Consider the following 83,936-nt stretch of genomic DNA (forward strand, 5'->3'; position numbering starts at 1 on the left):
GTATCATTGTCGAGTGCCCACACAGATTGCATGGTCAAATTGTTAAAGAACTTTGCTATCCCGTTGAACCGTTTGGTTTATCGTGACAACGGAGGCGCATTATAGAGACCTCCTCAGAGAGCGCAATAGTTTTTTTGAATTTTATTTTCAAAAGGTCAACATTTAAACAAAAAGAGATAAACAAGTTCGATTTGATTATTTTGAGACCGATTTCAAGGCTATTTTCGGGGTTGATTGGATGATGTCCTGTCGCTGCCGGGGATGCGTAATCGGAATCGCAGATAATAATGTCTTGGTATATTCCGCCTGAGGTGATGAATAGATCTGTTCTGCCGAGCCAATCTCGACAATCTTTCCGTAATACATCACCGCGACCCGATCGGATACATGTTTCACCACGGATAAATCATGCGAGATGAAAATCACGGAAAGATCCATTTCCTGTTGCAAGGACAGCAGCAAATTCAGGATTTGTGCCTGCACTGAAACATCCAACGCAGAAACAGATTCATCACAGATAAGTAGTTTGGGTTTTAATGCGATGGCCCGGGCAATCCCAATCCGCTGACGCTGGCCGCCGGAGAACTCATGCGGATAGCGATTGACAGCCGAAGCCGGTAAGTCCACTTTCTGTAGTAAATCCAGGACCCACTTTTTACGCTCAGCCGCACGACCAATCTGATGGATGATGAAAGGCTCCTCAAGAATCATGCCGATGGTGTGTCGCTGATTCAGGGATTCCAGCGGGTCCTGAAAAACGATTTGCATGTCTTTTCGTAATGGCCGCATCTGACGCGGTGAGAAATCCGTAATATCTTGCCCTTCAAAGATGATACGGCCGTCTGTTGGCTCAAACAGTTTGAGAATGCTTCGGCCTAAAGTGCTCTTGCCGCAGCCAGACTCCCCCACCAGCCCGAGCGTTTCCCCTCTGGCTAATGAGAAAGACACACCATCAACCGCTTTGATGGTATAGCCCTTCTTAAAAATCCCCTTCCCAGAGATAAAATGCTGTTTGAGGTTATCGATACGAAGAATTTCATCCATTGAACTGCACCTGATGTTGGCAACAATGACGGTCTGTCATGACTTCCTGAACTCCGGAAACAATGTCGGGTCTATCGGTTCAAACGGGATCATCTGCTTGCCGGGTCTGTTTAAATCAGGCATCAATCCCAACAAACGCTTGGTATATGGATGCTGCGGATGATCAAACAACTCAAAAACGTCGGCGGTTTCCAGCACTTTGCCCCCATACATAACGGCAACATCGTCGCAAATCTCAGCGACGACACCTAAATCATGGGTAATGAAGATCATGGCCATGCCCGTTTCTTCCTGAAGTGCTTTCATCAGTCTCAGGATTTCAGCCTGAATGGTGACATCCAGCGCAGTGGTTGGCTCATCACAGATCAGAATATCCGGCTGACAGGCCAGCGCCATTGCAATCATCACCCTTTGCCGCATCCCTCCGGACAAATGATGCGGATACTCATAGAGCCGCTTTTCGGCCATCGGGATACGTACCTTTTTCAGCATTTCCAGCGAGTAAAGGCTGCGTTCCTTTTTCTTCAGCTCCGGCCGGTGCAGTTCCAGCACTTCGTTCAGCTGCTTTCCAATGGTATGGACCGGATTGAGCGCGGTCATGGGATCCTGAAAAATCATCGAAATGCGATCCCCCCGCATCGCGTACATTTCTCTGGCCGACAGCCGGAGTAAGTCTGTATTCCGGTAAAGTACCTTTCCCCGGGTCACCCGCCCATAGGGCTGCGGAAGCAGCCCCATAATTGACATCGCCGTCACACTCTTTCCTGAACCCGATTCCCCGACCAAACCCAGGGTACGGCCCTTTTTGACATCAAACGAGACACCGTGCAGCACTTTCACAATACCGTCATCGGTACTGAATTCCGTCTCCAGATCCCGGACTTGCAGAATCAGTTCTTCATTCGCCATACAACACGCCACTCCGCTCAGAGCTTGTATTTCTCTTCAACTATGGTCACCGGCTCAAAATGCCGGCCTGATTTCATGGCCGCTTTGGTTTCCTTTTTACGCGATTCATCAATCCAGAAGGTACCAAAATCCTGGAAAGTGCCGGACGGAAAAAGAAATTCGGTTAATTTGGTCATGGCAGGTTTGGGGATCTGCAACCAGCGCCAGTAAGCCTCCCGGGCATAAGGTCGCATGTAACCCGGAACAATCACGCTGGCATCAGCAATAATCGACTGAATCTGCCTGGCTTCAGCTTTCTTCTTCTCCAGATCAAACTCAGAGCGGTACGCCAAGATCAGCCGGTCAAGCTCCGGCGTGCTGTAGTTGGTGAAGTTGTTGTTTTGCGGTTTATTGGCATTGGCCGAATAAAAGTACTCCCAATACTGGGGAATTTCGCTGGTTCCCATATTATGGAATGACAATTCATGCTTCTTCTCAAGGACATACTTGAACGCAGATGAGCCATCGACCAAATTCAGGGTAAACTCCAGACCGGCCAGTTTTGCCTGTTCTTTCAGGTAAGCAATTTGAGGAGTGAGGTAGCCATAACTGTAAGTGATCGCAAAAGACAGCCGTTGTCCCTGCTGATTCACCCGAATCCCATCCGGGCCAATCTGGCTGAATCCCGCTTTTTCAAAATGCCGGATTGCAAGCTCGGGATTAAACGGCGGCGCCTTGATGTCGGTATTGGTGTAATCACCATGCCCGATCCCCATAGGATTCGGTTTTCGGATCACATCACCGCGCAGCACTTTGTCAATCAGGCCGTCAAAGTCACTGGCCAGCGCAATCCCCTGACGGACGTCTAGGTTATCCAGCAGCGGCTTGGCCGTGTTGATCCAAAGCCCTCCGGCTCCCATCGGGGTCTGGTTGTATCCCCAGAACTTGTGAATATAGCCATTTTCAAAGTTCGGTGTTTGCGCTTTCTCTCGCCAGAGCTCCGGCGTGTCCAGCCAGAAAGAATCCAGATCCCCTTTTTCAAAATGCTGACGGGCAATGTCTTTGTCGCGAATGACTTTGATACGGATTTTTTCCACATTATAGCGATGCTGGTAATAAGGATTGGTATACCCCCACCAGTCTTTCCCGACATGTTTGAAGGAAATAGATTTTCCTTTTTTGATCTCATCAACGTAATAAGGTCCGGCAGACGGCTCCGGCTTGAAGTTGTAATAGCGGACAAAATTGTCCTGAATGCCGTCGTTATTTTTATCAGTTTTGGGCTGATAGAAATGCGCAGGGATCGGTCTCAGATTGGCATAAAGCATCAGTTCTTCAGCATTACGCTTTTCAGCCGACACCACGGCAAATGTCAGGCCATCGTACTTAATCACGTCCTCTATCTGCTGGTTGTAAAAGGTATTGTACCAGGGGGCAACAATATCTTTGGAACGCATGAAGGTCAGCACAAAGGTAAAGTCGTCGGCAGTAATCGGTTTCCCATCGGACCATTTCGCATTGGGATTGATCCGGAAATACACGGTCTTATCATCATCGCCATACGCCCATTCGGAGGCAATATCCGGGATCCACGCATAGGTATTGGGGTGACGGGTGACCGCAGCCGGGCGACTGTCTAACAGCCATGACCTGAATCGTCCGTTAGAATCCGGACCGACCGTACGGAACGTTTGCGGGAAACTCTCGATGTAGGTATGAAATGTCCCGCCAAATTTTGCTTGCGGAGAAGCAAACAGCGGTTCATGCAGATTCGATTGCCATTTCAGCCCCGCAGGTAACTCAGCAGCAGTCAGCAACGGGCTGCCCAGAGCCATGGCGAGAAATGCGGATATGCTCAGCGTCTTTTTCATCATACGTCCTTGTTGTATGGCTACTCTGTTAACTATAACGGGTAAATTTCTTGGGATCGAAAGCAGCCCTGACACTTTCACCGATGAACGTCACCATCACCAGGACAGCCACTATAGCCGTGACGACCGTCGTCACTATCCAGGGTGCATCCAGGTTCGATTTTCCCTGCTGCAATAAATCTCCCCAGCTCGGTGTCGGCGGCATCAGGCCCAGACCAAGATAATCCAACGCCGTCAGAGCCGTAATATTGGCCGAAATGGTAAAAGGCGCCAGTGTCACAATCATCACCATCACATTCGGCAAAATATGCGCATAAAGGATGCGCCAGTTCGATGCGCCTATCGCCCTGGCTGCCATCACGTAATCTCTGGCAACTTCCTTGTAAGTCATTGTTCGCATATACCAGGTCATTCCCATCCAGCCAAACAGCACATTGATGGCAACGAATAAGGTAAAAGACGGCTGGGTAATCGACACCAGAATCATGATGACGTAAAGGAAAGGTACCATCGACCAAACTTCGATAAAGCGTTGCACCAGCAAATCAAACTTGCCGCCCCAAAACCCCATCGCACAGCCGACCATGGTTCCGATAGCGTAGGAAATCGCCATCGTCAGCAAGGCAAACCCCATGGTAATGCGAAAGCCGTATACAAGCCGGGCCAGAATATCCCGCCCGATGGTATCAGTTCCCAGATAATGCCGAGATTCTGCATCCGGTGCCGTCGGAGGAAAATCGCCACTGAAATCCTGCTCCAGCGGATTCCAGGGCACCAGCGGCATGATGACGTAGTCGCCTTGTCCTGCTTCTGTAAATCGTAGCTTTAAGTCCCGGTACTGGGCTTCGCTCTGATAGTCTTCACCAAAGGTTGTCCCGGGCAGCACATCACTCATGACAGGGAAAAAATAGGCCCCCTGATACTTCACGACCAAGGCCTTGCTGTTAATCAGAAACTCAGCAAATAATGAAAGCACCAACAAAGTCGAGAGGATCACCAAAGACCAGTAGCCACGCCGGATCTCTTTAAATCGTTTGATTTTTTTCTGGGTTAATGGGCTCAGCGACAACATATCAGGCTCCGAATCTCACACGAGGATCCACCAGCGCAACACAAATATCCGAAATAATATTGCCCAGCATTAATAAAACGGCGTTGATCGCAACGATCCCCATCACAACCGGATAGTCCCGCTCCATAATTGATTCATATCCTAATAAGCCAACGCCATCGATATTAAAAATAACTTCGATCAGAAACGATCCGGTCATGAAAAAGAGCAGCGAGTTCCCGAAATGACTGGCAATGGGGATCAGACTGTTTCGCAACGCATGCCGACGGACCGCCTGAGAAAATGGCAGTCCTTTTGCGATGGCTGTCCGGATATAGTCAGCCGATAACGTCTCCATCATATTATTTTTCATAGTCATCGTGAGGGTGGCAAAATCACCAATGAGGTAACAAATTAAAGGTAAACACGCATGCCAGAAAATATCTTTGATTTGCAGCCAGACGCTTTCGTAGTCCTCAAATTCGTCACTGACAAAACCGCCCATGGGGAACCATTCCAGCTGATAACTGAAAAACGTGATCAACAGGACACCAATCACATACCCCGGAAGCGCGTAACCGATAAAGATAAGAATCGAAGATGCCGAGTCAAAATGACTACCGTGTTTCAGCGCTTTGTAGTAACCCAGCGGGATGGAGATAAAGTAACTGAGGAAGAACGTTACTCCGCCGTAAAACAAAGAAATCGGCAGGCGTTCCATAATCATGTCCCAGACCGGTTCGTAGTAACGGGTTGATAAACCGAAGTCCAGTTGCACCAGTTTCGTCAGCCACTCACTGTAGGCTTCAAAAACCGGTTTATCCAGCCCGTAGAAAGCATTCAGTTCTGCCAGTTGCTCTTCAGAAAGCGCATTACTCTCCCCGGCCATGGACGGTGACGATGACATCCCCTGCTGGGCCTGAATATTCGCCAGCATCCGCTCGACGGGTCCGCCCGGCACAAACCGGGTCAGCGTAAAGATCAGTACGGTTATCCCGATAAAAGTAGGGACCACTAACGCCAAGCGGCGCAAAAAATACGACAACATCCGCTTCCATGACTCCCTGTCATTGCCACAATTCCTTTCAATCGCAGTATAGCACCAGTCCAAATTTGCTATCCGTCAGACGAGAGCAATCCAATCGCCTCTTTCACCAAACGGAATGTTCAACTTAATCTCATTAATGTTATGAATCAACAATCAAAATCAGCACCTCCCCGGATCATTCAGGCTGAGACAGATGAATAACGTCGGTTCAGTAAAATCGAACATACAAAACATGAAAGATCTGACTGAATGGTTCTGTTCAAATACTCTGAAGCTATTTCACTGGTTCGATTGCCGCCGATTCCGAGACATAAAAAAAGCAGGCCATTGGCCTGCTCAGAAAAATGCATCACGAACTTGTTTATTTCACAGACGCCAGCCATTTCGGCACATCAGCAACACTATCCAACACCACAGTGGCCAACGCTTCACCGGCTTCAGTCACCGGCTTACCGGTACGGACCAGAATCTTCGTGCCGACCTCTGCCGCTTCAGCCGCTTTCATGTCATCGGTTTTATCACCGATCATGACTGAACGCGCCATATCAATCTTCAGAAAATCGCGGGCAGAGATAAACATTCCCGGTTTCGGTTTGCGGCAATTACAGTCCTGCAGGTAATCACCCTGCCCCTCACTCGGATGATGCGGGCAATAATAAATTCCGTCAAACTCCACACCATTGTCGACAAAGTTCCAGTCCATCCACTCTGTCAGACTCAGAAATTCATCTTCCGTGTACATCCCTTTGGCAATACCAGCCTGATTAGTCACCAGTACCAGAAGATATCCCATCTCTTTGAGCTGCTTACAGGCGTCAAACACACCTTCAATATATTCAAAGTCATCCACGGTATGAACATAACCATGATCAACATTAATCACGCCATCACGATCGATAAACACAGCAGGCTTAGCCAAGCGACCACCTAAATCTCGAAACCAAAATTGACTAAATTATGGCATGGCTGCCAGCCGGATTCATCTCTTAATCCGCATCAGGACACAAACCGGTTTCGCGAACAGATTTCAGCTCAACTTCTGAAAAAACCCATTTAGACGTCTAGACGTAAAAATATCTATTGACTTAGCCATCTAGACACCCTAGCATCAGGCAACAGAAGGCACGGAAAAAATCCGCGAACACAAACAAATAACAAGGTCATGCGCCAATTCAGCATACAAAATCACTAAAACAGGCGAAGTAATGACCGCAACGCTATGCTGGATACACATTTTCTGGCACGTCAAAAGTAGTAGCAGGACACAGAATGATAGAAATCAACAGGGTCAATAAAGTCTTCAAGGTCGGGGATAAAGACATCCACGCCCTGCGCGATATCAATCTCAGTATCGGGGAAGGAACCATTTTCGGCGTGATCGGTGCGTCCGGCGCCGGTAAAAGTACTCTGATCCGTTGCGTCAATTTGCTGGAAAAACCAACTTCTGGCCATGTGGTTGTCGACGGAGTCGACCTGACACAACTCTCCAGCCAGGAACTGACGCTGGCCCGCCGTAAAATCGGCATGATTTTCCAGCATTTCAATCTGCTGTCTTCGCGAACCGTTTTTGACAACGTGGCTCTGCCACTGGAGCTGTCCGGCACAGATAAAACCGAAATCCAACGAAAAGTCTCCGAACTGCTGCAACTGGTTGGCCTGGCCGACAAACACCATGCTTATCCGTCGAATCTGAGCGGCGGTCAGAAACAGCGTGTGGCGATTGCGCGGGCACTGGCTTCAGACCCGAAAGTCCTGCTGTGTGATGAAGCCACCAGCGCACTGGATCCGGCCACCACCCAGTCAATTCTGGAACTGCTGAAAGAAATCAACAGTAAACTGAACCTGACCATTTTGCTGATCACCCATGAAATGGATGTGGTGAAAAGCATCTGCTCTGAAGTGGCCATTATTGGTCAGGGCGAATTGGTTGAAAAAGGCCCGGTCGGCGATATTTTCGCTCATCCGAAAACAGAACTGGCACGTGAGTTCATTCGCGCAACCCTGGATCTTTCCATTCCGGAAGACTATCAGGCACGACTGGAGAGCACCCGCACGGAAAGCAACTATCCGCTGATTCGCCTTGAATTTACCGGCGCCTCCGTGGATGCCCCCCTGCTCAGCCAGGTGTCACGCCAGTTTGGTATTGATGCCAACATTCTGAGTGCCGACATGGACTACGCCGGCGGCGTGAAGTTTGGCTTGATGCTGGCAGAATTTTTCGGAACAGAGGAAGCGACACAACAAGCCATCGCTTTCCTTCGCGAACATAAAGTTAATGTAGAGGTGCTGGGTTATGTTGCTTGATTCTATCGCCGCCTGGTGGCAAACCAACGAACGTCTGGTCGGTCTTTTAACGGAAGCTCTGGGTGAAACCCTGATGATGGTGTTTGCCTCCGGTGTGATTGGCTTCGCGATTGGTATTCCGCTGGGTGTTGCCCTGCATCTGACCAAACCCAAAGGTCTGATGGCAAATCCAGGCCTGAACAAAGCCTTGGGCACGGTCGTCAATATTGGCCGCTCGATCCCGTTTATTATCCTGCTGGTTGCTATTATCCCCTTTACCCGCTTTGTGGTGGGCAGCTCAATCGGCACCGCTGCGGCAATCGTCCCGTTGACCGTCGGCGCAATTCCTTTCATTGCCCGCCTGGTTGAAGGCGCGCTGCTGGAGGTACCGAGCGGGCTGGTTGAAGCTGCGCAAGCCATGGGCGCCACCCCGACCCAGATTATCCGCAAGGTGCTGCTGCCGGAAGCCCTGCCGGGCATTATCAACGCAGTCACCATTACGCTGGTCACGCTGGTGAGTTATTCGGCCATGGCCGGTACCGTCGGCGGCGGCGGTCTGGGCGATGTCGGTATCCGTTACGGTTATCAGCGCTTTGACGGCACCGTCATGATGATTACCGTGGTCATGCTGGTGATTCTGGTCCAGCTGATTCAGTCTGCAGGTGACCATCTGGTCCGCCGCGTCGACCACAGATAAGTTAACGAGAACAAGACAGAAAACTCACATTCGCCGGACATCATATTCAGGCGATACCGATAAGTTAGTGAAATACAACGACAACAAAGTACAGGGTTACCCTGAACATAGGAGATGTACAATGGCACTGAATATTAAACACTTCTTCGCAGTGGCGGGACTTGCTTCAGCTCTGGCTCTGACGGGCTGCGGAGAAAAAGAAGCCGCAGTAGACAACAGCAAAATCAAAGTCGGTGTGATGGCCGGTTCTGAAGCACAGGTTGCTGAAGTTGCCGCTAAAGAAGCCAAAGACAAATATGGTCTGGATGTTGAGCTGATCACTTTCACTGACTACGTATCGCCAAACGCAGCACTGGAAGAAGGTTCCATTGATGTGAATGCATTCCAGCATAAACCTTATCTGGATCAGCAAGTCAAAGACCGCGGTTACAAGTTCGCCGTTGCCGGTAACACCTTTGTTTACCCAATCGCAGCCTATTCAAGCAAAATCGCATCAATTGATGAGCTGCAGGACGGTGACCAAATTGCCGTGCCAAACGATCCGACAAACCTCGGCCGTTCCCTGCTGTTGCTGCAACAACAGGGTCTGATCAAACTGAAAGAAGGTGCTGGCCTGACAGCAACCGTACTGGATATTGTTGAGAATCCGAAGAATCTGGAAATTGTGGAACTGGAAGCGCCTCAGCTGCCGCGTTCTCTGGACGACGTCAAACTGGCGATTATCAATAACACCTATGCCAGCACAATTGATCTGACGCCGGAGCATGACGGCATCTTCGTTGAAGATAAAGAGTCACCATATGTAAACCTGATTGTGGCGCGTGAAAACAACGTGAATGCAGAAAACGTGAAAACGTTCGTGAAAGCATACCAGTCAGATGCGGTGAACGATGCAGCCATGAAAATCTTCAAAGGCGGTGTGGTGAAAGGCTGGTAATCCACCTGACACTATATTCCCTTTCAACATCAGAAAGCCCCTCCAAGGGGCTTTCTTTTTATCGCTTACTTTGTATCAATTACTTTTTCTTTTTCACCTTTCCCTGCACCGCTTTCAGGCGCGGATTCGATTTACAAATCACATAGATCCGGCCTCGGCGTTTCACCACCTGACAATCCCGATGACGTTGCTTGGCACTCTTTAATGAACTTAATACCTGCATGAGTTTTCCTTATTTGCTGAATGCCGCAAAGCGACGCTGAAAGTTCGCCATCCGGCCTTCCGATTGAATAATGCGCTGCTTCCCGGTGTAAAACGGATGTGATTCAGAAGAGATGTCCAGTAAAAAGTACGGGTACTCTTTCCCATCTTTCCACCGGATCGTCTTGTCTGTTTTCAGGGTGGATCCAATCACGAAATACTGATCCACGCTGGTGTCGTGAAATACCACTTTCCGGTATTCAGGATGAATGTCTGGTTTCATAAAGCCCCCTCAATTAAATGTTATATTATAACATAACATTTGATATTCGTTCTCAACAAGCATTTTTTCTTCGGGCTTTGCGGCAGGCTCTTATGTTATGGTCTGCGGGATCTTTTACTCAGCCTGAAAACACCATGACAGAGACATTCCAGCTACAGCCCGTTGGCATCATTCATTCTCCCTACAAAGAAAAATTTGCCGTTCCGCGCCAGCCCGGACTGGTTCCCAGTGCCAGAGCGACACTGGCCCTGTGTGGCGATGCAAACAGTCCTGAATCGGTCCGGGGTATAGAACAGTTCAGTCACCTGTGGTTATTGTTTTTGTTTGATCAGAACCTGTCGGCAGGATGGCGGCCGACGGTGAGACCTCCCCGGCTGGGCGGAAACGAACGCATTGGCGTATTTGCGAGCCGGGCGACTTTTCGTCCGAACGGGATTGGGATGTCCGCCATTCAGCTGTTGGGAGTCCGTCAGGAAAACGGGCAGGTTTTACTGGATCTGGCCGGCGTCGATTTAGTCGATGGTACGCCCGTGATTGATATCAAACCTTATATTCCATATTCAGACAGCCTGCCTGATGCTCTCGGCGGTTTTGCTGCGGAAACGCCCGCTTTGCTGCCCGTTGAGTTCTCAGCGGCAGCCTTGTCAAAGCTCAGCGGCAACGATGCGGCATATCACCGGGCCGTGATTGAAGAAGTGCTGGCACAGGATCCCCGTCCGGCATACAAAAAAGGCAAACAAGACGACAGACTGTATGGCGTCCTGCTGTTCAGCTACAACGTTCAGTTCCGGTTTGAAGGAAATCAAGTCCGGGTCGAAGATTTGGCATCGCCCGAATAATCACACCATACTTACCCTATTTTCCGGTGACTGACGTCACCGGAAAGCCAATAAGCGTCGGGTTCCCTTTGGCGAAAGGCCGATACGCTGCTAATATACTGCTTCCAAATCAATCCTCATAATTACCAACGGATACCATCAATGCGTACCAGTAAATATCTTCTTTCTACTTTGAAGGAGACTCCAAACGACGCAGAAGTGATCAGCCACCAGCTGATGCTGCGTGCAGGTATGATCCGTAAGCTGGCCTCAGGTTTGTACACCTGGCTGCCTACTGGTCTGCGCGTTCTGCGTAAGGTCGAAAATATTGTTCGTGAAGAAATGAACAAAGCCGGTGCAGTCGAAACGCTGATGCCTGTCGTTCAGCCATCTGAACTGTGGCAGGAAACAGGCCGCTGGGACAAATTTGGTCCTGAGCTGCTGCGAATCGCTGACCGTCACGACCGACCGTTTGTACTGGGCCCGACCCATGAAGAAGTCATCACTGATATGGTGCGCAATGAGGTCAAATCTTACAAACAGCTGCCGCTGAACCTGTATCAGATTCAGACCAAATTCCGTGATGAAGTTCGTCCGCGCTTTGGTGTCATGCGCTCCCGTGAGTTCATCATGAAAGATGCTTACTCTTTCCATCTGGATAAAGAGAGTCTGCAGGAAACCTACCAGGACATGTACCAGGCGTACAGCAATGTCTTCAGCCGTATGGGTCTGGACTTCCGCGCAGTACTGGCAGACACCGGTTCAATCGGTGGCAGCGGCTCGCACGAATTCCACGTTCTGGCGGAAAGCGGTGAAGACCTGATTGCCTTCTCGACCGAGTCAGAATACGCAGCGAACATCGAGAAAGCCGAAGCGCTGGCACCAACCACTGAGCGTGCTGAGCCAACGGAAGAGATGAAGCTGGTTGATACGCCAAACGCGAAAACCATCGCTGAGCTGGTCGAACAATTTGGCCTGCCAATCGAAAAAACAGTGAAGACATTGTTCGTGAAAGCTTCTGAGGAAGCTGATGCTGAGCTGATCGCCCTGATCGTCCGCGGCGACCACGAGCTGAACGAAGTCAAAGCTGAGAACCTGGACTGTGTGGCCAAGCCGCTGGAATTCGCGAGCGAAGAAGAAATTCGTGCGGTTGTGAACGCGGGTCCCGGCTCTCTGGGCCCTGTCGGCCTGAGCATTCCGTTCATCGTTGATCGCAGCGTTGCAGTGATGAGCGATTTCGGTGCCGGTGCGAACGTAGATGACAAGCACTACTTTGGGATCAACTGGGGCCGTGACGTCGAACTGGGACGTGTCGAAGATCTGCGTAACGTGATTGAAGGCGACCCAAGCCCATGTGGTCAAGGTACCATCCTGCTCAAGCGTGGTATTGAAGTCGGCCACATCTTCCAGCTGGGCACCAACTATTCTGCCTCAATGGGTGCAACAGTTTTGGATGCCAACGGCAAACAAGCCGTGATGGAAATGGGATGCTACGGTATCGGCTGTACGCGTGTTGTCGCAGCAGCTATCGAGCAGAACAACGATGAAAACGGCATCATCTGGCCAGACGCTATTGCACCGTTCCAGGTTGCGATTGTACCAATGAACATGCATAAGTCTGAAGAAGTTCAGCAGGCAGCAGAGAAGCTGTACGCCGATCTGACGGCTGCCGGTATTGAAGTCCTGTTCGACGATCGTAAAGAACGTCCGGGTGTCATGTTCGCGGATATGGAACTGATCGGTGTCCCGCACACCGTGGTGATTGGTGACCGCAGCCTGAAAAACGGTGAGGTGGAATACAAAGACCGCCTTACCGGTAACAAAGAACCTGTTGCAGCAGACAGCATTGCGGATTTCATTAAGCAAAAGCTGGCATAATTGCCGAAACAATTCTTTCAAGCCTCCTTCGGGAGGCTTTTTCGTATCTGTGCCACAGAAATTCAGTCTAAGATAGGCATAAACTGAGTCTTATCATCAGACTAGACGCCACCAAAGTCTGCGATTTCTGTTTTTACCATTGGAGTGGAAGTGCCAGTATGGGCAAGGAAAAGCCAAAAATCAGTCTCCTGCTTTCCGGCGGCGGTGCCCGGGCTGCCTATCAGGTAGGTGTGCTGAAAGCGATTTCCGAGTGGTATCCGAGGAACCACCACAGCCCATTTGACATTTATTGCGGCACATCAGCAGGAGCGATCAATGCGACAGCAATCGCCTGCTATGCGTCCTGTTTTCGCTTGGGTGTCAAAAAGCTCGAATGGATATGGGCAAGACTCCACAGCCGCCGTGTATTCCGTTCCAGCACTGTCGGGATAACACAACACTTATTCCACCAGCTGCTTGCCCGACTGCAGGCGCCTTATCATCCCAGACCGCCGTTTGGGCTGCTGGATAACCGGCCTTTGCGTCAGCTGCTGAATCAGGCAAACAATTATGCCCGCCTGGAGCAACAGATCCTGGCGGGTAACCTTCACGGTATTTCCGTGACGACGTCCAGTTACAAAAGCGGAAAAACAATCAGCTTTTTTCAGGGCCAGCAAAGTATCGAGCCCTGGACGCATTCGACATCGAAAGGACGCCGGTCACTGATCACGACTGAGCACCTGCTGGCATCATCGGCGATCCCTTTTGTCTTTCCGGCCAGCCGGATTGGTCAGGCTTATTATGGTGACGGCTCGATCCATCAGCTGACACCGCTGCGCCCGTCGATGAAAATGGGGGCAGATAAAATCCTGATCATTGATTTGATCAACCAGCGGCTCAAACCCAGAGATCCCACTCAGGCTCCCGGTTTAGGCATGCTGACCGGCCACCTGATGGACACCATCTTCAGCGATACCATGGCCGCCGAACTGGAGCATTTGGAAAATACCAATCTTCTGCTCCACAAACTGCCTGAGGAGGAACGCAAAAACATGGCCACCAAGGCAGTCGAAACCCTGCACCTGTTCCCCAGCCAGTCTTTTGAACCGCTGGCTCAGGCGTTCTATCATCATATGCCACTGGCGGCGAGAAGCCTGATGAGGCTGTTAGGGATCAGTCCAAAAGACGATTCCGCACTGACCAGTTACATCCTTTTTGAGCCGAATTATATTCACGCGCTGATTCATTTGGGCTATGTGGATGCGCAGGAACGGGAAGGTGAGCTACGTTCGTTTTTAGAATAAAAACAATGAGAGATTTTCATTTTGTTCCATTTTCTATTGATCTGGTTCTAAAATCTCCTATATTAAAACCCTTACTAATCAACAACATTAACCATGGATCCGATTATCTGGCAAAAATCGCTGGCTGATTCTTCACCAACCCGAGCCAAACCACTGGGGGCTGATCAGCGCTTGCTGATCCTGCAAAAATTGCAGGGGAAACCAGAATTGTCAGTCTTGCTGGAAGTCTTTGCCATGGAAGTGGAAAAGCAAATTGACGTCAGCCGGATGCTCTGGCGTCAGGACACCACGACCACCCTCGTTCGCCATGGTCCCTCAACCGACAACCGCCAGTGCTTTATCCTTCGCTATGCGGATCAGCCGCTGGGAGAGCTCCAGTATGATACACCTTATGCACTGGATCAGGATGAAGTCAATTTGATTCACACCTATCACAGACTGCTGGCCGGTCCGTTATTCAGCGCAATGGAATATCGCCGGGTCAAAGAAATGGCGATGCGGGATCATTTGTCCGGCCTGCGAAACCGCAGTTGTTTGGATCAGGACATCCTCCATGCCATTGCCATGAGTGAACGCCGTCAAGTGGGTCTGGTTTTGCTGTTGTTTGATCTGGATAACTTCAAGCAAGTGAATGACAAATACGGTCATCTCGATGGTGATAATGTGATTCGCCGTTTTGCTTCTATTCTGAAACATTCCGTTCGTACTTCCGATCGCTGTTACCGGATGGGGGGAGATGAATTTGTTCTGCTGCTGCAACCCGCTTCGGAGCAGTCTGCCCATAAAGTCATTCAGCGGGTGATGACCCGGATGACACGCGACCATACACTTCGCAGTCTGGAGATCGGTACCTCCATTGGTGCCAGCCAGTATCACCAGGGTGACTCTCCGACCAGCCTGCTGGAACGTGCAGACAAAGCCCTGTATCAGCACAAACGCTCGAAATAGCCTCTCGATCTCACCTATCGTTCGCGGTAAGCTCAAAACTCTTTTTCTTTTGTCGTCAATCAGGAGACACCATGAAAGTCGCCGACTGTTGCGAGCTTGTTCGTCAAAGTTACAGCCAAATCGGCAGCGGAGATCAGGGCTATATCCCCGCTGCAATCGCCTGTGCCGTTCGTGCTTTAAATGACATCGCCGCCAATCCGGAATTGCCGGTCCAGGTTCGAGAGCAAGCCGCCTTTGCTGCGGCCAACCTGCTGATCAGTGACCACGAGGACAACTGATGGATTTAAAAAAATTTGAAACCATGGATCCAGTGATGCTGATGAGCATTGTGAATATGAAGATTCGTGATGAATTCGGGGATTTAGAAGCTTTAACGCGATTCTATGAAATTGACCAGGCTGTACTGGTCGCCAGACTGGCAGCGGCCGGTTTCGATTATCTGCCGGAAGCCAAGCAATTCCGCTAAGGCTTATCGGGCATAAAAAACGGAAAGCACCCGCTTTCCGTTTTTTTGATGATTCATGACGATGTATCGCTTAACTGAAGGAAGAGACCAGCACCGTTGCCACCAGCACCGGACAGACAAACTTCACATACAGCGGCCAGATTTTCCAGAACAGTGACTGCTCCAGTTCCGGATTACCGGCACTCAGTTCTTTCAGCTTACTGTGCCGTGACCATACCCAACCGCCAAACAATGTGAACAGCAGTGCCGCAAATGGCTGAAAGTACTGTGTGGCGACCGTTGCGACCAGGCCAAACAGCTCACCGAAGTTAAAAATGATCACCGCACTGAAGACTGCAATCACACCACCCAGCACCCAGCTGGTCGATTTACGGCCGGTGTCGAAACGCTCACTCACCAACGCAACCGGACATTCCAGCATAGAAATCGATGAAGTCAGGGCCGCAATGGTCATCAGCACAAAGAACACCAGCGCAATCAGCTGACCGGCAAAGCCCAGGCTGTCAAACAGCATTGGCAACACAGTAAAGACCAGGGTATCTGAGCTCAGCAGTGAGCCGTCATCTGCATAGATGGCCACACCTTTTTGCATGGCTACAAACATGGCAGGCAGCACCACCAGACCGGCGATAAATGCCACCGCAGTATCAACCAGCGTCACACTCAGCGCCATTTTCGGCAGGCTCTCTTTCTTGCTCAGGTAAGAGCCGTAAATCAGCATTGAGCAGCCACCAATGGTCAGGGAGAAAAAGCCCTGTCCCATCGCGGCAAGCAACAACTTGGGTTCCAGTACTTTACTGAAATCCGGGATCAGATAATGCTTCAGACCTTCCATCGCGCCGTCTTGGGTCATGATATAAGCAAACAGCAGCAAGAAGAGCACAAACAGCGCCGGCATCAGTCGGGTCGACCACTTCTCGATCCCCTCTTTGACCCCGCTCTGTACGATCAGAATGGTCAGCAGATAAAAGATTGCCGCACCGAACAGGTTACGAGAAACCGAAAAGCCTTTTAACCAGGCCGTCAGATCCGCCAGACCAAAAATATCCGTCACTGCAGCCATCATGAACGTCACCAGCCAGCCGGCCACGATGCTGTAAAACGCCAGTACCAGACAAGGCACCATCAGGCCAATCCAACCGACCAATGCACCAGTGCGTTTCGCTACCGGGTTATCACTCAGATGACGCATACTGTCGACCGGGTTTGCCTGCCCGTGGCGACCAATGGCCATTTCCACAATCAGCATCGGGAAGGCAACCACCAGGATCATCAGCAAATAGACCAGCAGGAAAGCGCCACCACCATTGCTGGCAGCCTGGGTCGGAAACCCCCAGATATTCCCTAGTCCAACCGCAGCACCTGCCGCAGCCAGAATAAAGCCCATCCGTGAGCCAAAATGTTCTCGTGTTCCTGCCATGATTCACAACCTCAATGTATCAGCGGACTAGTACAATATATTTAATCAAGGTCATTATCAATGCCAGCGTAACCAACTGGATAAATATTAATCAGGCAGAGAAATGTTCATACAATATATCGACAGATAAAAAAATATCCGCCCTCAGGCGGATATCCGTACGGCTTATTTCATCTGGGAGAAATATGCAGCGACATTCTCCATATCCGTGTCGCTCAGCATTGCCGCCTGGGGCTGCATCACCATGGCATTCCCGCCGTTACGATCTTTGTTCTTATACGCTTTCAGTGCATTGACAATATACTGTGCATTCTGGCCTTTCAGATTCGGATAGCCGGGAATCACCGCGATACCATTCGCGCCATGACAAGCGGCACAAATTGCAGCTTTGGCTTTTCCGGCCTCGGCATCACCCGCTGCCATTGCCGGCAGGGAAAAGAACGTCGCGATGAGTGTCAGCGTCAGTGCTTTTTTCATAGGATCCTCATTTTTCTAGTTTTATCGACATTTAAACACTGACTGACTATCTACATTCCTGCCCCCGATGTCAGTGTAGGGGATCACACTTCCAGACCAACCGGCACGCATCGCCTTCAAACCCTTTCACCACGAACAAACCAGCCACAGCTGCCAGCTGCTCACCGTAGAACAGCAATGGGGTCTGTCGTCGCCGCCAGCTCGGAACGCCATACTCCTGAAACAGTTTTTTCAGTTTGCGGCGACCGGCCCGGCCGACAGGGTGCGCGCTCAGACCGCTGGGATCAAACCCCACCCAAATGTGTTCATCCGGTTTGGGTAACCGCATGGCCTCACCCAATTGTAGCCCGGTGACCGGACCATCCGCGGAAAGTGTCAGGCTTCCCAAGGACGGCGGCAACATGCAGGACTGATTCAGCACCATGTTAGCTCGCCACTGGCTGATATCCGGCAGCGGCCGAATCGCACACAGCTGCTGCTGGTAACGGCGGAGATCATAACCATTCAGGGATACACAAGGATTCGCGTCTTCACGGGCAAGACAAACACTTTGCCAGACCTGCACCAGTTGTGCCTTTGTCGGCAACGGCAACCCTTGCTGCTGCAACCACAGACGGATCAGAGCCCTCCCCTGAACCTCATCCTGCAATCCCGCCAGATTCAGACTGCCGTCCGGTAAACGGTGCTGGCTGAGCTTATCCGCCAGCAGTCCTTCCAGCAGCGCCTGCTGCTCTCCGCACAGCGCCGCACTGCGGGTCGCTGACTGCCGCAGTCCCGGCCAGCGCGAAGTCAGCAGTGGGAGAATTTCCTGACGCAGGAAATTACGGTCAAAACGAGTGTCTTGATTACTTTCATCCTCGACCCAGCACAGATTGTTCGCCCGCGCATACGCTTCCAGCGTCGCCCGACTGGTATCCAGCAATGGCCGCAAATGAATTCCCCCGGCAAACGCCTTACGTACCGGCATTGCTGCCAGTCCGGCCGGCCCGCTGCCACGCTTCAGCGCCAGTAAAATGGTTTCCAGTTGATCGTCAGCATGCTGGGCCGTCAGTAAATACGTCCCCGGCGACATGTATTGAGCCAGCGCCTGATAGCGGGCATCTCTGGCCGCCTGTTCAAGACTGATCCGGCTCCCGGTCTGTACGCTCACGCTTTCAGCCTGAAAAAGAATGCCATCCTGCTTCGCCCATGCCTCACACTGTGCCATCCAGTGGTCTGCATTCGGACTGAGGCCATGATGGACATGCACCGCTGTCACCGGATATTCAGGAAAATCACGGACAAACCGGCTTAACAGATGCAACAGCACCCGGGAGTCAAGGCCGCCGCTGAACGCCAGGACGAGTGGCGCAGGTTCAGGACATAAACGTCGTAATGTGTCGGCAAATTGATTCAACAGCATGGGATTCCGTGGGACTGTACAGGATGGATAATTCAACACTCTTATCTTATCGCAGGGTAACCCGAGATGGTAACCGCGCGACATGCAGAGAAGCCCGAAAACAAAACGGGCCGCACTTGGCGACCCGTTTTCCTGGTATTCAATTGAATCGATAATCAGCAGTAACCGTAGCCCAGCAGACGCTGATAACGACGCTCCAGCAGGCTCTCTTCGTCCATTGCTTCCAGTTCGTCCAGCGTCTTCAGCAGCTGCTGTTTGATGCTGGCAGCCATCGCCGTAACATCGCGGTGTGCACCACCCAGGGGCTCACCAATAATGTTATCGATCAGACCCAGTTCTTTCAGACGCTCTGCTGTCATACCCATCGCTTCAGCTGCCTGAGGGGCTTTGTCAGAATCACGCCACAGAATGGATGCACAGCCTTCCGGAGAAATAACAGAATAAGTTGAGTACTGCAGCATGTTGACACAGTCACCCACGCCAATGGCCAGCGCGCCACCGGAACCGCCTTCACCGACCACATTACAAATCACAGGAACCGTCAGACCCGCCATAACTTTCAGGTTCATCGCGATGGCTTCAGACTGGCCGCGTTCTTCAGCACCAACACCCGGGTATGCACCCGCAGTATCAATGAAGGTAATGATTGGCATACGGAAACGCTCGGCCATACGCATCAGGCGCAGGGCTTTACGGTAACCTTCTGGCTTTGGCATCCCAAAGTTACGCAGTACTTTTTCGCGGGTTTCACGGCCTTTCTGATGACCGATTACCATCACCGGGCGGCCATCCAGACGAGCAATACCACCAACCAGCGCTTTATCGTCCGCAAAAGCACGGTCACCTGCCAGCGGGTCGAACTCAGTAAAAATATGCTCGACATAATCCAGCGTGTAAGGACGCTGCGGGTGACGGGCCAGTTGGGCAACTTGCCATGCACCCAGATCACCAAAAATTTTCTTGGTCAGTTCCAGGCTTTTTTGCTCAAGCTGAGAAATTTCTTTGTCCAGATCCACCGAGGCCGATTTGTCACGGTGTGACACATCGCGCAATGCTTCAATTTTGGCTTCTAGTTCGGCAATCGGTTGTTCAAAATCCAGGAAGTTCAGGCTCATACGACTTGTAATCCTTTGTCCATGTTAAGCGACCTGCCATTACAGGTGCCGGACGCATTAATTAAACTCAAATTCGACTTGCTGCTCGCCCAATAGCACTTTGAGATCAGTGATGAGATCATCATTCGGCGTAATCCGCCACTCCGTGCCCAGGGTAATTTTAGCGCGCGCATTCGAACGCTGATAATAAATATTCACCGGGACAGTACCTGCCCGGTGCGGTTCCAGCGCTTTGCTGAAACGCTCAAAAAATGTGTGATCAATTTGCCTTTCAGTCAGCGAGATGGCAAGACCCCGCAGATGCTTTTCTCGAGCTTCAGAGATATCAAGGACTTCACGTGCGGACATTTTAAGGCCGCCATTAAAATCATCAAAGCTGACCTGTCCGGAAACAACCAGAATCCGGTCTTTTTCAATCAAATCGAGATATCGATCCAAAGCCTCGGAGAACAGCATCACCTCCATCCGGCCCGATCGGTCATCCAGTGTCAGCACGCCAATACGTGTGCCACGCTTGGTGGTCATCACCCGGGCCGCAATGACCAGCCCGGCAACCGTCACCACTTTATCCCGCCCCGTCGGATGAGCATCTTTCAGCCGCCAGGTGACATAATGCTTCAGTTCACGAACATAACTGTTAATCGGGTGGCCGGTCAGATAGAGTCCCAGCGTATCCCGCTCCCCTTCCAGCCAGATTTTCTCCGGCCATTCAGGAATATTGGCATAAGCTTTTTCGACCTCTTCCGGCGCAGCGGTCAGTACACCAAACATGTCGGCCTGACCAAAAGCTTCGGCCTGATGGTGCTGACCTGCCGCTTTCAGCGCATCATCCAGCGTTGCCATCATGGCAGCACGGTTCGGTCCCAAACGGTCCATCGCCCCGGCCTTAATCAGCCGTTCCAAGACCCGCTTGTTCACTTTCTTGGTGTCTATTCTGGCACAGAAATCAAACAGATCTTTAAAATGTCCGTCTTTTTCACGCGCCGCAATAATATTTTCAATCGGGCCTTCACCCACGCCCTTAATGGCGCCGATGCCATAAACAATCGCACCCTCTTCATCAACCGTAAAACGGTACAGCCCCTTATTCACATCCGGCGGCAACATTTTGAGGTTCATGCGCTGGCATTCTTCCACCAGCCCGACCACTTTGTCGGTATTATCCATATCCGCGGTCATGACCGCCGCCATGAACTCTGCCGGAAAGTGGGCTTTCAGCCACAGGGTCTGATACGAAACCAACGCATAAGCTGCTGAGTGCGATTTGTTGAAGCCGTAACCGGCGAATTTCTCCACCAGGTCGAAGATCTTCATTGCCAGTTCGCCGTCAACGCCGTTGTTGACCGAGCCCTCTTCAAACGTGGCCCGCTGTTTGGCCATCTCTTCCGGTTTTTTCTTACCCATCGCCCGGCGCAACAAGTCCGCGCCACCCAAGCTGTAACCAGCCAGAACCTGGGCAATCTGCATGACCTGCTCCTGATACAGGATGATGCCGTAGGTCGGTTCCAGAATTTCCTTCAGCGATTCGTGCTGATAGGTCGCATCCGGATAAGAAATCTCTTCACGACCGTGCTTCCGGTCGATGAAGTTATCTACCATGCCTGATTGCAGCGGTCCCGGACGGAACAGCGCCACCAGTGCGATCATGTCTTCGAAACAGTCCGGCTGCAGCCGCTTGATCAGATCTTTCATCCCGCGGGATTCGAGCTGGAATACCGCTGTAGATTCTGAGCGCTGAAGCATGGCAAAGGACTTGGCATCGTCCATCGGAATCGCGGCGATATTGACCGGCGGTTTGCCCAGCTTTTCGAGACGCGGGTTAATCATCCCCAGCGCCCAGTCAATGATGGTCAGTGTCCGCAGACCCAGGAAGTCGAACTTCACCAGACCCGCAGTTTCCACATCATTCTTATCAAACTGAGTCACCGGATGGTGACCTTCCGAATCACAGTACAGCGGAGCGAAATCGGTGATCGTCGTGGGTGAAATCACCACACCACCCGCGTGCTTACCGGCGTTCCGGGTTACCCCTTCCAGCACCCGGCACATATCAATCAGTTCTTTGACTTCTTCGTCCGATTCATAGACTTCGCCAAGCTGCGGCTCGGCATCAAAGGCCTTCGCCAGCGTCATGCCCGGCTCAGCCGGGACCAGTTTGGAGATCCGGTCGACAAAGCCATACGGATGCCCCAGGACCCGGCCCACGTCCCGAATCACCGCTTTCGCAGCCATGGTACCGAACGTGATGATCTGGGACACGGCATCCCGGCCATACATCTCGGCTACGTGATCAATCACCTGATCCCGCTTGTCCATACAGAAGTCGATATCGAAATCGGGCATGGAAACCCGTTCCGGGTTCAGGAATCGTTCGAACAGCAGGTCAAATTCCAGCGGATCCAAATCGGTGATATCCAGTGCATAAGCCACCAGAGAACCGGCACCAGACCCCCGCCCGGGACCCACCGGCACCCCGTTCTCTTTTGACCACTGAATAAATTCCATCACGATCAGGAAGTAACCAGGGAATCCCATCTGGTTGATCACTTCCAGTTCGATGTCCAGACGCTCGTCGTACTCAGGGCGGCGCTGCTTGCGGACTTCTTCATCCGGAAACAGAAATTCAAGACGTCGCTCCAAACCTTCCTTGGATTTAAGGACCAGGAAGTCTTCCGTCGTCATATCACCGGTCGGGAAGTTCGGCAGGAAGTATTCGCCCAGACGGACCGTCACATTACAGCGCTTGGCAATCTCAACGGAGTTTTCGAGTGCTTCCGGGATGTCGGCAAAGAGCGCGCACATCTCGTCCTCACTGCGCAGATATTGCTGAGCACTGTAGTTTTTCGGGCGGCGGGGATCGACCAGCGTATAGCCGTCATGGATACACACCCGGATTTCATGAGCATCAAACTGTTCCGGACTGATAAAACGCACATCGTTGGTCGCCACCACAGGCAGCTCAGCCTCTGCGGCCAGCTCAACCGCGAAGTGCAGGTAAGCTTCCTCATCCGGACGGCCGGTTCGGACCAGCTCCAGATAATAACAATCCGGGAAATACGTTTTGTAGAAGGTGACACAGCGTTCAACAGCCGCCTTGTTGCCTTTGAGCAACGCCTGACCGAGATCACCACTCTTCCCGCCAGACAACAGGATCAGCCCTTGCTTGTGCTCAATCAGCCAGTCCCGGTCAATCACCGGCATATGCTGAACATGACCACGCTGATAAGCTTTGGAGATCAGCAGGGTCAGATTTTTATAGCCGTCATTATCGGCCGCCAGAACGGTCAGATCCGTCAGATCATCACCATTCTCATCACAGCGCACTTTAAAATCAGCACCAATGATCGGTTTGATTCCGGCACCATGCGCCGCAAAGTAGAATTTCACCAGACCACAAAGGTTCGTGAAATCCGTCAGGGCCATTGCCGGCATACCCAGCTCTGCTACTTTTTTGACCAGTGGCGGGACCTTACTCAGGCCATCGACCATCGAAAAGTCACTGTGGATGCGCAGGTGTATAAAGCGTGGTTCTGCCATGATGATGTCGTCAATTCAGCCGTTAAGACACAAACAGAGGTTGAGTCTAAAATGATTTCCCGGCAACGCAAGTACCGGGAAACTGTTACTTCAAATTTTGGGCAATTCGCTCTCGAACTGGCTTAAAACTTTTCCGGTGCTCATCAATCGCACCGAACGCCTCCAGCGCAGCAAAGTGCGCTTTCGTCGGATAGCCTTTGTGCTGAGCGAAGCCATAAGCCGGGTAGCGGGCATCCAGCTCGACCATTTCCTGATCGCGGGTCACTTTAGCCAGAATCGACGCAGCGCTGATTTCGGCCACCCGCAAGTCACCTTTTACCACAGCCTGAGCCGGCATTGGCAGCTGCGGGACCTTGTTCCCGTCAATCAGGACAAAGCCAGGCTCAACAGACAGTCCGGCGACCGCACGCTGCATGGCAACCATCGTCGCCTGCAGAATATTGAGCTCATCGATCTCTGACGGCTCGCAGCGGCCCAGTGACCAGCTCAGTGCTTTTTCTTTGATTTCATCAAACAAAGCCAGGCGTTTTTTCTCGCTGAGCTTTTTGGAGTCCGTCAGCCCTTCAATGGGATTGGCCGGATCGAGAATCACCGCGGCGGTAACAACCGCACCGACCAGAGGGCCGCGACCGACTTCATCGACACCGGCAATCAATGGAGCATCAGGGTAAATAAAAGGTTCGTATTGCATGATTGGTTCACTCTGGCCGGTCTACAGAACCGGCCATGGTTTAACTTATTTGCCGATCAGCGTCAGCACCGCATTGGCGGCCTGCTTATCGGCGTCACAACGGATCAACTGATGCAGACGGGTAAATTCAGCCATCAGTGCGGCATTCTCAGCAGCCAGGCTTTGCTCGACCGCAGCGGCCAGTTTTTCCGGCACGCAGTCTTCCTGCAGCAGTTCAGGCACCAGCTCACGATCCGCAAGGATATTCGGTAAAGAAACATACTTGGTTTTCAGCATCCGCTTGGCAAGCCAGGCCGTCAGAGGCTTCACTTTATAGCCAACCACCATCGGCCGCTTCACCAGCATACATTCCAGCGCGACCGTGCCCGACGCCAGCAGGACCGCATCCGAAGCTGTCATCACATCCCGGGCCGTATCATCCACCAGCACAAAATCCAGTTCAGGCGCTGTGGCTTTCCAGGCCTGCTCAAACTGTTCTCTGCGTTTCTGATTCACCAGAGCCACAACAAATTCCAGCTCAGGATACTTTGCTTTCAGGATCTGACAGGTCTGAATGAAAGGCTCAGCCAATAAGCTCATCTCGCCGCCCCGGCTGCCAGGCAGCACGGACAACCAGCGTTTCTCCGGATCCAGTCCCAGTTTTTGCCGGGCGGCAACTTTGTCCGTTTCCAGTGGAATCGCATCGGCCATGGTATGGCCGACAAACTCACAGGGCACGTTATATTGGTCGTAAAACGCTTTTTCAAACGGCAGGAAGGCCAGGACCAGATGGGTTGCCGCTTCAATCTTAAAGATACGCTTTTGGCGCCAGGCCCAGACAGAGGGACTGACGTAGTGGACGGTTTTGATGCCCTGCTGCTTGAGATCTTTTTCAAGTCGCAGGTTAAAGTCCGGGGCATCGATCCCCACGAAAACATCCGGCGGATTGTCGGTGAAGTATTTCACCAGCTCAGCTTTAATATGAAACAGGCGAGGCAGTCGGCCGATCACTTCGACGATGCCCATAACAGCCAGTTCTTCCATATCAAACAAGGCTTCACAGCCTAAGGCCTGCATACGCGGCCCCGCGACGCCGACAAACTCAGCATCAGGATAGCGCGCTCTGACCGCCTCGATAAAACCGGCCCCTAAAATATCGCCGGAGATCTCTCCGGCGACTATTCCTATACGAAGTGGTTTCGTCATATCAGCGAATAATTCCACGCGAGGTGTTATTCAGCATGTCGAGGAACAGGCCGACAGAAGGCCAGTCTTTCGCCATTTCTTCCAGCACCGGCTTCACTTCGGCCTGCGTTTTACCCGAACGGTAAATCTCTTTATAAGCACGACGAAGCGCATGCAGTTCAGGCTTTTCAAAACCATTTCGCTGCAAGCCGACAATATTCAGACCAAATGGCGTCGCGTGGTTTCCCTGAGCCAGAACGTATGGCGGAACATCCTGCACCACTGCAGAACAGCCACCGACATAACTGTAAGCGCCCACAGTACAGAACGGATGAATCGCCGACAGTGCCATCACGCCAGCGTAATCGCCGACAGTCACGTGACCACCCAAAATTGAGTTGTTGCCAATGTGGGTGTGGTCACCAATCACAACATCATGCGCAACGTGAGCATTCACACACAGCAGGTTATCATTGCCGACAATGGTCACGCCTTTGTCCTGCACTGTCCCACGGTGGATTTGCACACTTTCGCGAATTACATTGCGGTCGCCGATTTCTACGCGGGTCGGTTCACCGTTGTATTTCTTGTCCTGACACTCTTCACCAATGATGGCATAAGGAAAAATTCGGTTATCCTTGCCGATGGTCGTCGGGCCTTTAATCACAACATGCGACATGATTTCGTTGCCGTCGCCGATTTCTACATCTTTCGCGATGTAGGTAAATGGGCCTACGGTAACGTTGGCACCGATTTTCACACCATCTTCGATCACCGCCGATGGATGGATCTGTGCTGTTTCGTGAATCATGAAAACTCTCGTCTTGCGCATTTCAGCTCAGCAGAACAAACGACATCGCCGTCTACTTTCGCCACACCATTAAACATAGCGATGCCACGGCGTTCTTTCAGAAATTCCACTTCGATCACCAGCTGATCACCAGGGCCGACCGGCTTACGGAATTTGGCATTGTCGATGCTGGCAAAGTAATACAGTTCGTTTTCAGCAGGTGCGCCGAAGGTTTTAAACGCCAGCAGACCTGTTGCCTGCGCCATCGCTTCCAGGATCAGTACGCCCGGAAATACCGGCATTTTCGGGAAGTGGCCGGTAAACTGCGGCTCATTGACGGACACATTTTTAATCGCCGTCAGGGTCTTGCCTTCTTCGTAGTTCACCACTTTGTCAACCATCAGGAATGGGTAACGGTGTGGTAGAAGTTCTTGGATTTCGGTGATATTCAGCGTTTTGTTCTCGCTAGTCAAAACTGCATTCCTGTCTAAAAAGTTAATCAAGCGCCGGATAAAATATAAAACGGCCTACGTAATTCAATAACGCAGGCCAGCTCGCGGCGCAGAAAGAAAAATTGGGTTACTGAGCGTCTTCTTCGAGTTTTTTCTCAACAGATTTCAGGCGCTTATTCATTTCTTCAATTTTCAGAACCCGTGCCGCAGTCTTGCGCCATTCCCGGTTCGTCTGAAGCGGAATTCCCGATGAATAAACCCCTGGTTCAGTAATCGGTCGCATCACCATGGCCATGCCCGTCACGGTCACACCATCAGTAATTTCCATATGGCCGTTGAACACACTGGCGCCGCCGATAAAGCAGTGTTTACCCACTTTCAGGCTGCCTGCCATCACAGTTGCACCAGCAACAGCGGTATTCTCGCCAATAGAGACGTTATGGGCAATCTGGCACTGGTTATCAATAATGACACCGTCCGCAATAATGGTATCTTCCAGCGCACCACGATCAATCGTAGTACATGCACCGATCTCGACCCGGTCGCCAATACGGACAGAGCCCAACTGAGGAATTTTTTCCCAGCGTCCCTTATCGTTGGCATAGCCAAAGCCATCCGAGCCAATCACTGCGCCCGACTGCACCAGACAATGGTCACCCATCACCACATTGTGGTAGATGCTGACGTTCGCCCACAGCTTCGTCCCCTGACCAATGCGGGCATTTTTGCCAACGAAGCTTCCGGGACCAATCTGGACGTTATCACCGAGTACCACGCCGGATTCAATGACAGCATTGTGGCCAACCGTAACGCCCTCTCCCAGAACAGCATCCGGTGCGATATAAGCAGATGGCGCAATTTCAGTCGCGCTGGCCGGTGTGCTGTCCAGCATTTGCGCGACTTTGGCATACGCCAGATAAGGATCTTTGACAATCAGAGTGTTGCCGTTGAAAAATTCAGCGTCAACATCTTTTAAAATCACCGCAGTCGCCTGGCATTCGTTCAGATGCTGGCGATATTTACTGCTGGAAAGGAAAGTGATCTGGCCGGGACCGGCCTGACCCAGTCCTGCGATTGCTGTGACTTCGGCAGCTGCGTCACCACGCAGCTCCGCACCTAATTTCTCTGCTAATGCAGCAAGCGTCAATGCAGCCATTTGTTACCTTAATATTTCATCGTTTTTATCGCACTGCGCATTATTATCTGTGGTCGGCGAGACAATGCAAAGGATATGCGCAGGAACGTCTACAATTTGAACAATGTTCACATAATACTGTCATTTTTCATTACGGCAGACCCTACCAGCTGACACGCCAGCAAGCCCCTCATGCCTGCTGACGTTGCGATACATGGCCGCCGATTTTCAGACGGTTACTTCACCGCTGACAATACTTTTGCAGACAGATCATCTTTCGGGTTCGCAAACAGGACGGCCTGACCGTCGACAACCATGTCGTAACCTTCACGTTTGGCCACATCCTGAATGGCTGTACGCAGCTTCATCGCCAGCTTCTGCTGTTCTTCAGCGCCGCGACGCGCCTGATCTTCCTGCAGTGCCCGTGCTTTTTGCTTAAACTGTCCGTCCAGCGTTTGCAGCTCTGACTGCAACTTAGACTTGTCACTGGCACTCATCAACTGACCATCACGCTTCAGTTTTTCCAGCTTGGTTTTGATGTTGGTTTCCAGTGTGCGCAACTCAGTCACCCGACCCTGAAATTCGTTTCGCAGTTTGTCTTTCACATTGTAACGCTGTACCAGTTGTGCCATAGCCTGATTCGTGGCGACATAGCCCACCTTCTCTGCGGCAACCGCAGCTTGGGCATACATTGAAGATGACAAGACGGCCAGGCTGAGGCTGGCTGCTTTAATCCACTGTTTCAAAGGCTCTCTCCTTAAAGGGTTAGAATGTGCGTCCAATGGTGAAGGTGAAGAATTCCTCATCATCGCCATCGTATTTCTTAATTGGTTTCGCGACAGAGAAGACCAGAGGTCCCATCGGCGACATCCACTGCAGAGCAGCACCATATGAGGCACGGATCAGGAATGGATCGGAATAATCGTACAGATATGCGCCGTCCTCATCGGTCAGATCATATTCGGTGTCCCACACGTTACCGGCATCAATGAATAAACTGGTCCGGATCTGATTCCTGACTTCATCCGATGCAAATGGTGTCGGAACAATCAGCTCCATACTCGCCAGCGCCACAGCGTTACCACCGGCGGCATCATCCGAGCCCGTCGCACAGCTGTTGTTTCCGCCAATTCCACTCCCGGTATCACAGCCGCCGACATACACCGCTTTCGGACCCACGGTATTCGAACGGAAACCACGCAGGGTTGAGAAACCACCCGCGTAGAAGTTTTCATAGAATGGCAACAACTGATCGCTGCCATTTTCTGTGGTGCCGTAACCATTACCATAGCCCAGTCGGCCGCGAAGCAACAAGGTAAAGTCTTGCTTCTCAGTCAGAGGATAGTATTGACGAACATCATACTGCGCCTTGAAATACTGGGCATCAGAACCCGGTACTGTCATCCGGAAAGTCGCGCGCTGATGGTTACCGGCTGTCGGGAAGAAACCACGGTTAAGGTTGTTTCGTGTCCAGGAGACAGACCAGTCAAAATCATCCAGCTCGATCGAAGTATTGGCCTGATCGAAGTCGTGAATACGCTTGAATTTTTCGATCTGATAATACTCTTCAGTATTTGAGATCTTGTTGTGATCGTAGCCGACGCCGAATTCAAAGAAATTCAATTCATCATACGGGAAACCCCAGGTCAGGCTGGCGCCATAACTTTGGTTGGTATAGTCCGAGATGTTGGCATCAGAGGCTTCAAACTCGTTGTAATAGATCTTTCCGCCCAGACTGATCCCATCCAGCGTGAAGTACGGATCCCGGTACTCCATGCTGACGTTTTTCTGGTAATCGTTCATCATCGCGCTGATGCCGAAACGATTCCCGGTTCCCAGAAAGTTATCCTGCTGGATCCCGGCCTGGAAAGACACACCAGACTCGGTACCATAGCCCACACCAAAGTTGATATTACCGGCGTTGGCTTCCTTAACCTTGTAATTCACATCAACCTGATCATCCGTACCAGGCACGCGCACCGTCTGAACATCCACGGTTTCAAAGAAACCCGTCCGGCTCAGACGCTCTTTCCCGCGTTCGACAGACTTGGAATTCAGCCAGCTGCCTTCCATCTGACGCATTTCACGGCGAAGAACTTCATCTTTGGTTGAGGTATTTCCGGAGAAAGCAATATTACGTACGTAAATACGTTTGCCCGGTTCTACATTGACTAAGAGCGACACCTGCTGATTTTCATCATCAAATTCAGGAATCGTCTTCACCTGAGGATAGGCGTAGCCCAGCTCACCCAAACGACGTTTAATTGACTCTTCAAGAGCCGTCACCTGGGCGCCGTTATAAATATCGCCGTCTTTGAAAGTGATCAGACCGGCCAGCTCGCCGGGTTCCCCGACCAGGTTTCCGCGGAACTTCACACCTTTCACTTTATATTGCTGGCCTTCGTCAATATTCAGTGTGATATAGACGCCTTTCTTATCTGGCGAAATGGAAACATGGGTCGATTGCAGCTTGTATTTCAGATAACCATTGTTCAGGTACTGAGAGCGCAGTGTCTCCAGGTCACCGGCCAGAACCTGTTTCTGATATTTTTCATCTGCCAGGAAGTTCCACCAGGGCACATCCGCCTGAAGGTTAAATTTATCTCGCAGCTCTTCATCCGAAAAAACACGGTTTCCGATAAAGTTGATTTGCTGAATTTTGGCAGAAACGCCTTCAGTAAACACAAATTTCAGATCAGCACGATTCCGCGGCAAAGGCGTCACAACCGCCTTCACGCTGGCATTGTATTTACCCACGCTGTAATAGAAATCTTCCAGACCTTTTTCGATCTTGCTCAGGGTTGTCCGGTCCAGCGCTTCACCGACCCGGATTTTCGAAGCATTCAGATTTTCCTGAAGCTGTTCATCCTTGATCGCCTTATTGCCCGAGAAAGTAATACTGGCAATGGTTGGACGTTCGACAACCTTCACGACCAGAGCATTGTTATCCCGGTAGACCTGAATGTCCTCGAAGTTACCGGATGCAAAAAGCGCCTGAATCATATCCGCGACATCACGCTCGTCTACCGTGTCGCCGACTCTGACCGGCGTCTTCAGTAACGCCGCACCCAGAGCCACGCGCTGCAGCCCCTCAAAGCGGATATCGTCCACCACAAATTCTTCCGCATGTACCACACTGCTTCCAAGCAAGAGGGACGCGACTAACAGTTTCTTCATCGCCATTACTGTTCTGATTATTCCTTGCTAAAAACGCACTTATTAAAGGCGTGTAAAGTCATTTATGAGCGCCACAGCCATCAAAACGACCAAAATCGCTGAGCCAAGCCGGTAACCAATCTCCTGAATGCGCTCTGAGACCGGACGTCGCGTCACTGCTTCAATGGCAAAAAAGAGCAGATGACCACCATCCAGTACCGGCAGAGGCAACAGGTTCACAATACCCAGGTTGACACTGATTAAGGCCAGAAACCCTAAAAAGTACACAATGCCATAGTCGGCGGTTGTTCCGGCGCCTTTGGCGATGGAAATCGGACCGCTTAAGTTTTTCAGTGCTACGTCACCGGTCAGGAGTTTCGCCACCATATCAAAGGTAAGCGTCACCAGTTGCCAGGTTTTCTCCGTTGCCGCACCGATCGCATCCAGTGGCCCATACTTTAACTGAAAACGTTGCTCAGCCGGCCATGCTTCAACGACCGGGGCAAAACCAGCATAACCAACCAGCTCTCCGCTGGACAGCTCTTTGGTCCGGGGGGTCAGTGGTGCATGAATCAGCTCTCCGTTACGACGCAGCTGAATATCCAGCACTGTCTCCGGGTTCGATCGGATAGCATCGACAACCTGATTCCAGTTTGTTATGGGCTGATTATTGATCGCGACAATCACATCACCGACCTGAAAACCGGCTTGCTGTGCCGCGCCCTGATCCACCAGCTGACCAATTTCCAGCGTAATCGGTGGTGAAAAAGGCGTGATCCCCAGCGTTGTCAGTATGAGTTCCTTCTCCGGATCAAAAGACCACTCACGCAAATCCAAGCGAAGCGTTTCTTCATAATTTTCATCCGGCGGAACGACGGTCAGGGTCATCTCGTCATCACCAATATGGCTGATCATTGCCATATTGACCGATTCCCAATCCGGAGTTTTGATACCGGAAACAGACTTAAGTTCCATCCCGCTTTCAATCCCCGCCTGCGCAGCGATGGACTGAGGCGCAACGTCACCAATGACAGGTTTGACGGCTGGCACACCTATCAGATACACCACCCAGTAGGCAAAAATGGCAAACACAAAGTTTGCAAGCGGACCTGCAGCCACAATGGCACTGCGTTGCCAGAGCGCTTTATTATTGAAGGCCTGATGACGACGCTCTTCAGAAACGGCTTCAACCCGCTCGTCGAGCATCTTGACGTAGCCCCCCAGCGGGATCATCGCCAGAGTGTATTCAGTGCCCTGCTTATCGACCCGGCGCCACAATGGCTTACCGAATCCGATCGAGAAGCGTTCGACATACACCCCGCAACGACGTGCAACCCAGAAGTGTCCGTACTCGTGTACGGCAATCAGAATGCCTAACGCAACGAGAAAGGCTCCCAAGTTCCACAAAATACCAATCATTTAGTCACCTTATGAATCACTTGCTGCGCAAGCTGTCGGGCTGTTGCATCCAAAGCTAAGACACAATCCAGACTACGAGGCTCACTGAAATCAGCCCGTTCCAGTACCTGCTGATTGACACGCGCGATATCGGTAAACCGTATCGAACCGGCAAGAAAAGCAGCCACGGCTACTTCATTGGCGGCGTTCAGTGTCGTTGTCGCAGCCTGTCCACTGTAACACGCGTCAATCGCCAGTTGCAGACACGGATAACGCGACATGTCCGGTGCCATAAACGTAAACTCGCCAATCTTTGTAAAATCGAGCGGTTTCACCCCGGCATCAACCCTTTCCGGATAAGCCATCGCAAATGCAATCGGGGTCTGCATATCCGGCAGTCCCAGCTGCGCCAGTACCGAGCCGTCTCTGTACTGTACCATCGAATGAATCACCGACTGAGGATGAATCAGGACTTCAAGCTGTTCTCTTGAAGCATTAAACAGCCAGTGTGCTTCAATGTACTCCAGCCCCTTATTCATCATAGTGGCCGAATCCACAGAAATCTTTGGCCCCATCGACCAGTTCGGGTGGGCAATTGCCATTTCTGGTGTCACCACATCCAGCTCACGCACATCCGTGTAACGGAAGGGGCCGCCGGAACCTGTCAGTAAAATCTTGCTGATCCCGGCCTCAGCGAGATCGCATCGTCCCGGGTTTTGCTGCACTTGTACAGGTAGACACTGAAAAATAGCATTATGTTCACTATCAATGGGTAATAATTCTGCCCCGTATTTCGTCACGGCATCGATGAACATCTGTCCGGACATCACCAGTGCTTCTTTATTTGCAAGCAGAATTCGTTTTCCGGCTTTCACCGCTGCCATGGTCGGCAACAGACCGGCAGCACCAACAATCGCCGCCATGACCGTATCGACTTCATCCAGTGCCGCCACTTCACACATCCCGGCTTCACCGGAGAGGACCCGGGTATTGATCCCCTGCGCTGACAGTTGCTGCGCCAGATCTCTGGCAGCCTGCTCACACGCCATGGCTGCATATTTCGGTTTCCACTGGCAGCAGAGTTCAAACATTTTTCGGCTGTCCGTTCCGGCAGCCAGTGCAACCACTTCAAAACGGTCCGGGTTCGCAGCCGCGACTCCCAGTGTACTGGTACCAATCGAACCGGTTGCGCCAAGGATGGTTAATTTACGCATATCTTCACTACTTAATAAATACAGACGACTTATAGCCGATATGCCACCGACCAGCTCACACGCCGCTCTCCGGCCTTAAAATCAAAACGGGGGAAGTGGTTACCCGCTTCCCCCGAATCAGGCATTAAATCAGCCAGAGATAGAGCAATGCAAATACAGGCAGTGCCGCAGTCAGACTATCTATTCGGTCAAGGATACCACCATGTCCCGGTAAGATCTGTCCGCTGTCTTTAATTCCCGACACTCGTTTGAGCATACTTTCGACCAGGTCGCCAAAAACCGAGGCAATGACGGTCAGCACTACGGTCGCCAGCAGCGCTCCGCTGTGGCTGAATGGAATACCAAAAACCGCAGCTGCGCCCCAGGCCACAACAACAGCCAGGACCACACCACCCGCCAGACCTTCCAGTGTTTTATTCGGGCTGACCTTCGGCGCCATTTTATGACGTCCAAAACGTTTACCGGCAAAATAAGCCCCGCTGTCAGCGGCCCAGACCAGCAGACAGACCAGCATCACCAACTTGGCGCCATAAAACGGAGACTCTGCATAATTGACGGCACGAAGCATCACTACGCCCCAAAAGAAAGGAATCAGCGTCAGCAGACCAAAACAGTAACGAAGCAAAGTCGAGCGGGTCCAGAAGCCGGATTTATCCGGATAAGTGACCACCAGCAGGCAGGCAAACAACCACCAGGCGCCTCCCAGACCCAGCATTGTGTGGTGAGCGGTGTGCAACTCGCCCAAAGCGATCGCATCCGTCGGCAACGCCAGAAAAGATGCCAGAAGAACCAGTACTGGCGGCACCATGGCTAACAGGCGGGAGCGGGTATTTACAAACTGGGTCCATTCCCAGAATCCAGCCAGGGTAATTCCGGCCAGTGCAAACATAAATCCCGAAAAAGGGAGCAGGAAGATCCCGGCAATCACAACAGGGGCCAGAACCAATGCAGTCAAAATTCGTTGCTTAAGCAAGCTTGTTCCTCTCGTTATAATTTATCTTTGTCGCTTCTCAGCAATATCTTGCTCGGTCGCAATTCAACAAGCTACGTGCTTGTTACCAGAATGGCAGCGGGATTCCAGTTTCCACTGCCTCTGGTGCTGCTACTGGCTATTTAGTAGCATTTTTATTTGTTCACCCGTACAGCCAAAACGACGTTCCCGGTTCATAAACCAGGCAATGGCATCAGAGAATGTATCTTCATCAAAATCCGGCCAGAACTGTGGGGTGAAATACAGTTCCGCATAGGCGGTCTGCCAGAGCATGAAATTACTGATCCGACATTCGCCACTGGTGCGAATGAGCAGATCAACATCAGGAAGCCCGTGGGTCGTCAAACGTTCGGCCAGCATCGCTTCGGTAATATCTTCCGGGGCTAACCCCTGTTCAGCAACTTCACGCGCAAGTGCCTGCGTTGCCTGAATGATATCCCATTGTCCACCATAATTGGCAGCCACGTTCAAAACCATTCCGGTATTGTTAGCCGTCAGTGTTTCTGCCGCCGCAATTTTATCTTGCAGGCGCTGACTGAAACGGCTGATATCGCCGATAATTTTCAGGCGGATGTTATTTTTGTGCAGGCGCTTTACTTCCCGACCTAAGACAGTCAGAAATAGCTCCATCAACAGAGACACTTCGTCTTCCGGGCGACGCCAGTTCTCACTGCTGAATGCAAACAGTGTGATTACCTGAATCCCAAGGCGGCTCGCAACAGAGACAGTTTTTCGTACGGCTTCCACACCGGCTTTATGGCCAAACACTCGCGCTTTGCCCTTCGCTTTTGCCCAGCGGCCGTTCCCATCCATGATGATGGCTACGTGCTTGGGCAGCTTCTGAGCATACCATTCAGTGTTGGTTGTAGGCTCTGCCATACATTTCCCTCAACAAAAAAGCGCCGTGCTGCACGCACAGCGCTTCAGAGCTTATCAAGCTAAAGTCGAACCGAAGTCAGGAAATCCTTATACTTCCATCAACTCTTTTTCTTTCGCTTCCAGAATGGCATCGATTTTCTTAACAGCAGCATCGGTCAGCTTCTGGATATCGTCCTGAGCACGACGATCGTCGTCTTCAGAAATTTCTTTATCTTTCAGCAGCGCTTTCACATCTGCATTCGCATCACGGCGGATATTACGTACTGCAACACGGCCTTGTTCTGCTTCCGCACGAACGATCTTCACCAGATCTTTACGACGTTCTTCCGTCAGTGGCGGCAGTGGTACGCGAATCACGGTGCCAGCAGATGAAGGGTTCAGACCCAAATCAGACATCATGATGGCTTTTTCAATTTTAGGCGTCAGCTCTTTGTCAAAAACAGTAATCGCCAGGGTACGCGCATCTTCAGCGATGACGTTTGCAACTTGACGCAACGGCGTATTGGAGCCGTAGTATTCAACCTGGATGCCGTCCAGCAAACTTGGGTGTGCACGACCAGTACGCACTTTTGCCAGTTGAGTTTTCAGTGCTTCAACACTTTTTTCCATGCGCGTTTGCGCATCAGTTTTAATTTCGTTAATCACGTTTGTACCCTTGAATAGTCGGTCTCAGTGAGGGAGGCAGTCCCCCACCCTATCAATATCTTGCGTCCTTAGTCGCCATTGGCGATCAAGGTACCTTCAGCTTCACCCATGACCACTTTGCGCAGTGCTCCCGGCTTATTCATGTTAAACACACGAATTGGCATGCCGTGATCACGTGCCAGCGTGAATGCTGCGAGATCCATGACTTTCAGTTCTTTTTCCAGAACGTCCTGATAACCTAGCTTATCATATAGAACAGCTTCTGGGTTTTTAACTGGATCTTCGCTGTAAACACCGTCTACTTTTGTGGCTTTCAGCACAACATCGGCTTCAATTTCAATACCACGCAGACACGCAGCGGAGTCTGTTGTAAAGAAAGGATTCCCTGTACCGGCAGAGAAAATAACCACACGGCCCTGACGAAGCTGACTGATGGCTTCCGCCCAATTATAACTGTCACACACACCATTCAGCGGAATGGCTGACATTACTTTCGCGTTCACATAGGCACGGTGCAGTGCGTCACGCATGGCCAGGCCATTCATCACGGTTGCCAGCATACCCATGTGATCGCCCACAACTCGGTTCATACCCGCAGCAGCCAGACCTGCACCACGGAACAGATTACCACCACCGATAACCAGACCCACTTGTACGCCCAGCTCTACCAGTTCTTTGATTTCCTGAGCCATGCGGTCCAGAACATGTGCATCAATACCAAAACCTTCGTCGCCCTGCAGCGCTTCACCGCTCAGTTTCAGCAGGATCCGTTGATAAGTCGGTTTAGGATTTGTGGTCATTTATTGTACCTTCCAGGCTTACTATAGAGATATGGAGTTGTAAAAAGACCGTAGCCTTGGCCACGGTCTTCGAATGAGCAATTCGCGAAGGATTAACCTTTCTGCGCCAGAGCTACTTCTTCTGCAAAGCTCAGGCCTTCGGCTTTCTCGATACCTTCACCAACTTCCAGGCGGATGAAGTTAGAAACAGAAGCACCGCTTTCTTTCAGAACATCACCAACAGATTTCTTAGGTTCCATGATGAAAGGCTGACCAGTCAGAGACACTTCGCCAGTGAACTTCTTCATGCGGCCTTCAACCATCTTCTCAGCGATTTCTTGAGGCTTGCCTTCGTTCATTGCGATTTCAACCTGAACTTCACGCTCTTTCGCAACAACTTCAGCTGGTACGTCTTCTGGGTTCACGTACTCTGGACGTGAAGCAGCAACGTGCATTGCAATGTGCTTCAGGGTTTCGTCTTCGCCGTTACCTGCAACAACAACACCGATGCGGTCACCGTGACGGTAAGAAGCAACTTTCTCGCCTTCGATGTAAGCAACGCGACGGATAGAGATGTTCTCACCGATTTTCGCAACCAGTGCAACACGCTTCTCTTCGAACTGTGCTTGCAGAGCTTCAACGTCAGCTTTGCTTGCCAGTGCAGCATCAGCAACTTCGTTTGCAAAAGCCAGGAAGTTACCGTCTTTAGCAACGAAGTCAGTCTGGCAGTTTACTTCGACCAGAGCAGCTACGCTGTCATTGTTCTTGATGATGATAGAACCTTCAGCAGCGATGTTACCTGCTTTCTTAGCCGCTTTAGCAGCACCGCTCTTACGCATGTTCTCGATGGCCAGCTCGATGTCTGCATTGGCTTCAACCAGAGCTTTTTTACATTCCATCATGCCTGCGCCAGTACGCTCACGCAGTTCTTTAACCAGGGCAGCTGTAACTGTTGCCATTGTTATATCCTCAGTTTTTAAATCTTGGTGTAAAAATCAGGGGCCTGAGAGCGGCCCCTGTTAACCATACTTAGTTTACACAAGGTAACTTAAGATGCTCAAAGGAGCGACTGATTACTCAGCTTCTACGAAACCGTCTTGCTCAGCCTGGGCAACGATGTCCTGGTTACGAGCTTCAGTAACGGTTGTCGCTACAGCGCCTGTGTACAGCTGGATAGCACGGATTGCGTCATCGTTACCTGGGATAACGTAATCAACGCCGTCTGGGTTAGAGTTAGTATCTACGATAGAGAATACTGGGATACCCAGGTTGTTCGCTTCTTTGATAGCGATGTGCTCGTGATCAGCATCGATAACGAACATAGCGTCTGGCAGACCGCCCATGTTCTTGATACCGCCCAGAGATTTCTCCAGTTTTTCCATTTCACGAGTACGCATCAGCGCTTCTTTCTTAGTCAGCTTGTCGAAAGTACCGTCAGTAGACTGAGTCTCCAGGTCTTTCAGACGCTTGATTGACTGGCGAACAGTTTTCCAGTTAGTCAGCATACCGCCCAACCAGCGGTTGTTCACATAGTACTGGTCACAGCTGATAGCAGCTTCTTTGATAGATTCGCTGGCTGCACGCTTAGTACCAACGAACAGGATTTTACCCTTGCGAGCAGCGATCTTGTTGATCTCAGCCAGCGCTTCGTTGAACATTGGTACAGTTTTCTCAAGGTTGATGATGTGCACACGGTTACGAGCACCGAAGATGAATGGCTTCATCTTCGGGTTCCAGTAACGGGTTTGGTGACCAAAGTGAACACCAGCCTTCAGCATGTCGCGCATTGATACAGTTGCCATTGAATATTCCTCAATTGGGGTTAGGCGTCCACATATCCCATGCTACCGACCCTTGACTGCATAACAGCCGACTTAACATTAAGCCTTGGGCACCCCGGAGCACGTGTCGATATGTGTGAGTGATTAATAAAATAACGTTTTTTGTAATCTGACCTGCCGGGTTAATTTTCATCAACGCACAATCTGGCAAATTACGGCGCGCTTTATACCATATTTTTGCCGTCAAAATCCAGCCTAATCTCCCCCGCATCGGCAAAGCCAGTTTCCATCTGGTGCATGCGCTGATACCATATTAAGTATAGAGACTGATAGGGTAGAGAAGTTCGCATGAGCATTAAGATCAAGACGGCAGAAGAAATCGAAAAGATGCGCGTCGCTGGCCAGCTGGCCGCAGAAGTGCTGGAAATGATTGAGCCGTATGTCAAACCTGGCGTATCCACTGAAGAGTTGGACCGGATTTGCCATCAATACATCACGGAAACCCAGGATGCTATCCCGGCTCCGTTGAACTACCACGGTTTCCCGAAATCCATCTGTACCTCCATCAATCACGTGGTTTGCCACGGCATTCCGAGTGAGCAGGATGTACTGAAAGACGGTGATATCATCAACATTGATATCACGGTAATCAAAGATGGTTACCACGGCGATACGTCGAAAATGTTTGAAGTCGGCGAAGTCTCACTGGAAGACAAACGCCTGTGCCGTGTGGCTCAGGAAAGCCTGTACCAGGCCATCAAAAAAGTGAAACCTGGGACGAAGCTGGGTGAGATTGGCACAACGATTCAGAGATTCGTGAAAAACGGTAACAGCCGTTTCACGATTGTCCGCGACTACTGTGGTCACGGCATCGGGGATGAGTTCCACGAAGAACCACAAGTCGTTCACTATAAAAATGCAGACCGCACCGTGCTGAAAGCCGGGATGTGTTTTACCATTGAGCCGATGATCAACGCGGGTAAATTCGGTTGCATCCTTGATGACGATGATGGCTGGACAGTCTATACCGTGGATGGCAAGAAATCAGCACAGTGGGAGCACACCCTGCTGGTCACCGAGACCGGTTGTGAAATCCTGACTCTGCGGAAAGAAGAATCACTGCCACGCGTGATGAAAAACGCCTGATAATCTGCAGTAGTCCGCTACTGACAAAGACATCTAAGCCAGCATTTTGCTGGCTTTTTTGTTCCCCCGTTTCAGGCTAGAGTAAAGGAAAGTACAACTGGGCATGGACCGCAATGACACAGACTCAATCTGATACCACGATGAACGGTGACCACATTCATCCGTTACGTGCTGCGCTGAAGCAGGAACTGGAACAATTCAACGCACAGCAGCAACTCCTGTTTGCTCAGCACGTGCCGGTGACCGAACTGGTTGAGGCCCGGGCAACATGCATTGATGGTTTACTCCGCCATCTCTGGCCTGTTTTCGGGCTGGACCAACGCGATGATCTGTCTCTGGTTGCGGTGGGCGGCTACGGCCGGGGAGAACTGCATCCTTTATCCGATGTCGATATTCTCCTGCTGAGCAGTACGCCGCTGGATGCTCATACCGGCAAACAAATCAGTGAATTCCTGACGCTTTTGTGGGATCTCAAACTGGAAGTCGGTCACAGCGTCCGCACCATTGAAGAGTGCATCAATATTGGTCTGGAAGATCTGACCGTCGCGACTAACCTGCAGGAAGCCCGCCTGCTGTGCGGCAGTGAAGACAGCTTTCTGCAGCTGCAGGAGCAGGTCAACTCCGGTAAATTCTGGCCCAGTGAAGCGTTTTACCGGGCCAAAGTAGAAGAGCAGCGGGTTCGGCACGCCCGCTACCACGACACCACCTATAATCTCGAACCGGACATCAAATCCAGCCCCGGCGGCCTGCGCGATATTCATACGCTGAGCTGGGTTGCTCGCCGTCATTTCGGTGCCACCAATCTGCTGGAAATGAGCCGGTTCGGCTTTCTGACCGACGCCGAATACCGCGAGCTCTATGAATGCCAGGCATCCCTCTGGCGGATCCGGTTTGCCCTGCACAGTGAGCTGAAACGTTACGACAACCGGCTCACCTTCGAACATCAGGCTTCAGTCGCTCAGAAACTGGGCTATACCGGTGACGGCAACAAGCCGGTCGAAATGATGATGAAAGAGTTCTACCGTACGCTGCGCCGGGTGGCAGAACTCAACAAAATGCTGCTGCAGCTGTTTGACCAGGCCATTCTGAAAAATGGCAATGCACAAACCACAGTCGATCTGGATGAAGATTTCCGTTTAGTCGGTCCGTTGATTGAAGCACGCAAACCCGCCCTGTTTCAGGCCCGGCCGGAAACGATTCTGGATATGTTCCTGCATGTAGCACGTAACTCAGAGATTGACGGAATTTCTGCGCCCACCCTGCGTCAGCTGCGAACTGCCCGCCGCCGGCTCAACCGTTTTCTGGTCGATATCCCGGCCGCGCGCGAGAAATTCATGGAACTGGTCCGCCAGCCCAATGCACTTAACAAGGCTTTTCGCCTGATGCACCGTCATGGGGTACTGGCCGCTTATCTGCCTCAGTGGAGTCAGATCGTCGGTCAGATGCAGTTCGACCTCTTCCACGTCTACACCGTGGATGAACACAGCGTGCGTCTGCTGAAACACATGAACAAGTTCAGCGATCCGGCCAACCGCGAACTGCATCCGATCTGCTGTGAAGTCTATCCGCGGATCATCAAAAAAGAACTGCTGATTCTGGCTGCGATTTTCCACGATATTGCCAAAGGGCGCGGCGGCGATCACTCCGAACTGGGTGCCGACGATGCCTATAATTTCTGTATCAACCATGGCCTGTCGCGACCTGAAGCCAATCTGGTGACCTGGCTGGTGAAAAATCACCTGCTGATGTCTGTCACAGCCCAGCGCCGCGACATCTATGATCCGGATGTGATTACCGAGTTTGCCAAAGTCGTCCGCGACGAAGAACGACTCGATTACCTGATCTGTCTGACCGTGGCCGACATCTGCGCGACCAACCAGGAACTCTGGAACAGCTGGAAACGAACCCTGCTGGCAGAACTCTACTATTCCACCCAGAAAGCGTTACGACGGGGTCTGGAAAATCCGCCGGATGTTCGGGAACGGATCCGTCACAATCAGCAGATGGCTTCGGCCCTGCTCCGCAGCCAGGGGTTCGCACAGCGTGAAGTCGACGTACTCTGGCAACGCTTTAAAGCCGACTATTTCCTGCGCCATACTCACCAGCAGATCGCCTGGCATGCCGAAGCCCTACTCAGGCACGACGACCCGAATGCGCCGCTGATCCTGATCAGTAAAAAACCGACCCGCGGTGGTACAGAGGTCTTCGTTTACAGCCCGGATAAGGCAAAGCTTTTTGCCATCGTGGTTGCTGAACTGGATAAAAAGAACCTCAGTGTTCATGACGCCCAGATCATGACCAGCAGAGACGGCTATACGCTGGATACCTTTATGGTGCTGGATCCGAACGGTGATCCGCTGACGGAGAATCGTCATGCCATGGTGCGGGAAGCCCTGATCCACGCGCTGGAAACCATGAGCACAACGCGCCGTCACAAACGGCCTCCCCGGAAACTGCGCCATTTTCACGTGAAAACCCAGGTCGACTTCCTGCCGACAAAAACCGGCAAGAAGACCATGATGGAGCTGGTCGCGCTGGACATGCCCGGCCTGCTGGCACGAATTGGTTCCGTCTTTGCCGATCAGAATGTCAGTCTGCAGGCCGCGAAAATCACCACGATCGGTGAGCGGGCGGAAGACTTTTTCATTCTGGTAAATGAAGCCGGTCAGCAACTGTCCGCCGAACAGGAACAGGCGCTGAAAGCAGCGCTGATTGAACGCATCGACGACGCTGCCTGAGCCCCGCCCGTCAGCTCAGGCGGGCGGGTTTGGCCATGAACCCTTCGCGCAGATTCTGCGCTGGGTTCAAGATTTACCCCGGATTAATTGCTAGAGTAATCCCATCCTGCATCAATCAATACTGCTGATTACGCCACCTGCCGCATATTGTTGTATTGGATGCGAAGCTTGACTGAATCACACGAGGCCGCCATGTATCCGAACCTTACCAGCCTGGGCATTGAACACCCTGAACGCATTGAGAGCTACAGCCTGCGTCAGGAAGCCGCAAACGACATTCTGAAGATCTATTTTGCAAAAGAGAAGGGAGAGCTTTTTGCCAAAAGCATGAAGTTCAAATTTCCCCGTCAAACCCGCTCTGTCGTCGTCAACAGCGGCAACCGGGAAGCAAAAGAGTTTTCGGAAATCAACCGCAAACTGACATTTGTGACCGATGAGCTGGACCGAATCACCAACAAACGCCACAACGATGTAGATATCAAGAAAAAGATTCTGGCGGACTTACGTCACCTTGAGCAGGTGGTCACGCATAAGATTGCCGAGATCGAAGCCGATCTGGAAAAACTGAAATAAACAAGCAACTGATGCCGCCGTAAAACAGCGGCATCGTGTCATTATTTGACTTTATTCATGAAGTTTTTCAGCCAGGGAAGCGCAGCTTCGGTCGCATCAAAATTCACACAGGCATCAATATCCAGCCGTTCTGTCACAGATTTGGCCTGCAGTTCCTGCAGCAGCGCATCAAACTGACGGCCACCGCCACAGTATCGGTCTTCACCATAACTGGAATCCCCCATGGCGATCACACCGTAATTCAGAGCAGGCATCAGCGGAAACTGATCATTCAGCGCGGTAAACAGCGGCAACAGATTTTCCGGAAGTTCGCCCTGCCCTGTGGTCGAGGTAATCACCAGTGCCACCTGATCACGATAAGCCAGAAAATCTTCCAGACTCGGTTCAATAAACATTTCGGCCTGGTGACCATTGGCTTTCAGCTCACTGACAACTTCTTCAGCGACTTCTTCAGCCCCACCAAACACCGAACCCACAAAAACACCAATATTTGCCATCAAAGTCACGCCTCACTCCCTGTCTGAAAATCAATGACCTGCGTTTACTCTGGCGCGGCTTCCGGCCAGATGCAAGTCTCAGTTGCAATTGCGCGATCCCGTTGTCAAAAATGCTTTAAGCATCCAGATGGGACACCGGCCAGTCAAACGCCTGCATCACCCGTTGCCAGGCTTCATCAACTGTCGCACATATCTTCAGAGAATGACCGGTCACCGGGTGGAATAATTCCAGTGATGACGCATGCAGCATCAGGCGATGGCAGTCGAATTGCTCCCGGAACATGCGGTTATGCCGTCCATCACCGTGATTCACGTCACCGATAATATGGTGACTGAGGTGGTGCATATGACGGCGCAACTGGTGTTTACGCCCGGTCTCCGGTTTCATTTCCACCAGGGTGTAACGGCTGCTCGCATAACGGCCGACAGGGATCGGCATTTCGACTCTGGCGATCGGGCGATAAGCTGTGACTGCTTCCTGCGGTGCTTTATCCTGACGGGCTCGTTTATCATCCAGCTTATCCAGCTCTTCTTTGAGCGGATAATCCAGCACCGCCGCTTCTTTCACCCAGCCCCGCACCACCGCATGATAAGTTTTCTTCACTTCACGCCCGGCAAATTTCGGCATCATCTGCGCCGCCATTTCACTCGAGAGCGCGAACAGCAACACGCCGGATGTCGGCCTGTCGAGCCGGTGCAGCGGGAATACATGCTGCCCCCCCAGCTGATCACGCAGGGTCTGCATCACAAAACGAGTTTCATGACGGTCCAGCCAGGAACGGTGTACCAGCATGCCCGATGGCTTATTCACAGCCACCAGATATTCATCCTGATACAGGATTTCCAGCTCAATTGGCGGTTCTGTGACTGACTCAGTGGCGGGCTCACTCATTGAATCGCACCTCCCAGCCAGTGATCCAATTCATTGATTACCGGCAGCACACCGGCCAGTGCCGGAGTCAGCTTGGCGGCTTCTTCGGCATAAGGGTAAATACTGAACTGAGTCGGCAACGGCAAGCGCTCTTCCACCAGATGATGCATCCGCGGCAGAAAAACCCACTGCAGCCATTCAGCACAACTCAAGGTATCCACGGCAAATGGCAGCGTGCTGGCCAGCGCATCTTCATCGGGGGATTCATCCTGCCACAGGTCATGCGCACGCAACTGCTGCTCCAGTGCCGTCATTAAACGGGCGGTTTTCTCATAAGGGTCCAAAACGGTACTCCTGAAACAATACGGGCACAGGGCTTGACCTCTGCCGGACAACTGGCGCGCAAGGATACCATCTTCTGCTGCAACTCCCTATAATGCGCCACCATATGCGTTAAAAACCGAGGAGCTCGATTGCATGTCCATGGATAAATTTCACACCCTGACCCAGTTGCTGGATAACGCTGGCTGCCAGTATAAGATTTATGATCTTGGCCGCCGGGTCAGCGAGATCGAGCGGGAGACATTCAAAGCAGTCGAGGATAACCGCCAGCCGTATCCATGGCCGCTGCAACAGCACGCCCACCTGTCGATTTCCTTCTGGCAACAGAATAACCCGCCGTGGATCTGGTTTCTGAAACTGCCGCTTGATGAGCGCGGGCTTTTGAAACAAGCCGCTGTCGGCGACTTCATTAAATACGTCATCGAAGCGATGGGTGCGACCCTGAACGCGGTGCCGACAGAAGAAGAGCAGGAAAAACTGGCGGCAAACCCTTATACCTTCAAACCGAAAGACGACAAGATGGCGATTTTCCATGCCCATCTGCGACAACAACTGTCCCTGCCGGCCAGCCAGTACTACGAGCACGCGCAGCTCTACCTGAGCGGCAAGCTGGCCTGGGATCAATGGCAGGGTGTGGGTTTACAGGGGCTGGCTGATGTCTGCGCCCGAATGAAACAGGAAAACAACGCAACCTGGTTACGCAAAGCCATTCATCATCTGCCGATGACGCCGTTGTACGCGCTGCTGGGCTGTCTGGAACACTGTGATTTGCCACCCGCACTGACTGAACGGCTGATTGAGCGGATGACGCTGGAGCTCTCGTCTGAAGAAGCCGATATTTTTCTGCTGACGGCGCTGGTTCGCGCCCTGTCCGGTGCCGAATCCGGAAGGCTGCATGAAACGGTCAGGAAGCTGCTGAACCAGCCTGAACTGTGCCACCCGGAGATGATGGTCGCTATTGCGGGCCGGTGCTGGAAAGGACTGGCTGATACAGAGACTGCAGGACTGTACCTGCTGCGTCTGGCACAGACGCAGGACCAAACGTTGTTTAACCAGCTGTTTGCCGATCTGGTGATGCTGCCGGCTCTGCGGGGAATCATGCTGCAGGTCCTGCACAGCGAGGCTAATCCTGAACTGACTGAAGCGATCACCCGCTTACAGCAAGCCGCACGCGGCCAGTAAGCCGTCACTTTCAAAAAAAGGAATAGAACCAAGGATGGAGAATTTACTCATTATACTGGCGCTGGCCTTCGCGGGTTACCTGTTCTGGCAGCAACGCCGGCAAAGTGAACTGGCGCAGCAGTTTATTCACCAGCGCTGCCAGCAGCTCGGCTTACAGCTGCTGAGTGTTGCCCGGGGAGCACACCGCCTGAAAGACGATGCCGGCAACTGGAGCTGGCAGACGCTTTACCTGTTCGAGTTTTCCGCGGATGGTGCCGATGCCTATCAGGGTTGTGCAACCTTCCGGGGAATGAGACCTGTACAGTTTTACGTCCCGCCGCATCATATGCCGGGTTGAAGTGCGCATTCTGACTGGCGACCAAATAAAACGGGCGCAACTTGCGTTGCGCCCTTAGGTCTTACTTGCAGCATTCCCGCTACTGAGTGGCTCCCTGCCTCAATCCATCGATGCGCCGGAATCCGTCGGCGATATTCCATTTGGCGTTCATCCTGAACGTGTCCGTTGATCTCCTGATCCGTTACTTCATCCTGAAATAACTCTCTTCGACCGTCCTGGCGGTGTCCTTGCTTTCGTTCTGAAAGTGTCCTGTCTCATCCTGAGCAGCCCCATCCTGGTGACTGCAACCGGCATCCTGCCATGTCCTGAACTGTCCTTAGCGCAAGAGCTGTCCTCGCCCTCACTATCATCCCTAACCGACCCTGCTCCCTGGCCGTTATCCTGTTCCAAAATGTCAAATCCTTCGACACTTCTAAGACTACGACAAATCGAAGGCGAACACAGTATGGCGAAACGACGAAAAAAAGGCACCATCGTCATCGAATTAAAAGCAACGACTTAAGCAATTGTATTAAAGGACAATTTATATAGAGTGTGCGTAGATTGACTGCCCCTTAAACTCAGATTTCTCACGCTTTTGTGAGAGATCTCTTACAGAGAGACGAGCAAAAACAGAAGAAACATAAGGCACCGGCTTTCATACTCAAAGATGAGAATACCATTTTCCTGAGAAACAGATTCTCACTGCAAGACAATGAGGCTATATGGATGGAGCTCTATGGTTTGGTTCAGACAATAGAAAGGCTGGTTTTCATGCGGTTGGACGCGGCTGGCGGGGCACCAATAAAAGAATGGGCGCAACTTGCGCTGCGCCCTTAGGTCTTACCTGTAGCATCCTACTACAACGGTGCTCCCTGCATCATTCCTTTGTATGCTGAATCCTTCAGCGCTTCCCTTATTGAACTTCGTCCTGAAGTGTTCCCTGGTCTCCTGACCCGTTAATCCGTCCTGAATTAACTCTCAACAGCCTTCCTGGCGGTGTCCATCGCTTCTGCCCTGAAGCATCATCCTTGTGTCATCCTGACGGCAAACATCCCGTTTGCACTGATTGCGTCCTGCAACCTCCGAATCTTCCCTGTCAGTTTTCTTCCTGAAAACCTGTCTCATCCTGAGACCGCCGATTCCGTGGCGCCAGTTCCTGTTCCGTGTCAGTTCCTTCCGACAGGGTTAAGATTACGCGATATCCGATTCAGAACAAGCAACTGTCTGATGGCAATCTTTTCAATGACACAAATATCAAAAACGAAAAATAAAGATAACCAGTTGAAAATAAACAACTTCAATACAGAGTTAAAGTCATCATCTGTCAACTGATTTTAATTTCTCCTACACATTTGTAAGCGATCTCTCACAAAGGGCTCAGACGAAATGCCGATTATTCCCCACTATACTTAAGGCAAACACGACTAGGGGAATGTCACCATGGAAACTTTCAGCCACGATTTACCCAGCCTCTTCAACCAGTTAGGCTTAAATTCATCCAAAGAGTCCATCGAAAGCTTTATCCGGGATCATCATTTGCAGCAGAACGAAACCATCACCCAGGCTGATTTCTGGCAGCCCTCCCAGCGCCGGTTTCTGAACGAATCGATCGCAGAAGATGCCGATTGGTGCGAAGTGATTGATCAGTTGGATACATTGCTACGAAAATAAGCCAACGATCCCTCAATTTCAGGAAGAAATGATGTCCTCAGCAATCACCGAAGCATTAGAAAGCGCCATTCAATCTCTGATGGCCGAAGGTAAAGAACCAAGCGTTGCACTGGTGAAGGCACGCCTGCGTGAACCGCTGCCAATGCCCGTCATCATTCAGGCAATCAAAAGCTGGAAACAGCACGCCAAAGTACCGAAGATTACCGAAACACCAGCAGCAACAGCCAGCGACAGCGAACGCATTGCTCAGCTTGAAGCACAGGTGGCCAGCCTGACCTCACGCCTCGCCGCGCTGGAAACAGCGATTCAAGCCAAATAAATCAGTCTTACCTGACCTGGCTGAAAAAAACGCCCGCTCTTCTTCGGAGCGGGCGTCTCTTTGTTACTGGTAATTTGTTACTGGTAATCCCAGGAAAGGTTTGAGACCAGACGGCAAGGGTCGCATTTAAAATGGAAAATCCCGTGAATCGGTTCCTCTAGGCGCCAAGGCTGACCGCATTTCGGACAAGGCCGGTTTGCTTCTTCTGCCAGACTGACACCCCCGACTCTGTACTGGTAATAATACGTCGGCACCTTGGTCAGGTGTTCAATCCGACCCCGCAAATCCCAGCCGCGCCGGAATAAATCACTGTCCGCATCGCGAATTTCATGCAAGGCTGCATGTTCGGCCTGACAGCCACCGGCCATCTGAATTTCATCGCAGGCCTGCCATTCGGTCTGCCATTTCACCACTGCCTTGTGATCGCCGTTAAAGGTTGCCGGGATCCGGTATAAGGGAATCGGCAGTAAAGAATCTCCGCTGCGCAAGGGCGAACAGGTGTGCACATAAGTGGTATACAGCACCTGCCAGCCGGGCGAATCTTCGGCGGTTGCTTCAGAGTTGATATCCCGGCCCAGAACTTTGATTTTCGGGGCCAGCAGACCGGCCTGAGAGAGCCGGTTCATTGAGGCCTTCACCTGAGGACTGTGGAACTGACTGTGCAGGCTTTGTTTTTCCGGACAGACAGCCCGTACTTTAAAGACAGCTTCATCCATGACCACAGGAAACTCACGGCCCAGGACCTGACCGTTGTACCTCAGCGCATCCATCAAACCATTGATCGCCTGCTCGACGGCAGAAATCGTCGTGTTATCAAAGCATTCAAACTGCAATTCGATGACATACATGGTTTAGCTTACCCTGACCACAGGTTCCAGCTGGCGAAGAAAACTGGCCACATCTTCCGCCAGAACCTCACGCTCCGACTGACCCAGAGTTTCCAGAATAACATTCCCCGTCAGATTGCAGATGGCAATGACCTGATGCTCAGAGGCCATCACCCCGATAAAAACGGTCGGTTTCAGTTTCAGACGGCGCTGGGTCACCAGATGGCCCAGAATATTTTCCTGTAACCGCTGATGGTCCGATTCGCTGAACGCCTGCAGCAAATCCAGTTCCAGGTCCCGAAAGCGGGCCGCCATGTCACCACTGAAATAGCTGCCGTAAAACGCCTGAATGTCGGCGTGCAGACGGAGTTCAATCCCCTGTTCAACTGCGGCCAAATCACCTGCCGGCTCTCGGACCACCGGCTGCCAGAACACCGTATCGCCACTGTCACGAACCACACAGGGCGATGCCAGGCCAATCAGATCGCTGCTGCATGGCTGGCTGGCCTGATCATCAGACCAGGCTTTCATAAAACGGGAAGAAAAATCGGCCAATGCGGCCGTAACCGGATGATTCATTCGCAACCTCAAGCAAGATTCAGTAAACTTTGCCTATTGTAATCCAAGTGTGTGTGTCCAGGACAATATGAGCAAATACAAAGACGCGAAAGAACTAGCCGGTTTAACTCTTGGCCAAAAAAGTGAATACAAAGATCAGTATGATCCTTCCCTGCTGCAGGCAGTGCCACGCAAACTGAACCGCGATGACTTGGCGCTTGGTGATGAATTGCCCTTTACCGGGTATGACATCTGGACCCTGTACGAACTGTCCTGGCTGAACAGTAAAGGACTGCCGCAGGTTGCAATCGGTGAAGTGCGTCTGCCCGCCGGCAGCCCGAACCTGATTGAGTCCAAATCTTTCAAGCTGTATCTGAACAGCCTGAACAACACGCGGATCGAAAGCTGGCAGGAAGTTGCTGATATGCTGCAGAAAGATTTGTCTGCCTGTGCCGGTTCTGACGTCGATGTGACGATCCAGCCACTGAGTGATTTCACCGCGCAGCCGATTGTCGATTTCAGCGGCACCTGCATTGATGATCAGGACATTGAAATTGATAGTTTCGACTTTGACCCGGGCCTGCTGGCAAATGCCGCTGAAGGCGACGTTGTCGAAGAAATCCTGCACAGCCATCTGCTGAAATCCAACTGTCTGATCACCAGCCAGCCGGACTGGGGCAGCGTACGGATTTCGTACAAAGGGAAACAGATCAACCGGGAAAAGCTGCTGCGTTATCTGGTGTCTTTCCGCAACCACAATGAGTTCCATGAACAATGTGTCGAGCGTATCTTCACGGACCTGCTGCACTTCTGCCAGCCTGAGTTACTGACGGTTTACGCACGATATACCCGTCGTGGAGGTCTGGATATCAACCCTTACCGAACCAATCAGGGCAAAACACCAAGCGACAATGATCGCCTGGCCCGACAGTAGTTCTGAGTTCAACTTGTCTTGCAAGTCCGGCAAATCACTCTAGTTTGCTGGACTTGAGGATCTGAGCCAGTAATATGAGGGCCGTGTTTCCTGATGGATAAGTGCTCTATGAACTGTCGTGACTGGCTCTTCAGCATTCTGTTCTGCTTTCTGACTGCCCTGCCCGTGCAGGCAAAAATCTATGCCACCCCGATTCTGGCCGATGCAGACCTGCTGCTGGAAACCAGCCCTGAAAAAGCGCTGGAAATTACCAACCGCTACCTGAGCCAGCGCCAGATGAGCATCCCTGTCGACAGCTCGCGCGTACATGTAAGCGAAGAAACCGACCATTCTATCCGCACCCCTCTCAGTACTATTAATGCGCTCCAGATTAAAGCCAGAGCATTGTCCCTGCTGAACCGGCAACCCGAAGCCATTCAGATCATCCGGGAAGCCGAGGCACTGGCGATCAGCAATGAATTCAGCTACACCCTGCTGGAAACTCAGCTGATCCATGCCGACATTCTCTGGCAGGGACTCGGCGATGCCACCTCTGCGAGCGACCTGCTGAACAAAACGGACCAAGCGATTGCCGGTGATGAAAAGCTCCAGCGCAGTGAGCAGGTGAAAGTCCTGCAGTACCATCTGCTGATGCTTCGCGCAGATATTGAATCCACGCTGGGCGATGAACGCAAAGCCGAAAAAATGTTTACCCGCGCCAAGCGTGATCTGTCTGAACTGAATGAGCCCAAAGAAGAAATCAACTTTCTCCTGAGCCACGGACGTCATTATCTGAGACATCAGCACTATGATCTGGCGCTGGACCGTCTGCTCAGTGGTTACTGGCTGGCTCAGGAACAGGAAGACCACGGCAAAGTGGCCGTGGCCAACCTGGAACTGGGAACGCTCTATGAAGAGCGGAAAGTCTTCGACAAAGCGCTGGAACACGCTACTCAGGCGGGAGAATTTTTTGAGCACTTTAACCGAACGATTCCGCTGGCCAGAACCCTGGCACTGATCGCCAGTATCTATGAGCAGCAAGGCCGCTACAATTTGGCGCTGGTGCACTATTTCAATGCACTGGATCAGGAAAATCAGCTGCGCCTGCAGCCTCGTTCAGCCCGTCTGCGCCTGAGTATCGCCCGGGTCTATCTGAAACTGTATAACTACCCCAAAACCGAACAATACCTCCATCATGCCCGGCAACTGGCTCAGGAAAGCGATGATGAGATCACCCTGATTCAGTCTCAGTTACTCCAGGGTCAGCTTGAACTGGCTGAGGAAAGAACGCCGCAGGCAATTTCGACCATCCAGTCGGCCCTGCTTGCTGCCAGCCGCCTGCAGAAACCTCAGCCCGCACTGCAAATGATGGGGGAAGCCAGCCTGTCTGCAGCCTTTGAAAAACAAAAAGACTATTACAATGCCCTGCTCAGCCAGCGCCGCTATGAGCAGCTGCAAGCCTCCATGCAGGAAAATCAGGTCAAAAGTAATGTCGAAGTGTTTCGTCAGCAGCAGCGGATTATGGCACGCTCGCTGAAACTCGAAGAACTCGAGCGGCAACAGTTTGAACAGGAAAAGGCGCTGTATCAGCAGAAAAACCTGACTACCGTCTTACTGATCGGCTTATTGCTTTCCCTGCTGCTGCTCTGGTATCGCAATCGTTCCGCGCATCAGTGGCGTCGCCGCCTCAAGCTGTTACGTGATGAATTCTACACGCACCCGCGCAGTGGTCTGCGCAATCTGCGAATGCTTAATGCAAGACTGTCGAACTCATTGCAGCAAAGCAGCGCCCATTTTGAACAATGGCATCTGGGCGAAATCATCAATGAGCCCCTGAGTGACCGGCTCCGCTTTGCGCTGTTTGAAGTACCGCTACTCAAACATGTCTATTTGCAGCATGGCTATCAGCAGGGACTGGCACTGGAACGCGAGTTCGGTGACTACCTCAATGCCCAGATTTGCGAACCCGCACGCCTGTACCATTTCTCTGATGCCATGTTTTTATATATTGAGCCGAATTCGCGACTGGAAAGTGCGCCCAAACAGCTGGCCGATTCCATTCAGCAACTGGTCGATCATTTCATGGCTGAAAAACAGCTCGACAGCCGGGTTCGCATCGGCATGGCGGAATATCCGTTTCTGCCCCGCGCCTATACGGCCATCAATGACCAGGAGCTGATTGATATTCTGCTGATGGCCACCCAGGCCGCCCGTCAAATCAGTAAAGCCGAGTCAGGCAGCCAGTGGGTGCATCTGAGTGCCATCGATGCCGCACCTGCCGCCAGCTTTGCCGGAGACAATATTCGTCATGCCTGCATTCAGGGAATGGATAAGGGACTGGTCAAAGTTCAGACATCTTCCCAGCAGGAATATGACTGGAGCAAACACCTCTGAAGAAAAAACACTCGGTATTACTGCTGTTTAGGTCTACTAAGATCACGAAAATGTATAAAAAGCACGCGAGCGTTTGTGTCCGGGAAAACAAGCCGTTAATAATGTTCAACCCGGCAGGAATTTTTTGCTAACATCCGGTATCGCTCTGTGAGTTGTACTGAGCGAAGGAAGTTCAGATAAGGTAATCATTAGTCAACGTGGCAACGAATGTTGACGCAGCTTCTGAAGTGAGTAAGTTGAAGCTGCGCTTGGATCAGGCTCAATTGTCATATCGCGATGCGTCGTTAAAGTCACGTCGTGAGATCGTCATTTTAAAGCGTCTGATTGCCCGTATGGCTGTCGCCTGCCGAGGACTGGATGTCGACCTGGACAAGCGTCTGGAAACATTGCGCCGGGATCTGGAGCAGAACAAAGACATCAGTAAAATTGTGCCGCATCTGGCACAGGTGGAACGCCTTTTGCTGCGGCAAACGCCAACCCATACAACCATGGAACGGCTGGCAAGCCTGATACAGCAAAGTTCCGAGAGTCTGAAACGCATTCCTGCCCTGCCGGTTCAGCTCAAACGCGACCTTCATGATTTACTCTCCCAGTCACCCGCTTCACTGAACCACAGCCACCAGCAAATTACCCAACTGTTCGGCCTGTACGACCGTGCCCTGAAGCTCCTGACCGTTCCGGTCAGTGTCGAGCGGGAGTCGCTCACCAAAGACAGTGACCTGCACCGGAAGCTCTGTCATGAGCTGCAGCAAATCATTACTGAGCTGGATGCGGAAGGGGAATCTGGTGAGCAGCTCCTGACTATCCGTCATCAGTTGCTCAAAGGCGTGACCACCCTTTCCCTGGTTGAACTCTGCCTGGAAGTACTCCGCCTGGCACTGGATGCATTTGTCAGTGAAAGACGCCATGCGCAGAAGTTTCTGGATGTGATCAGCGGCGATCTGGCCGCGCTTGAACAGACCACCCGCCAGGCTGTTGAACAAGGGTTAGCACTGTACAATCACCGCTCGGAACTGACTTCTGAGCTGGGGCAACTGTCCGATCGCTTCCATCAGGCTCTGGCCCAGCACAGTAATCTGGAAAACTGGCGCAGTGCCGCGCAGGATTTGGATCAGTCTTTCAGACATCTGGTTGAGCGCCAGCGTGCCCTGGAAAACCGCGAACAATCTTTACTGGAGCAGCTGCACTATCATCAGAGCCGTGCAGAACAACTCTATCAGCAGACACAGGATCAGCACCGTCAGATTGAAGATCTGCAGCGGCGGATTTTTCAGGACCCGCTGACCCGGGTCTACAACCGGGCCGCCTTCCAGGATCGTCTGGAGCATGAATACCGCCGGTGGATTCGCTATCAGCATCCGCTCTGCCTGGCCGTGGTCAATCTGGACCACTTCAGCGAACTGAATGACAACTATGGTTTCCAGGCCGGTGATAAAGTCCTCAGAATCATTGCCCGGACACTGCGCCAGCAGTTAAGGGACACCGACTTTATCGCCCGGGTCAGCAACGATGAATTCATGCTGATCCTGCCGGAAATGACAGAAACGGAAAGGCATCGCCGCTTATCGAACATTCGCGAAAGCATCTTCCAGTTACCCTTCCGTTTTCGCGAAAAAAATGTTTCGGTCACGGCATCTCTGGGGGCCACCCTGTTTGATGACAACGACACGCCGGGCAGCGTGATCGAACGCAGCCAGAAAGCGCTGAGCAGTGCCAAAAATGCTGGCCGGAATCACCTGATCTGGATTGCTTAACAGCTGATTTTAAACTCAATAACGCAGCATTTCGCATCTAACCCACTGCTGTACAAACGCTTTTTTTTTCAGACTTCCTCTAGTCAAACTCTGGATGCCTGTGTATGTTGAATAATACGGGCAGGGAAAAATGTCCGATATTTCTCTCCGTGAAGCGACCATTGTCCGCACGCGGAAAGACAAATACCAGGTGAGAGCTGCTGCCCGACGTAGTTTGCTCTGACTGGTATGAGGTACAGGCGCTTTGATGGCCTGTATTTATCTCCAGGGAGGTAAACATGATTACACATATCAGTCCGGTTGGGGCAATGACACTGCTATCGCAACTGGAAGTCGAAAGGCTGAAAGCGACCGCAGCCAGCGATCTTTATCGCCTGTACCGCAACTGTTCGCTGGCTGTCCTGAACTCAGGGAGCCACAGCGATGATTCCAGTGCCCTGCTGGAAAGACACAAATCCTTTGACATTAACGTCCTCCGAAGAGAGCGCGGCATCAAACTCGAACTGAAAGATCCGCCAGAGCATGCTTTCGTCGATGGCAAGATCATTCGCGGTATTCAGGAACACCTGTTTGCCGTCTTGAGGGATATCATTTACGTCAACGTACATGTTCAACAACGCAATGATCTGAATCTGACCAGTGCGCCGCATATTACGAATTTTATCTTCAGTATCCTGCGTAACGCCCAGACGGTCCGGTCACGTGAAGATCCCAGTATTATCGTTTGCTGGGGCGGCCACTCCATTAATCCTGAAGAGTACCAGTACACCCGGGATGTCGGCCATCAGCTGGGGCTGCGTGAAATGAATATCTGCACCGGCTGCGGCCCCGGCGCCATGGAGGGTCCGATGAAAGGTGCCGCGATCGGCCATGCCCAGCAACGTTACGGCAAAAGCCGTTTTATCGGCCTGACGGAACCTTCAATTATTGCAGCCGAACCGCCAAACCCGATTGTGAACGAACTGGTCATTATGCCGGATATCGAAAAACGTCTGGAAGCTTTTGTCCGGGTTGGCCACGGGATTGTCATCTTCCCTGGTGGTGCCGGGACCGCCGAAGAGCTTCTCTATATCATCGGGATCCTGATGCACCCCGATAATCAGGATCAACCATTGCCAGTGGTGCTGACCGGGCCGAAGAGCAGCGAACTCTATTTCAGAACGCTCGACAACTTTATCCGCGATACGCTGGGAGAAGAAGCAGCCAAACTATATCAAATCGTGATTGATGATCCGGCGCAGGTGGCCCGTATCATGAAAGCAGCAATGCCGCTGACCAAGGAACACCGCCAGGAAACCGGCGATGCGTACTGTTATAACTGGTCACTGAAAATTCCGCCGGAATTTCAGCTACCGTTTGAGCCGACACATGAAGCCATGGGAAGTCTGGATCTGCAACTTAACCAGCGTCCGGAACAACTGGCAGCGAATCTGCGCCGAGCCTTTTCCGGGATTGTGGCGGGAAATGTCAAAGAAGAAGGGATCCGGGAAATCGAGCGCAAAGGACCCTTTTTAATCAACGGCGACCCGTCGCTGATGAAACGTATGGACAAACTGCTGAAAAGTTTCGTCGCCCAGCAACGTATGAAACTGCCCGGCAGCGAGTACATTCCCTGTTATCGCATCCTCACCCACCCCGACATGGTGAAATAATTTGCCATGCAACGTAGAATACAGGGCCAGCTGGCCCTGTTTTTTATTGAATATTATGTCTATACATCTTGTCGTCATTGATGCCCTCAACCTGATCCGCCGTGTTCACGCCGCCCAACCCGGCGAGCCGGACATCGCAAGCACCAGTAAAGTCTGCTGCCAGGCACTGAGTAAAATTATTGCTGTCAGTCAGCCGACCCACATTGTGGCGGTATTTGACCACCATGGTGACGACAGAGGCTGGCGTGCCGAATTGCTGCCCGGCTACAAAGAAGGCCGCAAACCAATGCCGGCTGAGCTTCAGGCGGGTATGGCGCAGATTCAGGATGATTTTATGGCACTTGGCGTCGACTCATTGCTGTCCGACGGCGATGAAGCCGACGATCTGATTGCGACGCTGGCGCTGAAAGTCGCCGATCACGGCGGCCAGGTGACGATCGTATCCACCGATAAGGGCTACTGCCAGCTGTTGCGCCCAACCGTAATGATCCGGGATTACTTCCAGCAACGCTGGCTCGACAGCCCGTTCATTGAAAAAGAATTTGGCGTGCGTCCGGAGCAACTGCCGGATTACTGGGGACTGGCCGGGATCAGCTCCAGTAAAATCCCGGGCGTTCCGGGCATCGGGCCGAAAGCAGCCTGTGAACTGCTACAACAGTATCCGGATCTGGAAAGCATTCTAACGGCAGCGGATCTGCCGGAGAAATGGCGTAAGAAAATTGAACCTGCTCAGGACAGTGCCAAAGCAAGCAAAGCCGTTGCACGGCTGAAAACCGACTTGCAGCTGGGCTTTAATTTACAGGATATCCGATATCAGACGGCGGGCTGAGTGCCCGCCATCCGTAACGCAGGTTTTAGTGCGGACTGCGGTTGTCCAGCGCCTGAATATGGACCGTAATTTCTTCGCGGTCGTGATACAGATGCTTCGCCTGCAGGCGGAATTTCAAACCATTCTGAATCAGAAAGACCTTCAGGTTTTCAATATCCTGCAGCACCTCATCATAACGACCTTTCATCGGCAGCTTCAGGTTGAAGATCGTTTCTTTGGCCCAGCCTTTGATCAGCCACTGCCCCATCAGGTGCGCCACCCGGGCCGGTTTCTCAACCATGTCGCACACCAGCCAGGTGACGTTCTTGCGTGGCGGTTCAAACTTAAATCCGTCAGCCATATGATGTTTCACCTGACCGGTATCCATCAGGCTCTGTGCCATCTGGCCGTTGTCCACCGCGTGAACAAACATGGATCGTTTGACCAGCTGATAAGTCCAGCCTCCCGGACAGGCGCCCAGATCGACGCCCCACATGCCGGAGGCCAGACGTTCATCCCACTCCTCACGCGGAATGAAGACATGAAAGGCTTCTTCCAGTTTCAGCGTTGAACGGCTGGGTGCATCTGCCGGGAATTTCAGCCGCGGGATCCCCATAAAGAACTGCGAGTTGTTGTTACTGTAGGAGTACCCCAGGAAACAACAGCCCGGTTCGGTAAAGCACAAATGCAGTACCGGTTTCTTCGGATTGTCTTTCACATACAACGCACCCTGCTTACGCAGTGCCTGACGCAGCGGCACCGTGAACTTGCGGCAGAATTTCAGCAGTTCTTTGGCTTCGTTGGTGTCCGGTGTTTCAACCCGCAGATCACCGCAACGTGGTAATGTTTCGGCAACCGCCAGAATCGGACTGATCCGATCGTCGGCCGGCAAATCTTCCAGACGCGTCGTGACGACCAGCATCTGACGGGCAAAAATCAGCTGTGAAAATGGCTGTAGCTGCGCAAACTTATCGGCATCACCCGGCTGATAAAACTCAAACAGCACATAACCGCTATTTTTCTTTGCGCGCGGAAAGCCAAACAGCTCAAGTGCATTGGCTTTATCCTGCACTTCACCGGCACATTCATTTTCAAAGCCCTGACGGCAGTACAACAGAACCTGATTCACCACGAGTCCTCATTTAGAACGCCAGGCCGCCACCGCCAGTGACAGCCAGGCAAGAATAAAACACAGTCCCCCCAGTGGTGTTACGGGACCAAACCACTTCACGCCTGTCAGCACCAGCAAATAGAGGCTGCCACTGAACAGGCAAATCCCCACCGCGAACAACAGGGCCGCGTATGATAGCGCTTTTGCAGAAAAATTGCGTGCCCAAATCCCGCACCCGAACAGCGCAAGGCTATGCCAGAGCTGGTAATCCACACCCGTCTTAAAAACGTCCAGTAAATACGGGCTCAGTTGTGCCTTCAGGCCATGGGCAGCAAAAGCCCCCAGACCCACACCGATGGCTCCGCTGACAGCGGCAATCAGAATCATGCTGCGGCTTTGCATTCAATCTATCCTTTTGTTTTTAAATACGGGACACGCACTGCCGAATAAAATCCGCCAGTGATTCGACAGCCAGCTGCCGATTTCCGGCTTCTGTGTGTCCGGATGCTTTGCGTGGTTTCAGGCTGTGATCGCCATCCGGCAGAAATGAAAGGGTGACCGTTTCAGCATAGGTCCAGCCTTCCACCTCGCTGCGCGTGCCGAAGGTATCGCGCTCTCCCTGCAGGATCAGGGTTGGCACTTCAATGGTTTTCAGGTGATCGCCCCGGAAGTTTTCCGGTTTACCCGGCGGATGAAACGGAAAGCCCAGACAGGCCACGCCCAGCACTTTCTCCCGGCAATTTGCGGCATCCGGAGCTTCATCGGCCACTTCAGTCACCATCAGGCTGGCCATCCGGCCTCCCATGGATTTGCCGCCAATCACCAGCGGCCCTTCCTCTGCAAAGTGTTCGATATGGCGCTGAAAATCAGCCAGCAGCTTCGGCTGCCGGTCCGGCGGACGTTTCTTGCCGTCTTCACGACGCTTCACCATATAGGGAAAATCAAAACGCACCACACGAATGCCTTTTTCGGCTAGCCCTTCGGCAATCGCCGTCATAAATTCATGATCCATGCCCGCCCCCGCACCGTGTGCGAACAAAAAGGTGGTATCGAACTGGCCGTTTTCCGGTGTATTGATCAGGTATGACACTGATTTTTCCCTTCATTTCTTCGATTGTCAGACAGGGCCAGTATTACCGACCCGTGGCGAATTTCAATCTTTAATCGTTCAGACCAAACTCAGAACGATTTCTGGGAGAAAAAACAGGGCGTGGCAGGACAGACCCGGATGTTCCCGGGCTCTGTTTTGACCATCTGCAAACCGCGGATGACAGCCTGCAGCATTATCAGAGGCGAATCAGGCAATGGCTTCTTCGACCGGAACCTCTGGTTGCGGCAGCGGCCCTTCTTCCTGCTCTTTGCGTGCCTTCTCCAGCACCCAGTCACGGAAAATCTGGATCCGGCCGGTTTCTGCCTGTTTCTCCTGACAGACCAGATAGAAGGCATTTTTGCTCATCAATGCTTCATCAAACGGACACACCAGACGTCCGGCTTCCAGCTCAGGCTGAGCCAGAACATTGTTCGCCAGCGCGATCCCCTGACTGTGGATAGCGGCCTGCAGTACCATGGTCGAGTGACTGAAAATCGGCCCCTGATTTACATTGGTGCCCGGGATCTCAAACTCACGAACATAGTTCTTCCACTCTTTCCGGGAACTGTCATGCAACAGTGTGTGAAACTGCAAATCCGCCAGTGTATTCAGTGCTTTCGGCCCACTGAGCAGCATCGGGGAACACACAGGGACCAGAAACTCCTGATACAGTTTGTCGCAGCGCAGACCCGGCCAGTTCCCCCGGCCATAATAAATCGCCACATCCACATCATCGGTCAGCGAGCCTTCATCCAGGTCGACGGCTTTAATCCGGACATCAACATCCGGGTGCAGCTGGTTAAAATCGCTTAAGCGGGGCACCAGCCACTGGATCGCAAAACTGGGAGATAAACTAATGGTCAGCGCACCTTTTGAACCGCGTTCCAAAACTTTATCTGTCGCATCTGATATCGCACTGAAGATGTCTTTCAAGTCGAGAAAATAACTCTGCCCTTCCTCTGTCAGCAATAAAGAGCGGTTCCGGCGACGAAACAGTTTCAGGCCCAGAAATTCCTCCAGCGCCTTAATTTGGTGGCTGACCGCCGCCTGTGTCACAAACAATTCTTCCGCAGCGCGCGTGAAACTCAGGTGACGGGCTGCTGCCTCAAATACCTTGAGCGAATTCAGAGGGGGAAGTCTTCTCGACATAATGTCCTGCCATACTGGTTGCATTAGTTTTTTTTATCCAGTCCATTATAAATTGTCGATTGTTCTAGTACCACAGAAACCCTAAGATTGGCGCCGCAATCTCAAGGGTAAATGCTGTAATTTGGGTTGATCCCAAATTGATTCCCGGCGTCTGTTTCCTGGAGATTGCATGTTGTGTTTGCATATTGCCCGGTTCCTGTCGGGCAGGTAGCCTTCGAGCTACCGATTTACTTCCTGTTTTTTTTGACCTGTCTGTCAAAACTTTTTGATGGCACTGCGCCCCAACGCGGTGCCTTTTTTTATTCAATATTTTCTCGTCCCCTTGCCTCTGTGGTCAATAATGAGGATGATCCCTGCACTAGGCTATCAACGAGTTTCACCATGACCGTCCAATTCGACATTCAGGCTATCCGTGCTCAGTTTCCGGCACTGAACCAAGATTCCGATCATCCCATTGTTTACCTGGACAGCGCTGCCACCGCGCAGAAGCCTCTGGCGATGATTCAGACACTGGATGATTACTATCGTCATCAGAACGCGAACGTTCACCGTGGCAGCCACCAGCTGACCGCCAGCCTGACACAGCGTTTTGAACAGGCCCGGGACACCGTACAGGCTTTTCTTCACGCCAGAGACCGAAAGGAAATTGTCTGGACCCGTGGTGCAACAGAAGCGTTGAATCTGATTGCCCAGACGTGGGCACGCAGCACGTTACAACCGGGCGATGAGATTCTGGTCAGCGAACACGAACACCACGCCAATATTGTGCCCTGGCAGATCGTCGCCGAACAGACCGGGGCAACCGTGGTGAAAATTCCGATGAAGCCGGACTGCACGCTGGATATGGCTGCGTTTCATGAGCTGCTGTCGGCAAAAACCCGTATTGTTGCCGTTGCCCATATCACCAATGTAACCGGCACCCGTAACCCGATCGAAACCATGATCAAAGCCGCCCATGCGCATGGTGCCGTCGTAGTGATCGACGGTGCACAGGGCATCGTGCATGAAACCGTAGATGTTCAGGCGCTGGATGCTGACTTTTATGTTTTTTCCGGTCATAAGCTATTTGGTCCGTCCGGCATCGGGGTTCTGTATGGCAAACAGGCCTTACTGGAAGCCATGCCGCCATGGCATGGCGGCGGCAAGATGGTCGAGAAAGTCTCCTTCGAGGGCACCCGGTTCACCGGACTGCCGGGCAAATTTGAAGCCGGTACCCCGAATATTTCCGGCGTGATCGCACTGGCCGAGACCATTCACTGGCTGAACCGTATTGACCGTGAAGGTGCCGAGCAGCACGTTCACGCCCTCCGCCAGCAGGCGCTTGAAGGAATACGGGATATTGAAGGACTAAGGGTGATTGGCCTGCAGCCTGATGCCAGCCTGTTCTCTTTCGTCGTCGATGGTGTTCACCATCAGGACATCGCAACCTTGCTGGATCAACAGAATATTACGCTGCGTGCCGGCAACCATTGTGCCCATCCGATGCTGGATGCGCTCGGACTGACCGGGACTCTGCGTGTTTCCTTTGCGCTTTATAATACCGAAGACGATGTTGCCCGTTTTGTTGCGGCGCTGCACAAAGCCTGTGACCTGCTGTAAATAAAGAGAGTTCTCATGACAACCGTTCATTTTCCTTCCCACCCGTTTGGTACCGCCATCTTAACCGACGACATTGTTGCCAGTATGGCCAACGCCGGTGGCTGGGAAGACAGATACCGTCAGGTGATTCAGCTGGGAAAACAGCTCCCCGCCCTGCCGGATGCGCTCAAAGAAGACGAAGTGAAAGTCAGTGGCTGTGAGAGCCAGGTGTGGTTAGTGAAGCGCTGTGAAAACGGCCGGTACCACTTTGCGGCAGATTCTGATGCCCGAATTGTGAAAGGACTGATCTGCCTGGTGCTTGCAGCCTATGAAGGAAAAAGCGCTGAGCAAATCCTGGGGTTTGATATTGATGCTTACTTTGAGCAACTGGGTCTGCTGGCTCATTTAAGCCCGTCACGCAGTAACGGGCTGAAGGCCATTGTGGAAGAAATCCGGATGTACGTCAGTCGCTAAACTCAGCTCTGTCAGAGCTGGCTGTGTTTTTCGATCAGCTTTTGCAGAATGCGGGACACAGCAACAAATCCAAAGGTCGCCGTCACCATGGTGGCGGCACCAAAACCGGTTGCACAGTCCATCCGTTTCGGCCCCTCCGCCGTGGCTTTCGCTTCACAGACACTGCCGTCGGCCTGAGGATATTTCAGTTGCTCAGTAGAAAAGACACAGTCGATGCCAAACTTGCGTGCCGGATTTTTACTGAAGTTGTAAAAACGACGCAGCATATTCCGGATTTTCGCTGCCAGCGGATCCTGAATCGTTTTTGCCAGATCCGCAATCTGAATCTGCGTCGGGTCAATCTGACCACCCGCACCGCCCGTGGTAATCACTTTGATTTTATAACGCTTACAGTACGCCAGCAGTGCCGCTTTCGGCTTCACGCTGTCAATCGCATCCAGTACATAATCAAAATGAGCGCCAATATACTCCGGAATATTCTCCGGGGTAATAAAGTCATCAATCAGATTGACCTTACAGTCCGGATTAATCAGAGCGATCCGTTCAGCCATCACTTCAATTTTGCTGCGGCCGACAGTCCCTGACATCGCGTGGATCTGACGGTTGATGTTGGTGACACACACATCATCCATATCGATCAGTGTCAGCTCACCGACCCCGGAGCGGGCCAGGGCTTCAGCTGCCCAGGAGCCGACTCCGCCAATACCGATCACACAGACATGGGCCGCTCTCAGGATCTCAACTTCCTGATGACCATACAGACGGCGGGTACCGCCAAAACGCTGGTTATAGTTGTCTGATGCTGGAGTCTCGAGTTGTTGCATAACGGCCTGTCAGTGTGTGGAGAATGAGCGCGTTTTTATACGCGCTCTCCTGTCAGTTGTCCAGTCCCGAACCGGTGACCACCGGCTGGCTCTGCACACTTTCTTCAAGGAAGGTAAAGTGCGTATCAACCGGGCGGGCCACTGTCTTTTCACTGGCTTTCTGTCGCTCTTCGGTCAGTGCCGCATCCGTCTCAGCCGTCAGTCCCAGTTTCCAGACCCGGCCAAAATGCTTGTAGTGCCCGGCATCAATCCCGGCCTGCTCACCCATCCCATGGTAGAGATCGAGGTGGTTGCGCTTTACTGCGCCGCCGGTATCCAGCGCCATCAGCAATGTCAGGACATGCTTGCCGTTCCAGTTTCCTTCCGCATCCAGCTGAGGCACTTCTGCAAGCAACACACTGCCCATCGGCAGGAATTCACGGTCAGCCGCAACCGAAGCCATCGGCAACAGCGGGATCCCGGCAGTTCCCAGCACATCCAGATCCTCGCGCGGACGGAAGAAGACATAGGACGGATTCTGTTCCAGCAACTCACGAACCGTGGCTTCATCCTGCTGGTCCACCCATTCAGCAATGGCCTTGAGCGACATTTTCTCCCGCGGCACTTCCCCGCGCTCGATCAGAATTTTACCAATACTCACATAAGGATGGCCGTTCTTACCGCCGTACGCAAAGTACTGCAGCTGGTCATTATCCTCAAAATGGACAAAGCCGCTGCCCTGCACTTCCATCATGAACACCGCCAGTTTTGAGGCCGCATAGCCCAGCTCCAGACCCTGTCCCTCCAGAGCGCCGTTATAGATATCGGCCCGGGTCGGACATTTTTCACCGCAAACCGGCATCGCATAGACCGGATATCTGAAGGTCTCGTCTTTTGCATGGCGTAATTCAATCACCGGTGAAAAATAACCGGTAAACATCACGTTGCCGTAGCCGTCGCCGCCGCCCATTTGATCCGTCGTCAGACCATACTGAGTCAGCAACGCCGGATCACCGCTTTCTTCCGCCCAGTTTTTCACCTGCTGATAGAGGTTCTGATACCGCAGCATCATTGAGGGGGAGCGGGCCAGTACTTGTTCAGACTGCGCTTCAAAGCGGGTGTAATCCCTGGGTTTATCTGATGCAACGTGAGTGACCGGATTCAGTACTTGGCCAAACTCTCCATCCAGATACTGCTGACCGCGGTCAACAGGTCTGGCACAAGCCGCCAGCCCAAGCACACAAGATACAAGGGTCACTTTTCTAAACAGGGAAAATTGTTGAAACACAGAATTGCCTTCATGAAATTGACAGGTTAAAAAATTAACAGCGGTGCCACTCTCGCACCACTGATAAAACAGTTATCTTAAGACTTTTTATCATAACCAATGTCAAAGTCTTGTTTTGATTGTCACGAAAGATGAATAATAAGCACTCACTGTCATATAAGTGTCATATAAGATCGATTTAATAAAATCGTCATATAAACGACATCATTCTGTCAGGGAAATTATACTTCGTGCTTACTGGCATACCGCTCACCGGCAGACAATGCGATCACCTTTAGGCGCACAGGAACTTGATGTCACAGGAAGGACAGGCATGAACAAACAATTTAAAGTGGGTAAGGAAACCTTACTTGATCCGAACGCCGTAGAATACCAGTGGATACGCAATCTGGACAGCGACGGCAACTCAGCACAGCAAATCAATACGGTGATCCAGCGTTGTCTGGGCGGCAGCCCTCAGACAGCCGATACCATGCGGAAAGTAGCGCTGAATAAAATCCCGGTGCACCAGCTGTTTGCCAGACTCCGGGAAGAGGAATAACCAGGTTCCCGGGCAAACCGGGAAGCCATTCAGGAATTGGTTTTTTGAAGCGTGCCCTGACGGGAAAAAGTTGAAACGTAATGGGCAGGCTGCTGGCGAACGAACTTTCCTTCCTCGAAAGTGTACTTGTAGGTTTCGCCCCCCATACGATAGCTTAACCGGCTGCCATCCCAGTCATAACGGGTACTGACCATACGACCGGCGACGTACACCCCATCCTGGCGCAGTTCAAATTGATCCGCTGCGTAAGGTGCGACATCCTGCTCAACCCAAATCCCGAAAATACTGGGTTCCGGCGCCGGGGTGAACAGATCACCTTTTACTGCACCGACTGCAAGAAAACCACTGAGCGCCAGACCTGTGACCAATATGGTCAGCATGGTGGCACCCTGCCACTTGGTGTACTTATTGAATGCCATCAGCAGCATCGCCAATCATCCCTACGTGATTCAACTATACGCTTAGCTGGCGTCCGTCTGATGGGTCGAATAAGCACAGAATGTCAGAACGGGATCTTGACTCAAAAATTTGAGTCTGAACTCTAACTTATTGAACACTTTTCCTGCTTGCTGTGCAGCAGATAAACAGGCAACATGCTGGCATGTCCCCCCTGATTCATTTTTTGTAACGGAATACTCAGTGAAATTAAGAAGTACCGCACTGGTCAAAGGCTTTCGCCAGTCAGCCCCTTATGTCAATGCGCACCGAGGTAAAACGCTGGTGATCATGCTGGGCGGTGAAGCAATTGCTGATAAAAACTTCCGCAATATCGTCAATGACATCGCCCTGCTCAATTGTCTGGGCCTGCGCATTGTCCTGATTTACGGTGCCCGTCCCCAGATTTCGCATTTACTCGCGCTGCACGGCTATGAAACGCCGTACCACAAAGGGGTGCGGATCACTGATGAACGTTCACTGGAAATCGCCAAACAGGCGGCCGGACAGTTGCATCTGGATATTACCGCCCGCTTCTCCATGGGCCTGAACAATACACCGATGGCCGGCTCACAAATCAACGTGGTCAGCGGAAACTTTGTCATCGCGCAGCCTCTGGGGGTCGATGACGGCATTGACTACTGCCATAGCGGCCGGATCCGCCGCATTGATGTTGACGGTATCAAACGCCAGCTGGATCAGAACAGTATTGTATTGCTGGGTCCGATTGCCAGCTCTGTGACCGGAGAATGCTTCAACCTGATGTCAGAGGAAGTTGCCACGCAGGTCGCCATCCGTCTGGAAGCCGACAAACTGATTGGCTTCTGTTCCCATCAGGGGGTTCGGGATGAACAGGGGGAAATCGTCTCCGAAATGCTGCCGGCGGAAGCAGAGGCAGCACTGCAACGGCTGACCGAACAGAAGAAATCTGACTCCGGGACAGCCCGCTTCCTGCGCGGTGCCATGACCGCCTGCCGGGCAGGTGTGCCCCGCAGTCACCTCATCAGCTACAAAGATGACGGTGCGCTCATTCAGGAACTCTTCTCTTTCGACGGAATCGGCACACAGATTGTGATGGCCAGTGCCGAAAAAGTCCGGGGGGCTCACATCGACGATATCGGCGGTATTCTGGCTCTGATCCGGCCGCTGGAACAGGAAGGTATTCTGGTTCGCCGCTCCCGCGAACAGCTGGAGCAGGAAATCAAACAATTCACTGTGATTGAACGCGACGGCCTGATCATCGGATGCGCCGCCCTTTATTCCTTCATGGAAGAACAGATGGGTGAAATGGCCTGTGTGGCCGTGCATCCGGATTACCGGGACGGTGACCGGGGTGCGCTGCTGCTCAATCGCATTCGCCATCAGGCTCGCACGCAAGGGTTGAAGCAGCTCTTTGTCCTGACCACTCGAAGCCTGCACTGGTTCCGGGAGCAGGGCTTCGTGGAAATTGATGTGTCAGACCTGCCGATGGCAAAGCAGGCCCTCTATAACCTGCAACGTCGTTCGAAAATCCTGACGCTGGCGTTATAACTGTCACCCGCCCGTCTCGCTGGCGGGTGCAAATGGCTTAGCTGAGGTTCACTTCCAGACCACTGGCCCGCTGAATACAGCGCTGGATACTGCGCTGTAATACCTCAGGCCGGGCATAGAGATACAGTCGTTCCTTCGCCCGCGTGACCCCGGTATAAATCAGTTCCCGGGTCAGGATCGGACTGAACTCCGGCGGCAGAATCATCAGGGTATCGGCGAATTCTGAACCCTGAGATTTATGAATTGTCATCGCGTACACCAGCTCATGCTCCGGCAGACGGCTGGGCAGAAAGCTGCGGATACTGCCGTCCGGCATATCAAAATACACCCGAAGCGCCGGACGGCCGCGACCATCCAATCGCCCGTCCGGATCCGGCATCGCAATCCCAATATCACCGTTATACAAACCGAGACCATGATCGTTACGGGTGATCATCACCGGACGACCGACATACCAGGTTTCATCCCCCGGCGTGATCAGCTTATCTTTCGCCAGCTGGCGTTCAATCCGGCTGTTGAGCCCCTTAACACCAAAGTCCCCTTCCCGCAGCGCACACAGCAGCCGGACACTGGCAAATTGCCGCAGCACCTCGGCTGGCGGTTCACCTTGGGTCATCGCCTCCAGATAACGCCGGTAAAAATTCGACATCGCCTGAATCAACTGCTGGTAATGCTCGGCTCCGAGCGGGTACTGCCGGATATCACTGTATGCTTGCTGCCAGACCGCAGCCAGCCGATCCGGCTGACCACTGTTAATAGCACTGGCCAGCTGGCCGATCCCCGACAATGCGTGGAAACGGTAACTTTTTTGCAGCACGCAGAGACAATCAGCAATCGGACTGAGTGAGTCCGACTGTCCGGCAGGCAGCACAAAGCCGGTCATCTCACTGAGCTGTTTTGCCTGCGGCACACTGTAGCCCTGACGGGCGAAAGCACAGATGTCTCCCAGCACCGCTCCGGCTTCCACGGAAGCCAGCTGATCTTTATCCCCCAGCAGAATCAGTTTGGCATGCGGCGGCAATGCTTCCAGCAAGCGAGCCATCATGGGCAAATCGACCATCGACGCTTCATCGACCACCAAGACATCCGCATGTAGTGGATTCCCTGCATGATGCCGAAAAGCAGTCCGCCCCGGAATTGCTCCGAGCAACCGGTGCAAGGTACTGGCCTGCGTCGGAATGGCGGCCTGCAACGCCGGAGCCACCGGCAGCGACTGGACCGCTTTACCAATCGATTCGGTCAGCCGGGCCGCAGCCTTACCGGTCGGTGCCACCAGTACAATATGGGGCACCCGGGCAGCATCGACAGACGCGGCAGCAGGTTGGTTTTGCATCACCAACGCCGCCAGCAGTTTCGCAACCGTCGTCGTTTTTCCGGTTCCGGGCCCACCGGAGATCACCGCAAATGGCCGGCTCAGGGCCGTTGCTGCCGCCACCTTTTGCCAGTTCAGACAGGCAGATGCAGGGATTAACGTATCCAGCGGTGTCAGGTCCGAAAAGCGCTGAGCCTGAACCAGTACAGCGTCAATTTTTTCCCATTTCAGCGCGTCTGGCGTCACCACATCCAGCAGATCGCAGACCACGAAACGACGGCGCTCCGCACTGTCGTCACCGGACTGACGCAGCGCCGACAGTCCATCAAACAAATAGAAATAACTGCGGGCAAACAAGGTATCCAGCATCCCGGCCGATTGCGTGACAGTCTGACCGGTTTCAGGAAGACGAGCCGCAGACAACAGGCGACGGGCAACCGTCTGCTCGTCCTGCCAGTAGCGATGCAGATACAATCGATCGTCACAAAGCACCAGCGGCGTGGGCTGCAGACCATCCGAAATCGCTGCCGAGCCATTCAGGATCGCTGGCCAGCTGGCTGGCAATCGCCAGGCATCCGGCAACAGCGATAATAAAGATTCCGCCACCTCTTTCGGTAACCCCAGTGGCTGACTCTGCTGAAACGACAGCGGGAGGCAGACATGCCCCCGGCCCAGCTCCTGGCTGACCCAGGCAGCTGCCAGCGCCAGTAAATCCCGGACCTGAGGGTCATCAAACCCGGCCACCGAATCGCAGACAAATTTGGCAAACTGGGTATCGAGCGACCTAAGCAAACCGCCACGCGCCAGCGTATCCAGCTGCGCAATCATCGCCGATTGCCCGTCAGCCACGGGAGAGTTCAAGGTCATCATCAGGCTATATCTCCCTGGCTCATCTGGCCGTCAATCAGGTGTTCAAGTTCGGTCAGCAGCGCCAGACTGGGCCGGGCATGGAAAATGCCGCTGTTGTCCTCACGACGGACACCCCGCAAGAACAGGTAATACACACCGCCGAAGTGCTGCTGATAGTCGTAATCCGCTTTGCGGCTTTTCAGAAAACGGTGCAGTGCCAGTGCATACAGCTGATACTGCAAGTCATATCTGTGTTCGGCCATGGCTGTGGTCAGTGCCTCGCCGCGATAGGCGTCATGGCTGTCCCCCAGCCAGTTCGATTTCCAGTCCAGCACGTAATATTTCCCCTGGTGTTCAAACACCAGATCGATAAAGCCTTTCAGCATGCCGCTGACAGTCGCAAATCCCAGCTCTCCTGCAGTTGCAGACAAAGTATCGTGACGGGCCAGTGTTTTATTCAGCAGTGCCGATGACAGCAGGTGGATCGGCAGCATGAATTCCATTTCCACCAGCCGCTGCTGCGGGGATAACTGGCCGAGCACCAGCGATTCACCATCCAGCGCGCAGCTGAGCACCTGCTCCAGCAGTTGTTGTAACACCGGCAGCCATTCGGGGTCATAGTTCTCCTGACGCAGCAATTCGCGAATGATGGTCGCGGTTGCTTCGCTGTCCGCCGCTTCCGTGAACTCGACATTCTCAAACAGACTGTGAAGAAAAGTGCCGGGCCGTGCCCCTTTCGGAAAAGTAAATATTGAACGCTCCGGCGCTGACATGTCCGTTTCAGATTCAGCCGACTCAAGCAGGCTGTCCTGAGATGAATCCGTATCAAAGCCGGGCAGCTCGCTGGTCGCATCCAGGACAGAGTGCCCCTGTTTAACGAGGGACGAATAACTGGTGATCCACCAGGGATGGCCGGCAGAACCGTTGAAGCTGGCCGCTTTGGGTACCGGTTGCTCCACCGGAGCCGGCTGCCAGAGTTCTTCCGGTAAAGCCGGCGGCGTGACGATGCAGATGTCCTCGCTTTGTGCCAGCGTCCCCAGTGCAGCTGTCAACTCGGCCAGCCCGCCGGGCTGGCCGTTCTGAACCAGATAGCCAATTGCCGACAGATGCAAACCGGTCGGCTCTTTGGTACTGCGCCCGTTGCGCAATGGCGCCATGCCGACATAACAGCCGTACACCGCGCGGGTCAGGGCCACGTAAATCAGACGCAGGTCTTCGGCCAGACGCTCCTGTTCCGCCAGCGCCAGACTGGCATCTTCCCCCTGGACATCCAGTACAGCCTGCTGGGAATCCGCATCATGATACAGCGCGGTTTCGGTACTGCGATAACTGCAGACAAACGGCAGAAAGACCAGATCGTACTCCAGCCCCTTGGATTTATGGATGGTGACGATTTGCACCAGATTACGGTCAGATTCCAGCCGCAATTGCTGCTCATCGCTGTTCCCGTTCGGGGATTCAATATGCTCCGCCAGCCAGCGAATCAGGGCCTGATCACTGTCCAGCATCTGACTGGCCTGCTGCAACAGCTCGCCCAGATGAAGCACATCCGTCAGACGCCGCTCGCCACCGTTTTCTCCCAGCAGCCGTTCTGCTATCTGACGTCGGGTCAGCATGTGACGAATCATCGGCAGGACACCGCGACGCTGCCACAGGCTGCGGTAATCGCGGAACTCGGCGATCCAGCGCTCCCACTCATCTTCCTCGTTATTGAGCCGATCCAGCTGAAAGGCACTGAGTGCAAACAAAGGCGTTGCCAGCGCTGCACGCAGCGTTGTTTCCTGTTCCGGATACTGGACGGCTACCAGCAGACGCAGCAGATCGGCCGCTTCCTGGCAGGCAAAGACACTGTCCCGGTTCGACAGATAGACACTGGTAATCCCCTGTCCGGCCAGCGCCTGCCGGATCAGGGCCGCTTCCGTCCCGGTTCGCACCAACACCGCAATATCACCGGCTGCCACCGGATGTTGTTCTTCCCCGTCCACCAGCGCAGCCTGGCCCAGTTCAGACTGAGTCAGAATCGTCTGGATCTGGGCCGCGGTGGCTTCCGCCATCACAGTTTGATAATCCCCTTTCGTGACCGGCGCCTCGGCATCCATGTGCCAAAAACACAGCGCCTGCTGCCGTTCACCGTTCAGTACCCAGTGTCGTTCAGCCGCTTTCGGACTGGACTGGACGGGCAGGAACTGGATATCGCTGTCATAGATAAAAGGACTGTCCGGCAGTGCAAACACCCGGTTGGCCGCGGCCACCATACTGGCGGTCGAGCGCCAGTTGGTGCCCAGCGTATAATGGGCACTGACCTGCCGCCGCGCGCGGATATAGGTGAAAATATCCGCGCCCCGGAAAGCATAAATCGCCTGCTTAGGATCGCCGATCATAAAGAGTCCGGACACGGCTGCCGATGATTCTCCCTCGGCAGACTCTTCCGGCAGATAAACCGTACTGAAAATCTGATACTGGAGCGGATCCGTGTCCTGAAACTCATCAATCATTGCCACCGGATACAAATGACGGATCCGGGCTGCAAGAGCACCATTCCCGCTGTCGCGATCCGTTTGCAGCGCGGCTGCCAGTTGCGTCAGCAAATCATCAAAAGACAGCCAGCCTTTGCGCTGTTTTGTCTCAGTCAGTAGTTCCCGGCATGCCCGGATCGCGTGCGCCAGAATCGGCTCCCGTACACTGGGCGGGTTCGCCAGCAAATCCTGAATCGCAACAAAAACCGGATGCTCCGGCACGGTGCCCTTGGCCGTTTTCTCTGCCAGCACTGCCTGATCAAATTTTTCCAGGGCCTTGGGCAGACTGTAATCTGTGGTCGGCTGCGCAGCCCATTGGCCGACTTCTTCCAGCGCCTTTGGCAGACTGGTTTTGGTATAACTGCGCTTATTCACCCCGGAATCGCTGATCAACGCAAAAAAATCAGCCACATGCGCACACCAGCCCTGCTTGACGACTTCTATCCGTTCCAGATTCTGCTGGTGTAACTGCGCCAGATCGCCGGATAACGGCGGCGCTTTCAGCACGACCGGTGCACCGGACAAAAAGGGATTGATCGCTTGCAGCAGTGTTTCCGGGGCGGGCCAGCACCGACGAATTTCATTCGCCAGTTCACGGGACAGCGGATAGAAATAACGGCGCCAGTAATCGGCTGCGACCTGTGCCCTGAGCTGACTTTCTTCCGTAATGAATTCATTGGTGAACAAGCTACCGGATTCAAAGGCATTCTGGGTCAGCATACGCTGACAAAAACCGTGGATGGTGAAAATCGCAGCTTCATCCATCTGTCTCTCGGCCTGCAAGAGTAAGGTGGCCGATCGGGCATGATCCGGCAGATCCGACAACAGCCCCGCCAGAATCGGATCCTCGCTGGAGCCGCGGCTGAAAGCGATCCGGGCATCGTGAATCCGTCGGCGGATCCTGTCTCTCAGCTCAGCTGTTGCCGCTTCAGTAAAGGTCACCACCAGAATCTGATCCACGGTCAGCGGATGCGGAAATGCCGCGCCCGCTTCACCATGTCCTAACAGCAGACGCAGATACAGGCTGGCAATGGTGAAGGTTTTTCCCGTGCCCGCCGAAGCTTCAATCAGCCGGGTCCCATGCAGGGGAAACGTCATTGCCTCCAGCGGCTGTGGCATGATTGCTGGTTTATCCGTTGCTGTGGTCGCTGTCATCTCATCAACCTGGTCTTTGAAAAATTATTTGCCCGCATGCTGACACGGCACCCAAACTCCGTGACACCAGAATTCTGTTTCAGGCAGCATAAAAAATGGAAAACTTTCTTTTTTACATGTGCTTTTGTGATCACTCACGGGTTCAACACTTTTTACCCTATTTCATTCTGATGTTTCTATCACTATGGGAGGTGTTTCACATTTTCAACCACTGGCTTTCTGTAGTATCGCAGCCACGAAATTTGGTCTACCTCTGGACCTTGTGGCCGACCGGTGAACACCCTACACTCATAATGATTTTGCCGGCGGCCACCTCGCTCACCAGCTTCAATCAACCGCTTCCAGGTGCATTAACACAGGCTTGAGCACACGCTCTCCCCAAGCCATGACATCCGCCGCCAGATCATCCTGCCATTGCGGCCAGACACGGGCGATGTAGACATTGCTGCCTTCTCCGCGGAGCAAATAGCTGTCCTGAAAAACCGCAGCCATTTTGGTCTGCGCTTTCAACAGAGTGTCCTCATCCGTCAGCCAGTTGCCGCTTTTATCCTGAAGCGCTTCCAGCCCCGACAAGACCGTGCGCGGGAAATAAGGCAGCGGATCCGACTGCCCGGCCAGATAACCGTCGATCAACGCGGTCAGTTGATCTCGGGCATACTCTGCATCAACCGGTTTCAGCCGGAGATGGGTATCAATGCCCAGCAGATGAGTCGCAGCCTGAGTTTCCTGAGCGGCCAGTGCCAGATGTTCCATCCAGGCCTGAAGCATATCCTGAGCCCGGATCTTACCCGGCCGGAAATGCACCAGACCTTCTGCGGTGCGGTGACGTAACCATCCCTGTAAGCGAATGCCACCGACAGCAGTTTCAAGCGGCAGGTCGATTTCCGGGTCTTCCGTCCGGGTGGCCAGCAAGGCTGAGATCTGCTCAGCCAGCGGCAGGATCTGCTGTGTTTCCTGCGCCAGCGTCAGTTCTCCGAATGCTCCAATCGGCAGACTGCCCGCAGCCTGCTGCCGGGCCTGAAACTGCGCCAGGGCCTCGGACTGATCTTTCGACTGCTCTTTTGCTTCCAGCAGGGTCATCAGCAGATTTTCGCGCAGCCGGTAACTCTGTAAACCATCCAGCGCAAACGGCTCATCATCCGCCATAGCGCCTTCGGCTGCATTGAAGTACACCTTCAGCCGACGATTGAAAAAATACTGTGCCGGCAGACGCCAGAAACGCTGTAGCTCCGCCAGCTCCATCACCGCATACGTACCGTTCGATTCCGACAGCGCCTCCAGTGCGACCGGAGCCAGCGGCTGGTCCAGGAATTCGTCCTGAATCACCGGTTCCCGGCGGGCCGCAGAAAGCCACTCCGCTGCATAGCTCGGCGTTGCTCCCAGAAATGCCTGCGGACTGAAAGGCGTCAGCGGGTGGTGGCGGACCAATTGCTGAAGCAGCCGGGCGGCTGAATCGTCTGGCGGCAGACTTTCATCCCCGGTCAGACAGAATCCCTGCTGACAATATTCCAGCAATTCACTCAGCAGCACTGACGGCATTTGCTCGCTGTTGTCCTGAATCGACCGGCCGACATAACTGATATAGAGCTGCTGCTGGGCCGAGAGCATAGCCTCAAGGAACAGGTATCTGTCGTCGTCACGGCGGGAGCGATCACCGGCGCGCTGGCGGCCGACCATGAGATCAAAACCTTCCGGCGCAATGGTACGCGGGTAGACGCCGTCGTTCATTCCCAGCAGACAGACCACCTGAAACGGAATAGAACGCATCGGCATCAGGGTACAGAAGTTGATCTGTCCGGCCAGAAAGCGCTGACTGATCCGTTCGCCACCCAGCTTGTCATTGAGGTAGTCACGCATGATGGCCGGAGTCAGCCGGTCGCCGTAACCGGCATCTTTCAGCTGCTGTTCCAGCTGTTGTAATTTCTCGCGGATCAGGCGAAGGACCAGCTCTCCTTCCGTATCCACGACAAAGAAATCGTCCAGCAACTGGTTCAGCACCGCAAACCAACCGCTGGCTGAATGAGGCTGATTCAGCACCTTGCGATAATGAATCAGTTGTTCGACAAAAACGCTGAGCTGGCCAGCCAGCTCGGCCTCCATCCCCTGCACTTCATCATAGGCCAGCATCCCCTGATAGAGTCCGGCCTGCTGTGGCATGGCGTAGCCCAGCAGCATCCGCTGCAAACCAAACAGCCAGGTATTCTGTTTCTGATCCGGGAGAGCAAACTCCCGGGCCGTATCACCATCCAGTCCCCAGCGGATCCCTGCTTCTTCAATCCAGGCTTTCACCTGAAGAAACCGTTCTGCATCCAGACCATACCGGTTCATGATCGCGGGTACTTCCAGCATTTCCGTCAGCTCAGAAGCATGACAGCGGCTGTTCGGCAGATCCAGCAGACGCAGGAACGCCAGCAACACCGGATTTTCCTGATCCGCACTGCGGTCAGAGATTGAAAAAGGCAGATACCGCTCTGCCGGGGCATTGCCAAAGACCGCCTGAATGTAAGGGCTGTAGGCATTGATATCCGCCACCATCACCACGATGTCACGCGGCGAGAGTTCGGGGTTGGCATCCAGCATCGCCAGCAGATTGTCATGCAGTACTTCCACCTCCCGCATCGGCGAGTGGCAGACATGCACAGACAGTGAACGATCGTCGGCACTCAGCGGCATCTTGTGCTGACTGTCGGCCAGCAGCTGATCATTCACCCGGTCTTCAAGCTGCAGAATATCGGACTGAATTGCATGCAGGAGGCTGTCGGCCGGGATATCAACAAAGGCATCGACTTCAAAGGCTTCCAGTTCAGACAGCAGATACAGATTATCGCGTCCCAATTTCCCCAGCGAGGCCAGCAACGTGTTTCCGACCGCGGCTTCCTGATGCTTTTCGTCCACCAGATTCTGTTCCAGCGAGCCCTTCAGCATCCCGACATCGCCCACCGGTTCACTGTGTTCATCCTGCCAGATCACCTGCTGACGCTGTCTGGCTGCAAGGCGTGCCAGATATTTGCGATCACGGACATCCCCCCAGTAGTGACGACACGGATTCGTGAACATCAGATGGACATCAATGTGCTGACCCAGTGCGGCCAGTGCATCCATATAGCGCGGTGGTAAGGCTGAAATCCCGAACACAAACAGTCGCTTGGGCAGCGTGTCCGGCAAAGCCGTTCCGGACTGAGCCGCATGGTTCAGAGATTCAATGAAGTGTTCGTACAGATTGGCCCGGTGATACGGCGACTGTCCCTGCGACAGAATATGATCGTACAGTGCCTGCCAGAGGATCGGCTGCCAGGGATGTTCCGCGGTGAGTTCCGGATCAACCACGCCGGATTCCCATGCCTGAATCCATTCCGGGCGGTACACCAGATACTGGTCAAAAATATCGGCAATTTTGGCCGACAGCTGATAGCGGCGCTGCTGATCGTCATCTTCGGCCAGATAACGCTTCAGAGGCGCAAATTCCGGTTGTTCCAGCAATCCCGGCAGCACCTTCATCAGCGACCAGGTCATGGCTTCTTTATTGAATGCGCTACGCGCCGGGACATCCGGCAGCACTTTGGTGAACATGTCCCAGATAAAGGTCGCCGGCAGCGGAAAAGCAATGTTCGCCGCCACACCCAGCGATTGAGCCAGTTCCAGCTTGAGCCACTGGGACATCCCCGGGCTCTGAACCAGGATGTGCTCAGGAATAAAAGGATCAGCGAGCGGGTCACGGCGGACCAGCTCAACCAGCAGCGATTTCAGCAGGTCCAGTTGGTTGGAATGGTAGACAGTAAACACGCGTCAGGCTCGCTATCAGACAAGAATGATCCCGATTGTCTACCATGGATTGCAGGGTGTAAACAGCGGCAGCTGTGACGGCCGCCGCCCTTTCGGTTCAGCCCGTTACATCGCCGGACGCCTCAGCCGTACGCTGGCGGTACAATAAAACGTCAGATAACGCACAATCACATACCCCACCACCACAGTGGCGATAAAAAGCTCAGCCAGCGCCAGTGTCTGAACCTGACCCGCATAATCCGACAGCAGCGGCTGAGTGCTCATCCAGTGCGCAGTTTTGTACAGTGCCGTAGCCCCAATCACCATGGGGAAGGTAAACGCCGCATACGCCGGGCTGAACGGCAGGCGCAGTAATCGAAAGAAGGCCAGATAAATCACCAGCGTCATCAGCAGGCCAATACTTGCCAGCAGGGCCACCATCAGTACCGAAGGCTGCACCGCCATCGTCAGGTATCCGGCCAGAGACAGACTGGCCGGGGCAGCCAGAATGGCAATCGTCGGCTTGGCAGCATCCGGCACTTCACGACCGAATATCAGGCGGTATAACATAACCGGCAGCATCAGTGCGTAGGCACTCAAACCAAAGACCAGCAGGCCGCGGGCAAGCGGCTCCATGATTCCGCCGGGAAAGGTCACATCCGCCACGATGATCCCGACCGGCGGGACAAACCAGCTGGGCACCATGTGATGCAGCGAAAAGCCGGAGAAACGGTGGTACACAAAGCAGACCAGAAAGATCAGGTGCAAGGCTACTGCACACAACCAGAGCCCCTGCCCGAGAGTCGGTGCAAATGGCCCGATCGCATGAGAGACAACCATCACCGCCATAGAAAAAGTCGGCACAACACTCCCGACAACCGGATGTTTCAGATCCTGCCAGAGCAGTTGCGGATGCAGGGCAAATTTGGCCGCCAGTCCAAGAAGCATCAACGCAGCGACTGCGGCACTGCCCAGTTGAGCCAGGCCATGAAACGGCAGCGCATTCTCCCAGCACCAGCCGAGGCTGGCGATTGCCAGCGCCAGACCGGCCATTGGGGTTGGCACGGACGCGATTCTTTCTTTCCACTGTTGGCGCATCAGCTTGCTCTCTCTGTTTTCAGTTCGGTTATTTTTCTTTTTATCGATAGAGACAGTGTACTGAGATGAATGGGTTTAGAATAATTGAATAAATTGAAATGTAGGTTAAATTAAACTGAACAGATTCAAGCCACTTCAAGAAACGGTCCGTCATGAATATTGCCCTGAAACAGCTTAGGGTCTTCGTTGCCGTCGCGCAGGAAAAAACCATTACTGCCGCGGCTGAGCGTCTTTACCTGACCAAACCTGCCGTCAGCATGGCACTGGCTGAACTGGAAAAACAACTCGGCCAGCCGCTCTTTGACCGGTACCACAACCGGCTGACGCTGAACCATCACGGCAAGCGCCTGTTGCCGCTTGCCGATGAATTGCTGCATCGCACCCATAGTATTGAGCAGTTGTTTGAACAAGATGGTCCGCTGACCGGACATCTGGCGATCGGCTCCAGCGATACCGTCGGTAATCAGCTGACTCCGTTTCTGCTGCGCGATTTCAGGGCCCGGAGTCATCATCATGACCAATCGCTGCTGATTGGTAACACGGCCAGCATCTGCCAGAAACTGCGCGATTTTGAACTGGACATCGGACTGGTTGAAGGCCAGGTCAATCAGCCTGTGCTGATTAGCCAGCCCTGGCTGAAAGATGAGATGGTGGTGATTTGCCATCCGGCCCATCCGCTGCGGCAATATAAGACACTGACGTTTTCCGATCTGGCGAACACCGAGTGGGTGCTAAGAGAATCCGGCTCCGGCACACGTGATTATTTCCTGAACCAGATTGCGCCGGAAGTGACCCACTGGCATCTGGCATTCGAGCTGAATACCACAGAGTCCATCATCAACAGTGTTGCGGCAGGACTGGGAATGACCTGCCTCTCACGTCACGCGGTATATCACGCATTACAGGAAAAGCGCGTTGCCGAGCTGCCTTTAACGCTGCCCAAAGAGCGGCAGTACTGGCTGCTCTACCACAAAAACAAATACAACAGCCCGCTGCTGGCTGCTTTTATTCAATTCTGCCTGCACTGGCAACCGGGCTCAGACCCGGTTATCCCCGCTGCTGAACGCAATGATCTGACTGATCTGACATAACGGCCGCCCCGATTCCTGCTGCCAGGCATTAAATGCTGCCTGCGCAGCGGCCAGCGAGCGCTGGGTATCCCTGCCGCCGTCTATGATGCCGGTATTGCGCAGATAGACTTCCACATCCTGACTGAGAATAAAGGTATCTTTTCCCATCACCCGCAGGGTATAAGGCCCCGTATTCCCGCCCAGACGCTTGCCTTTGGTTTTGAGATATTTCCACAGTCCAATGATATCCTCCGACGGCCAGTCCGCGACCATGGCCGAAAAAGAACCGTGTTCTTTGGCTGCCCGGTGGATCATGTAGGTATTCTCCGGGATCGTCATGACTTTTCCGAGATGACGAATAATGGCCGGATCCGTTGCTTTACGCTCCCACATCTCGTTCGGCACCAGCAACAACTTCTCAATATCAAATCCGAAGAACACCGATTCAAAGCCGTCCCATTTCTGACGGACCACTTTCCAGCTCATGCCGGACTGAAACACTTTCTGTGTAAACGCGGCCAGCCAGCGGTCGTCAGGAATCGCTTTGAGTTCCGCCGGCGTCAGCGGATGACTCAGCAGACTTTCCAGTGCCGCCTTACCGCCTTTGCGATCAGCGGCACGGGCATAAATTTGATCAAATTTTTCTCTCACGCTCACAAGAACTCCTTCTCTCCGGAATCAGAACTGGACTCTGGCCCTATCCTACTGTATAAAAAACCAGTTAATCAATATCGGGAGAGGGTGACCATGGCTGTTATCGTCAAATATGTAGTAGAGCGCAACGGAGAAGAGAAGATGACTTTTACCTCTAAATCTGAAGCTGATGCCTACGATAAAATGTTGGATATGGCTGACGAGCTGTTCGCGGTTCTGAGTGAAAGTAAACTGCTTGAAGACGAAGCCAAACAGGAAGAACTGGCGCTGTTCCTGGCTCAGGAACGCGAGAAAGTTCTGGTCGCACTGGGTGCGAAAAAAGCAAAACCAGCAGAAAAGAAAAAGCCGGCCAAGCCTGAAGCGGTTGAAGACGACGCAGAAAGTGAAGCGGCCTGATCATCATCCAGCGGCAATGCTCTTGAAAAACCTCCTGAGGGAGGTTTTTTTGTACAAGATTTTTATGCAAAAATACTGACTTTCTATGGGAATAACCTTGGGTTTTCTTCATTTCTCAGTCATTTTGCCATGAATGGCAGATTTCCCCTTCAATATCCGGTTCAGTCTCTTTATGATGGGATATCTGAAATTTTTAATCATCAAACAGGCTGCCTGCTGTTTGCAGTCTTTTCCCCTTTGATATGGAGACCATTTCACCATGGCCACATTTTCTTTAGCCCTGGGTACCGCGACCAAAAACCGCGACGGCAAAATTATTGAAGCCTTCTTCCCGACACCACTGCTGAACCCGGCTCAGACGCTGGTTGATACCATTGCTCAAGTCGCTGATTACAAAGATGGGAATCAGGCCATTGAAGTGACTCAGGCGCAGGCTGCTGAACTGGCTGGTGCATTTGCAGCCCATGGCGAACAAGCCAGTGCAAGCTTTGCTGAAAAAGCAGCACAATCAAGCCAGCCGATGGTCCTGGTGATCCTGGCCACTGACGAAGCACCGGCTTCTGTTGCCGAAGGCTTCCTGAAATTGCAGCTGATTTCTCACCGTCTGGTTCAGCCGCACGGTCTGGTACTGGATGGCATTTTTGGTCTGCTGCACAATATTGCATGGACCAATCAGGGACCCATCGATCTGCCTGAGCTGGCAGAACGTCAGATCGAAGCCCGTCTGAAAGGTGAAGTACTGAGTGTCGACTGTGTCGACAAATTCCCGAAAATGGTCGATTACATCGTACCTGCAGGCGTTCGTATCGCTGATACTTCCCGTGTCCGCCTGGGCGCACACGTCGGTGAAGGCACCACAGTCATGCACGAAGGTTTCATTAACTTCAACGCAGGAACAACCGGTGTCAGCATGGTCGAAGGCCGTATTTCTGCCGGTGTTGTGGTCGGTAACGGTTCAGACATCGGCGGCGGTGCTTCGATTATGGGTACCCTGAGTGGCGGCGGAAAGGTTGTCATTTCTATCGGTGAAAACAGCCTGCTGGGTGCAAACGCAGGTCTGGGCTTCCCGCTGGGCGACCGCTGTACAATTGAATCTGGTCTGTATGTGACTGCCGGCACTAAGGTTACAATGCTGGATTCAAGCGGCAATGTCGTCGAAACCGTGAAAGCGCGCGAGCTGGCCGGAAAATCCGACCTGCTGTTCCGTCGTAACTCTGTGACAGGTACCATCGAGTGCCTGACCAACAAAACGGCCGTTGAACTGAACAGTGAACTGCACAGCAATAACTGATTACTGTCAGTCTCTTTTGAAACGATCAAATCATAAGAAAGGCTGCTCAAGGCAGCCTTTCTTTTGTTTGGATTTCCGACGCTGTCAGTATCCCCGCTCTGTCAGGCCAAACTGGCTGGAGTCTTGTTTACACTCATCCGGATACGCGGGATTGATCGCTGTGGTCACCGTTTTCTTTCCGGTGCAATATTCATAACGGCCCTGCAGATAACCAGCACGATATTTCTCATAGTCCGATTCCGACAACACCCCTAAACGATCCAGGCGTTTCTTATCCCACTCCTGATAACCATATTCGCCGTGATAAGCTCCCAACTCCTGCCATTCACCATGCCGGGATAACTGCGCTTCATACTGACTGACACAGGCGGCAACCATCAGAACAACTATCATACAGATGAGCTGACGCATACAACCTCCTCAGCCAACTGCAAATCTGTGCCTTAAGTATGGAGGATTCTCGGTGATTTGGCGGTGATATACCGAAAAATACAATCAGGACTGACTCAGCTCAACCGAAGCCTGCCGGCCCGACTCACTGCGAAGGCCCAGATTGGCAAGTACCATGCCCAGAAAAGAAGCGCTCAATAACACAGTCCCGAGATGCCAGGGTTGACTAATTCCCAACTGTAATAAGACGTGACTGACCAGTGAAGCCACCACCATCTGACATGCCCCCGACAAAGCAGATACAGTCCCGGATTTTTCACGATAGGGAATCAATAACATCGACTGAGCACAGGGAAAAGCGATGCCATTTGTCACTGCCAACAGAAAATGTGCAAGCGACATCCAGCGCGGATCCAGCGGCGCAAAGATATAAACCGCCGCTGACAGAATCTGCATCAGTGGTGCCAGCTGTAGCATGCGTGCAGTACCGACATAAGGATGCAGACGCTGACACAGCAAGCCGCCACACAGAAAACCACAGGCTGGAATCATCGCCCACATTGCATACTGTTCTGAAGTCATGCCGATCTGAACCTGCATGATATAAGGCATCATTGAGATTGCCATGATCACCACAGCAAAATTAATCCAGCCAATCCCGGCAAAGGTCATGAAATGGCGTTCACGAAATAATGAGAAGTAGCTTCCCAGCAGTCGCTTGACGGACGGCGGCTGTTTGACGGCATTTAATGTCTCCCGGAAACTGGCCAGGAGCAGCAGCCATATCAGTGCGATATAGCCAAGCAGCAAAAAGAATGCAGACAACCAGCCCAGATAATGATTGACCATGCCACCAATCACAGGCGCCATGATCGGTGTGAAAGCTGCCACAATCGCCAGCCAGGTCAGCGCCTTCGCCAGGTTTTGTTTTTGGTAGCTGTCCCGTATCATCGCTCTGGCCAGTACCGAGACACTGCCAGCCCCGCATCCCTGAATAAAACGGCCAATCAGCAATCCGGTAAATGATTCGGCCTGAAAGATCAGGATTGCAACCCCGAATACTGCAATCAGTACCCCTGCTAATAACACCGGCCTGCGGCCAAGCACATCTGATAAGGGACCATAAATCAACTGTGACGGTCCAAACCCCAGCAGATAGATGGCGACAAGTAATTGCGTCTGATCTGAAGTTAATGCCAGATCATGTCCAATCCAGGGCAACAATGGGAATACCAGGCCAAGGCCCAGTTGACCAATACTGACAATCAGACAGGCAAATAACAGAGGTTTCCAATTGAAGGCTGGCATAGATTTCTCTTTGTCGATAACAACACAGTCATTATGCCTGTTATCACGCAGGGAATAAGCCATCATCGGCTACAGAAGCTCTGTCCTGACAGGAAAGAATAGCCGCATGTTCACACGGCTACTCACTTAGAACATTAAGAAGTGGCTGATTCCTGAGCTTTTCTGATCACGTACCGAAAAGGACTTCTGAAGGAAAACTTGCTCCCCTGAGTCTCCACCCGACCTTGTTTCATCGCAATCAGTACTTCACGCTGAATACGCACCAAGGCAAAAAAGCGGATCACCATAAAGACGATAAAGATTGGCATCACAATTTGCGCCATCGGGGCCGACTTTAAAATCAAATCATTCCCCAACCAGACAGCCAGCATCCCCAGCATGAGGTACAGAGAATGTGGCTTAAGAGTAATGGTCACTGTATCTGCGGTTTCTTCCCGCTCATAGAAAAAACTCATAGTGTTGTGTCTTGGCCATTTCAGAAAAAGTGACGCTAAACCTCTCACAGCCCGACGCGCAAGACAAGGTCAAACAACACGAAATTGTAACCAGGTACTAAAACACCTCGTCAGGTTCACGCAGGGATTTCAAACGGAGAGACCAGCAAAGAACAACTGGTTTTCTTTAAGAAGTAGCGGACAGCTGGAATCGCATTCGATCGGGAGGCGTCCGGCCGAAGGACGGATAACAAATCCCAAACGTAAAAAAGCCCCAGTCTTTCGACGGGGACGCCTAGTCTGAGGCTTTTCGTCAGTGAGAAATTATCAGAACCCTGAATAGCAAAAAACCCAGCCATTACTGACTGGGTTTCTCTAAGAAGTGGCGGAGCGGACGGGACTCGAACCCGCGACCC

The 83,936-nt window shown here is 52.6% G+C and carries 76 protein-coding genes; 28 read left to right on the top strand and 48 right to left on the bottom strand.

From position 1 onward, the window contains the following. Window positions 1–195 precede the first annotated feature (195 nt). The 6 genes from SPK40_RS20740 to gmhB form a co-directional block, all read right to left on the bottom strand. Window positions 196–1,044: an ABC transporter ATP-binding protein gene (locus tag SPK40_RS20740; protein ID WP_330961756.1), complete on the bottom strand. Its 849-nt coding sequence runs from the start codon at window positions 1,042–1,044 to the stop codon at window positions 196–198. A 36-nt stretch (window positions 1,045–1,080) separates the two neighbouring features. After that, window positions 1,081–1,953 carry an ABC transporter ATP-binding protein gene (locus tag SPK40_RS20745; RefSeq protein WP_330961757.1) on the bottom strand — a complete coding sequence of 291 codons (873 nt, stop codon included), beginning with the start codon at window positions 1,951–1,953 and terminating at the stop codon, window positions 1,081–1,083. Window positions 1,954–1,970: 17 nt separating this feature from the next. Further along, window positions 1,971–3,803, bottom strand: coding sequence for an extracellular solute-binding protein (locus tag SPK40_RS20750; RefSeq protein WP_330961794.1), 1,833 nt, complete (start codon window positions 3,801–3,803; stop codon window positions 1,971–1,973). A 28-nt stretch (window positions 3,804–3,831) separates the two neighbouring features. Further along, window positions 3,832–4,875, bottom strand: a complete 1,044-nt coding sequence (locus tag SPK40_RS20755) for an ABC transporter permease (RefSeq protein ID WP_330961758.1) — start codon at window positions 4,873–4,875, stop codon at window positions 3,832–3,834. A 1-nt stretch (window position 4,876) separates the two neighbouring features. Further along, the gene (locus SPK40_RS20760; RefSeq protein WP_248144188.1) at window positions 4,877–5,902 is read right to left on the bottom strand and encodes an ABC transporter permease subunit; all 1,026 of its coding nucleotides are present in this window, start codon (window positions 5,900–5,902) and stop codon (window positions 4,877–4,879) included. A gap of 361 nt (window positions 5,903–6,263) precedes the next feature. After that, window positions 6,264–6,821 (bottom strand): D-glycero-beta-D-manno-heptose 1,7-bisphosphate 7-phosphatase, encoded by a 558-nt coding sequence (gmhB, locus tag SPK40_RS20765; RefSeq protein WP_330961759.1) that lies wholly within the window; start codon window positions 6,819–6,821, stop codon window positions 6,264–6,266. 350 nt (window positions 6,822–7,171) lie between these two features. Here gmhB and metN point away from each other — a divergent pair, with 350 nt between their 5' ends. The 3 genes from metN to SPK40_RS20780 all read left to right on the top strand — a co-directional run bounded on the left by metN (window position 7,172) and on the right by SPK40_RS20780 (window position 9,819). Beyond that, a complete protein-coding gene (metN, locus tag SPK40_RS20770; RefSeq protein ID WP_330961760.1) occupies window positions 7,172–8,206 on the top strand; it encodes a methionine ABC transporter ATP-binding protein MetN in 1,035 nt (344 codons plus the stop codon). Further along, complete coding sequence (locus SPK40_RS20775; protein WP_248144183.1) at window positions 8,196–8,882, top strand: methionine ABC transporter permease; 687 nt, start codon at window positions 8,196–8,198, stop codon at window positions 8,880–8,882. Before metN ends, SPK40_RS20775 begins: the two co-directional genes overlap by 11 nt. A 121-nt stretch (window positions 8,883–9,003) precedes the next feature. Next, entirely contained in the window at window positions 9,004–9,819 is an 816-nt protein-coding gene (locus SPK40_RS20780; RefSeq protein ID WP_248144181.1) for a MetQ/NlpA family lipoprotein, read from the top strand. A 79-nt stretch (window positions 9,820–9,898) separates the two neighbouring features. Here the strand turns inward: SPK40_RS20780 and ykgO are convergent, their stop codons facing one another. Together ykgO and SPK40_RS20790 are read right to left on the bottom strand one after the other, a co-directional pair. Continuing rightward, window positions 9,899–10,042 carry a type B 50S ribosomal protein L36 gene (gene ykgO / locus SPK40_RS20785; protein ID WP_036755872.1) on the bottom strand — a complete coding sequence of 48 codons (144 nt, stop codon included), beginning with the start codon at window positions 10,040–10,042 and terminating at the stop codon, window positions 9,899–9,901. 9 nt (window positions 10,043–10,051) lie between these two features. Further along, the gene (locus SPK40_RS20790) at window positions 10,052–10,303 is read right to left on the bottom strand and encodes a type B 50S ribosomal protein L31 (protein ID WP_248144179.1); all 252 of its coding nucleotides are present in this window, start codon (window positions 10,301–10,303) and stop codon (window positions 10,052–10,054) included. 134 nt (window positions 10,304–10,437) lie between these two features. Here SPK40_RS20790 and tsaA point away from each other — a divergent pair, with 134 nt between their 5' ends. From tsaA to SPK40_RS20820, 6 genes are all read left to right on the top strand, one after another. Continuing rightward, window positions 10,438–11,142, top strand: a complete 705-nt coding sequence (gene tsaA, locus SPK40_RS20795; protein ID WP_330961761.1) for a tRNA (N6-threonylcarbamoyladenosine(37)-N6)-methyltransferase TrmO — start codon at window positions 10,438–10,440, stop codon at window positions 11,140–11,142. A 141-nt stretch (window positions 11,143–11,283) separates the two neighbouring features. Then, on the top strand, window positions 11,284–12,999 hold the full coding sequence (locus SPK40_RS20800) for a proline--tRNA ligase (protein ID WP_330961762.1): 1,716 nt from the start codon (window positions 11,284–11,286) through the stop codon (window positions 12,997–12,999). A 158-nt stretch (window positions 13,000–13,157) separates the two neighbouring features. Continuing rightward, window positions 13,158–14,282, top strand: a complete 1,125-nt coding sequence (locus SPK40_RS20805) for a patatin-like phospholipase family protein (protein WP_248144172.1) — start codon at window positions 13,158–13,160, stop codon at window positions 14,280–14,282. 93 nt (window positions 14,283–14,375) lie between these two features. Then, window positions 14,376–15,230: a GGDEF domain-containing protein gene (locus SPK40_RS20810; RefSeq protein ID WP_330961763.1), complete on the top strand. Its 855-nt coding sequence runs from the start codon at window positions 14,376–14,378 to the stop codon at window positions 15,228–15,230. A 71-nt stretch (window positions 15,231–15,301) separates the two neighbouring features. Continuing rightward, window positions 15,302–15,508 carry a YaeP family protein gene (locus tag SPK40_RS20815; RefSeq protein WP_248144168.1) on the top strand — a complete coding sequence of 69 codons (207 nt, stop codon included), beginning with the start codon at window positions 15,302–15,304 and terminating at the stop codon, window positions 15,506–15,508. Continuing rightward, on the top strand, window positions 15,508–15,696 hold the full coding sequence (locus SPK40_RS20820; protein WP_248144166.1) for a DUF4250 domain-containing protein: 189 nt from the start codon (window positions 15,508–15,510) through the stop codon (window positions 15,694–15,696). The genes SPK40_RS20815 and SPK40_RS20820 overlap by 1 nt, the downstream gene beginning before the upstream one ends. Before the next feature lie 70 nt (window positions 15,697–15,766). Here the strand turns inward: SPK40_RS20820 and SPK40_RS20825 are convergent, their stop codons facing one another. The 20 genes from SPK40_RS20825 to rpsB form a co-directional block, all read right to left on the bottom strand. Beyond that, window positions 15,767–17,116, bottom strand: a complete 1,350-nt coding sequence (locus SPK40_RS20825) for a sodium-dependent transporter (protein ID WP_330961764.1) — start codon at window positions 17,114–17,116, stop codon at window positions 15,767–15,769. A gap of 165 nt (window positions 17,117–17,281) precedes the next feature. Continuing rightward, window positions 17,282–17,593: a c-type cytochrome gene (locus SPK40_RS20830; RefSeq protein WP_248144162.1), complete on the bottom strand. Its 312-nt coding sequence runs from the start codon at window positions 17,591–17,593 to the stop codon at window positions 17,282–17,284. Between the two features lie 70 nt (window positions 17,594–17,663). Next, window positions 17,664–18,995: a tRNA lysidine(34) synthetase TilS gene (gene tilS / locus SPK40_RS20835; RefSeq protein ID WP_330961765.1), complete on the bottom strand. Its 1,332-nt coding sequence runs from the start codon at window positions 18,993–18,995 to the stop codon at window positions 17,664–17,666. 155 nt (window positions 18,996–19,150) lie between these two features. Beyond that, window positions 19,151–20,110, bottom strand: a complete 960-nt coding sequence (gene accA / locus SPK40_RS20840; protein ID WP_248144158.1) for an acetyl-CoA carboxylase carboxyl transferase subunit alpha — start codon at window positions 20,108–20,110, stop codon at window positions 19,151–19,153. Window positions 20,111–20,167: 57 nt separating this feature from the next. Continuing rightward, window positions 20,168–23,647, bottom strand: coding sequence for a DNA polymerase III subunit alpha (dnaE, locus tag SPK40_RS20845; RefSeq protein WP_330961766.1), 3,480 nt, complete (start codon window positions 23,645–23,647; stop codon window positions 20,168–20,170). Window positions 23,648–23,732: 85 nt separating this feature from the next. Then, window positions 23,733–24,338 (bottom strand): ribonuclease HII, encoded by a 606-nt coding sequence (rnhB, locus tag SPK40_RS20850; RefSeq protein ID WP_330961767.1) that lies wholly within the window; start codon window positions 24,336–24,338, stop codon window positions 23,733–23,735. A gap of 45 nt (window positions 24,339–24,383) precedes the next feature. Then, on the bottom strand, window positions 24,384–25,523 hold the full coding sequence (gene lpxB, locus SPK40_RS20855; RefSeq protein ID WP_248144153.1) for a lipid-A-disaccharide synthase: 1,140 nt from the start codon (window positions 25,521–25,523) through the stop codon (window positions 24,384–24,386). A gap of 1 nt (window position 25,524) precedes the next feature. Next, a complete protein-coding gene (gene lpxA / locus SPK40_RS20860; RefSeq protein ID WP_330961768.1) occupies window positions 25,525–26,313 on the bottom strand; it encodes an acyl-ACP--UDP-N-acetylglucosamine O-acyltransferase in 789 nt (262 codons plus the stop codon). Beyond that, window positions 26,310–26,765, bottom strand: coding sequence for a 3-hydroxyacyl-ACP dehydratase FabZ (gene fabZ / locus SPK40_RS20865; RefSeq protein WP_248144151.1), 456 nt, complete (start codon window positions 26,763–26,765; stop codon window positions 26,310–26,312). The genes lpxA and fabZ overlap by 4 nt, the downstream gene beginning before the upstream one ends. A gap of 106 nt (window positions 26,766–26,871) precedes the next feature. Next, on the bottom strand, window positions 26,872–27,900 hold the full coding sequence (lpxD, locus tag SPK40_RS20870) for a UDP-3-O-(3-hydroxymyristoyl)glucosamine N-acyltransferase (RefSeq protein ID WP_330961769.1): 1,029 nt from the start codon (window positions 27,898–27,900) through the stop codon (window positions 26,872–26,874). 215 nt (window positions 27,901–28,115) lie between these two features. After that, complete coding sequence (locus SPK40_RS20875) at window positions 28,116–28,625, bottom strand: OmpH family outer membrane protein (protein ID WP_248144148.1); 510 nt, start codon at window positions 28,623–28,625, stop codon at window positions 28,116–28,118. A gap of 19 nt (window positions 28,626–28,644) precedes the next feature. Beyond that, entirely contained in the window at window positions 28,645–31,062 is a 2,418-nt protein-coding gene (gene bamA / locus SPK40_RS20880; RefSeq protein WP_248144146.1) for an outer membrane protein assembly factor BamA, read from the bottom strand. Between the two features lie 36 nt (window positions 31,063–31,098). After that, window positions 31,099–32,454 (bottom strand): sigma E protease regulator RseP, encoded by a 1,356-nt coding sequence (rseP, locus tag SPK40_RS20885; RefSeq protein ID WP_330961770.1) that lies wholly within the window; start codon window positions 32,452–32,454, stop codon window positions 31,099–31,101. Further along, window positions 32,451–33,647, bottom strand: a complete 1,197-nt coding sequence (ispC, locus tag SPK40_RS20890; protein ID WP_330961771.1) for a 1-deoxy-D-xylulose-5-phosphate reductoisomerase — start codon at window positions 33,645–33,647, stop codon at window positions 32,451–32,453. Before ispC ends, rseP begins: the two co-directional genes overlap by 4 nt. Before the next feature lie 124 nt (window positions 33,648–33,771). After that, the gene (locus tag SPK40_RS20895) at window positions 33,772–34,620 is read right to left on the bottom strand and encodes a phosphatidate cytidylyltransferase (protein ID WP_248144142.1); all 849 of its coding nucleotides are present in this window, start codon (window positions 34,618–34,620) and stop codon (window positions 33,772–33,774) included. 129 nt (window positions 34,621–34,749) lie between these two features. Continuing rightward, entirely contained in the window at window positions 34,750–35,517 is a 768-nt protein-coding gene (locus SPK40_RS20900; protein ID WP_248144141.1) for an isoprenyl transferase, read from the bottom strand. Between the two features lie 87 nt (window positions 35,518–35,604). Then, the gene (gene frr / locus SPK40_RS20905) at window positions 35,605–36,162 is read right to left on the bottom strand and encodes a ribosome recycling factor (RefSeq protein ID WP_248144140.1); all 558 of its coding nucleotides are present in this window, start codon (window positions 36,160–36,162) and stop codon (window positions 35,605–35,607) included. A gap of 68 nt (window positions 36,163–36,230) precedes the next feature. Next, on the bottom strand, window positions 36,231–36,962 hold the full coding sequence (gene pyrH / locus SPK40_RS20910; RefSeq protein WP_036755939.1) for a UMP kinase: 732 nt from the start codon (window positions 36,960–36,962) through the stop codon (window positions 36,231–36,233). Window positions 36,963–37,054: 92 nt separating this feature from the next. Further along, window positions 37,055–37,900, bottom strand: a complete 846-nt coding sequence (gene tsf / locus SPK40_RS20915; RefSeq protein ID WP_248144139.1) for a translation elongation factor Ts — start codon at window positions 37,898–37,900, stop codon at window positions 37,055–37,057. A 114-nt stretch (window positions 37,901–38,014) separates the two neighbouring features. Continuing rightward, window positions 38,015–38,743 carry a 30S ribosomal protein S2 gene (rpsB, locus tag SPK40_RS20920; protein WP_248144138.1) on the bottom strand — a complete coding sequence of 243 codons (729 nt, stop codon included), beginning with the start codon at window positions 38,741–38,743 and terminating at the stop codon, window positions 38,015–38,017. Between the two features lie 327 nt (window positions 38,744–39,070). Here rpsB and map point away from each other — a divergent pair, with 327 nt between their 5' ends. The 3 genes from map to SPK40_RS20935 all read left to right on the top strand — a co-directional run bounded on the left by map (window position 39,071) and on the right by SPK40_RS20935 (window position 43,179). Further along, window positions 39,071–39,868, top strand: coding sequence for a type I methionyl aminopeptidase (gene map / locus SPK40_RS20925; protein ID WP_330961772.1), 798 nt, complete (start codon window positions 39,071–39,073; stop codon window positions 39,866–39,868). 113 nt (window positions 39,869–39,981) lie between these two features. After that, window positions 39,982–42,606, top strand: coding sequence for a bifunctional uridylyltransferase/uridylyl-removing protein GlnD (glnD, locus tag SPK40_RS20930; protein ID WP_330961773.1), 2,625 nt, complete (start codon window positions 39,982–39,984; stop codon window positions 42,604–42,606). A 192-nt stretch (window positions 42,607–42,798) separates the two neighbouring features. After that, complete coding sequence (locus tag SPK40_RS20935) at window positions 42,799–43,179, top strand: DUF3461 family protein (RefSeq protein ID WP_248144136.1); 381 nt, start codon at window positions 42,799–42,801, stop codon at window positions 43,177–43,179. 41 nt (window positions 43,180–43,220) lie between these two features. Here SPK40_RS20935 and SPK40_RS20940 read toward each other — a convergent pair whose 3' ends face one another. The 3 genes from SPK40_RS20940 to SPK40_RS20950 form a co-directional block, all read right to left on the bottom strand. Next, window positions 43,221–43,676, bottom strand: a complete 456-nt coding sequence (locus SPK40_RS20940) for a flavodoxin (protein WP_248144218.1) — start codon at window positions 43,674–43,676, stop codon at window positions 43,221–43,223. A gap of 115 nt (window positions 43,677–43,791) precedes the next feature. Beyond that, entirely contained in the window at window positions 43,792–44,568 is a 777-nt protein-coding gene (gene truC / locus SPK40_RS20945; RefSeq protein ID WP_248144135.1) for a tRNA pseudouridine(65) synthase TruC, read from the bottom strand. After that, window positions 44,565–44,891, bottom strand: coding sequence for a YqcC family protein (locus tag SPK40_RS20950; protein WP_330961774.1), 327 nt, complete (start codon window positions 44,889–44,891; stop codon window positions 44,565–44,567). Before SPK40_RS20950 ends, truC begins: the two co-directional genes overlap by 4 nt. Before the next feature lie 133 nt (window positions 44,892–45,024). Between SPK40_RS20950 and SPK40_RS20955 the strand changes: the two genes are divergently transcribed. The 4 genes from SPK40_RS20955 to SPK40_RS20970 all read left to right on the top strand — a co-directional run bounded on the left by SPK40_RS20955 (window position 45,025) and on the right by SPK40_RS20970 (window position 48,380). Further along, window positions 45,025–46,071 (top strand): DUF3549 family protein, encoded by a 1,047-nt coding sequence (locus SPK40_RS20955; protein ID WP_248144132.1) that lies wholly within the window; start codon window positions 45,025–45,027, stop codon window positions 46,069–46,071. 34 nt (window positions 46,072–46,105) lie between these two features. Next, entirely contained in the window at window positions 46,106–46,408 is a 303-nt protein-coding gene (locus SPK40_RS20960; protein ID WP_330961775.1) for a DUF3301 domain-containing protein, read from the top strand. 1,422 nt (window positions 46,409–47,830) lie between these two features. Next, the gene (locus SPK40_RS20965) at window positions 47,831–48,061 is read left to right on the top strand and encodes a DUF2789 domain-containing protein (RefSeq protein WP_248144130.1); all 231 of its coding nucleotides are present in this window, start codon (window positions 47,831–47,833) and stop codon (window positions 48,059–48,061) included. A gap of 28 nt (window positions 48,062–48,089) precedes the next feature. Beyond that, entirely contained in the window at window positions 48,090–48,380 is a 291-nt protein-coding gene (locus SPK40_RS20970) for a hypothetical protein (protein ID WP_248144129.1), read from the top strand. A 77-nt stretch (window positions 48,381–48,457) separates the two neighbouring features. Here the strand turns inward: SPK40_RS20970 and SPK40_RS20975 are convergent, their stop codons facing one another. Next, window positions 48,458–49,228, bottom strand: a complete 771-nt coding sequence (locus SPK40_RS20975; protein ID WP_330961776.1) for a Zn-ribbon-containing protein — start codon at window positions 49,226–49,228, stop codon at window positions 48,458–48,460. A 3-nt stretch (window positions 49,229–49,231) separates the two neighbouring features. Beyond that, window positions 49,232–49,786 (bottom strand): SecY-interacting protein, encoded by a 555-nt coding sequence (syd, locus tag SPK40_RS20980; protein ID WP_330961777.1) that lies wholly within the window; start codon window positions 49,784–49,786, stop codon window positions 49,232–49,234. Window positions 49,787–49,853: 67 nt separating this feature from the next. Between syd and queF the strand changes: the two genes are divergently transcribed. The 5 genes from queF (at window position 49,854) to xni (ending at window position 57,307) form a co-directional block, all read left to right on the top strand. Then, window positions 49,854–50,699 (top strand): NADPH-dependent 7-cyano-7-deazaguanine reductase QueF, encoded by an 846-nt coding sequence (gene queF / locus SPK40_RS20985; RefSeq protein WP_248144124.1) that lies wholly within the window; start codon window positions 49,854–49,856, stop codon window positions 50,697–50,699. Between the two features lie 108 nt (window positions 50,700–50,807). Then, window positions 50,808–53,072, top strand: coding sequence for a tetratricopeptide repeat-containing diguanylate cyclase (locus SPK40_RS20990; protein WP_248144122.1), 2,265 nt, complete (start codon window positions 50,808–50,810; stop codon window positions 53,070–53,072). 197 nt (window positions 53,073–53,269) lie between these two features. Next, the gene (locus SPK40_RS20995; RefSeq protein WP_330961778.1) at window positions 53,270–54,826 is read left to right on the top strand and encodes a GGDEF domain-containing protein; all 1,557 of its coding nucleotides are present in this window, start codon (window positions 53,270–53,272) and stop codon (window positions 54,824–54,826) included. Window positions 54,827–55,104: 278 nt separating this feature from the next. Beyond that, window positions 55,105–56,478: a nucleotide 5'-monophosphate nucleosidase PpnN gene (ppnN, locus tag SPK40_RS21000; protein ID WP_248144120.1), complete on the top strand. Its 1,374-nt coding sequence runs from the start codon at window positions 55,105–55,107 to the stop codon at window positions 56,476–56,478. 55 nt (window positions 56,479–56,533) lie between these two features. Further along, window positions 56,534–57,307 (top strand): flap endonuclease Xni, encoded by a 774-nt coding sequence (xni, locus tag SPK40_RS21005; protein WP_330961779.1) that lies wholly within the window; start codon window positions 56,534–56,536, stop codon window positions 57,305–57,307. 25 nt (window positions 57,308–57,332) lie between these two features. Here the strand turns inward: xni and rlmM are convergent, their stop codons facing one another. The 4 genes from rlmM to SPK40_RS21025 form a co-directional block, all read right to left on the bottom strand. After that, window positions 57,333–58,415 carry a 23S rRNA (cytidine(2498)-2'-O)-methyltransferase RlmM gene (rlmM, locus tag SPK40_RS21010; protein WP_330961795.1) on the bottom strand — a complete coding sequence of 361 codons (1,083 nt, stop codon included), beginning with the start codon at window positions 58,413–58,415 and terminating at the stop codon, window positions 57,333–57,335. Window positions 58,416–58,424: 9 nt separating this feature from the next. Then, complete coding sequence (locus SPK40_RS21015) at window positions 58,425–58,799, bottom strand: DUF423 domain-containing protein (protein WP_330961780.1); 375 nt, start codon at window positions 58,797–58,799, stop codon at window positions 58,425–58,427. Between the two features lie 19 nt (window positions 58,800–58,818). Continuing rightward, window positions 58,819–59,487 carry an alpha/beta fold hydrolase gene (locus SPK40_RS21020; protein WP_330961781.1) on the bottom strand — a complete coding sequence of 223 codons (669 nt, stop codon included), beginning with the start codon at window positions 59,485–59,487 and terminating at the stop codon, window positions 58,819–58,821. 207 nt (window positions 59,488–59,694) lie between these two features. Beyond that, entirely contained in the window at window positions 59,695–60,636 is a 942-nt protein-coding gene (locus SPK40_RS21025; protein ID WP_330961782.1) for a transcriptional regulator GcvA, read from the bottom strand. 381 nt (window positions 60,637–61,017) lie between these two features. On the opposite strand from SPK40_RS21025, the gene csdA reads away from it, so the two are divergent. Both csdA and csdE read left to right on the top strand, forming a co-directional pair. Further along, a complete protein-coding gene (gene csdA, locus SPK40_RS21030; protein WP_330961783.1) occupies window positions 61,018–62,235 on the top strand; it encodes a cysteine desulfurase CsdA in 1,218 nt (405 codons plus the stop codon). A gap of 15 nt (window positions 62,236–62,250) precedes the next feature. Then, a complete protein-coding gene (gene csdE, locus SPK40_RS21035) occupies window positions 62,251–62,688 on the top strand; it encodes a cysteine desulfurase sulfur acceptor subunit CsdE (protein WP_248144112.1) in 438 nt (145 codons plus the stop codon). Between the two features lie 11 nt (window positions 62,689–62,699). Here csdE and tcdA read toward each other — a convergent pair whose 3' ends face one another. Together tcdA and mltA are read right to left on the bottom strand one after the other, a co-directional pair. Next, window positions 62,700–63,512 (bottom strand): tRNA cyclic N6-threonylcarbamoyladenosine(37) synthase TcdA, encoded by an 813-nt coding sequence (gene tcdA, locus SPK40_RS21040; protein ID WP_330961784.1) that lies wholly within the window; start codon window positions 63,510–63,512, stop codon window positions 62,700–62,702. Window positions 63,513–63,564: 52 nt separating this feature from the next. Then, window positions 63,565–64,761 (bottom strand): murein transglycosylase A, encoded by a 1,197-nt coding sequence (mltA, locus tag SPK40_RS21045; RefSeq protein WP_330961796.1) that lies wholly within the window; start codon window positions 64,759–64,761, stop codon window positions 63,565–63,567. Between the two features lie 331 nt (window positions 64,762–65,092). Here mltA and SPK40_RS21050 point away from each other — a divergent pair, with 331 nt between their 5' ends. Then, the gene (locus SPK40_RS21050; RefSeq protein WP_248144110.1) at window positions 65,093–65,320 is read left to right on the top strand and encodes a hypothetical protein; all 228 of its coding nucleotides are present in this window, start codon (window positions 65,093–65,095) and stop codon (window positions 65,318–65,320) included. A gap of 29 nt (window positions 65,321–65,349) precedes the next feature. Here the strand turns inward: SPK40_RS21050 and SPK40_RS21055 are convergent, their stop codons facing one another. Further along, on the bottom strand, window positions 65,350–65,748 hold the full coding sequence (locus tag SPK40_RS21055; RefSeq protein WP_330961785.1) for a DUF2850 domain-containing protein: 399 nt from the start codon (window positions 65,746–65,748) through the stop codon (window positions 65,350–65,352). A gap of 211 nt (window positions 65,749–65,959) precedes the next feature. Here SPK40_RS21055 and argA point away from each other — a divergent pair, with 211 nt between their 5' ends. Then, window positions 65,960–67,285 (top strand): amino-acid N-acetyltransferase, encoded by a 1,326-nt coding sequence (gene argA, locus SPK40_RS21060; protein WP_248144108.1) that lies wholly within the window; start codon window positions 65,960–65,962, stop codon window positions 67,283–67,285. Window positions 67,286–67,322: 37 nt separating this feature from the next. Here argA and recD read toward each other — a convergent pair whose 3' ends face one another. The 4 genes from recD to SPK40_RS21080 all read right to left on the bottom strand — a co-directional run bounded on the left by recD (window position 67,323) and on the right by SPK40_RS21080 (window position 77,977). Further along, window positions 67,323–69,425, bottom strand: a complete 2,103-nt coding sequence (recD, locus tag SPK40_RS21065; RefSeq protein WP_330961797.1) for an exodeoxyribonuclease V subunit alpha — start codon at window positions 69,423–69,425, stop codon at window positions 67,323–67,325. A 41-nt stretch (window positions 69,426–69,466) separates the two neighbouring features. After that, window positions 69,467–73,117 carry an exodeoxyribonuclease V subunit beta gene (recB, locus tag SPK40_RS21070; RefSeq protein ID WP_330961786.1) on the bottom strand — a complete coding sequence of 1,217 codons (3,651 nt, stop codon included), beginning with the start codon at window positions 73,115–73,117 and terminating at the stop codon, window positions 69,467–69,469. Between the two features lie 327 nt (window positions 73,118–73,444). Then, complete coding sequence (gene recC, locus SPK40_RS21075; protein WP_330961787.1) at window positions 73,445–76,900, bottom strand: exodeoxyribonuclease V subunit gamma; 3,456 nt, start codon at window positions 76,898–76,900, stop codon at window positions 73,445–73,447. Between the two features lie 105 nt (window positions 76,901–77,005). Beyond that, entirely contained in the window at window positions 77,006–77,977 is a 972-nt protein-coding gene (locus SPK40_RS21080) for a TDT family transporter (protein ID WP_330961788.1), read from the bottom strand. Between the two features lie 152 nt (window positions 77,978–78,129). Between SPK40_RS21080 and SPK40_RS21085 the strand changes: the two genes are divergently transcribed. Beyond that, on the top strand, window positions 78,130–79,068 hold the full coding sequence (locus tag SPK40_RS21085; protein ID WP_330961789.1) for a LysR substrate-binding domain-containing protein: 939 nt from the start codon (window positions 78,130–78,132) through the stop codon (window positions 79,066–79,068). Here SPK40_RS21085 and SPK40_RS21090 read toward each other — a convergent pair. Further along, window positions 79,015–79,704, bottom strand: a complete 690-nt coding sequence (locus tag SPK40_RS21090) for a DNA-3-methyladenine glycosylase I (protein WP_330961790.1) — start codon at window positions 79,702–79,704, stop codon at window positions 79,015–79,017. The two genes, SPK40_RS21085 and SPK40_RS21090, sit on opposite strands and share 54 nt — an antisense overlap. Window positions 79,705–79,794: 90 nt before the next feature. Here SPK40_RS21090 and SPK40_RS21095 point away from each other — a divergent pair, with 90 nt between their 5' ends. Then, entirely contained in the window at window positions 79,795–80,097 is a 303-nt protein-coding gene (locus tag SPK40_RS21095; RefSeq protein WP_248144101.1) for a YebG family protein, read from the top strand. Window positions 80,098–80,356: 259 nt separating this feature from the next. Next, window positions 80,357–81,388 carry a 2,3,4,5-tetrahydropyridine-2,6-dicarboxylate N-succinyltransferase gene (gene dapD / locus SPK40_RS21100; protein WP_330961791.1) on the top strand — a complete coding sequence of 344 codons (1,032 nt, stop codon included), beginning with the start codon at window positions 80,357–80,359 and terminating at the stop codon, window positions 81,386–81,388. 84 nt (window positions 81,389–81,472) lie between these two features. Here dapD and SPK40_RS21105 read toward each other — a convergent pair whose 3' ends face one another. The 3 genes from SPK40_RS21105 to SPK40_RS21115 all read right to left on the bottom strand — a co-directional run bounded on the left by SPK40_RS21105 (window position 81,473) and on the right by SPK40_RS21115 (window position 83,541). Then, window positions 81,473–81,799, bottom strand: a complete 327-nt coding sequence (locus SPK40_RS21105; RefSeq protein ID WP_248144098.1) for a DUF2799 domain-containing protein — start codon at window positions 81,797–81,799, stop codon at window positions 81,473–81,475. Between the two features lie 84 nt (window positions 81,800–81,883). Continuing rightward, a complete protein-coding gene (locus SPK40_RS21110) occupies window positions 81,884–83,086 on the bottom strand; it encodes a multidrug effflux MFS transporter (protein WP_330961792.1) in 1,203 nt (400 codons plus the stop codon). Between the two features lie 134 nt (window positions 83,087–83,220). Continuing rightward, a complete protein-coding gene (locus SPK40_RS21115) occupies window positions 83,221–83,541 on the bottom strand; it encodes a hypothetical protein (protein ID WP_330961793.1) in 321 nt (106 codons plus the stop codon). Window positions 83,542–83,936: the final 395 nt, after the last annotated feature.

It is taken from the genome of Photobacterium sp. 53610 (assembly GCF_036409375.1).
In the GTDB taxonomy this organism is placed as follows: Bacteria; Pseudomonadota; Gammaproteobacteria; order Enterobacterales; family Vibrionaceae; genus Photobacterium.

Coding starts and splice junctions, on each gene's coding strand:
- SPK40_RS20740 (WP_330961756.1), bottom strand. CDS start 1,044: ATGGATGAAATTCTTCGTATCGATAACCTCAAACAGCATTTTATCTCT.
- SPK40_RS20745 (WP_330961757.1), bottom strand. CDS start 1,953: ATGGCGAATGAAGAACTGATTCTGCAAGTCCGGGATCTGGAGACGGAA.
- SPK40_RS20750 (WP_330961794.1), bottom strand. CDS start 3,803: ATGAAAAAGACGCTGAGCATATCCGCATTTCTCGCCATGGCTCTGGGC.
- SPK40_RS20755 (WP_330961758.1), bottom strand. CDS start 4,875: ATGTTGTCGCTGAGCCCATTAACCCAGAAAAAAATCAAACGATTTAAA.
- SPK40_RS20760 (WP_248144188.1), bottom strand. CDS start 5,902: ATGTTGTCGTATTTTTTGCGCCGCTTGGCGTTAGTGGTCCCTACTTTT.
- metN (WP_330961760.1), top strand. CDS start 7,172: ATGATAGAAATCAACAGGGTCAATAAAGTCTTCAAGGTCGGGGATAAA.
- SPK40_RS20775 (WP_248144183.1), top strand. CDS start 8,196: ATGTTGCTTGATTCTATCGCCGCCTGGTGGCAAACCAACGAACGTCTG.
- SPK40_RS20780 (WP_248144181.1), top strand. CDS start 9,004: ATGGCACTGAATATTAAACACTTCTTCGCAGTGGCGGGACTTGCTTCA.
- ykgO (WP_036755872.1), bottom strand. CDS start 10,042: ATGCAGGTATTAAGTTCATTAAAGAGTGCCAAGCAACGTCATCGGGAT.
- SPK40_RS20790 (WP_248144179.1), bottom strand. CDS start 10,303: ATGAAACCAGACATTCATCCTGAATACCGGAAAGTGGTATTTCACGAC.
- tsaA (WP_330961761.1), top strand. CDS start 10,438: ATGACAGAGACATTCCAGCTACAGCCCGTTGGCATCATTCATTCTCCC.
- SPK40_RS20800 (WP_330961762.1), top strand. CDS start 11,284: ATGCGTACCAGTAAATATCTTCTTTCTACTTTGAAGGAGACTCCAAAC.
- SPK40_RS20805 (WP_248144172.1), top strand. CDS start 13,158: ATGGGCAAGGAAAAGCCAAAAATCAGTCTCCTGCTTTCCGGCGGCGGT.
- SPK40_RS20810 (WP_330961763.1), top strand. CDS start 14,376: ATGGATCCGATTATCTGGCAAAAATCGCTGGCTGATTCTTCACCAACC.
- SPK40_RS20815 (WP_248144168.1), top strand. CDS start 15,302: ATGAAAGTCGCCGACTGTTGCGAGCTTGTTCGTCAAAGTTACAGCCAA.
- SPK40_RS20820 (WP_248144166.1), top strand. CDS start 15,508: ATGGATTTAAAAAAATTTGAAACCATGGATCCAGTGATGCTGATGAGC.
- SPK40_RS20825 (WP_330961764.1), bottom strand. CDS start 17,116: ATGGCAGGAACACGAGAACATTTTGGCTCACGGATGGGCTTTATTCTG.
- SPK40_RS20830 (WP_248144162.1), bottom strand. CDS start 17,593: ATGAAAAAAGCACTGACGCTGACACTCATCGCGACGTTCTTTTCCCTG.
- tilS (WP_330961765.1), bottom strand. CDS start 18,995: ATGCTGTTGAATCAATTTGCCGACACATTACGACGTTTATGTCCTGAA.
- accA (WP_248144158.1), bottom strand. CDS start 20,110: ATGAGCCTGAACTTCCTGGATTTTGAACAACCGATTGCCGAACTAGAA.
- dnaE (WP_330961766.1), bottom strand. CDS start 23,647: ATGGCAGAACCACGCTTTATACACCTGCGCATCCACAGTGACTTTTCG.
- rnhB (WP_330961767.1), bottom strand. CDS start 24,338: ATGCAATACGAACCTTTTATTTACCCTGATGCTCCATTGATTGCCGGT.
- lpxB (WP_248144153.1), bottom strand. CDS start 25,523: ATGACGAAACCACTTCGTATAGGAATAGTCGCCGGAGAGATCTCCGGC.
- lpxA (WP_330961768.1), bottom strand. CDS start 26,313: ATGATTCACGAAACAGCACAGATCCATCCATCGGCGGTGATCGAAGAT.
- lpxD (WP_330961769.1), bottom strand. CDS start 27,900: ATGGCTGCATTGACGCTTGCTGCATTAGCAGAGAAATTAGGTGCGGAG.
- bamA (WP_248144146.1), bottom strand. CDS start 31,062: ATGGCGATGAAGAAACTGTTAGTCGCGTCCCTCTTGCTTGGAAGCAGT.
- rseP (WP_330961770.1), bottom strand. CDS start 32,454: ATGATTGGTATTTTGTGGAACTTGGGAGCCTTTCTCGTTGCGTTAGGC.
- ispC (WP_330961771.1), bottom strand. CDS start 33,647: ATGCGTAAATTAACCATCCTTGGCGCAACCGGTTCGATTGGTACCAGT.
- SPK40_RS20900 (WP_248144141.1), bottom strand. CDS start 35,517: ATGGCAGAGCCTACAACCAACACTGAATGGTATGCTCAGAAGCTGCCC.
- pyrH (WP_036755939.1), bottom strand. CDS start 36,962: ATGACCACAAATCCTAAACCGACTTATCAACGGATCCTGCTGAAACTG.
- tsf (WP_248144139.1), bottom strand. CDS start 37,900: ATGGCAACAGTTACAGCTGCCCTGGTTAAAGAACTGCGTGAGCGTACT.
- rpsB (WP_248144138.1), bottom strand. CDS start 38,743: ATGGCAACTGTATCAATGCGCGACATGCTGAAGGCTGGTGTTCACTTT.
- map (WP_330961772.1), top strand. CDS start 39,071: ATGAGCATTAAGATCAAGACGGCAGAAGAAATCGAAAAGATGCGCGTC.
- glnD (WP_330961773.1), top strand. CDS start 39,982: ATGACACAGACTCAATCTGATACCACGATGAACGGTGACCACATTCAT.
- SPK40_RS20935 (WP_248144136.1), top strand. CDS start 42,799: ATGTATCCGAACCTTACCAGCCTGGGCATTGAACACCCTGAACGCATT.
- SPK40_RS20940 (WP_248144218.1), bottom strand. CDS start 43,676: ATGGCAAATATTGGTGTTTTTGTGGGTTCGGTGTTTGGTGGGGCTGAA.
- truC (WP_248144135.1), bottom strand. CDS start 44,568: ATGAGTGAGCCCGCCACTGAGTCAGTCACAGAACCGCCAATTGAGCTG.
- SPK40_RS20955 (WP_248144132.1), top strand. CDS start 45,025: ATGTCCATGGATAAATTTCACACCCTGACCCAGTTGCTGGATAACGCT.
- SPK40_RS20960 (WP_330961775.1), top strand. CDS start 46,106: ATGGAGAATTTACTCATTATACTGGCGCTGGCCTTCGCGGGTTACCTG.
- SPK40_RS20965 (WP_248144130.1), top strand. CDS start 47,831: ATGGAAACTTTCAGCCACGATTTACCCAGCCTCTTCAACCAGTTAGGC.
- SPK40_RS20970 (WP_248144129.1), top strand. CDS start 48,090: ATGATGTCCTCAGCAATCACCGAAGCATTAGAAAGCGCCATTCAATCT.
- SPK40_RS20975 (WP_330961776.1), bottom strand. CDS start 49,228: ATGTATGTCATCGAATTGCAGTTTGAATGCTTTGATAACACGACGATT.
- syd (WP_330961777.1), bottom strand. CDS start 49,786: ATGAATCATCCGGTTACGGCCGCATTGGCCGATTTTTCTTCCCGTTTT.
- queF (WP_248144124.1), top strand. CDS start 49,854: ATGAGCAAATACAAAGACGCGAAAGAACTAGCCGGTTTAACTCTTGGC.
- SPK40_RS20990 (WP_248144122.1), top strand. CDS start 50,808: ATGAACTGTCGTGACTGGCTCTTCAGCATTCTGTTCTGCTTTCTGACT.
- ppnN (WP_248144120.1), top strand. CDS start 55,105: ATGATTACACATATCAGTCCGGTTGGGGCAATGACACTGCTATCGCAA.
- xni (WP_330961779.1), top strand. CDS start 56,534: ATGTCTATACATCTTGTCGTCATTGATGCCCTCAACCTGATCCGCCGT.
- SPK40_RS21015 (WP_330961780.1), bottom strand. CDS start 58,799: ATGCAAAGCCGCAGCATGATTCTGATTGCCGCTGTCAGCGGAGCCATC.
- SPK40_RS21025 (WP_330961782.1), bottom strand. CDS start 60,636: ATGTCGAGAAGACTTCCCCCTCTGAATTCGCTCAAGGTATTTGAGGCA.
- csdA (WP_330961783.1), top strand. CDS start 61,018: ATGACCGTCCAATTCGACATTCAGGCTATCCGTGCTCAGTTTCCGGCA.
- csdE (WP_248144112.1), top strand. CDS start 62,251: ATGACAACCGTTCATTTTCCTTCCCACCCGTTTGGTACCGCCATCTTA.
- tcdA (WP_330961784.1), bottom strand. CDS start 63,512: ATGCAACAACTCGAGACTCCAGCATCAGACAACTATAACCAGCGTTTT.
- SPK40_RS21050 (WP_248144110.1), top strand. CDS start 65,093: ATGAACAAACAATTTAAAGTGGGTAAGGAAACCTTACTTGATCCGAAC.
- SPK40_RS21055 (WP_330961785.1), bottom strand. CDS start 65,748: ATGCTGCTGATGGCATTCAATAAGTACACCAAGTGGCAGGGTGCCACC.
- recD (WP_330961797.1), bottom strand. CDS start 69,425: ATGATTGCGCAGCTGGATACGCTGGCGCGTGGCGGTTTGCTTAGGTCG.
- recB (WP_330961786.1), bottom strand. CDS start 73,117: ATGACAGCGACCACAGCAACGGATAAACCAGCAATCATGCCACAGCCG.
- SPK40_RS21080 (WP_330961788.1), bottom strand. CDS start 77,977: ATGCGCCAACAGTGGAAAGAAAGAATCGCGTCCGTGCCAACCCCAATG.
- SPK40_RS21085 (WP_330961789.1), top strand. CDS start 78,130: ATGAATATTGCCCTGAAACAGCTTAGGGTCTTCGTTGCCGTCGCGCAG.
- SPK40_RS21095 (WP_248144101.1), top strand. CDS start 79,795: ATGGCTGTTATCGTCAAATATGTAGTAGAGCGCAACGGAGAAGAGAAG.
- dapD (WP_330961791.1), top strand. CDS start 80,357: ATGGCCACATTTTCTTTAGCCCTGGGTACCGCGACCAAAAACCGCGAC.
- SPK40_RS21105 (WP_248144098.1), bottom strand. CDS start 81,799: ATGCGTCAGCTCATCTGTATGATAGTTGTTCTGATGGTTGCCGCCTGT.
- SPK40_RS21110 (WP_330961792.1), bottom strand. CDS start 83,086: ATGCCAGCCTTCAATTGGAAACCTCTGTTATTTGCCTGTCTGATTGTC.
- SPK40_RS21115 (WP_330961793.1), bottom strand. CDS start 83,541: ATGAGTTTTTTCTATGAGCGGGAAGAAACCGCAGATACAGTGACCATT.